This is a genomic window from Rhizobium bangladeshense (assembly GCF_017357245.1).
Taxonomy (GTDB): domain Bacteria; phylum Pseudomonadota; class Alphaproteobacteria; order Rhizobiales; family Rhizobiaceae; genus Rhizobium; species Rhizobium bangladeshense.
In genome coordinates this window covers 2,825,385-2,939,338 of sequence record NZ_CP071612.1, presented here as the reverse complement: position 1 = coordinate 2,939,338, position 113,954 = coordinate 2,825,385, and the positions used below count along the sequence as shown (strand labels likewise).

Sequence of the window (113,954 nt, the reverse complement as noted above, 5' to 3'; positions counted from 1 at the left end):
GACGTTGTCTTCAATGCGCTTCACGGACCGTTCGGCGAAGATGGCACCATCCAGGGCATTCTCGAATATCTCGAGATCCCCTATACGCATTCGGGGGTGCTTGCGTCGGCGCTGGCAATGGACAAGGCCAAGGCGAAGCGCGTTGCCGCCGCCGCCGGCATTCCCGTTGCCGAATCACAGGTGATCAACCGCTTCGCCTTTCCCTCGGCGCATCCGATGAAGCCTCCCTATGTAGTGAAGCCTGTCCGCGAGGGGTCCAGCTTCGGCGTCGTCATCGTCACTGAAGATCAGGCGCATCCGCCGCAGGTCGTCAGCTCGCCCGAGTGGCGCTATGGCGAGGAGGTGCTCGTGGAGCGCTATGTCTACGGTCGTGAGCTCACTTGCGGCGTCATGGGTGAGACTGCGCTCGGCGTCACTGAGGTGGTGCCGCAGGGACACAATTTTTATGATTACGATTCCAAGTATGCGGCGGGCGGTTCAAAACACGTCATCCCTGCGAAAATTTCACCGAATATTTACCAAAAAATACAAACACTGGCACTAAGGGCGCATCAGGCAATCGGTTGCCGCGGCGTCAGTCGGTCCGACTTTCGTTACGACGATCGTTTCTCCGAAGACGGCGAAATCATCTGGCTGGAGGTCAATACCCAGCCCGGCATGACTCCAACCTCGCTCGTGCCCGAAATGGCCGGTCATGCCGGCTATTCCTTTGGTCAGTTTCTCCGGTGGATGGTGGAGGACGCGTCTTGTTTGCGTTGAGGGTCAAGAGAATTGGGCGCCCCAGCCATCACGCCGTGCTTCCGGTCTTGGAAGCCGAAGAGCGATTCGTGCTGCCGCGTCCGCTGCGCCGCGTCACGCGTTTCCTGATCAGTCTCGGCAGTGGCCGCATCTATATCCCTGCTCATACGGGCACGGTGTCGGCGCTTGCCTTCCTGGCTGCGACCGGCCTCTACGGGATGTCGCTCGGCGGTCACACTGAAGCCGTCGCGCAGGCGACGACGACGGCCGCGGGCTTTGCGATCGAGGACGTAAAGGTTTCCGGCAATTCGGAAACATCGGAAATCGAAATCCTGCAACTGATCGGTCTCGACGGCACGACCTCGCTGGTCGCGCTCGACGTCGATGCGGCCCGCCGGAAGATTGCGCATCTTCCCTGGGTCGAGAATGTCGAGGTCCGCAAGATTTATCCGAAGACGATCGAGGTGAAGCTCAAGGAGCGCCAGGCCTATGCGATCTGGCAACACGGGCAGGAGCTTTCCCTGATCGAGAAGAACGGCAGCGTCATTGCGCCGCTGCGCGACAACAAGTTTTCGGCGCTGCCGCTCGTCGTCGGCCGCGACGCCGAGACCGCGGCGGCTTCGCTCGATGACGCCTTCTCGAAGTGGCCCGACGTGAAGGCCCGCGTCAAGGCTTATGTCTGGATATCGGGCCGTCGTTGGGATCTGCACATGGATAACGGCGTCATCGTCAAGCTGCCGGAAGACGGCATCGACCAGGCGCTGGCGACGCTTTCGAAGTTCGACAAGGAGCACCAGCTCCTGGAGCGGGATATCGCCGCGGTCGATCTGAGATTGCCGGACCGAACCGCAATCCAGCTGACGCCGGAAGCGGCGGTCCGCCGGCAGGCGGCGGTCACGGAGCGTACGAAGGAATTGAAGAAGTCGGGGCAGAATATATGAGCTTGTTTGGTTCATCCCATTTCGGACTGCCGCGCCTGAAACCGCTCTCGTCGAAGCGGTCGCATATCGTTTCGGTGCTCGATATCGGCTCGACCAAGGTCGTCTGCATGATCGGCCGGCTGACGCCGCGCGAGGAAAGCCAGATCCTGCCGGGCCGCACGCACAATATCGAGATCATCGGTATCGGCCATCAGCGCTCCCGCGGTATCAAGACCGGCGTCATAGCCGATCTCGACGCGCTGGAAGGCGTCATCCGCCTTGCCGTCGACGCGGCGGAACGCATGGCCGGGCTGACGGTCGAGAGCCTGATCGTCAATCTCACGGCTGGCCGCCTCGGCAGCGACATCTATACCGCGACGATCGATCTCGGCGGTCAGGAAGTCGAGCTCAACGATCTGAAGAAAGTGCTGTCGGCTGCCTGCCAGCAGTCGCTGCGACAGGACCGCTCGGTGCTGCATTCGCTGGCGACCGGCTTCTCGCTCGATGGCGAGCGCGGTATCCGCGATCCGCTCGCGATGTATGGCGACGCGCTCGGCGTCGACATGCACGTCGTGACGGCAGAGCGCTCGGCGCTCAAGAACCTCGAGCTCAGCGTCAATCGAGCACATCTGTCGGTCGAAGGCATTGTCGCGACGCCCTACGCATCGGGTCTTGCTGCTCTCGTCGACGACGAGGTCGAACTCGGTTGCGCGGCGATAGACATGGGCGGCGGCACGACGACGATCTCAGTGTTTGCCGAGGGCAAGCTCGTTCATACCGATGCCGTCGGTCTCGGCGGTCATCATGTCACCACCGACCTCGCGCGCGGCCTTTCGACCCGTATCGAAGATGCGGAGCGGCTGAAGGTCGTGCATGCCTCCGCGCTTTCGAATTCCTCCGATGAGCGCGAGCTGATTTCGATCCCGCCGATCGGTGAGGATGATCGCGATCAGCCGTCGCAGGTGCCGCGGGCGCTGGTTTCACGTATCGTCTCGGCGCGGATCGAGGAGACGATGGAGCTCATTCGCGACCGTATCCAGCGCTCCGGCTTCAGCCCGATCGTCGGAAAACGCGTCGTGCTGACCGGCGGAGCGAGCCAGCTGACCGGGCTTGCCGAGGTAGCGCGGCGCATTCTTGCCCGCAACGTCCGCATCGGCCGGCCGATGGGCGTTTCGGGGCTGCCGACGGCGGCCAAGGGCCCGGCTTTTTCGACGGCCGTCGGCCTGATGATCTATCCGCAGGTCGCGGACATGGAGACACATGCGTCACAGAGCGGTCTGCTCATGTCGCTTGGGGGAAATAACAGTCGCATAGCCCGGATGGGCCAGTGGCTGAAGGAAAGCTTCTGAAATTGAGTAATTGGCCGGCGTGGCGATGCGGCCAGAGAGAGAAGGAACAGGTACCATGACCATCAAGCTGCAAAAGCCTGACATCACAGAGCTGAAGCCGCGCATCACCGTGTTTGGCGTCGGTGGCGGTGGCGGCAACGCCGTCAACAACATGATCACCGCCGGCCTCCAGGGCGTCGACTTCGTCGTTGCCAACACGGATGCCCAGGCGCTGACGATGACGAAGGCCGAACGCATCATCCAGCTCGGCGTCAATGTCACCGAAGGCCTCGGCGCCGGTTCGCAGCCGGAAGTCGGCCGCGCCGCCGCTGAAGAATGCATCGACGAGATCGTCGATCATCTGAACGGCACGCATATGTGCTTCGTCACCGCCGGCATGGGCGGCGGCACCGGCACGGGCGCTGCTCCGGTCGTCGCGCAGGCGGCCCGCAACAAGGGCATCCTGACGGTCGGCGTCGTCACCAAGCCGTTCCATTTCGAAGGCGGCCGCCGCATGCGCCTGGCCGAGATGGGCATCCAGGAACTGCAGAAGTCGGTCGACACGCTGATCGTCATTCCGAATCAGAATCTCTTCCGCATTGCCAACGACAAGACGACCTTCGCCGACGCTTTCGCAATGGCCGACCAGGTTCTCTATTCGGGCGTCGCCTGCATCACCGATCTGATGGTGAAGGAAGGCCTCATCAATCTCGACTTCGCCGACGTCCGCTCGGTGATGCGTGAGATGGGCCGCGCGATGATGGGCACCGGCGAAGCCTCCGGCTCCGGCCGCGCGCTGCAGGCTGCCGAGGCTGCCATCGCCAACCCGCTGCTCGACGAAACCTCGATGAAGGGTGCCCAGGGCCTGCTGATCTCCATCACCGGCGGTCGCGACCTTACGCTCTTCGAAGTCGACGAGGCTGCGACCCGTATCCGCGAGGAGGTCGATCCCGACGCCAACATCATCCTCGGCGCCACCTTCGACGAATCGCTTGAAGGCATCATCCGCGTTTCGGTCGTCGCGACAGGCATTGACCGGGCGATCAGCGAAGCCGCAGAACGCAACTTCCAGCCTGCCGCCAAACCCGCTATCCGTCCCTCCGCGGCTGCTGCTCCGGCAGCGGCCGCAGTTCAGCCTGCCCCGGTGATGCAGGCGCCGAAGGCCCTCGATCCGATCGCGCAGACCATTCGCGAAGCCGAGATGGAACGTGAGCTCGAAATTCCGACCCCGCGTGCCGCCGCACCGCTCCAGCAGCCTGCTGCGCAGCAGGAAGTATTCCGTCCGCAGAGCAAGATCTTCGCGGCTGCACCGGAAGCTCCGGCCATGCGTCCTCAGGTGCAGCAGCAGGCTCCGGCGCCGGTGATGAGCCAGCCCGCGCTGAGCCAGCCCGTCCAGCCGCAGCCCATTCAGCAGCCGGTCCGGCAGGAGCCGATCATCCGTCAGGCGGCTGAGCCGGTGCGCATGCCGAAAGTCGAGGATTTCCCGCCTGTCGTCCAGGCGGAACTCGACCATCGCGCCCAGCCGGCCTCCGCGCATGGCCAGGAAGAGCGCGGCCCGATGGGCCTGCTCAAGCGAATCACCAATTCGCTCGGCCGCCGTGACGACGACGCCGTTGCCGCCGACATGACCGCCGCACCGCCAGCCGCGTCGCAGCAGCGCCGTCCGCTGTCGCCGGAGGCAAGCCTCTATGCGCCGCGCCGCGGCAACCTCGACGACCAGGGCCGTGCGGTTCCGCAGGCTCGCATGATGCAAGAAGACGATCAGCTGGAAATTCCGGCATTCCTGCGTCGCCAGTCGAACTGAAATCGGGGCTTTTGGCACCGTTCATGCCCGGGATCCAGGTCCCGGGCATTGCTGTTTTTCGGCCGGGAATTCTTGAGCGATATCAATCGTGTGACTTCGTAACAAAACGAAAGAAACAGTGATTTGGATTGGAGCGCCGGCGCACGTAAGTATGATGCAAGAAAACTGCGTTAGGAGTCGTCTGGACGAGGTTCCTTCTGCAGAAAGAATGACAACCGCGCCGTGGGACAAACCGCTGGAGCGGAAAAATAAAGGCAGATTTTATGGCAATTGGCTTGCTGGGTTTTCAAACGACGGTTTCGCGTCCCGCTACGCTCTCGGGCATCGGCGTTCATTCGGGCGCGAATGTTTCGATCACGCTGAACCCGGCCGAAGCGGACACCGGCGTCGTTTTCCAGCGCCTGCATGATAATGGTGACATCACCGAACTGAAGGCCGTCTCCTCGCAGGTCGGCAATACAGACCTCTGCACCGTACTCGGCTTCTCTCCCACACATTCGGTTGCGACGATCGAACATGTCATGGCCGCCGTCTATGCACTCGGCCTCGACAATGTCGTGATCGAGGTGCAGGGCGCCGAAATGCCGATCATGGACGGCAGCTCGTTGCCTTTCGTCGAAGCGATCGAGCAGGCCGGCCTCGTCTCACTCGGCGTCAAGCGCCGCTATATTCGCATCACCAAGCCGGTGCGAATCGAGCATGGCGGCTCCTGGAGCGAATTCCGTCCCTATGACGGCATGCGATTCGAAGTCGAGATCGATTTCGACTGCCCGCTGATCGGCCGGCAGAAGTGGGCCGGCGACATGAACGCCGCCGTCTTCAAGTCCGAGCTCTCCCGCGCCCGCACCTTCGGCTTCATGCGCGATGTCGAGCGTCTCTGGGCATCGGGCCATGCGCTCGGTTCGTCGCTCGAAAATTCCGTCGTCATCTCGGACGACAATACCGTCATTAATGTCGAAGGCCTGCGTTACGCCAAGGACGAGTTCGTCCGCCACAAGACGCTTGATGCCGTCGGTGATCTGTCGCTCGCCGGCGTCCAGTTCATCGGCTGCTACCGGTCCTATCGTGGCGGCCACAAGATGAACGCCAATGCTTTGAAGGCGCTGCTCGCCGATCCCTCTGCCTATGAGGTGGTGGAGACATCGACGCCGCGTCAGCGCGTCGCCGCTCGTGAACTGATCGCCGTCAGCGCTTCGGAATTCACTCCCTGGTCGGCATGACCTCCAGCATATTCTCAAGACCAGGCCGCCTCTTTCCCGGAGGCGGTTTTTTTTATGGCCGCTCGCATCGGCGCGACATGATTTCTCGCAGATGCGCTGCTGCAACAGGTCGGCAAGAAGATGAAAAGCCGGCCAATCCGGCGGCGGCTGCCACAAAAATGCGTTAATGCCTTATCATTGCGTTGCTCTTGATGCACATTTGTGGCTAGAAACGCCAGCGAGGCGTGGCTGCCGTGGAGCGAGCGGCGGCAGTGGGGTTCTTTCGAATGGGTTATGCAGGATCTGAAGGTATGATGAAGACAGCGCGCGCTTTGTTCGCATCGCTTCTGGTGCTTAGCGCAGGCGCCTCGATCTCCGGCTGCCAGTCGGATCCCGATATCGATATCACAAAGCTCGGCCTCGAAACCGATCCGCCCGACGTGCTCTACACCCAGGGCCTCGCCAATATGAAGGCCGGCAACATGGCGGAAGCGGCGCGCAAGTTCGACGCAATCGATCGGGAGAACCCGTTCTCCGAATGGGCGCGCAAGGCGCTTGTGATGAGCACCTTTGTCAAATACCGCCAGGGCAAGCTCGATGATGCGCTTGCCTCGGGCAACCGTTACATGTCGCAATATCCGAAGTCCCAGGATGCCGCTTATGTGCAGTATCTCATCGGTCTCACCTATTCCAAACAGATCGTCGACGTGACCCAGGACCAGCGCGCCTCCGCCAAGACTATCGAGGCGATGCAGGCGGTGATCGACAACTATCCGAACTCCGAATATGTCGACGACGCGCAGGCGAAAATCCGCTACGCACGTGACCAGCTCGCCGGCAAAGAAATGCAGATCGGCCGCTACTATATGGAGCGGAAGGAATATCTGGCCGCAATCTCGCGCTTCCGCATCGTCGTCGAGAAATATCCGAACACGAACCAGATCGAAGAGGCGCTGGCCCGTCTCGTCGAAGCCTATTATGCCATGGGTATCGTCGACGAGGCTCAGACCGCGGCAGCCGTTCTTGGTCACAACTATCCGGACAGCCAGTGGTACGCCGATTCCTACAAGCTGCTGCAGACGGGTGGCGCCGAGCCGCGTGAAAACAAGGGCTCGTGGATCGCTGCGGCAGGCAAGAAACTTCTGCTCGGTTCCTAAGCCCAATGCTGATCCAGCTTTCGATCCGCGATATCGTCCTGATCGAGCGGCTGGATCTTGCCTTCGAGACCGGTCTTTCCGTGCTGACGGGCGAGACCGGAGCGGGCAAATCCATCCTGCTCGACAGTCTGTCGTTGGCGCTCGGCGGGCGAGGCGACGGCGGTCTGGTGCGCCATGGTGAAGACAGGGGCCAGGTGACGGCGGTGTTCGACGTCGGCATGGACCACGGGGCCCGTTTGCTCCTGCGTGAAAACGGCATCGACGACGAGGGCGACCTGATCTTCCGCCGTCAGCAATCAGCTGACGGGCGTACCAAGGCCTATGTCAACGACCAGCCGGTCAGCGTGCAGCTGATGCGCCAGGCGGGTCAGATGCTGGTCGAGATTCACGGCCAGCACGATGATCGCGCTCTTGTCGACACCAATGCTCACCGCACCCTGCTCGATGCCTTCGCCGGCCTTGCCGATGAAGTTGCGGAGGTTTCCCGCCTGTATCGAATCTGGCGCGACAGCGAACGGACGCTGAAAAAGCACCGCGAGAAGGTGGAAAGTGCGGCGCGCGAGGCCGACTATCTGCGTTCCTCCGTGGAAGAGCTCGAGAAACTCTCACCACAGGACGGCGAGGAGGTCGAACTCGCCGAAAGCAGGCAGAGGATGATGAAGGCGGAGCGGATCGCCGGCGATATTGCCGAAGCCTCCGAATTCCTGAACGGCAATGCCTCGCCGGTGCCGCATATCGCCTCGCTGGTGCGCCGACTGGAGCGCAAGAGCCATGAAGCGCCCGGGCTGCTCGAAGAGACGGTGACGCTGCTCGACGCCGCACTCGACCAGCTTTCCAATGCGCAAATGGAAGTCGAAGCGGCGCTGCGCAAGACCGAATACGATCCTCGGGAGCTGGAGCGGGTAGAGGAGCGGCTTTTCGCGCTCAGAGCCGCGTCGCGCAAATATTCAGTGCCCGTCACCGAGCTGCCGGCGCTCGCGGTGCGCATGATCGCCGACCTTGCCGACCTCGATGAGGGCGAGGAGCGGCTTGCGCGGCTCGAAGCGGAGGTCGGTCTGGCGCGGGAGAATTACGATCGGGCGGCGCGATCGCTTTCCGACAAGCGCCGTCAAGCCGGCACCGCGCTGGCTGCCGCCGTGATGGCCGAGCTGCCGGCGCTGAAGCTCGAACGCGCTCGCTTCATGGTCGAGATCACCACGGATGCGCATGAGGCGCTTCCCGAAGGCATCGACGTCGTCGAGTTCCATGTCCAGACCAATCCCGGTACACGCCCCGGCTCGATTATGAAGGTCGCCTCAGGCGGAGAACTGTCGCGTTTCCTGCTGGCGCTCAAGGTGGCGCTCGCCGATCGCGGGTCGGCCCCGACGCTCGTCTTCGACGAAATCGATACCGGGGTCGGCGGCGCGGTGGCCGATGCGATCGGCCAGCGGCTGAAGCGGCTGTCCGAGCGGGTCCAGGTGCTGTCGGTTACTCATGCGCCACAGGTCGCCGCACGGGCGGCAACTCATCTTCTGATCTCCAAAGGGCCGGCGGCCGAGGGTTCTGAAAAGATCGCCACCCGCGTGGCGACGATGGCGCAGAAGGATCGCACCGAAGAGATCGCTCGCATGCTGGCCGGCGCTTCGGTGACAGAAGAGGCGAGGGCGGCTGCCAAGCGGCTGCTGGCCGGTAACGGCTGATTGCCGCGGCCGAAGGAGATGGCGGCTGCTCGCCCAGACCGTCTGCAACACTGGCAACGGTGACAAACATTGCGCTTCGCGTTATGCGCATCATTCCGATCAGCGGCGATCCGTTCCCATGCGCCTTTTCCATTTCAGCGATGATCCCGTCATTGCGGCGTTCGAGCCGCGTCCGGTTCGCATTCCCTCGATCCGACCGGCGGGCTGCGAATGGCTGAACGGTCCGCTCGTCTGGGCGATCGATGACGATCATGACTTCATGTATCTCTTTCCGCGGGATTGCCCGCGGATCCTGATCTGGGCCACATCCGAGACGCCGGAAGCCGAGAGGCGGCATTGGCTTGCAGGTTGCCGGGCAGCAGCCTATGTCGAGCGTCATTGGCTGGAACGGCTCTCGACGGTGACGATTTATCGCTACGCGCTGCCGGCCGAAGGTTTCGAGGACCTCGGCGATGCGGGCATGTGGGTGGCTCGCCGGCGTATTGTTCCGATCGAATGCACCGCCATTTCGCGGCTCGACCGGGAATTCATGCCGCGCGGAGTGGAATTGCGGGTGGTCGACAGTTTACGGCCGCTGAAAGGCCTCAGGGACAGCGGGCTGCACGTCAGCGGCCTCCGGCTGCGCAATGCCTTGGATTGGGAGTAGGCTGATAGGCAGTCCTCACCGGACAGGGTAAGCAACTGCTCTTTTCATCCGGCATTTTTGCTCTAAAAACAAAGCAGTTTTCCGGCCAGATTCTCTGGAGAGATGTTCCATGTCCACCGAAGGTTCCGCCGTCGACACGTTGACGATCGAAGAGGCCGCCGCCGAGCTCGAGCGGCTCGCAAGGGAGATCGCGCATCACGATGCGCTATACCACGGCAAGGACCAGCCGGAGATCTCGGACGCGGATTACGACGCGCTGAAGCGCCGCAACGATGCGCTGGAAGCGCGGTTTCCCGAGCTGATCCGTGAGGACAGCCCGTCGCGGCGGGTCGGTGCTGCGCCGTCGGTTACCTTCTCGCCCGTCGTTCACGCGCGGCCGATGCTGTCGCTCGACAATACGTTTTCGCAGGAGGACGTGCAGGATTTCGTCGCCAGCGTCTATCGCTTCCTCGGCCGCCTGCCAGATCAGTCGATCGCCTTTACCGCCGAACCGAAGATCGACGGGCTGTCGATGTCGATCCGATATGAGAACGGGCGGCTGACGACGGCTGCCACGCGCGGCGACGGCACAACCGGGGAGAATGTCACCGCCAACATCCGCACCATCGCGGAAATTCCCCAGGAATTGCCGAAGGGCGTTCCCGCGGTCGTGGAGATCCGCGGCGAGGTCTATATGGCGAAGAGCGATTTCCTGGCGCTGAACCGGCAGATGGAAGCGGAAGGCAAGCAGACCTATGTCAATCCGCGCAATACGGCCGCCGGATCGTTGCGTCAACTCGACGCCAAGGTGACGGCGAGCCGCAAGCTGAAATTCTTCGCCTATGCCTGGGGCGAGATGTCGGAGATGCCTGAAGAAACGCAGTTCGGCATGGTGCAGACCTTCAAGGAGTGGGGTTTTCCCGTAAACCCGCTGATGAAGCGGCTGAATGCGGTCGCCGACATCCTATCGCATTATGACGAGATCGGCCTGAAGCGACCTGATCTCGACTACGATATCGACGGCGTCGTCTATAAGGTCGACAGTCTGGAACTGCAGCAGCGCCTTGGCTTCCGCTCCCGTTCGCCCCGCTGGGCGACGGCGCACAAGTTCCCTGCCGAGCAGGCCTTTACTGAGGTCGAGAAGATCGAGATTCAGGTCGGCCGCACGGGGGCGCTGACGCCGGTGGCGCGGCTGAAGCCGATCACGGTCGGCGGCGTCGTCGTCACCAATGCGACGCTTCATAATGAGGATTACATCAAGGGCATCGGCAATAGCGGTGAGCGCATACGGCCGGAGGAGCACGATATCCGGGAGGGCGACACCGTCATCGTCCAGCGCGCCGGCGATGTCATTCCGCAGATCCTGGACGTGGTGTTGGAGAAGCGTGCGGCCAATGCCAAGGCATATGAATTCCCGAGGACGTGCCCCGTCTGCGGTTCGCACGCGGTGCGCGAGGTCAACGAGAAGACCGGAAAGATGGATTCCGTTCGCCGCTGCACCGGCGGCTTCATCTGCCGGGCGCAGGCGACGGAGCATCTGAAACACTTCGTCTCGCGCAACGCCTTCGATATCGAAGGGCTTGGTTCGAAGCAGGTTGACTTCTTTTTCGAAAACGAGGATCCGTCCCTGCAGATCCGGACGGCGCCCGATATCTTCACCTTGGAGAAGCGCCAGGCGCATTCTCTGACCAAGCTGGAAAATATCGACGGCTTCGGCAAAGTCAGCGTCGGCAAGCTCTATGCGGCGATCAACGAGCGGCGCAGCATTGCGCTGCATCGCTTCATCTATGCGCTCGGCATCCGCCATGTCGGCGAGACCACGGCAAAGCTGCTGGCGCGCTCCTACGGCACCTATGAGGCCTTTGCGACCGCAATGCAGGAGGCAACACCGCTTTCCGGCGATGCGTGGAACGATCTCAACGCTATCGAAGGAATCGGCGAGGTCGTGGCGCGCGCCATGGTCGAATTTTACAAGGAGCCGCGCAACATCGAGGTGATCGGCCGTCTGCTCGAAGAAGTGACGCCTGCCGAGGCCGAACAGCCGACCACGTCCGGAAGCCCGGTCGCCGGCAAGACCGTGGTCTTTACCGGCTCGCTCGAAAAATTCACCCGCGATGAGGCGAAGGCGAGGGCCGAAAGCCTCGGCGCCAAGGTGGCGGGCTCGGTGTCGAAGAAAACCGACTTCGTCGTTGCCGGCCCCGGCGCCGGCTCTAAACTCGATAAGGCGCGTGAGCTCGGTGTCCAGACGATGGACGAGGATGAGTGGTTGGCGCTGATTGGCGGGTAGAGAGACCGGTGTGGAGGCTTTAAGGGCTCCTCCGCGTGTCGAGGACCTCCTGTATTCGATCGTTGCAGATGCTCGGGACAAGCCCGAGCATGACGAAGGAGCGTTTGGCAGGCCTTTCCTGCCTTTTAGGTCGGTGTCTGTCGGCCTTTATTTCAAGTCCTCAGCCGCGCCATCGTATAGGCGTCGACATAGCGGCCGGCGCGGTAGGCGAATGAGCGCAGAAGCCCTTCCTTTTCGAAACCGAATTTCTCATAGAGTGCGATCGCGGCCTCATTGTCGGTATATACGGTCAGTTCGAGCCGCTTGATGTCGAGCCAGTCGTCGGCGGCATCGACCATCGCGCCAAACAGGATACGGCCGAAACCGCGACCGGTGAAATCGTCATGCACGCCCATGCCGAGGCTGGCGGCGTGCTGGCGACGGCCGCTAAGGCGGTTGAGGCCGCCATTGCCGACGATCCTGCCGTTCAGGGTGACGACGAGGTTGAGCGCGCCGGGCGACGGATTTTCCATATTCTTGCGAACATCCTCGATCCGCTGGTAGGGCGGCCGCAGCGTGCCGGCCCGGTAGCCCGGCAAATTTATGAGATCGATGATTTCCTCGGCATCCGAAATACGTACAGCGCGCACGACGACTCCGTCCGGCAGGCGCGCTCGGTCGCCGAATTCATTCTCTTCGTTATTGGCCATAGGATAGCTCTCCTCAGTTTTTGGAGGAGAGCCGGTTTGTCGAAAACCCTGCTCGCCTCGGCAGGGTTTTCGGGATGATCGGACGACTAGTGACGCACCATCGCTCCCGCGTACCCTGGAAGGGTCGTGGCGATATGATGCATGGTAAGCGTCACAGAGTTGATCATGCGCGGAAGTTTCCCCATCCGCGTGCAGATGTCAACAGGCGGAGATTTGCCTTCGCGTGCCGCTATGATTATTCCGGTAGGCCTAGACGATTCGGATTTTTGTCCTTGAAGACCATTGCCATCGATTTCGAAACAGCCAACGAGCAGCGCGGCAGCGCCTGTTCAGTCGGACTTGCCTGGATCGAGGAGGGCAGGGTGACCCGTGTCGAGGAGCGGCTGATCCGCCCGCGCGACATGCGCTTTTCGGGGATGAATATCGCCATCCACGGTATCCGGCCGGAGCATGTCGAGGATGCGCCGGAGTTTCCCGAGGTGATGGACGAGTTTTACGATGATATCAGCGGCGCGACGATGATCGCGCACAACGCGGCTTTCGATTTCAGCGTCTGGCGGGCGAGCCTCGATCTCTATCGGCAGTCCTATCCGGAGCTCACCTATCTCTGCAGCCTGAAAATGGCGCAGCGGATCTGGCCGCATTTCCTCTCGCATCGGCTGAACCTGATCGCCGAGCATCTCGGCCTGCGTTTCATACACCACAACGCCGCCGAGGACGCCGCGGTCTGCGCGGCAGCGGCGATCGAGATGGCGAAGGCGGTCAAGGCGAAAGCCGTGGAAGCGATCCCGGCGCTGATCGGGATGACGCCGGGGCGGCTGACAGCGCGCGGCTATGAGCCCTGCACCTGCCGGAAGGGCTGAGCGGTTTCTTGCAAAGCATGGGCGCGTACTTATCTACAAAGCGCCAATAAAGCGATAGAGCGCCTTAGGCGCGTCCCGTCGGACGCGCTGCGCTCCAGGGAGCCGCTATGTCCAAGCCGCGTAATCTTTTCCTTGCTGCCCTTTCTTTTCTCGCGCTTTCAGCGGGCGCAGCCCCGGCCGAGGTCGTCGGCAAGGTCGGGGTCGACTGGATCGGCAACGATATCATTGTCGAGGCGGTGTCCGATCCGGAGGTCAGGGGCGTCACCTGCCATGTCACTTATTTCGATCGCAGCCTGATCGACCGGCTCAAGAACGGCAACTGGTTCGAGGATCCATCCAACAATTCGATCGCCTGCCGGCAGACCGGGCCGGTCGAGATCGGTAATATCGATCTCTCAAAGGACGGCAGCGAGGTGTTCCGCCAGGGCATGTCGCTGATCTGGAAGACGCTCGTTGTCAACCGCATTTACGACAAGACCAACGACACGCTGATCTATCTCGCCCATTCGCGGGAACTCACTGATGGTTCGGCGAAGATGTCGATCTCGACCATTCCACTCTATGGGCAGAACGTGATCTGGAGGAATGGGAAGCCGCAGTAGGGTTGCGGATTTTAGGAAGGGTGCGAGTGTCTCCCCAAATCCCTCATCCCTGTGCTCGTCACAGGAATCCGGCGCGCCAAAGTCCTTGGGCGCAGGAGACTCTCTGCGCGAGCAGAAGGTCATTCACCGCGCAGACGCGCGGTGGCTGGATCGCTGTGACAAGCACAGAGATGAGGGAGGAGAGGGGGCATCTGGTTCAATAGGTCAGATCAGTCGCGTCTTCCAAAGCGAAAGGCCCGGACGAGCCGGGCCTCCGCGATCTTATTTTCCCGGCAAAATATCAAGCAGCCTGATTCAGTTCGTCCGCAATGACGGTATCGAGGTTCAGGAAGCAGACCATGGTCTTCTCAAGTGCGACGATGCCGCGGCAGAAGGCGCGCTGAGCTTCCGGAATGATCTCCGGCGGCGGCTGAAGGTCTTCGCTCTTGATCGTCATCATGTCGGAAACCTGCTCGACCAGCAGACCGACCAGCTTGCCGGCGATATCGGTGACGATGATCGCCGAACGCTCGGAGGGCTCCGTCATCTTCATGCCAAGGCGGCAGGCCATGTCGATGACCGGGATCACTGCACCGCGCAGGTTGATGAGGCCCAGCACGTAGGGCGGAGTATGCGGCATCGGCGTCACCGGCGCCCAGCCGCGGATTTCGCGGATGGCCATGATGTCGATGCAGAATTCCTGGTCGCCCAGATGGAACGAGACGATTTCGAGGTAGGCGCCTGACTGCTTGATGGCGTTGTTGTTCATGATCAGAATTCTTCCCAGTTGTCCCCGGCGGGGGGAGCGATAGCCTTGGCGGCGGAACCGCCGTTGAATGCGCCCGCGACTTTGCCGATCAGGTTGCGCGCGGGAGATGGTCTTGAATGCGAGGCGGCGGTTGCCTCTCGCGGCGGTTGCCGGGCGGTCATGCCCTCGCCGGTTTTGAACTGCTTGACCAGCTGCGTCAGGTTTTCCGCGTCGATGGCGAGCGTATGACTTGCGGCATTCGTCTCTTCCACCATGGCCGCGTTCTTCTGCGTGACCTGATCCATCTGGCTGATTGAAGTGTTGATTTCGTTCAGTCCGACCGATTGTTCGCGCGCAGAGGTTACGATTGACTTAACATGTTCGTCGATGCGCAGAACATCCTCGCCGATCTGGCGAAGCGCTTCACCTGCGGCCGTCACCAGTTCGCCGCCGACCTTCACTTCCTCGCCGGATTTGCCGATCAAGGCCTTGATGTCCTTGGCAGCACCCGCGGCACGGCCGGCGAGTTCGCGCACTTCCTGGGCGACAACAGCGAAACCCTTGCCAGCCTCGCCGGCGCGCGCTGCCTCGACACCGGCATTAAGCGCCAAGAGGTTCGTCTGGAACGCAATCTCGTCGATGACGTTGATGATCTTGCCGATCTCGCGGGAGGCACCCTCGATTCGCTCCATCGCGGCCATCGCATTACCGACGACGATGTCCGATTTCGCTGTATTCTCGCGAGTATGCGAGACCATGTGGCCCACTTCCTCGGCGCGGCTGGTGGCGTTGCGGACGGTGGCGGTGATCTGGTCGAGGGCGGCCGACGTTTCTTCCAGCGAGGCGGCCTGTTGCTCGGTCCGCTTGGCGAGATCGTCGGCGGCGGCGCGCATCTGGCGGCTGTTCGCCTCGATCGAGCTACTATTGATGGCGATGTCGCTCATCGCTTTGCGCAGCGTTGCGGTCGTCTGGTTGAAGTCGAGGCGCAAGCGCTCCAGCTCGTCGCGGAAAGGTTGTTCGATAGTTACGGTCACGTCCCCGCCCGACAAGCGGGTGAGGCCGGCGCCGAGAGCGGTGACAGCGGCGTTCAGGGCTTCGGCTTCGGCTAGCTTGGCGGCTTCGCGGGCACGTTGCTCGGCATCGCTGCGTTGCCTGTCCGTCTGGGTCTGGGCTTCAAGGTCGCGCTTTTCAATGGCGGCGAGTCGAAAGCTGTCGGCGGCGCGCGCCATTTCGCCGATTTCGTCGCCGCGGTTCTTTTCCGGAACGTCGCTGGCTAGATCGCCGTTCATGATGTGCTGCATGCTTTGGCGCACGGCGCCGATACCGCGCCGGATCGAACCGCCGTGGACATATTGCAGGATGCCCATAGTGAGGATAGCCAAGACGCCGAGGCCGATCTGCAGGATGAGGGCCTCCCGCGATACGGCGTTGGCGAGCTCGACATGCTGCTTGGCGAAGACGGTGCCGTCAGCGGCGAGCTTGTCGAGCGTTGCAGTTAGCTCCTCGCCGGCGCCGTCGATCGTGTCGTCAATCTTGTCGAATTCCGCATCGGGTGCTCCCTGTTGGACCAGCGCGATCAGATCGACCTGTATTGCCTTGCCGATTGCGGCGACATCAGCGTCATAACTCTTCAACAGCGCCTCGTCGTGCATTTCCCCGGCAAGAAGGCGCATTTCCCTTGAGCCACTGGAAAGAGCAGTCAGCGAATCGCCGATCAGTTTGATGCGCGCAGGCTCGACGACCTTTCTATCCTTGTCGACAATAATATCCATGGCAGCCAAGACCATTGTCAGATTCGCAAGCCGCATATCGCCGAGATGATTGACGCTTGCCTGGATCTCGGTGGCGCGGTGCAGGGCCGCGTCGACCCGCATGTTCTCGTACCAGCCGACGCCGAGCATCGTGCCGAAACCGACGAAGGCCGCGCCACCGAGCGTCCAGAGCCTCTGGCTGACCGATAGGCTCTTGCGCACTGATGAATTCGCCATGAAAAGACCCCTCCACAAACCGCTCGGGTTTATGTTTTTCCTACCCTCATGCGGACGTCCGGGGTTTTCGCCACTCGGCAGACTTCATGTCAGAACGGCTCGATCAGGCCGCACGCACTGCTAAATATAGAGATGACGATTTAAGCCTTTCCTAACGATGTTCTCTTGGGACGATCTGTTTGTCTTGAAGGTAAAGGGTTCAAAACACGCTGCGTTTGATCGGCGCCACTTCCGGTTTGACGGTTTTTCCGCCTTGGACAGATTCTGCCCGTGAGACAATTAATCACGGGTCAGAAAACGCACTCTTGAATTGCGCGCGGCCGGCCGAGACTATAATCACGCCGGCGGGGACATGGCCGTCTCGGATCGAGGATCACGTCAATGAAGACATTTCGCATCGCCGTCTGGGTTGGTGTTCTGATACTTGCCGGGGTTCTCGGCGTGGTTAGCTATTCGATGAAGTCGCGGGACGTCGTGGCGGAACCACCCTTTGGCGTGCCCTTCACGCTCGTTTCCCAGAGCGGCCAGCCGATCACCGAGGAGGCGCTGCGCGGCAAGCCGACGGCCCTGTTCTTCGGCTTTACCCATTGCCCGGAAGTTTGCCCGACGACGCTGTTCGAGCTGAACGGCTGGATGGAGAAGGTCGATCCCAAGGGTGACAAATTGCAGGCCTATTTCATTACCGTCGATCCGGAGCGCGATACGCCGGAGATCGTGGACCAATATGTCTCCAACGTTTCCAAACGCATTACCGGCATTTCGGGCCCGCCGGACAAGATTGCCGAAGTCATCAAAGGTTTCCGCGTTTATGCCAAGAAGGTGCCGGTCGATGAGAAGGACCCGAATGGCGACTATACGATGGACCATACGGCTTCGGTTTTCCTGCTTGATTCGGCCGGGCGGTTTTCCGGAACGATCGCCTATGGCGAAAATCCGGACACGGCGGTAAAGAAGCTGGAGAATCTCGTCAACAAGGGATGACGGCTCCAGCGTGATAGGGCGTTGGCTCGACCGGCGGCGGGCAACGGAAACCGGAAAGATCGCCTATCGTGAGTGAAATCCGCCTTTACGTATCGACGACCGAAAGCCAGGCAGAAGCGATCCTCGACCTCCTGACCGAAGTCTTCGGCGAAGAAGACTTTGCCATTGGCACCACCGAAATCGATGAGAAGAAGGATATCTGGGAGGCCTCGGTCTACATGATGGCCGAGGATGAGACGGATGTGCGCTCTCGCATCGAAGCGGCGCTGAAGGACGCTTTTCCCCATGCTCAGCTGTCGCGAGAAGTCATCCCCAACGTCGATTGGGTGGCGAAATCGCTGGAAGGGCTGAAGCCCGTCAGGGCAGGGCGCTTCCTGGTGCATGGATCGCATGACCGCGATAAGGTCCGTCCTGGTGACATCGCCATCGAGATCGATGCCGGCCAGGCCTTCGGCACCGGCCATCACGGCACAACGGCCGGCTGCCTTGAGGTGATCGATGCCGTGGTGCGTTCGCGCCCGGTCTCCAACGCACTCGACCTCGGCACCGGCAGCGGCGTTCTGGCGATCGCCGTGCGCAAGCTTAAGAACATACCGGTGCTTGCGACCGATATCGATCCGGTGGCGACGCGGGTCGCGGCCGAGAACGTGCGACGCAACGGCATCGCGTCGGGTATTGTCACGAGGACCGCGCCGGGTTTTCATTCAACGGCCTTCTCGGCGCATGGTCCCTTCGATCTGATCATCGCCAATATTCTCGCCCGGCCACTGATCCGAATGGCGCCAAAGCTCGCCACGCATCTTGCGCCCGGCGGATCGGTGATCCTTTCGGGCATTCTAGCGGCGCAGCGGTGGAAGGTGATTGCCGCCTATAGCGGCGCCAGACTTCGTCATGTCAGGACGATCTGGCGGAACGGCTGGGTGACCATCCATTTCGACCGGCCGTAAGTTTTTGGGCTGGGTCTGCAGCGGGTTTGTCTGAGGCGCGGCGTCTCTCCCTCATCCCTGTGCTCGTCAAGGGATGTTGCATCTCACCAAAGCCAAATCGTTCTTGCACTGCTCCGAAGATATTAAAACTCGCCCATAACAAAAAAAGGCGGTGCCGATGGCACCGCCTTGGACCGGTTTTCCGGTCAATGCCCGCGAGCTCGAAGGAGGAGGAGCGCTCGAGCGGGCTCTACTGCATTCCAATAAGGCCTGTCCGGGAGGGAGGAGACGGACGGGCTTTCAAGCTCAGAACGCGTAGCTGGGGGCGCCCTGGTGGCGCGTGACCCGCTGGCCGGCACCGAGCAGCTTGAGGGTGTCCTCGTTCTGCGGGCGGCGGGCGCCGATCACGTGACGCACGGTCTGGCGTTCGCCAGCCTGCACCGGGCTGCTGTATGCGAAGCGCGAGAGAGAGGCGGTCATTACAAAAATTTCCTTCGTTTGCTGGTTCATCCGAACCGTTCGATGGCGTCTATATAGCTATTCTGAAATGCGGAGGCAGAGGGTTTTTCTCATGGGAGCCATGCGACTAATGCATAAAGCGTGCCAAATTAACTTTTAGCGTCACAGTTCCGTCAAAATAAAAAGGGTCGGCATTGGCTTCGACTCGTTTCGTCGCTTTTTCTCCCCATCGATTGAAAATTCGCTAACATGGCCGGCATCCCATTAACCGGATTCGTTTCAACCATTCGGATTTCCAGCATGTTCCAGTCTTTCGAGGTTACCTCCACGCCGCAGTTCGGTAAGGAACGGGTTTCCGCGTTGCGCGCCACTTTCGATACGCTCGGCATCGACGCCTTCCTCGTGCCGCGCGCCGACGAGTTCAACGGCGAATATGTTCCGGCCTGCTCGGAGCGGCTGGCATGGCTGACGGGCTTCACCGGTTCGGCGGGCATCGCGCTGATCCTGCGGACGCAGGCGATCGTCTTCGTCGACGGGCGTTATGTGACCCAACTGGCCGAACAAGTCGACGGCTCGGTGTTCTCGGGCGGCGATCTGGTCAACGAGCCGCCGCACGTCTGGCTTGCCGCAAACGGCACCAAGGGGTTGAGGCTCGGCATCGATCCCTGGCTGCACTCGGGCGCGGAGGTACGGCGTCTGGAAAGGGCACTGGCAGAGATCGGCGGGATGTTGGTCTTCCTGCCGTACAATCCGCTCGACAGGTTGTGGAGCGATCGACCGGCCGAACCGCTCGGCGCCGTCACCATCCAGAATGTCGCCCAAGCGGGCGTGCTGGCGAGCGATAAGATTGCCACGATAGCCGCCGGTCTTTCGAAGAAAAATCTCGCTGCGGTGCTGATTGCCGATCCCTCGTCGGTGGCCTGGATCTTCAATATCCGCGGTGCCGACGTGCCGCACACCCCGCACCCGTTGGCGCGCGCCATCATCCATGCCGACGAGCGGGCCGAACTCTTCCTCGACAAGCGCAAGACAAGCATCGAGCCGGAGGCCTATCTCGGGCAGATCTGCACACAACTGCCGCCTTCGGCGCTGGAAGAGAGGCTCTCCGCCGTTTCCAGGAATGGCGGCCGCGTGCTGATCGATGCTGATATCGCCTCTCATGCGCTGGCGGAGATCATCCGCAAGGCGGGCGGCGAAGTGGTGGAGGGCGCCGACCCCGCCAAGCTGCCGCGCGCGGTGAAAAATGACGTCGAGATCAACGGCTCGGCCGCTGCACATCTGCAGGACGGGGCGGCGATGGTGGAGTTCCTCTATTGGCTGTCGCAGGAGAAGCCGGGCACGGTAAGCGAGATCGCCGCCGCCGAACATCTGGAAGCGGTGCGCGCCCGTGTCGGCCAAAGCATGCAGAACCCGCTGAAGGATATTTCTTTCGATACGATCTCGGGCGCCGGCGAACATGCGGCGATCATGCATTATCGCGTCACGACCGAGACCAACCGGATGATCGAGGCGGGCGAACTCTTCCTGATCGATTCCGGTGCGCAATATATCAACGGCACGACCGATATCACCCGCACGGTCGGGATCGGCACGGTGTCAGAGGAGCATCGGCGTTTCTTCACGATGGTGCTCAAGGGAATGATCCAGATCAGCACGGCACGTTTCCCGAAGGGTACGCGCGGCTGCGACCTAGATCCGCTGGCGCGCATCGCGCTGTGGCGGGCAGGGGCCGACTTTGCCCACGGCACAGGTCATGGAGTCGGCTCCTATCTCTCCGTGCATGAAGGCCCGCAGCGCATATCCCGGCTTTCGACGCAGGAATTGCTACCCGGCATGATCCTTTCGAACGAGCCCGGTTATTACCGGCCAGGCAGCTTCGGCATCCGTATCGAGAACCTGATCTATGTGCGCGGCGCCGAGGAAATCGAAGGCGGAGACATGCCGATGCTCGGCTTTGAGACGCTGACCTTCTGCCCGATCGACCGCAGCCTCGTCATTCCCGAGCTTCTGACCCATGACGAACTTCACTGGTTCAATGACTATCACCGCCGCACGCGTGAGGCGCTGATGCCGCTCATCCACGATCACGACGTTCGAGCATGGCTCGACAACGCGACGCTGCCGCTGGAATATTAGGAAAGAGGGCGGAACGCCGCCTTCGGGTTAGAACGACGCTTATCTTTTTAGGCACAAAATAGGACTAGGCGCCGATCGCATGGCGCCATGCCATCACGACAGCCCATGCGGCGACCAGCATCCATGTATGGGAAATGCGGAGGCAGACGAAGAGGGCGACGATCAGCGCCAGCTTCGTCTCCCAGCCACCGATGAAGAAGGCAGGCGCGACCAGGGTCGTCAGCACGGCGGCCGGCACGGCGTTCAGTGCCGCCTCCATGCGCGGCGGGATGCTCTTCATCCTGGTAATGAGAATATAGCCGCCGATGCGGGTCGCGAATGTGGCGACCGCCGCCGCTAGGATGACCAACGCCATGTGAAGATCGAATTCCATGGCTCAGACCTCGTGCACTTCGGGTTGAAGAGCGTCGGCTTCGAGATCCGGCATCTGGCGCGGTAGCGGCAGTAGAGCAGCCAGTACGATGCCGGCGGCGGCGCCGAGGCTGACGTGCCAAGGCGAGCCGACATAGTGGTAAGCGAGCACTGATGCCACCGCGCTAACGAGCGCCACGGGAAGGAAATTATCACGCTTTCGAAAGCCGAGGACGATGCCGAGGAAATAAGCCGGCAGCAGGATATCGAGGCCGATTGCCTTGGGATCGCCGATGAAGCTGCCGAGCATGCCGCCAACAACGCTGATCAGCACCCAGGGGATGTAGATGATAATGCCGAAGCCGAGGTACCAGGCGAAGGTCAGCGGTCTGCCGGCTTCGCCGCGCTTGACCGCTTCGGCAAATTGCGGATCAACGAGCAGGAAGAAGGTGAAGAACTTCTGCACTGGCGTGAAATGGCCGATGTAGCGTGCCAGCGCGGCGGAATAGAGGACGTGGCGGAAGTTGACGGCGAGGATTGACAACACGATCAGCCAAGCATGGACATTGTGGCCGAAGAGTTCGATGCCAACCATCTGGCTGGCGCCGGCATAGACGGTGGCGCTCATGAAGGCGACTTCGGAAAGCGACATGCCGTTCTCGACCGCGAGCGCCCCGAACAAAGCGCCAAAGGGCGCCGATGCCAGCGCAACGGCGGAGCCGCCCCGCAAACCTTCAACAAAGTCGGCGCGATTCATGTGGGTGTCCTATTGGAAATTCAGGTTTCACTTATGGGCTAAGAGCTGACACGGCAATTGAATTTCGTTGATTGACCAATCGATTTCGCTGAAGCATCAAAGGCCCGATCGCATCCGGCGGAGAGGCCCTCATGAAGAAGATCGAATTTTCGAAGGAAGAAAAGGCTGAAATCGTTTCGCGCATCCGCGCCTATTTCGACCGGGAACTCGACCCCATCGGCGCCTTGCCGGCCGAATTCCTGCTCGACTTCTTCACCGAGGAGATCGGGCCTTACATCTACAATCGCGGCCTGCGAGATGCGCAAGCCGCCTTGTTGAAGAGAATGGAAGACGTGAACGAGGACATCCATCTTCTCGAGCGGGAGGAGAAAACTTAGCGCCTGGAGATCAAATCAGAGCCTTCATTTAACACCAAATTATGTCCCGGCCGATATGGTCGTCACGCTTTCATTCACCGGGTAGCGTGTCATTTGGCCTCGATTGTCTCTGTTGTTGATGAATCTCGTTTCGGGCAGCTCGGCAAGGCGTTGATCTTCCTGGTCTGGCTTGCACTGGCCTCTGCGCTTTGCTGGTCCGAAACCGTCTGGCGTGACGAAGTTCGCGCATTGTCGCTGGCCCTTCAGGGAGACCACTTCGCCGACATGCTTCGCCAGATGCATGGCGAGGGTCATCCCGCCATCTGGTATATCCTGCTGCGCGCCGCCTATGTCGTGGTCGGCTCACCCGTCGTTCTGAAAGTCGTCGCGCTGACGATTGCGGCGGCTGCGGCTTACCTTCTGGTTTTCAGGCTGAAGCTGCCTCTTTCCATCATGCTGCTGTCGCTGTTCGGCAGCTTTTCGGTTTTCGAATACGCCGCGATGTCGCGAAATTACGGTATCAGCATGCTGATAATCTTCCTGATCGTCCTGGCGTGGCAGAAGGGAGCGCGCAAAGGCTTGTTGAGCGGCCTGCTGTTTGCCTTGCTGGCGAATACCAACGTGCATTCGGTGGTCCTTGTCGGCGGCTTCCTGACTTATTGGTTTTTTGATCTGGTTCTGGCGCGGCCAAGGCCTTCTTCGCGAGCCTATCGAGACTTTGCGATTGCCGGAGCCTCGGCCGCGGTTGGAGTTGTTCTGTGTTTCCTCACGGTCTATCCGACCTTCAACGATACAGGGCAGAACGACCTCAGCGGCGAGAATTTCGCTTTGCTCGCCCTTCGTGCTCTTGCGCTGGCCAGTTCGCATTTTCTGTCGTTCTATCCCGATGGCATCCTTGGGCTGATGGTGGCCGACCCGTTGGCTTTCCGCATCTTCGCAGCTTTGATGTCGGTGCTGATCTACGGCAGCCTGTTGGGGTTGGCGAACCGGCGGCCGGCCATGATCGCAGCGGCGCTGGTGCTGTTGGGGCTCTCGCTATTGTTTACGCTGGTCTATCCCGGCGGATACAGACACCAGGCGCTCTGGCTGGTTTTCATGATCGCGATGACTGCCTTGACCACAGACATTCAGCACGACGGGGCGGGCGTCGCCGGCGCGACGGCTGCCAGCCGCATCGTAAAGGTCGGCCGCCTGTGCTTCATGATATTGCTGGCGCTGCAGGTTGTGTCCGCTGTCGAAAAAGTCAATCGCACCTTCGTGGCCGAAATACCCTTCAGCCGCAGCAAGGATTTCGGTGCGTTCATTCAATCGCGCCCCGATCTCAAGGATGCGATCATCATGGCGGATCCCGATTATCTCGTCGAAGCCCTGCCTTACTACGTTTCCAATCGAACTTATCTTTTACGGGAGGAGCGGTTCGGCGCCATCGTACGATATACCCGCAGCGCACGGCTTTCGCTCAGCCTTGCCGACATCCTCCAATCGGCACGCGGATTGCAGCAGAGCGAGAAGGTGCCCGTCGTCATTCTTCTTTCGCAGCGGCTCGATCAGATCACCGCTCTGGTCTCCTTGCGTGAAAGCTATGTTTGGCGGCTTTCTCTGACGCCTGAGGATATTTCGGCATTCCAAAGCGCGACAGAGCTCGTCAAACGCTTCGGTCCGGCTGCCGGAAGCGATGAGACCTACGACGCCTATATTTTGAAGTAAAAAGCCGGACAGCAGCCTGCCCGGCCTCCGCTCTTTCATACGCCCGCGCTTATCAGCCCTCGCGCTTTATCCGCTCCCGGCGTGCGAGTTCGGCATGCGAGGGCTCGGCCATCGCGAAGCTGCCGGGTTTGACCTCGCCGGCACGCTCGTAGACGCTCATAATGACACCGGTCGTCGATACCGAGTTGGCGGTGAGCTTCAGCGCTTCCGGCTTCGCGCCATGGCCGAACAGACGCTTGCCGGGGCCGAGGATCACTGGGAAGGTCAGGAGCCGGAGTTCGTCGATCAGGTCATGCGCCAGCAGGGTTTGGAGGAGGCCGCTGCTGCCCTGCGTCAGGAGGTCGGGGCCGTCCTCCCGCTTCAACCGGGCGATTTCGGCGGCTACATCGCCGCGCAGCGCGATAGTATTTTCCCAAGTGAACGGCTCTTTGGAGGTGGTCGTGACATACTTGGTCGCGGCGCTGAAGGCTTTGCCGATGGGATCGTCTTCGCCGACATAGGGCCAATGGGCGGCGAAGATCTCGTAGGTCTTGCGGCCAAGCAGCAGCGCGAAGGGATCGGTGAAGATCCCGTCCATGAAGTGACCCATCGTCTCGTCCCAGTAGTTGGCGGTCCAGCCGCCAAGGGTGAAGCCGCCAGTCGGGTCCTCCTCAGGCGCACCGGGCGCCTGCATCACGCCATCCAGGCTCACAAAGGCTGCGGTCACAAGCTTTCTCATCTCTCTGCTCCCATGGTTGGTGTGTTCAGAGCCAAGGACGGATGGGCTTACGCAGACCCGACATTCCCGCGGTATTTTTTGCGTGGGTTAGCCGGCCAGAGCCTTGGCGCTGTCGATGATAGCGATGCCATGCGCCCGCATCTCGTCGATGGCGGCTGCGACGCCTTCGGGGGTGATGCCGCGGCTGGCGTCCTCGATGAAGCGCACCCGTATGCCCGGCATCATTTCCAGCGCATCCAGCGCGGAGAACTTGACGCAGTAATCGGTAGCGAGGCCGCAGACATCGAGATCGGTGACCCCCTGGTCTTCGAGGAAGTCGGAAAGCCCGGTTGAGGCATCCCGGTCATTGTCGCGGAATGCCGAATAGCTGTCGATCCTGGGATCCTCGCCCTTCTGCTGGATCAGGTCGATCTCTTCGGACCTCAGTTCCGGATGCAGTTCGGCGTCGAGTGTACCCTGGACACAGTGGTCGGGCCACATCATTTGCGGCTTGCCGGACAGTTCTCCCATCTCGAAAGGGGCGGCCCCCGGATGGGCGGATGCGAAGCTGCCATGGCCGGGCGGATGCCAGTCCTGGGAGGCGACGATCAGATCATATCTGCCGCTGTCGATCAGCCTGTTTGCGACGGGAACCACCTTGTCGCCGTCCGGTACCGGCAGATTGCCGCCCGGACAGAAGCCGTTCTGGATATCGACGAGCAGCAGCGCTTTCATCAAGCCCAATCCCTTCGCGTTCTTGCAATGCAAATGCCGAATGCACCGAATACATCACTAGTGGATTTCCCGGCGCGGGCGCGCAAGTGTTAAATCTGGCACCAGCGGTAGCCGTCGGTCAAAAAAGTATTCGCTAATACAATCATAGCGATAGAGAGCGGAGGCTTTCCTCCGCAAGCGGCGGGAAAGAGAAGGGTGCTTTTGCGTTTTGCGGATCGAGGCTCGCCGACAGAGGCTCTTTTCGTGGCCCGCTATCGTCGGTTACCGGCTCAGCCGTTGCGGCGCCTCTCCGGCGATGATGCTAGCTCGATCTTGCTCACGGCCGCGATTTCTGCCTTTCTTGCTCGAGACACAAGCCGGAACCGAAGCCATGTCCGAGCCTCAAGCAGATGAAAAGATCGATGCGACGTTCCGCAACGGCTCGCTGACGGCGACCGGGATCATTCTTGGTTTTTCCCTCAATTTCATCAGTCTCTGGGTGTCCAACCCGAACGACTGGAGTCGTATCGATCTGCTGCCGATGGTGTTCCTGACTGTCGGTATCGCCATTCAGGTGAAGGTGTTCGCCGATCTTTTGGCGCGCGACTCTCTGCTCGCCGCCAGATATGACCGGGCTCGTCAGCTGTTCCTGATCGGGCTGTCGATCGTCGCCGCCGGAATGGGGATCGCGCTGCTGAACGACATTCTCGGGCTCAGCAGCATGCGGATGTTCGGCTGACGATTCCTAAGCCGTACCGCCGCGCGGTCACACGCGCTCGACGAATCCGTCCAGCACCCGCTTCTGTCCGGCGCGGTCGAAATCGATCGTCAGCTTGTTGCCTTCGATGCCGGTGATGTTGCCATTGCCGAATTTCAGATGGAAGACCCGGTCGCCGAGGGTGAAGCGCGAGGGCTCGGAGGAAGTCGATTTCGCCACCAGTTCGCCGTCGATCGTGCGCCCCTTTGGGCCGCTTTCGCCATAGCCGATACGTTCGACGGCATGGCCGGAGCGGGTGCCCCAATTCTCGCGGGTGGCGTCAGTCCTGTTGGCTTGGGCGCGTTTCCAGCCGGGGGTGGAATAGGAGTTGGCGAAGGGTTCGGCCTTGTCGAAGCGAGACTGGCCGTAGCCGCCGCGGCCGTAACCACCGTAGCTCTGCTCCATTTCGGCGACCTCCACATGGGTCTCCGGCAGTTCGTCCAGGAAACGCGAAGGCAAGGTCGATTGCCAGAGGCCGTGGATGCGGCGGTTGGAGACGAACCAGATGTGGCAGCGGCGTTTGGCGCGGGTGATGCCGACATAGGCGAGGCGGCGCTCCTCCTCCAGGCCGGCGCGGCCGCTCTCATCCAGCGAGCGCTGGTGCGGAAAGAGGCCTTCTTCCCAGCCGGGCAGGAAGACGGTGTCGAATTCCAGGCCTTTGGCAGAATGCAGCGTCATGATCGAGACAGCGTCGAGGTTCTCGTTGGTCTCGGCGTCCATGACAAGGGAGACGTGCTCGAGAAAGCCGCGCATCGACTCGAAGCTCTCCATCGAGCGGATGAGTTCCTTTAAGTTTTCGAGGCGGCCGGGCGCTTCCGCGCTCTTATCGTTCTTCCACATGTCGGTATAGCCGGACTCTTCGAGGATCTGCTCGGCAAGTTCGGTATGCGGAGTGTTTTCAAGCAGTTCCTGCCATCGGCGGAAAGATTGAATCACGTCGAAGAGGGCCTTTCGCGCCTTCGGCTTCAGCTCGTCCGTCTCGATGATGTCGGCCGCTGCCGCAAGCATCGGAATGTCGCGAGCGCGAGCATAGTCATGCAGCGCACGCACCGTCGTGTCGCCGAGGCCGCGCTTCGGCGTGTTGATGATGCGTTCAAAGGCGAGGTCGTCGGCCGGCTGTGCGACGAGCCGGAAATAGGCCATGGCATCGCGGATCTCGAGGCGTTCATAGAAGCGCGGGCCGCCGATGACGCGATAGTTGAGGCCAAGGGTGACGAAGCGATCTTCGAATTCGCGCATCTGGAAGGAGGCGCGCACGAGGATCGCCATGTCGTTCAGCAGGTGCTTGCTGCGCTGGAGCTGCTCGATCTCCTCGCCGATGGCGCGGGCTTCCTCCTCGGAGTCCCAGGAGGCGTGGACCTGCACCTTGACGTCGTCCGGGTCGGCGCGATCGGTGAACAATGTCTTGCCCAAACGACCTTCATTATGGGCGATCAGGTGGGCGGCGGCACCCAGGATATGTTCGGTCGAGCGGTAGTTGCGCTCGAGCTTGATCACCTTAGCGCCGGGAAAATCCTTCTCGAAGCGAAGAATATTGTCGACCTCAGCGCCGCGCCAACCATAGATCGACTGGTCGTCGTCGCCCACGCAGCAGACATTCTGCGGCTCGCCCTTATTGCGCTGGGCCAGCAACCTCAGCCACATATATTGGGCGGTGTTTGTATCCTGATATTCGTCGACAAGGATATAACGGAAGCGGCCGTGATATTCCCTCAGGAGGTCCGGATTCTTGCGAAAGATCGCGATCGGATGCATCAGCAGGTCGCCGAAATCGCAAGCGTTGAGCGTCGACAAGCGCGCCTGATAGGCGAAATAGAGATCGCGGCCGCGGCCATTGGCGAAGGCGCGGGCGTCGCCTTCGGGAATATCGGCGGGGCCGAGGCCCTTGTTCTTCCAAGTGTCGATCATGCCGGCGAACTGCTTCGCCGGCCAGCGCTTGTCGTCGAGGCCCTCGGCCTGGATCAGCTGCTTGATCAGACGGACGACGTCATCGGTGTCGAGGATGGTGAAATCGGAGCTGAGGCCGACCAGCTCGGCATGGCGGCGCAGCAGTTTGACGCCGATCGAATGGAAGGTGCCGAGCCATGGCATGCCTTCGACGGCGCCGCCGACGAGCAGGGCGATGCGCTCCTTCATCTCGCGCGCGGCCTTGTTGGTAAAGGTGACGGCGAGGATCTGTGAAGGGAAGGCGCGGCCGGTATTGAGAATATGGGCGATCCGTGTCGTCAGCACGCGCGTCTTACCGGTGCCGGCGCCGGCGAGCACGAGGACCGGGCCTTCAAGTGTTTCGACTGCTTCCGTCTGCTCGGGATTGAGGCCCGCGAGATAATCCGGCCGCTTACCGCCGTCGCGTGCCGCCATGGCGCGGGCGGCAATACCGCCGCCGGCGGCGGGTCTTCCGGCAGCCGCGACAAACGGCTGCGGCTTGCGCGCCACGTCGCCCGGTTCTTCGTCGAAGAAGGGAATATCGTCGAAACTATTGCTCATGGCGCGTAATGTAGTGATTCGGGAAGGAAAGACCAGAAAAGATGTTCTGCTTTCATTCTGGAATCACCGCTATTGCAGACGGATGCGGGCGGCAGGCCGCCGTGGGTGCGGCTGCTGTCTTGTGCGGGTGAGCGGCAAAAAATCCGATTCCAGCCTGTCGGAACCGGCGCCGACCAGACGTCCTTGAAGCATCGGACGGGAGTCCGGGATCCTAGCCAACAAGGAGGCTGTCTATGCCGAAGGTCATTTCAAATCTCTGGTTCGCGGAGCAGGCGCGCGAAGCCGTCGAATTCTACGTGTCGATCATTCCGGATTCCAGCATTGGCCGCACCACCATACTTCCGGCGGAAACGCCCAGCGGTCCTCCCGGCAGCGTCGAGCTGATCGAGTTCACGCTTGGCGGCCAGGCGTTTCTGGCGATGAAGGCCGGTCCGCTCGACAGCTTCAACCATTCCTTTTCGATCGCCATCCTTCTGGAAAGCCAGGCGGAGATCGACCGGATATGGGATGCCTTCCTCACCAATGGTGGCACGCCGGAGGCCTGCGGCTGGCTGAAGGACCGCTGGGGTCTTTCCTGGCAGATCGTGCCACGCGCTCTCTCCGAGATGATCGCCGATGAAGATCGCGAGCGGGCAAGGCGCGTCACCGAAGTCATGCTCGGCATGGTCAAGATTGATGTGGCTGAGCTGGAGAAGGCGTTCAATGGCTAAAAGCCCGAGAAGCGCATGAACGAATTATACCGGGCGGATGGTGACGTTCGCCCCGTTCCATCCTGTGGGAGCGCGCTGGCTGCTCCGCTCTGAGAGCCGGCTTGCTCTCACTGGCGGCCAAGGCCGATTTTCCACAGCTCGAATCACGGGCGCCATTGCACACCTTTTTGACATTCATGTCACGTCGCTAAATGTGCTGATATCGCAATGACCCTTTTCTCAACTACAATGAGAAACAGTTTCGTGGAGTAAAAAAATTACCGGTGCATGCACAATTTTGTGCATTGCTACAAACCGCCGGTCGGCGTCGAATATACCTACGAAACTATTGATTCTTAGGAACGCCGTGGCCATCTCGATGGTTATACGGCTTAGAGCCTGCGGCATAACCTTAATGGAGGTCCCATGCTGAGTGAATCCGTATTCGATGCGTTTACCCGCAGTTATGAAGCACGCCGCGAAAGCGACATGTCGGTTTCGGAATATCTCGATCTCTGCAAAACCGAGCCGATCGCCTATGCCAACGCGACCGAGCGTTTGCTCGCTGCAATAGGCGAACCGCAGATGGTGGATACCGCCAGGGACGCGCGCCTCGGCAGGATCTTCATGAACAGGACCATCCGGGTTTATCCCGCCTTTGCCGGCTTTCACGGCATGGAAGAGACAATCGAACGCATCGTTTCCTTCTTTCGGCATGCGGCACAGGGGCTCGAGGAGCGCAAGCAGATTCTTTATCTGCTCGGTCCGGTCGGCGGCGGCAAGTCCTCGCTCGCGGAGCGGCTGAAGCAGTTGATGGAGGTTCATCCGATCTACGTGCTGAAGGCGGGTGAAGAAATCAGTCCCGTATTCGAAAGCCCGCTCAACCTCTTCGACCCGGAGACGATGGGCTCGCTCCTGCAGGAGCAGTACGGCATCCCGCTGCGGCGTCTGCACGGATTGATGAGCCCGTGGTGCCTAAAGCGGCTCGATGATTTTGGAGGCGATATCTCGCGATTCCGCGTCGTCAGGATACAACCTTCGCGATTGCGCCAGATCGCAATTGCAAAGACCGAGCCTGGAGATGAGAACAATCAGGACATCTCCTCGCTGGTCGGCAAGGTCGATATCCGCAAGCTGGAAACCTACTCCCAGAACGATCCCGACGCCTACAGCTATTCGGGTGGGCTGAACCGCGCTAATCAGGGCATCCTCGAATTCGTCGAAATGTTCAAGGCCCCGATCAAGATGCTGCATCCGCTGCTGACGGCAACGCAGGAGGGCAATTATATCGGCTCCGAGAATATCGGCGCCATACCTTTCTCCGGTATCGTCCTTGCTCATTCGAATGAGGCGGAGTGGCAGACCTTCAAGGCCAACAAGAACAATGAGGCGTTCATCGACCGTATCTGCGTAATCAAAGTGCCCTATTGCCTGAGGGTGACGGAGGAACAGAAGATCTACGAAAAGCTGATTGAGGGATCGGAGCTGGCGGACGCACCCTGCGCTCCGGCAACGCTCGAAATGCTGGCGCGTTTCTCCGTCCTTTCGCGGCTTCGCAAACACGAGAACTCGACGTTCTTCTCGAAGATGCGCACCTATGATGGTGAGAGCCTGAAGGAAAGCGATCCGCGCGCCCGCAGCGTCCAGGAATACCGGGATGCTGCCGGCATCGACGAAGGCATGGACGGAATATCGACCCGCTTCGCCTTCAAGGTCCTCGCGTCCACCTTCAATCACGATACAACGGATATCGGTGCCGATCCTGTCCATCTGATGTATGTGCTGGAACAGGCGATCCGTCGCGAGCAGTTTCCCGATGATGTCGAGAAGCGGTATCTGGAATTCATCAAGGCCGATCTGGCGCCACGCTACGCAGAGTTCATTGGCAACGAGATTCAGAAGGCCTATCTTGAATCCTATGCGGACTACGGACAGAATTTGTTCGACCGCTATGTTGATTATGCCGATGCCTGGATCGAAGATGTGGACTTCAAGGATCCCGATACTGGCCAGCTTCTCGACCGCGAGCTCCTCAACCAGGAGCTGACGAAGATCGAAAAGCCGGCGGGAATCGCCAATCCGAAGGATTTCCGAAACGAAATCGTCAAGTTCTCGCTGAGATCGCGGGCAGCCAACGGCGGAAAAAATCCGTCATGGACGAGCTACGAGAAAATCCGGGAAGTCATCGAGAAACGTATGTTCTCGCAGGTCGAAGATCTCTTGCCGGTCATTTCCTTCGGGTCGAAGAAGGATTCGGAAACAGAAAAGAAGCATAGCGAATTCGTCTCGCGCATGGCCGCGCGAGGTTACACGGAACGGCAGGTTCGGCGCCTTGTCGAATGGTACATGCGCGTCAAACAGGCAAGTTAATGCGGAGCCATTATGCACATTGTCGACCGGCGGCTAAATCCGCGCGGTAAAAGTCTGGAAAATCGTCAGCGGTTCCTTCGACGCATGAAGGGAGCCGTGCAGCAGGCGGTGAAACGTTCGCTGCAAAATCGAAACATTCGAGACGTGCTCGACGGTGGGGAGATCAGCCTGCCGATCGATGGGATGGCCGAACCAAGCTTTCGACGGGGCGAAGGCGGCATCGCCGACCACATCCTGCCAGGAAACCGGGCTTTCGTCGAAGGGGACATCATTCCGCGGCCGCCGGGCGGGAAGGGGGGGAAACCAAAAGATGCAGGCGAAGGCGACGGTGAGGATGGCTTCCGTTTCGTCCTGACGCGGGAGGAATTCCTCGATGTGTTCCTTGACGACCTCGAATTGCCAGACCTTGCCAAGCGGCGTCTAGCCGAAACCGAGGAGGAAACGCCGTTCCGCGCCGGCTATTCCGTCTCTGGATCGCCCTCCAACATTGCGGTCGGTCGCACCACGAAGCTTGCGATGATGCGCCGCGTTGCCCTTGGCCGCCCACGCCGCGAAGAGATCGAAGCCCTGCAGCGGCAGATCGAGGAATGCGAGGACGACGAGAACCGTCTGGCGCTTGAGGCAAAACTGAAATCCCTAACGGAAAAAAGCCGACGCATTCCCTATATCGATCCGCTCGACGTTCGATATCGCCGCTTCGAAAACGAGCCGAAGCCCGTCGCCAAAGCGGTGATGTTCTGCCTGATGGACGTTTCGGGCTCCATGTCCGAGCACATGAAGGATCTTGCGAAGCGGTTCTATCTGCTGCTCTATCTTTTCCTCTCGAAGCGCTACAAGAAAGTGGAAATCGTCTTCATCCGCCATACCGACAGGGCTGAGGAGGTCGATGAGGAAACCTTCTTCTACGGTCCGGCGACCGGCGGCACCTTGGTATCCAGTGCGCTGGCGGCAATGCGGGCGATCATCGCGGCGCGTTTCGACCCGGCTGAATGGAACATCTATGGCGCCCAGGCCTCGGACGGCGACAACGCCCATTCGGACGGAAACCTGACCGGACAGTTGCTGCGCGAGATTTTGCCATTGTGCCAGTATTTCGCCTATATCGAGGTCGGTGAGGAAGGCGGCGATTCTTCAGTGTCGCGGTCGCCCCTCTGGATGCTCTATGACGGGATCCGTTCCGAACCGCTGCCGCTTTCGATGCGCAAGGTCTGCCGGCGCAGCGAGATATTCCCAGTTTTCCACGATCTCTTCCAGAAACGTGACGCACAGTCGAGGGTGACGCCATGACCATGACAGTGAGGCCGAGAGAGCGGCTCTTGTTCGAGGGGGCCGACTGGGACTTTGCTACGCTCCAGCGCATCCACGATGCGTGCGAGGAGATCGCGCTCGGTGAGCTCGGCCTCGATGTCTATCCGAACCAGATCGAGGTCATCACCTCGGAGCAGATGCTGGATGCCTATTCCTCAACCGGCATGCCGCTCTTTTACCGGCACTGGTCCTTCGGAAAACATTTTGCGCATCATGAAACCTTCTACCGCCGCGGGATGCGCGACCTTGCCTACGAAATCGTTATCAACAGCTCTCCCTGCATCTCCTATCTGATGGAGGAGAACACGGCGACGATGCAGACGCTCGTCACCGCCCATGCGGCCTTCGGCCACAACCACTTCTTCAAGAACAACTATCTCTTCAAGCTCTGGACCGATGCGGAAGGAATTCTCGATTATCTGGATTTCGCCAAAGGTTATATCACCCGCTGCGAAGAGCGTTATGGCGAGACGGCCGTCGAAAGGACGCTCGATGCGGCGCATGCGCTGATGTCGCATGGGGTGCATCGTTATGCCGGCAAGACCACCATTGACCTTCGCCAGGAAGAGAAGCGGGAGCAGGAGCGTCGTGCCCACGAGGAGCAGATGTTCAACGACCTGTGGCGCACGGTTCCCGTCGGCAAGGCGAAGAAGGCGGGTGACATCGGCTTGGAAAAGCGGCGTGCGGCGCTCGGTCTTCCGCAGGATAACATCCTCTATTTTCTCGAGAAGTCCGCGCCCAGGCTGCAGCCGTGGCAGCGCGAGATCCTTCGCATCGTCCGCCATGTCGCGCAATATTTTCATCCCCAGCGGCAGACCAAGGTGATGAATGAGGGAACCGCCACCTTCGTGCATTACCAGATCATGAACCGGCTTCACGAACGCGGGCAGATCAGCGACGGGAGCTTCCTCGAATTCCTCAAGTCGCACGCCAATGTTGTCTTCCAGCCAAATTACGACGACCGTCGTTTCTCGGGCTTCAATCCCTATGCGCTTGGTTTTGCGATGATGCAGGACATCGAGAGGATCGTCACGAAGCCGACGGAAGAGGACCGGGCATGGTTTCCCGATATCGCGGGGCGAGGCGATGCGATGGGGGTCCTGCGCGACGTCTGGGCGAATTATCGGGACGAAAGTTTCATCAGCCAGTTCCTGAGCCCGAACCTGATCCGCCGGTTGCGGCTGTTTCATCTCTACGACGACCCGGAACAGACCGAAGGCGTGCTGGTTTCGGCAATTCACAATGAGCGCGGCTATCTGCGCATTCGCCGCCAGCTCTCCCGTGAATACGACATCGGCTGGACCGATCCGGCAATCGATATCGTCGATGTCGATCTCGCCGGCGACCGTCGGCTGTTGCTGCAGCACATCGTCATGAACGGCTGCTATCTGCAGGAAAGCGACACAAAGCTCGTGCTGCAGCATCTCGCCGATCTCTGGGGCTACGACGTCTTGCTTCAGGAAATCGACGGTTCGAACACCGTGGCGAGGGAGCACGCGGCGACCCCGCGCAAGATTGTTCAGTCATAGCGTTTTCCCTGAGGCGCCGGATTGGAAACGCCTGGCGGCCTGTGTTGGGTTGGGTTTTGCCCGCATTTCAGAGTCTTCAAAGGTCGATGACTGGGCGAGCTAAAGAAGCTGAACCGGTAACGTTCGGACATAATGGGTCTGATTGGCAATTATCGGTGGCAACAATGGCAAAGCCTTCGTAATCTGCCGCTGCTGCGATCGCTCCATCGATCTCCTTAACCGGATTCAGCCTTTGCAGCATCTTCCGGGTCGGAGAGCGCGGGAAGAGTGACCATGGGTGAAACGCGGCGGAAGCTGACGACTATCTTCTGTGCTGACGTGCAGGACTATACGCGGCTGATGGGGGCCGACGAGGAGGGGACGCTGGCGACCCTGAAGCGCTGCCGCGACGCGATGGGGCATTTGATCGAAAGCCATGGCGGTCGTGTCGTCAACACCTGGGGCGACGGGCTGATCGCAGATTTTCCGAGCGTCGTCGAAGCGGTGCGCGCGGCCGTCGATACCCAGAACGAACCTGCCGGCTTCAATGCCGGCCGCCCGAGCGACGGGCGCATGCTCTTCCGCATCGGCATCAATCTCGGCGACGTGATCGTCGAAGGCGACGACATCTATGGCGATGGCGTCAATATCGCAGCGCGGCTGCAGACGTCGGCGGCGCCGGGCGGCATCGTCATATCGAGCACCGTATATGATCAGGTGCGCAACAAAGTGGCGGTTGGTTTCGAGTTTCTCGGGCCGCTGATGGTAAAGAACGTCGACCAGGGCGTGCCGAGCTATGCGGTCAGAATCGGCGGCGGAGGCGAGGAGGCGGCGCCTGCCGAGAGAGCCGCTGCCCGACCGCAGCCGGCCTCCGCCAGCATGGACGCGGCAAGGCCCGTTTCCGGCGGACGAAGGCTGTTTGCCGTGTTCGGCGTCATCGCCGCGGTGCTGATTGGCATCAATCTCCTGTCGTGGCAGGGCGTTTTCTGGGCGCGCTTTCCCCTACTTGTGCTCGCCGTCGTTGCGGCGCTCGCCTGGAATCGCGACCAGACCTGGTTCGACCGCAAGACAGCCGCCTTCGCGATCGTGGCGCTCGGTATTATCGGCATTAATATGCTCACCTGGGAAGGCCGCTTTTGGGCGGTCTGGCCGACGCTCGGGCTGGCGGCGGCGGCTGGCCTGCGATGGTCATTGCGTCGCTAGACCTGTCACTGGTTTTACCGCGTAATCTGCCTCGCAATCAGTGACGTCAAGCAATTTTCAAGCTTCGTTCAAGCAAAAGTGAGCGGCTGGGTTATTTCCATTCTTTGCTGGTATTACAAATCGGTAATCCCGGGTGCTTATGCTTGCTGTTAAGCTGCAAACGCGCGATATTGTCGCATCAGACGGCATCAAGATCCTTGTATGCATATCTCGGATTTTGGTCCCGCAGCGCCTCTTTCGACCGACCCTTGTCCAACCTCGAGTCCCTCCGGAGACGTGAATGGCCTTTTGGAAGCAGTTTGTACTTTCTCTTATCGTCATCATTGCCGGCTTTTCCGCGTGGGTTTCCTTCGCGCCCGGCGCCGGCGATACGATGCGCGATGCAGGCATTCCGGAGAGCCTCGTTTCCATGATCGCGCCGAAGGCCGACGAGACGGCCGATGCCGGTGCTCGGGCCGGGGCGCGAGGCCAGCGGCCCGATGGGGCTGAGGATCAAGGACAGAACCGCCGCAGCGGCGGCGGGCGCAACAGCGCCATTCTCGTCGTGACCCAGGCGGTCGTTCAAGGCGTCGTCAACGACCGGCTGAACGCCATCGGTACGGGCGATGCGATCCGTTCCGTCGCGGTGACGCCGCAGGCGTCGGGGACGATTCGCGAAATCCTCATCAAATCGGGCGACAAGGTGAAGGCGGACCAGGTGATCGCCAAGCTCGACAGCGAGGAGCAGGTGATTGCCCGGGGCCAGGCGGATGTGGCGGTGAAAGCCGCAGTCGAGAAGTCTAATCTCTATCACAACATCAAGTCCAGCGTATCGCGCATGGACGTGTTCGATTCCGAGATCGCCGAGCAGGGCGCGCGGCTGCAGCTGCAGGCCGCAGAGCTCAATCTCGCACGGCGCAATATCACGGCTCCGATCGACGGCATCGTCGGCATCGTGCCGGTCAATATCGGCGACAACGTCACGACGACCACGCCGATCGTGACGCTTGACGACCGATCGGAAATCCTCGTCGATTTCTGGGTGCCGGAGCGCTTCGCCAACACAGTCGAGGTGGGCCAGCCGGTCGAGGCGATGTCGGTGGCCAAGCCGGGGCAGGTGTTTTTCGGAGTGGTCGAGGCGGTGGACAACCGCATCGATGCGGCCAGCCGGACGCTGCGCCTGCGCGCCAGGATCGATAATTCCTCGGACGAGCTGCGCGCGGGCATGTCCTTCAGCGTCAGCATGAAATTTCCCGGCGATAAATACCCGGCGGTCGATCCGCAGTCTGTGCAGTGGGATTCGCAAGGGTCCTTCGTCTGGAGGGTCACCGACGACAAGTCGCACAAGGTTCGCGTGAGCATCGTGCAACGCAATCCTGATTTCATTCTCGTCAAGGCCGACCTTAAGGACGGCGACAAGATCGTGACTCAGGGCCTGCAGCGCGTGCGCGAGGGCGGGGCAGTGCGCGTCACTGGAGATGTCGCCTCGAGCGGGGAGGTCGCGACCCAATGAGTGTGACCGAACTGCCTCAGGACCGAGCGTCGGGCAAGCAGAGCTTCACCGCGCTTTTCGTTCGTCGGCCGATCCTGGCGCTGGTGTTCAACACGCTGATGGTCGTCGCCGGCCTTGCGGCTTATGTCGGCGTCGAAGTGCGCGAACTGCCCGATGTCGACCGCCCCGTCGTCACCGTGCGCACCACCTTCGACGGCGCATCGCCGCAGACGATCGACCAGGAACTGACAAAGGCCATCGAAGGCGCGGTCGCCCGCGTCAGTGGCCTGAAATCAATCTCGTCCACTTCTTCCTTCGGCCAGAGCAGAGTGACGCTGGAATTCTCCGATAAGATCGACCTCGCGGTCGCCGCCAACGACGTGCGAGACGCGATCGGCCGCATCACCCAGAACCTGCCCGAGGAGGCGGATGCGCCGCAGATCGTCAAGGCGGATTCGGATTCCTCTGCGATCATGCGCCTTGCCGTCACCTCCACCAAGCTCAACATGGACGATCTGACGCAGCTCGTCGAGAATGAGGTGATCGATCGGCTGGCTTCTGTCGATGGCGTGGCCGACGTCGAGGAATATGGCGACCAGGAGAAGGTCTTCCGCGTCGATGTCGACCAGGGCGCGCTTGCGAGCCGCGGGCTGACGATCGGCGACCTGACGAAGGCGCTTGACAATGCCGCACTCGACGTGCCGGCTGGTTCGCTGAAGAGCACGACGCAGGACATCGTCGTGCGCGCCACCGCCAACCTGCAGACGCCGGCGGATTTCTCGAATGTGATGCTGCAGGACCGCGTCCGGCTCGGCGATGTCGCGACGGTGACGCTCGGGCCTCGTGACGGCGATACCGCATTGCGCTCCAACGGCAAGCCCGGCATCGGCCTCGGGATTATCCGCCAGGCGCAGTCGAATACGCTCAATATCTCGACCGGCATCAAGGCTGCCGTCGAGCAGTTGTCGAAGACGCTGCCCGAGGGAACGACGATCGCCATCACCAGCGACGACGCCGTCTTCATCCAGGGCGCGATCCATGAGGTGGTGCTGGCGCTGGTGCTCGCCGCCGTCATCGTCACTGCCGTCATCTATCTCTTCCTGCGCGACTGGCGGGCGACGCTGATCCCTGCCGTCAGCATGCCTGTGGCGCTGATCGGGACCTTGGCCGCGATCTACATGGTCGGCTTCTCGATCAATATCCTGACGCTGCTCGCCATCGTGCTGGCGACCGGCCTCGTCGTCGACGATGCGATCGTGGTGCTCGAAAACATCGTGCGGCGGCGCGCCGAGGGCATGGGGCCGCGCGCGGCCGCCGTGCTCGGCACGCGCGAGGTGTTCTTCGCCGTCATTGCGACGACGGCGACGCTCGCTGCGGTCTTCATTCCGCTTTCTTTCCTGCCGGGACAGGTCGGCGGCCTGTTCCGCGAATTCGGTTTTGTGCTCGCCTTCTCGGTCGGGCTATCGTCGATCGTGGCGCTGACATTGTGCCCGATGCTCGCCTCGCGCATGCTGACGAAGCCGATGATAGAGGATCACGGGGCGCTCGGCCGCTTCGGCGGCGTGCTCGCCCGTCTCTACAAATGGGCGCTGCAAGGCTGCCTCAACGCTCCCTTCGTCGTGATCCTGTTCTCGGTCATCTTCGCCGGTGCGGCGCTCATCGCTTTCTCCACCGTCAAGAGTGAACTGACGCCGGAAGAGGACCGGTCGCTGGTGATGATGCGGCTAACGACGCCGCAGGGATCGAGCCTCGAATATACCCGCGACAAGATGCAGCTCGTCGAGGAATATCTGCAGCCGCTGGTCGACAGCGGCGATATTCGCAACGTCTTCTCGATCTCCGGCCAGGGCGGTTCGCTGAACAGCGGCTTCATGGTGCTCACACTTGCGCCATGGGGAGAGCGCCACCGGACGCAGGCGGAGATTGTCGGCGATATCAATCAGGCGGCCGCCAAGGTGCCGGCGCTACGCGGCAACGCTATATCCTCCAACAGCCTGCGCATCCGCGGTGCCGGCAGCGGCGTGCAGATGGCGCTGGTCGGCAATGATCACGAGGCGTTGACGGCGGCCGCCGCCAAGCTGGTGCAGGCGCTCGACGCCACCGGCCAATATGACACGCCGCGCCTGACCAACGAGCCCAGCCAGGCGCAGGTATCGGTGGCGATTGACCGTGAGCGCGCCTCGGATCTTGGCATCGACATCACCGGGCTTTCGACCGCGATCCAGTCGCTGCTCGAAGGGCGCTCCGTGGTCGATGTCTTCGTCGATGGCGAATCCTATCCCGTGCTGCTGACCTCGACGACGCGGCCGATCGACGATCCGACTGATCTCGAAAACGTGTTCCTGAAAACCGGCGACGGCAAGATCGTGCCGATGTCGGTCATCGCCACGATGAAGGAAGGTTCGGTCGCGCCTCAGCTGAACCGAGAGCAGCAGCTCGCCTCCGTCGCTATCACCGCCGGTCTCAAGAACGGCATGTCGCTCGGCGATGCCGTCAGACAGGTGACCGAGCTCGCCGAGCCGCTGCTGCCGCCAGGCGCTCGTCTGCTGCCGCTTGCGGAAGCTGCAACGCTGGAAGAGAATTCGAACGGCATGGCTCTGACCTTCGGCTTCGCCATCGTGATCATCTTCCTGGTGCTGGCGGCGCAGTTCGAAAGCGTGCTGTCCTCGCTGATCATCATGTCGACCGTGCCGCTCGGCCTTGCCTGCGCCGTCTTCGCATTGATCATCACCGGTTCCAGCCTCAACATTTACAGTCAGATTGGCCTCGTGCTTCTCGTCGGCGTCATGGCGAAAAACGGCATTCTGATCGTCGAATTCGCCAATCAGCTGCGCGACAAGGGCGAGGACGTGCGATCCTCGATCGAGAAGGCCTGCGCTTTGCGCCTTCGCCCTGTGATGATGACGATGATCGCCACCATCCTCGGCGGTGTGCCCCTGGTCTTTGCCCATGGCGCGGGTGCGGAAGCGCGCGTGGCGCTCGGGTGGGTGATCGTCGGCGGCCTCGGCTTCGCCACGCTGGTGACGCTGTTCATCACGCCGGTCGCCTATCTCCTGGTTGCGCGCTTCGCCAAGCCGCACGCCCATGAGGAAGCGCGCCTGCACGAGGAAATGTCGGTGGCGACAAGGCCGCGTCCGGCGCCGGACGAGGAGCAGCTGCAGGCCGCCGAATAAGCTTTCCATTCGAGTTGTACGCGCCCGTCGGACCTCGTTCGGCGCTGCCTCTTTATGGTGTATGAACCATTGCGAAATAAGATAAATTTCATCCGAAGATTAGCCGTTTGTTAAGTATAAACGGCAATGATCGTGGCCAGGAACCGACTAGTCTTCTTCGTTTTTGAAGGCTCAATGCGCTGGAGGCCCAGCGACCCCGGACATGAGTGTCTGCGCGGAAGGTTCATTCCTGTTCTGTTGCGTTCTGTTGTGTTTTTGGAGTTTAGTTCCGTGAGTCTCTACCAGCGCGTCTCCGTTGATGCGGCGCTCTATGTGCTGCGTGATATCAATCGCAATATGACCGTGACGCAGAACCACATAACGACAGGTATGCGTGTCGCGAAAGCGGCCGACAACGCCGTTTACTGGTCGATCGCTACCACCGCACGCACCGACAACAAGGCCGTTTCAGCAATCCAGGACGCGCTCGGCATGGCGGCTGCCACGATGGGCACGGCCTATACCGGCGTCCAGAACGTCATCGATGTCGTCTCCGAGATCAAGGCCAAGCTTGTCGCCGCCACCGAGGAAGGGGTCGATAAGAACAAGATCAACGAAGAGCTCAAGCAGTTGCAGGAGCAACTGCGCAGCGTTTCGGAATCGGCGAGCTTCAACAGCGACAACTGGGTGATCCTCAACAATGATGCGACGCCGACGCAGCCGCGGCAGATCCCGGCGTCCTTTATCCGCAATGCCGACGGCACGATTTCAATCGGCATGCTGAGCTACCACATCGACAACACGCCTGTGGGGGCGACGACTTCCAAGGACGCGCGCTACCTGATCGACGACCGCGCCACCGGCTCGGGCGAATACGGCGTGCTGACCTCGGCCTATTTCGCCACGGAGCTCGGGGCCGCGCAGAACTACGTGCTGATGACCAGCAAAAACGGCAGCACAGCAGGGCAGGTCGTCATTTCGCTATCGGCAACCACGACGCAAGGCCAGATCGGCCAGATGATCAGCGTTGTCGATGCCGCGCTGACGCAGCTGACGACAGTCGGATCGGCCTTCGGGGCGCTGGAAAAACGCATCGAGCTGCAGAACGACTTCGCCACCCAGCTGCACGACAACATCACCGCCGGCATCGGCAGGCTCGTCGACGCCGATATGGAGGAAGAGTCGAGCAGGCTCAGGGCGCTGCAGACGCAGCAACAGCTCGGCCTGCAATCGCTGAATATCGCCAACGCGACCTACGATACCGTCAGGCAGCTGTTCCAAAATTTTTAAGGGTGTGATTGGACGCTGGAGCGGTGCTGCACTGTCTAATCGACTACCAGGATACCAGCGCTCGACCTTGAGGGCGTGCCAACCCACTCCCCCTCATTCCTGTGAACGATCACAGGAATGGGGGAGAAGCGGGAGCTCCCACGATGCGCTTAAAATCTGGTGATATCAGCGCATCGCTGCAACATGGCTGCTGTTTCGGCGCCTGAAATTCCCCTATCAAGAGAACTCTTCATTTTCTTGCCGTAATCCTTGCCATTTGCTCGCATCAGTTTTGAACGGAGACCATCCTGTCCATGATCAAGAAATTCGTACTTCTGGCTGTCGCGGCAAGCTATCTCAGCGCCTGCACGACCACCGATCCCTATACTGGTGAGCAGAAGGTTTCCAATACGGCGGGCGGTGCGGCGCTCGGCGCGCTCGGCGGCGCTCTCGTCGGCGTTGCCGTCGGCGGCGGCGGCCACGGCAAGCGCAATGCGGCGCTGATCGGCGCCGGTATCGGGGCGCTGGCCGGCGGCGCAATCGGCAACTACATGGACCAGCAGGAAGCTGAGCTTCGCGCCCAGCTCGAAGGCACCGGCATTTCGGTAACGCGAAACGGCGACAACATCATCCTCAACATGCCTTCGAACATCACCTTCGACGTCGACCAGGACGCGGTGAAACCGGGCTTCTATCCCACGCTGAATTCGGTGGCGATCGTACTGCGCAAATTCAACCGCACGCTGATCGACGTCAACGGCCATACGGATTCGACCGGCAGCCTGCAGCATAACCAGGACCTGTCGCAGCGCCGCGCGCTGTCGGTTGCCGATTACCTCGGTGGTCAGGGCATCGACCAGCGCCGCGTCTCCGCCGTCGGCTTCGGCCCGTCCCAGCCCGTCGCCTCCAACGCTTCGGAGGCCGGCCGCGCGCAGAACCGCCGCGTCGAGATCCAGATCGCGCCGATCACGCAAGGTTGAGCCGGCGCTCTTTCAGACATGAGAGGGCCGGGCCATCGCCCGGCCTCCTTCGTTTCTGCCTATGCGTCAATGCTGCATCGTCGCACCCTTGGTGATCTTGTCGACGATCTTCTTGTCGGCGCGTAAGGCAATACCGACGACCTTGGCGTCGTCGGGGGCATATTCGGCGAAGACGGCGCGGTTGGCGGCATCGTGGCCGGTGGCAAACATTTCCTCGATGAAGATGGAGGGGGTTACCTCGCGCTCGAGCGCGCGACGGTGAATCATCGATATGGTCGCTTCGTCGGCCGACAAGACGATGATCGGCTGGATCGAAAGCGGGTTGTAAAGATTGCCGGCGCGATCCTTGTAAGGCTCCCCAATGATTTCGGGATATTGTCCGGCGATGCCTGTCGAAAGGAAGGCTGTGACGTTCAGCTTCTGCCAGCCAGCAAGATTGTTTCGCAGGACGATCGCAATTTTGGTATCAAACATTACAGTCTCTCTCATCAGGGTATCGAAACGCGTTGAGCCAGGATCTAACGCCGCAGGTCTTCGAGGGTCTTGAACGTTTGTGCGAGCCGCAGGGGGGCAGCGGCATACTGGCCGCACCCGCCGGCAGCGGTATTCTGACTGCGCCCGCCTTTCCCGGCATCGAGCGCATCGAAGCGCAATTCTCCGGCAATGTCTTCGAGCCGCACCGGCACGATACCTATGCGCTCGGGGTGACGCTGCATGGCGTGCAGACCTTCACCTACCGCGGCGAGCGGCGCTTCAGCCTGCCTGGGCAGGTGATCGTATTGCATCCCGACGAGGAGCATGACGGCGGGGCGGCGACCGAGGCCGGGCTGCATTACCGCATGCTCTACCTGGAGCCGGCGCTGCTGATGGAATGCCTGACCTCGGAGAAGATCGGGCTTCCCTTCGTCGAGCAGCCGGTCATCGGCGACGGGGCTTTGGCGAAGGTGCTGCTGGGCGCGCTCGGCGAACTCGATCGGGAGCTGGACGAGCTTTTCGTCGACGATTTCGTCAGCCGTGTCGCTGGCGGCCTGTCGCGACATTCACAGGTGCGCCGCCGGCCTTTGGGTGCGGTCGCCTGGCGGCAGGTGCGGGCAGCGCGCGATTATCTCGAAGCGCATGCGTTGCGGCCGGTGCGCTCGGGCGAGCTGGAGATGATTACCGGCCTCGACCGCTTTACGCTGTCACGGCATTTCCGCACGGCCTTTGCCACCAGCCCGCACCGGTACATGCTGATGCGTCGCCTGCAGCAGGCGCGAGCGCTGATGAATGCTGGCGAAGGTTTTGCCGATGTGGCGGCTGCGACCGGCTTTGCCGACCAGGCGCATTTCAATCGCCATTTCAAGAAGGCCTACGGCATCACCCCCGGTCAATGGGCGAGCCTTAGGCGGGTTTTTCCGCAAGGCCGGAACGGCGCGCGATAAAGCGGGCAAGCGCCGGCCCGATCAGAAGAATGACGAGGAACCGGCCGGTTTGCATCGCCATCACGAAGGGCACGTCGACATCGCTGGAAACGGCAATGATGGCGACGGAATCGGCGCCGCCGGGGCTGGTGGCGAGATACGCCGTCAGTGGATCGATGCCGGCGAAGATGTGAAGGGCAGCGGCCATGCAGCCGCAGAGCGCCATCAACAGCACGATGCAGGCCGACACTCTCGGCAGGGCGCGCGCCACATGCTCGAGGATCGAGCGGGTGAACCGCAGACCGATGCTCCAGCCGACGAGGGCATAGGCGATCGCGAGCAGCCACATCGGCAGCTCGATCTTCAGGAGGCCGACGCCCTGCAGAAAGGCTCCGAGAAAGAGCGGCACGATGATCATGCCTCCCTGAATACGCAGGCGGCGTACGCCATAGGCGCAAAAGGCGGCAAAGGCGATCGTCGCGGCAAAGGCCGGCCAGTTGACCGGGGGAAAGAGGATGAGAGGCGGCGGTTCGCCGCCATCGGCCGCCACCCACAGCCGCGAGACCACCGAAGCGCCGACAGCGACGAATACGACGCGCAGATATTGCATGAAGGCGACGAGGCGGGCATCGGCGCCATAGGCTTCCGACATGATGACCATGGCGGAGGCACCGCCCGGCGAGGAGCCCCAGACTGCGGTTGTTCCCGGCAGAACCTGCCATCGCGTTAGGAGCCATCCTAGGCCTGTAGCGATAGCGATGACCGAAAAGATGAACAGCAGGAAGATCGGCGCGTCCTTCGCCATCGTGCCGAGAATATCAGGGGTGATGGTGCGCGCCATCATCAGGCCGACGAGAACCTGTCCGAGCTGCAGCGGCCAGAGCGGCACGCGAAGCCTTCCCTTGCCGACGGTCAGCGCCAGCACGATGGCGGCGACCATCGGTCCGATCAGCAGCGAAGCGGGCAGGGCGAAGAGTTCGAGGAAGACGGTGAAGGCTGCGGAAAGCGCGAGCAGCAGCGCCCATTTCGGCAGGCCGGCATCCCGGAGCAGGCGGCGTGCGTGGCTGAGTGACATGAATCCCCGTATCTTTCCCGACCGGTGCCAAGCCATGAGGCTGAAGATGGGAGGAAGCTCCGGCATGACGAAGAGAGTCCGGCTGCAAGGGCCGGTCGGCGCGGTCTCGGTATAGGCGGGCGCCGCGAGCGCGGTCAATTGCGAAATCTGACTTTCTGGCAAGCTGCCACGCGAATATGATTCAACGTGTCGACCCAAGTCATTGTTATCAATCAAAGACGTACATGGCTGCCGAGAAAGTCGAGCAAGGCGCGCACCCGCGCCGGCAGTGGTCCGCCCTGGCCTAGATAGAGGGCGTAGAATTCCTCGATGTCGCCGGGATTGGCCGCCTGCAGCACCGGCACCAGCCGGCCTGCTTCAATGTCGGAACGCACGGTGAAGGCGGCTAGCCGCGCAAGGCCTGCGCCGGCGAGCGCAAGATGGCGCATCGCTTCGCCATCGGCAACCTGCACGCCCGGCGTGATCGGGACCATCACCGTTTCGCCGCTGTCGCGGATCGGCCAGCCCTCAACGGCGCGGGCGTAGGAAAAGCCGATGCGGCAATGCCGACGGAGATCAGTGATTCTGCACGGTTCGCCGTGACGCTTGAGATAGTCGGGCGAGGCGACGATGACCTTGCCGGTGACGCCGAGCTTGCGGGCGATCAGGCTGGAGTTCTTCAAGGGGCCGGTGCGAATCGCGACGTCGGCGCGCTCCTCCATCAAATCGACAATCCTGTCGGTGTGGGTGATATCGAGCGTCACGGCGGGATGAAGCGCCATGAAGGCGGGCACGAGAGGCGCGAGCACATGATTGCCAAAGGAGCCGCTGGTGTTGATGCGGATGCGGCCTGAGGCCTGTTCGCCTGATGAAGCCTGACGTTCAGCCTCGGCGATATCGGCAAGGATAGCGATGCTGCGCTCATAGAAGGCGCAGCCCTCCGGTGTCAGCTGCAGTTTCCGGGTCGAGCGGTTGATGAGGCGGGCGCCAAGGCGCGCCTCCAGTCTGGCGACGAGCTTGCTTACGGCCGAGGGCGTCATGCGCCTAGTCGTGGCGGCTGCTGAAAAGCCGCCGCGCTCGACGACGCTGACGAAGACTTCCATTTCGCCGGAGCGGTTGATGTCCTGACGGCTCATGATGAATTCAAATCACAGATGATGTGCTTTGAAGCATGCTATATCAACCGAGCGGGCGGGTCTATCTCAGGAGAAAATGAAGGAGACAGATCGATGGAGTACAGAAATCTCGGCGCATCGGGCCTCAGAGTGCCGGCCTTGAGTTTCGGCGCTGGCACGTTCGGTGGCAGCGGCCCGCTATTCGGCGCCTGGGGCAATACCGGTGCTGAAGAGGCGCGGCGGCTTGTCGATATCTGCCTCGACGCCGGCGTCAATCTCTTCGACACAGCCGACGTCTATTCGGCCGGCGCTTCCGAAGAGGTGCTCGGGCAGGCGATCCGAGGCCGGCGGGCCTCCGTTCTGATCTCGACGAAGATGGCGCTGCCGATGGGCGAAGGGCCGCAGGACTGGGGGACCTCACGAGCGCGGCTGATCCGCGCGACGGAGGATGCGCTGCGCCGGCTCGGGACCGATTATATCGACTTGCTTCAGCTCCATGCCTTTGATGCCTCGACGCCGGTCGAGGAGGTGCTGTCGACGCTCGACGGGCTCGTAGCCGCAGGCAAGATCCGCTATGTCGGTGTTTCAAACTTTTCCGGCTGGGAACTGATGAAATCGCTCGCCGCTGCCGAGCGTCAGGGCTATCCACGTTATGTCGCCCATCAGGTTTATTATTCCCTGGCAGGGCGCGACTATGAATGGGAGCTGATGCCACTCGGCGCCGACCAGGGTGTCGGCGCTCTCGTCTGGAGCCCGCTCGCCTGGGGCCGGCTGACCGGCAAGATCCGCCGCGGTGAGCCGATGCCTGCCGCAAGTCGCCTGCACGAGACGGCCCAGTACGGTCCACCTGTCGACGATGAGAGGCTTTTCGACATCATCGACGTGCTGGATCTGATCGCAACGGAGACCGGCAAGACGGTCCCGCAGATTGCCATAAACTGGCTGCTCGGCCGGCCGACGGTATCGAGCGTCATCATTGGCGCCCGCAACGAAGATCAGCTCAGGCAAAACCTCGCCGCGACCGGCTGGAGCCTGTCGAAGGATCAGATCGAAAGGCTCGACGCAGTCAGCGCCGTGACAGCGCCTTATCCTTATTTCCCCTATCGACGGCAGCAGGGTTTTGCGCGGCTCAATCCACCGATCATCTGAGGCGGCCGGGACGCCGGCCTCTCTATGGCACCGGGTCAACAACAAAAGGAGAGTTAATATCTTTTCCCAATCTTAACTGGACAGCCGCTTTGACTTGCCCCATACCAGCCTGCTGCATATCCCCTTAAATCGGAATCGATCCGAGGGTGGAATTATGCAATAATTTTAAAGTTCTACAGCGTCCTTTGCGCGTCTGGCGAGATGCGCGGCGCTGTATCTGCGAGACAAGATCTCGTCTACGCGGACTGGAAGGGAGATCAAAGGGATGGCGCTGAGGGACGCAAAGGCCGGAACACGCAACGAAGCGGGGATATCGGCTGTGCTCGGCATTCTCAAACAGAGCTTCGGTGAGCGCTTCCAGACCGGCCAGTCCTTCCGAGAACAGCATGCCCATACGACGACCTATATCCCGCCACAACTGCCCGACGGCGTTCTCTTTGCCGAAAGCGCCGAAGATGTGAAGATGGCGGTCAGCGCCTGTGCGGCGCACAAGGTGCCAGTGATCGGTTTCGGCACCGGCTCCTCGCTGGAAGGTCAGGTCAATGCTGTCAGTGGCGGCATTTCGATCGATTTCAGCCGTATGAACCGGGTGCTTGAGGTCAATCCGGAGGATCTCGACTGCACGGTCGAGCCTGGTATCACCCGCGAGGCCCTGAACATCCACCTGCGCGATACCGGCCTGTTCTTCCCGATCGACCCCGGCGCCAATGCGTCGATCGGCGGCATGGCGTCGACGCGGGCCTCCGGCACTAATGCCGTTCGCTACGGCACGATGAAGGACAATGTGCTTGCGGTCACGGCAGTCACCGCCAATGGTGAGGAGATCCGCACGGCGCGGCGCGCCCGCAAGTCTTCGGCCGGCTACGACCTGACGCGGCTCTTTGTCGGCGCCGAGGGCACGCTCGGAATTCTGACCTCGGTGACGCTGCGCCTGCAGGCGATTCCGCAGAAGATTGCCGGCGGCGTCTGCGCCTTTCCGAGCGTCAAGGCGGCTTGCGACGCTGTCATCATGACGATCCAGATGGGCATTCCGGTGGCGCGCATCGAGCTGTTGGATGCTGTGCAGATGCGGGCGTGCAACGCCTATTCGGGGCTATCTTATGCCGAAAGCCCGACGCTTTTCCTGGAGTTCCACGGCACCGACGAAACCGTGCCTCTGCAATCGGGCGCCTTTGCCGAGATCGCGGCCGAATGCGGCGGCGGCGAATTCCTGTGGACCGCCAATCCCGAGGAGCGGACGAAGCTTTGGAAGGCGCGCCACGACGCCTACTGGGCCTCGAGAGCGCTGGCGCCTGGACTTGCCGCACTTTCGACCGATGTTTGTGTTCCGATATCGAGGCTTGCCGCTTGCGTTTCCGAAACGCAGGCGGATATCGAGGAACACGGGCTGCTCGGTCCGATTGTCGGTCATGCCGGCGACGGGAATTTCCATGTGCTGCTGCTGTTCGATGACAAAAGCGCCGAAGACATAGCCAGGGCCGAGAGCTTCGTCGAGCGGCTCAACCGCCGGGCACTCGATATGGATGGAACATGCACCGGCGAACACGGGATCGGGCAGGGCAAGATGGCCTTTCTGGAGCAGGAGCTCGGAGGGTCGGTGGATCTGATGCGACAGGTGAAGCAGGCGCTCGATCCGGACGGGATATTCAATCCCGGCAAGATTTTCCACCAGGGCTGAAAACGGAATATTCTCATGAACTTGGGCCTTGCCCCCGGCATGAATAGCGCTAGTGTCGACAATAGAATCCTGAACAGCGTCGGCAACAGAACCCCGAATGGAGAATCCTTGCATTGGTAGGCCGGTTCCTCGTCTTTCTGGGGGGAGTGATCGTCGTAGTGCTGTTTGTGGCGCTGCTTGCGCCACTGTTCATCGACTGGACGGATTTCCGCAAGAATTTCGAGGATCAGGCAAGCCGCATCATCGGCAAGAAAGTCACCGTCCACGGCACAGTGGATGCCCGTCTGCTGCCGTTTCCGTCGGTCACGCTGCATGACTTGCGTGTCGGTCAGGAGGCTGACGGTACTCCGATCGTCCAGGTCGAACAGTTTTCCATGGATGCCGAGCTTGCGCCTTTCCTGTCGGGCGAGGCGCTGATCTTCGACATGCGCGTCGTCAATCCGAAGGTGCGCCTCAGATTGCTCAAAGACGGCACACTCGACTGGATGCGCGGCAGCCGCGCCGAAATACCGGCAAAAACAGTCGTTCTCGAAAATGTGCATGTCAGCGGCGGCGAAGTCGACTTCCTTGATGACCAGTCGGGCCGGGCGCGCCGCATCACCGGCCTGAATGCGGAGATGTCGGCCAAATCGCTCGCCGGTCCCTGGCGCGTCGAGGGCGATGCGGCGCTCGACGGCGAACACGGCAATTTTTCGATTTCGAGCAGCCAGCCGGACGAGAAAGGCGTGCTGCGCATGCGCACGAAGCTTTCGCCGGACAAGCATCCGGTGAGTATCGATCTCGACGGCGAACTGAAGCTGGTCGACCGCAAGCCGAACTATCAGGGCCAGCTTTCGGCGGCGATCGAAATCCGCAACAGTGCCAAGTCGGCCAACAAGAACGAGCAGCCGCCAAGGGTCAAGGGCCGTTTCGAGCTCACCAATGAACGTATCCGCATTCCCGAATACCGGATGGAGATCGGTCCAACAGACGATCCCTATGTGATTACTGGGGAGGCGACGCTCGATACCGGCAATGCGCCGGAATTCCTGTTGACCGCCGACGGGCAGCAGATCGACGTGAACCGCATCGGCAATCATGGCGCAGCCGGCAAGACCACCCGTGATCCCGCGGTTTCGGCGCGCCAGCGGTTGAATTCGCTGATCGATATCGTCGCGCAGGTACCGATCCCGCAGGTACCGGGCAAGGCAAGCGTCAAGCTGCCGGCCATCGTCGCCGGCGACACGACCCTACGCGATGTGCAACTCGAGCTGGAACCGGCCGGTACCGGCTGGATGATCGACAGCGCCATCGGCACGCTGCCTGGACGTACGCAGGTGGAAGGCAAGGGCAAGCTCCTGCTTCAGGGCGAACCTTCGTTCAACGGCCAGATAGTGCTGGCCTCGAACCAGCCAACGGGGCTTGCCTCCTGGCTGGCGGGCTCGGTCGACCCGGCTATCCGGCAATTACGGCAGGCGGGTTTTTCCGCAAATGTCAGCCTGACTCACGAATTGCAGCGTTTCGAAAATCTCGAGATCGCCATGGGTTCAGCGACGTTGAAGGGCCGGCTGGAGCGGCAGGCGATCTCCGGCCAGACGCCGACCCTGTCGGTGGCGCTGAATGGCGACACGCTCGATCTCGACGCGTTGCAGGCGCTGGCCGGGCTTGCGACAGGGCAGGAGAGCGGCGACAATGTCCTCGACCATAAGATCGCCGCACAGCTCAAGGCCGACAAGTTCACCGCCTTTGGGGTTGACGCCGAGAATGTCGAGACCACCTTCACAATCGCCGACGGCGCGCTCGCGGTCGACCGGCTTTCCGTCAAGAACGTCGCGGGCGCCGAGCTGACGGCGACCGGCCGGGCCGAAGGCTCGCTGCTCGACTATAAGGGTGCGGGCGAGATCACTTTCAAATCGGCCGATCCCGGCGGCTTCTTCACCATGTTGCGCGAGCATCTTCCGCACCATCCCGTGCTCGACCGCCTGGTGCGCAATGCCGGCTGGTACGGCAACACAGCGCTTCGCGGCGCGCTGACCCTAGGTGGCGACGAGGGCGATGCGCTCACGGTGACGCTGGCCGGCGTCTCGAACGGCAGCCGGGTCAACCTCGATTACCGCATGTCCGATCTCCTGGCGCTGACCGGAAACGGCACGACGAGCCTGGAGGCGACGCTCGAGAACGCCATGCCGTCAATCCTGTTCGGTCAGGCCGGGCTTGACCCGTTGCCGGTCGATGTCGGCGCGAACGGCCGCCTGACGCTTAAGGTGAAGGCGTCCGGCAACGATCCCGCCGATGCAGCGCTGACCTTTGCGACCGACCGGACCTCGTTTACCGCGAACGGCAAGGTTGACGTGCGGCCGGAGAGCTTCATGAATGGTCAGATCGCGCTCTCGCTCGACAGCGCCGATATCGACCCCTATCTTATCATGAACGGCATAGCCTTGCCGCAGACCGGAACAGGGCTGCCGGTCGGCGTTCAGGTCAATGCCGCTGTCGATAGCGACAAGATCGTCTTGTCCGATCTCAAGGGACATGCGGCCGACAATGAGTTTTCCGGTGCGCTGACCTTCGACCGCAAGGCTGCAAAGACGACAGCGAGCGGCGAGCTGAGTCTCGCCAAGGCAGATGCCGGCTGGCTCGGCGAGGCGGTGTTCGGCCAGATCGTGGATCCCGCCACCGGCACGCTGTCGAAGGCGCCGCTGGGCTTGCCGATCTTCAAGGATCTCGACATCCAGGTGAAGCTGTCGGCCAAAGAGTTCTGGCCCGGGCTGCCGGAAACGGCAGTTTCCGATTTCACCAGCAACGTCGCCTATAAAGGCGACGAGCTGCAGCTCAACAACATGGCCGGCAACTGGGATGGCGGCAGGCTCTCCGGCAATCTGCTCTTCACCAATGCCGAAGGCACCGGTTTCCTGCAGACGAAATTGGCCCTTGCCGATTCCGATCTGGCCGGCGTCATCTGGCTGCGTGACGGCGCGCCGGTCGCCAATGGCAAGTTCGGATTGTCGCTGTCGATGGAGGCTTCGGGCAAGACGATCGGCGAGATCGCCAGCTCCCTCAATGGTTCGGGGGAACTGAGACTCGGCGATACGAGCATACGAGGACTGAACCTTGCCATTCTGCCGCCGCTGCTTGCGGCGACCGACACGATGCAGGAACAGATCAATGCGGGCAAGGTGCATCCGATCGTGGAGACGCTGCTCAACAACGGCGAGGCTAAGCTGCCACCGCTCGGAATTCCCTTCAACATCACCGATGGAACGCTCAGGGTGCAGAATGTGACCGTCGCCAACGATCTGGCCCGGGTCACCGCCGACGCCCAGATCACTTTGCCGGAGGAGCGGATCAGCGCGACAGTCGGCATCGGCCTCAACCCGGGCATCGAAGCGCTTCCCGGTGTCGAGCCGGCGCTGAGGCTGAATTTTTCCGGCATGCTGCCGTCACCCGGCAAGACGATGGATGTGACCGATATCACCAGCTATTTGTCGCTGCGTGCTTTTGAGCGCGAGCGGCGGCGCGTCGAGCGATTGCAGGCGATCGTACTCGAAAAGCAGCGACTGCGTCGCGAGGTGGCGCTCTATCGTTTCAATGACGCCGAGCGGGTCAGAGCGGCCGAAATGGAGCGGCAACGACAGGCGGAGGAAGAGCGACTGCGCGCACTGGCGCAGGAGGCAGCCGCGGAGAAGGCCGCTGCCGAAGCGGAGGCCAAAGCACGGGCCGATGCGCAGGCGAGGGCGGCCGCCGAGGCGGAAGCGGCCCGGCGCGCCGGGCAGGTGCAGCCCGGTCAGCTCAATTTTGACCAGTTGCCGGGCGTCCAGGCGCAATGAAGACCCATGGGGTTTGCGTCAGAGACGTTTCAGGTGCTTGTTCTGTCGAAGGCCGGCTTCCCAAAACCGGCGTTGGACTTTGAATTGTATTCCCGGAGTCATGGCTGTCGGCCACAGCCGGCCTTCGCCCACGAAAGCACATGAAGCCGCAGCGCCGAGGACAGGTTGCTGTCCGGCGGGCGGTGGTCGTCGATCTCGGAAATCAGGGCGGCAAGCGACATCGAACGGCTTGCCGCAATCGTCTTCAGCTCGGCCCAGAATTCATCTTCCAGCGAAAAGCTGGTGCGATGGCCATGCAGTGTCGCCGAGTGCTTGCGGATCATAAGCCGGTTCGGATCGTAATCGGCTTGGAGGATCCATTCAAGGAAACCGCGCAAGTGACTGATCGCAGATTCGTTTCCGGTTCTTCAAGCTTTGCGTGAAGCCTCATGCGCCGTCGTCATCCGTCCCGATCCGGCCGTCGCGATGAGCCTTGTCGGCCTTCTCGTTCATGCTCCGGGTGAGCTGTTTTTCGGCTTTGGTGCGGCCGAAGGAAATGCGGTTCTGCTCCGCCTGCTTCTCCTTTTCGGAGCGGGCCTGCTTTTTGCGGAACTGACGCAGGTTGATGATTTCGGCGCTCATACAGATGCCTTCAATCCTTATGAAAAAGGGAGGCTGGGCCTCCCTTTGAAATCACTGCTTCTTGCGGAAGGAGTCGAGCGAGACGACGGAGCCCGGTTTCTTCTCTTCGCCGTCGGCCGGTTTTGTGCCGGCGGCTTCATCAGGCTTTCCTGCCGCCTCGACCGGATAAGCGGTGATCTCGCCGGACGGCAACTCCTCGCCATCGGCAAGCGGCACGTCGAATTCGAGTTCGAAATTCACGGAGGGGTCGTAGAAACCGCGGATCGCATTGAACGGAATGACCAGCTTTTCCGGAACGTCGGAGAAGGAAAGGCCGATTTCGAAATGCGTCTCGGTAATCTTGAGGTCCCAGAACTGATGCTGGATGACGATGGTCATCTGTTCGGGATATTTGGACTTCAGGTGCTGGGAGATGCGCACGCCGGCCGCACCGGTGAGGAAGGTGATGAAGAAGTGGTGGTCGCCGGGCAAACGGCCCGTCGTTGCTACCTCCGCCAAAACCTTGCGGATGACGCCGCGAAGTGCATCCTGTGCCAGAATGTCGTAGCGGATATGATCCTGCCCCATGCTTTTCCTGTCTTTCGTCGGTTCTGAAGTCTTTTCACAAGGTATATGGCACGTTCAGGCGCCTTGGGAAAGTCCGGAGCCGAGTCAACGCTAAAGAGCAGCATACATGATTTCGTCAGGAGGGAGAAGGTGAAGGCTTCTGTTGCCAGGTGCCTTCGGACCCCGCCTAGAGGTGCGAACCACTAGGACTTTGATTGAAGTGTCACACCGCGATTAAGCAGCGAGACGAGCTTCCGCATAGTTGTCGTTTGCAACTACAATTTTAGCCCGATAACGGCGGTACAATGCCGAGCAAAAAGTCGATCTTTACACCCTTGTCGATCCTATTTCGCCCCCATCAAAAGCCGGCCTTCAATGCCGCCGGTTTTTGGTGGAGGCGCCGGGTACCGCCCCCGGGTCCAATAGGTTTATTACACCGCTCATTTATTGCCATAGCCGGCCTGAGAGCCGGCAGGGCTGATATAGTGATTTCCTTCGTCCAAGGGAAGGGCAAACGTCATAAAAGCTTTATGTCAGCCCGCAGAAAAAAACGGGAAAATACCCGTCGGCGATTGGTTTCCTCAAGGCAAAGGCTTAAATTGGAGAAAACGGAATCAGCGCAACATGCAGCAATATCTCGATCTCCTCGCCCATGTGATGGAAAAGGGCTCCGACAGGGGCGACCGCACCGGCACAGGTACGCGCTCGGTCTTCGGCTACCAGATGCGCTTCGATCTCGAGGAAGGCTTTCCCGTCCTGACGACGAAGAAGTTGCATCTGCGCTCGATCATCCACGAGCTTTTATGGTTCCTGAAAGGCGAAACGAATATCCGTTATCTCAAGGAGAACGGCGTCTCGATCTGGGATGAGTGGGCTGACGAGAATGGCGATCTCGGACCTGTATACGGCGCTCAGTGGCGCTCCTGGCCGGCAGCCGACGGCGGCCATATCGACCAGATCGCCAACCTCGTCAAAGGCATCGTCAACAACCCGAATTCACGCCGGCACATCGTCTCGGCCTGGAATCCGGCTGAGGTCGACCAGATGGCGCTGCCGCCATGCCATTGCCTGTTCCAGTTCTATGTCGCCGACGGCAAGCTCTCCTGCCAGCTCTACCAGCGCTCCGCCGATATTTTCCTCGGCGTGCCCTTCAACATCGCTTCCTATGCGCTTTTGACGATGATGGTGGCTCAGGTGACGGGGCTCAAGCCTGGCGATTTCGTACACACGTTCGGCGACGCGCACCTCTATCACAACCATTTCGACCAGGCGAAACTGCAGCTGACGCGCCGGCCAAAGCCGCTGCCCTTCATGCGAATCAACCCTGACGTTGAGGATATCTTCGGGTTCAAATTCGAGGATTTCGAGCTGATCGGCTACGAAGCCGATGCCAGCATCAAGGCGCCGATCGCCGTCTGACCGGGACATTTCATGGCCGATATCCGCAGGACCATTATCGCCGCCGTCGCCCGCAACAGCACCATCGGCCGTGAGGGCGACATGCCTTGGCGTTTGTCGAGCGACCTCAAACGCTTCAAGACGCTAACAATGGGCAAGCCTGTGGTGATGGGCCGCAAGACTTACGATTCCATCGGCAAACCGTTGCCGGGACGGCCGAACATAGTCATTTCGCGGCAAGCGGCGATCGATCATCCCGACGTCAGCATGGCGCATTCGCTGACCGAGGCGATGGAAGCGGCCGAAAGACTGGCGCTCCAAACCGGCGCCGGAGAAATCTGCATTATCGGCGGGGGGCAGATCTATGCCCAGGCAATCGACCTTGCCGATCGTCTGTGCATCACTCACGTCGAGGCCGACCTTGACGGCGACGCGTTCTTTCCGGCGATCGATCCGAATACCTGGCAGGCCGGGGAGATGATAGCGGTGCCGGCAGGCGAGAGGGACAGCTATCCCACGCGCTTTGTCGTCTATGACCGCCGTCGCGCCTGAAAACGAACTATTTTCCAATTAAATTGACCAAGTTTCTCACGCTGCGTTGAAAGCCGGTGCGGTGATACCTATAACGGTCACCAACGCATTCGCCGGTCAGCCCCCACGGTCCTGGATGCGGGGAAGACTTAACGAACAACGAGGTTTTGATGCCCTGGAGCAATCAGAATGGCGGCGGCGGCCCTTGGGGCGGCGGCGGTAACAATCAGGGACCATGGGGCCAGGGGCCGAACCGCCCGCGTGGCGGCGGCAAAGGCGGGCCACCCGATCTGGAAGACATTATCCGGCGCGGCCAGGATCAACTGCGCAACATCGTTCCCGGTGGTTTCAACGGTGGCGTGGCGGTGATCGTGGCGGCGATCGTCGCCGTTTTTTGGCTGATCCAGTGCGTCTACACCGTCCAGCCGGATGAACGCGGCGTCGAACTGCGCTTCGGCAAGCCGAGAGAAGAAATCTCCATGCCCGGCCTGCATTTTCGTATCTGGCCGATGGACTCGGTCGAGATCGTAAAGGTGACGGAGCAGCAGCAGAATATCGGCGGTCGCAACAACAGCAATTCGACGGCTGGACTGATGCTTTCCGGAGACCAGAACATCGTCAACGTGCAGTTCTCGGTGCTCTATACGATAAACGACCCGAAATCCTATCTTTTCCGTCTCGAAAATCCGGCTGAAACGCTGCAGCAGGTTTCCGAAAGCGCCATGCGCGAAATCGTCGGCCGGCGACCGGCACAGGATGCCTTCCGCGATAATCGCGGACCGATCGAAACCGAAGTGCGCAACATCATTCAGGATACGATGGATCGCTACGGCGCCGGCCTCGTGATCAACCGCGTGACGATCGAGGACGTAGCACCGCCGCGTGATGTGGCCGATGCCTTCGAGGAAGTGCAGCGCGCTGACCAGGATAAGCAGCGTCTCGTCGAAGAGGCGAACCAGTACGCCAACCAGAAGCTCGGCCAGGCGCGCGGTGATGCAGCCCGCATCCGCGAAGCAGCAGCGGCCTATAAGGATCGGATCGTCAAGGAAGCCGAAGGTGAAGCGCAACGCTTCGTTTCAATCTACGACGAATATTCCAAGGCTCCTGACGTGACGCGGGAGCGGCTGTTCCTGGAAACCATGGAACAGGTGCTGAAGGGTTCCAAAAAAGTGATCATAGACGAAAAGGCGGGCGCCGTGCCCTATCTGCCGCTGAATGAGATCAACAGATCGACGCAGCAACAACAGCAGCAGGGAGGCTGAGACCCATGTCGAACAGACTTCCCGTAGTTCTGATCCTTCTGGCGGTCGTGCTGGTCGTGGTCTATTCCTCGATCTTCGTGGTGAATGCCCGCGAGCAGGCCATTGTCGTTCGTTTCGGTGAAATCCAGTCGGTCAAAACTGACCCCGGCATCTATTTCAAACTGCCCTTCGCCTTTGCCGACGCCGACCGGGTGCAGTATGTGCCGAAGCAGGAACTGCGCTTCGACCTCGACAATATACGTGTCCAGGTCTCCGGCGGCGCCTTCTATGAGGTAAATGCCTTCCTCATCTACCGCATCAACGACGCGCGCCGTTTCCGCGAAACGGTCTCGGGCGACAGGGAGGCGGCGGAGGCGCGGCTTCGTACGCGCCTCGATTCCGCCCTGCGCAGGGTTTACGGCGTGCGCAGCATCGAAGCCGCCCTCTCCCGGGAACGCGTGGCGATGATGCTCGAGGTTCGCAACGAGCTGCAAGCCGATGCGGAGACGCTCGGCATCACGCTCGACGACGTGCGCATCAGCCGTACCGACCTGACGCAGGATGTTTCGGAGCGTACCTTCAACCGCATGCGCGCCGAGCGACTGGCGGAAGCTGAGCTGCTACGGGCGCAGGGCAATGAGGAAGGCCAGCGCCGCCGCGCCATCGCCGACCGCCAGGTCGTCGAGCTGACTGCCGGCGCACAGCGCGACTCCGAAATTCTCCGCGGCCAAGGCGATGCCGAACGCAACCGCATCTTCGCCGAGGCCTTCTCAAGGAATCCTGATTTCTTCGAGTTCTATCGCTCGATGGCGGCCTATTCGGCGGCGCTTTCGTCGCAGGACACGACGCTGGTCCTTTCGCCGGATTCGGAATTCTTCCGTTATTTCAACACCGCCGCGGGCGCCGCGCCGGCGAGCTCGGCTGCGCCCGCTCCTGCGACGCCCGGAGCAACCGCTCCGGTAACGCCAGCCGCGCCGGCAAACTGAGAATGAGGGATTAGTTCCCTACCAAGATCGAGAAAGGGTCGGCCCAGCGCCGGCCCTTTTTAGTTTCCAAGAGCCAAGTCCGAGCTTTTATGACGGTCCGTCAGATTGCACGGGGATTTCGCGAAAAGGTGATTTCACCCTCCATCATTCCGCCTTATGCTGGTGCTCAATATGCGCATTTGCCCCCTTATGAGGAAGCTTGATGGCCCCCACGATTCGCTCGCCCTTCAGACGAACGCTCGCGCTGCTGGCCAGCGCCGCCATCATGGCGCAAGCCGGCGTCAGTGGGATTGCTTTTGCGCAAACCACGCCTGAAACAGCAGCGCCGGGGGTTGCCGCGCCCGTTCCGGCTGCTCCCGCTCCCACGTCACCCGCACCGACTGCACCGCAGCAGACCCCACCGGTCCAGACGGTCGTGCCGAACAACGGGCCGGCTTCTGTTGCCGACCTCGCCGAAGGGCTGCTCGACGCCGTGGTCAATATCTCGACCTCGCAGAATGTGAAGGACGATGAAGGAGTAGGCCCGGCGCCGCGCGCGCCTGACGGGTCGCCATTCCAGGAATTTTTCAACGACTTCTTCAACAAGCAGCAGGGCAACCGCGGCCCCAACCATAATGTCAGCTCGCTTGGTTCCGGTTTCGTCATCGATCCGGCCGGTTATATCGTCACCAACAACCACGTGATCGAGGGCGCCGACGACATTGAGGTCAATTTCGCCAACGGCACTAAGCTCAAGGCGAAGCTGATCGGAACGGATACGAAGACCGATCTCTCGGTGTTGAAGGTCGAGCCGAAGACGTCGCTGAAATCGGTGAAATTCGGCGATTCCAGCGAGATGCGCATCGGCGACTGGGTGATGGCGATCGGCAATCCGTTCGGCTTCGGCGGCTCGGTCACGGTGGGCATCATTTCTGGGCGCGGCCGCAATATCAATGCCGGCCCCTACGACAATTTCATTCAGACGGATGCGGCGATCAACAAGGGCAATTCCGGCGGCCCGCTCTTCAATATGAGGGGTGAAGTGATCGGCATCAACACGGCAATCATCTCGCCGAGCGGCGGCTCGATCGGCATCGGTTTCTCGGTGCCGTCCGAACTTGCTTCCGGCGTCGTCGAGCAGTTGCGCCAATATGGCGAGACGCGGCGAGGCTGGCTCGGCGTGCGTATCCAGCCGGTGACCGACGACATCGCCGACAGCCTCGGGCTCGACACGGCCAAGGGCGCGCTGGTCGCCGGCGTCATCAAAGGTGGTCCCGTCGACGACGGCTCGATCAAGGCGGGCGACGTCATTCTGAAATTCGACGGCAAGACGGTCAATGAAATGCGCGACCTGCCGCGCGTCGTGGCCGAAAGCACGGTGGGAAAAGAAGTCGACGTCGTGGTGTTGCGTGACGGCAAAGAACAGACCGTCAAGGTGAAGCTCGGCCGGCTCGAAGACAGCGATCAGGCCGCAGCCGGCGATGCAGCGCCCGATGGCTCGCAGGACGGCGTCATCACACCTGATCCTGACGAGAACGACGATATGGACCAGCCGGATACCGGCGATCAGACCCAGCCAGTGCCCGGCGCGCCGGAGCCGGACCAGCACCAGGGTCAGGTCTCGCCGGATGCGGCCACGCCGAAGAACGTGCTCGGATTGTCGCTGTCGCTCCTGAGCCCGGAGACACGCAAGGCTTTTGGCATCGCCGAGAGCGTCGACGGCGTTGTCGTGACGGAGGTAGCGCCCGGCTCCGCCTCAGCCGAAAAGGGGCTGAAGCCAGGGGACGTGATCGTCGAAGTGGCGCAAGAGTTCATGAAATCCCCTGACGCGGTCGCGGCCAAGGTGAAATCGCTGAAACAGGAGGGCCGACGCAACGCCCAGCTGATGATCGCCTCGGCAAACGGCGATCTGCGGTTTGTGGCCGTGCCGATGGAATAGTAGCTCCGGCGGCGATAGATTAGCCACCGCGACCTCTACCCGCTGGAGGAATGTAGGCGGAGCACGCTTCTCAAGCCGTCACGAAGTCGGTCTTTCGGTAACCCTGGATGTAAAGAAGTGCCGTCAGGTCAGCGTGATTGATGCGCATCTGCGCTTGAGCGGCGACAGTTGGCTTCGCGTGGAGGGCGACGCCGGAGCCGGCGAGCTGCAGCATGCCGAGATCATTGGCGCCGTCGCCGACGGCGATTGCCTCGCGTGGCGAAATCCCCAGGCGTGTCGAAATCTCGTTCAGCGCATCCACCTTTGCCTGCTTTCCAAGGATAGGCTCAGCGACAAAACCGGAGAGGATGCCACTCTCTTCGAGCAATATATTGGCGCGGTTCTCGTCGAAGCCGAGGGTGGCGGCGATGCGGCTCGTAAAGACGGTGAAGCCGCCGGAGACGAGGGCGGTGTAATGGCCTTTCGATTTCATCGTGGCGATCAGTTCCGGCCCGCCCGGGGTCAGCGTGATGCGCTTGGCGATCACCTCGTCGACAACCGAGATCGGCAGTCCCTTCAACAGGGCGACGCGCTCACGCAGAGCGGGTTCGAAGGCGATCTCGCCATTCATGGCGCGGGCGGTGATGTCGGCGACCTTCTCCTTCAGGCCGACTTCTGCGGCGAGTTCGTCAATGCATTCCTGGCCGATCATCGTCGAATCCATGTCGGCGATGAGCAGCTTCTTGCGGCGGCTGTCCTGCTCCTGGATGACGAGGTCGATGGGAGCGCTTGATATGACGGCGAGAAGATTGGCCTCGTCCGCTTGCGCATCCGTGCCGTCGCGCAGCGCAATGTCGCAGGCAACGCCGTCGGCCAGCCAATACAGGCCGGAAGCGGTTACAGCCTCGGCCGCCTGTTCGGCGATGCCAGGAGTAAGCACAGGATTTGACGGATTGGCAACAAGCGTGGCAACGAGGGCCATGATGGAAAACCTTCTGAGCGTAGAGAACGCGATCCTGATAACCGGGCCGACCGCCAGCGGCAAGTCCGCGCTCGCCGTCGAGTTGGCCAAACGCCATGGCGGCGCGGTCGTCAATGCCGACAGCATGCAGGTCTACGACACATTGCGGGTGCTGACCGCGCGTCCGTCGGAGGAGGAGATGCAAGGCGTAACGCATCATCTCTACGGCCACGTGCCGGCGGGTGCCGGCTATTCCACAGGCGCCTGGCTGCACGATGTCTCGACGCTTTTGCCGGCGCTCAGGGCCGCCGGGCAGCTGCCGGTCTTCGTGGGGGGCACCGGGCTTTATTTCAAGGCGCTGACCGGAGGTCTCTCCGACATGCCTGATATACCCAAGGTACTGCGGGAAGAATTGCGCACGCGACTCGTGGACGAAGGGCCGGACGCGCTTTACGCCGAGCTTTCTGACGTCGATCCCGCCATGGCGGCATGCCTCAATCGCCAGGACGGCCAGCGCATCGTCCGCGCGCTGGAGGTGATCAAAGCGACGGGACGGTCGATCGCCGATTTCCAGGGCCGGTCCGGACCCGTGGTGATCGATGCCAACGAGGCCCGCAAGATCGTCGTTCTGCCGGACCGGGCGGTGCTGCACGCCCGCATTAACAGCCGCTTCGAAAAGATGCTGCAACAGGGTGCGGAAGATGAGGTGAGGGCGCTTCTTGCGCTCGGTCTGTCCTCCGAGGCGCCTGTCATGAAGGCCATCGGCGTCTCCCAGATCGCGGCGATGCTGAAGGGCGAGATGACGCGCGATGACGTGCTGGAGAAGGGGGCTGCGGCGACACGGCAATACGCCAAGCGTCAAATGACCTGGTTTCGCAATCAGATGGACGAGAGCTGGGAAAGGCTGAGCGTCTAGTCCCATGCGCCGTTGCCGACTTCCCGCTCCAGGCGCGTCTACGCATGCGCTTGCAGCAGCCTGGCGAGCTCGCCTACCGCCGCCTCCAGCTTCTCTTGCGGAAATCCACCAAAACCCAGCATCAAGCCGGGGCGCGCAGGCTGCGCGGCATACATGGGAGAGATCGCTCGCACCGCGAGGCCAGCCGAGAGGGCGCGCGCTGCAAGCTGCACGTCGTCAGCCCTCTCGGGCAACCACAGAAGAACGTGCATGCCCTGATCGCTCGGCTGAACGTGGCACCCCTGCGGCAATGCCCGTTCGAGCGCCGCGAGCAGAATATTGCGGCGTTCGGCATAGAGAGCTCTGATGCGTCTGATATGCGCCTCGAAATAGCCTTCGCTGATGTAGGCAGCCAGAACATGCTGTTCGGCGGTCGGCGAATGCCGATCAAGAATGGCGCGTGCGCCCGCGAAGGCTTCTACGAGCGGCGGCGGGGCGATGACGTAACCGAGGCGCAGTGAAGGAAAGAGGATCTTGCTGAAGGTGCCGAGATAGATGACACGCGACGGACGCAGCCCCTGCATTGAGGGAAAGGGATGTCCGGCATAACGCAGTTCGCTGTCGTAGTCATCCTCCACGATCCAGGCGCGGTTCTTGTCGGCCCACGTGATCAGGGCATTGCGTCGAGCCATGCTAAGCGGCATGCCAATTGGATATTGGTGCGAAGGGGTCACGAATGCGGCGCGCGCTTCTCGACACAGCTCAAGGCCGCGTTCGACGTCCATACCCTGAGCATCGACCGGCAGGCGATACGTCCGGACGCCGAGATCGTCGAGGATGGCCGTCAGCCCCGGATATGCTGGGTCTTCCGCCCATACGGCATCACCGAGGGACAACAGGACCCGACCTGCCATATAGAGGCCTTGCTGGGTGCCCGCCGTAACGATGACCTGCTCCGGCACACAATGAACGGCCCGTGCGCGGCGGACATGGTCAGCGATGGCGATGCGCAGCTCCAATACGCCTGCCGGATCGTGGTAACCCGAAGGTGCGGCCTGCCTGGACGCGCGCATCCGATTGCCGAGGCGGCGCCAACTGTCGTCCGGCGCGATGCCCGAAGCGGGTACAGCGATGGCGAAGGGGACGGGCGGATGAGGGGTAAGTGCACGGGCTACTGATATCAGCCGGGCCGCCGGGGCAGGCAGGTCGAGCGCATCTTCGGCCTCCGGCTCGGCAGGCGCCGGCTGGAGGGCTGGCGCCGCGTCCGTCAGAGCCGCTGCAACATGGGTTCCGGCTCCTACTCGTGCCTGGAGATAGCCTTCGGCGGTCAACTGATCGAAGGCTTCGACGACGGTGCCGCGGGCGATCTGCAGGGAGGCGGCGAGGGTACGCGTCGAGGGAAGCCGCTCGCCCAGCCTCAGTTCGCCGCGGGTAATGGCGTTCCGCAGGGCCTGCGCAAGCTGGCGGCCTACGCTAGCCGATCGATCGATCGCGTTGAGTGACGGGATTTCAATGGTGGCGCGTCGCTTCGACATCGCAAAATGGTCCATCAATATTTCTGAAAATGGCGCTTCATGATGAACCAATTTTCGAGCAGAAGAAAGCGCATCAGAGACTCCTGGAAATGGACATGCAAGATCTTATCGTCGTCTATATCGCCTATGTCATCGCAGCAGGCAGCCCGGGTCCAAGCAACCTGGCGATCATGAACGTCGCGATGAGCCGCGGGCGTCGACCGGCTCTGGCTCTATCCGCCGGAGTGATCACGATGTCGACATGCTGGGGGCTGATCGCCGTCACCGGCATTTCGACATTGCTCGTGCGCTATGCTCATGCCCTGACAATCCTCAAGATGGCAGGCGGGCTCTACCTCCTTTGGCTCGCCTGGAAGGCCGCTCGCTCGGCTGCCGCAACGGACGCGCCCGCAAGCCGGGCCGTCCGGTCAGCCGTGCCGCTCGGCGCGCTTTATCGCCGGGGTATATTGATGCATCTCGGAAACCCTAAATCGGTTTTGGCCTGGGTCGCGATCATGTCGCTCGGCCTCAAGCCCGGGGCTTCGCCTCAAATGGCCGTGACTGCGTTTGGCGGCTGCGTGCTCCTGGGGATGTCGATATTTGCCGGCTACGCCATCCTGTTTTCGACGGCGCCTATGGTGCGCGGTTATGCCCGGGCGCGTCGCTGGATCGAGGCAAGTCTTGCGGTGTTCTTCGCGGGTGCCGGATCACGCCTGCTGTTCTCCCGTTGATCGCTGTCCAGGATTGCATCATGTCTTCAGTTTATCCGTTTCGTGGTCTTTCGGCCTTTCCACCGACGCCCGCCAACATCAATGGTCGCGTGAACGCGCAAGCACTCTGCCGGCTGTTGGACCCTTTGTGTGACGCGGGCGCCGCCTCCATCGGCCTTCTCGGCAGCACCGGGATCTATGCCTATCTCACGCGCGAGGAGCGGCTTCGGGCCGTCAAGGCGGCCGTCGAATGCGTCAACGGCCGTGTTCCGCTTATCGTCGGCGCCGGCGCTCTGAGAACAGACCATGCTCTGGATCTGGCGAGGGACGCCGAGGCTGCCGGCGCGGACGCGCTTCTCCTCGCGCCCGTTTCCTACACGCCGTTGACCCAGGAAGAAGCCTACCAACATTTCCTTGCGGTGGCGAAGGCGAGCAGGCTTCCGCTTTGCATCTACAACAATCCCGGCACGACGCACTTCACCTTCAGCCGCGAGCTTTTGCAGCGCCTTTCCGATGTCGAGACGATCAAGGCGGTGAAAATGCCGCTGCCGGCCGACGGTGACCTGCGAGGAGAGCTTGCGCAATTGCGGCAAAAGACCGATCTCGCGATCGGCTACAGCGGCGATTGGGGTGCGGCGGAGGCACTGCTTTCCGGCGCAGACGCCTGGTACAGCGTTATCAGCGGGCTGCTTCCGCGCACGGCGCTCGCTCTGACGAAGGCCGCCATGGCTGGCAATGATGTCGAGGCGCGCAGGCTGGATGGCCTGCTTCAGCCGCTCTGGGAGGTGTTCAAGGCGTATGGGAGCATTCGCGTGGTCTATACGCTGGCCGAGCATCTCCTGGGCGTCCGGGCGGAACTTCCGCGGCCCCTCCTGCCGCTAGGGCTGGCGGAGCGGCAGCGCGTGCTCGACAACGCTCAGCCGCTGATCGAGCTGGAGCATCAATCCTTGTTGTAAAGTCTGCTCAGCGGCTTTTTCAGGATGCTTTCGCGCAGCGACGTGCCCGGTTCCCGGCGAACGACCGGCGGCTGGTCTGCCGGTGGCGCCGGCCGGGGGAAGACGGGTTCTTCGCGACGCAGTTCGCGGCGTAGCGCGTTCAGGCGCGGATCGATCGGGGCCGGCTCGGCCGGGTCCAGCCGCGGCGCCTGCGGTAGCAATTCGCGCCGGTAGGATTCGAGCGGCGCCGAAGCGGGCGCGGGCGGGATGACGGGGTTTGTCTCGAAACCCTCGCCGGTTTCCTGCGCCTCGTCAAAACTCGGTATGGATGCCGCAACGCTCTGCTGGAAATTCGAAATGTCAGGCCCGACAGTCACCGCCCGCATGCGGGTGACGATCTTGCGCAGATCGACAGTATCGGGATCTTCCTCACTATGCTTGCTGTTGGCGCTGGCGGCCTTCGGTAGGAGGTTCTCGGCGACCCGGGAGAAACGCATGCGCATCGGCACGCTGATCGCTTCGCCGAAGGCGATCGCTTCCCCGTTGCCGATCGAGGAGATGAAGCTCGTCGTTGAGATCGATGAGTTAGGGATGGCCGAGCGGATGATTTCTTGGTCGCGATCGTTGGCAAGGCGCATGGCAAACAGCGTCGAGCACTGCGAAAGGATCGTCTGGTCGAGTTCCCCCGGCCGCTGGGTGATGATGCCGAGCGAAACGCCGTATTTGCGGCCTTCCTTGGCGATGCGGGCGATCGCCTGGCGCGTCGGAATGAAGCCGAGATTCGGATCTGACGGTATGTAGCGGTGGGCTTCCTCGCAGACGACAAGCATGTGGATGGCGCCGTCGCTCCAGAGCGCAACCTCGAAAGCCATGCGGCAGAGCACGGAGGCGACCGAATTGACCACTTCGGATGGGATGCCCGCCAATTGGAAGGTGCAGATTGGCCTGCTATCGCCGGGAATACGGAAGATCTGCGCGATGGTGTCGGTGATCGTATCGCTGATCGTGTTGTTGGAGAACATGAAGTGATAACGCGGATCATTGATGGCGGCGATGAGGCGCATCTTCAGCGACCGCAGGAAGGGCTTTTCCCCGCGACCTTCCAGGCGTCCGATGCGTTCGTCGATCAGCGCCAGCAGGTCAGCCATTCGGTAGGGAACTGGTGTATCGGCGGTAATCGAACTCTTTTCCGTGGTGCGGCGCACCAGCGAATTGTCGCTGCCGCGGAACGCCCGCTTGGCCTCGGGCATGATGTCGCGCAGCATGTCGAGCTCTTCGGGCACCGGTGGGCGGCCGCGGAAGACGACTTCGGCGAATTCTTCGAGCCGCATCAGCCAGAAGGGCAGGTCGAGCGTATCGGTGTCGATGGTGACGGCATGCTTCGGAAAAGCGGCGGCGAATTCGTTGTGCGGATCGAGGATCAGCACCCGCAACTTCGGATCCGCCACGATCGCCTTGTGCAGAAGCAGCGACACGGCCGTCGATTTGCCGACGCCGGTCGAGCCGACAACGGCGAAATGTTTGGAGAGCATCGAAGGGATGTGGATCGCCGCATCGATGCTTTCGTCCTGCGTCAGCTTGCCGATGACGGCGGTCGTACCCGTTCCGGCATCGTAGATGCGCATGAGGTCCGCGGCACGGATGCGATGGGCGATGGCGCCAAGATGGGGATAACGCGAGATGCCGGTCGAAAATTCCTCTCGCCCGTCCTCGTCGACACGGACTTCACCGAGGAGCTCGGTCTCGATCCTGAATTTATTGTCCTCGCCTTCGCCCCACGCATGGCTGCCGGTGTTCATTTGATAAACCAGGGCGACGACACGGTTGCGGCCGACACTGATCGAAATCAGCCGGCCGACGGACCAGAGCTCGGTGAGATCGGTGCCGCCTTGTTCGGCCACGGCGGCAATCGTCGCTCTGGAGCCGCTGCATGCAACGACGCGGCCGAGAAAGCGATTTCCCGGCGTATGGCTGTCGCGGCGATCGTGCTCGCCTGCCTTGCCAGACATGCGCAAGTCGTTGTTGAGCAACGGGCTACTCCCTGCAGTAGCGTTAAAGGATAAGATCGATCCTTTAACAAATCCTTCATCCTATCGATTTTGGCAGGCGCAGGCGCGGCGCAGTTTTTTATTGCGGCATGCGTTGACGCTGCGAAATTTTCTGTCTATCACTTCCCGCCATGAAAATCGCAACGGCTCTTATCGTGGTGGGAAAGCGCATGGGCAGGATGGTGTAACCATCCGGCGACAGCCACCCATGCGCTAGATGACAGGCTCCTCCGGGGCCTTTTTTTGTGCCCGAAATTCGGGCTTCCGGCCACAAACGCAAATCCCAGCATCAAACGGAACAGACAGATGAGCACGGACAATCAGGCGGCAGGCAATCGGATGACAGGAGCGGAGATCGTTCTCCAGGCGCTGAAGGACAACGGCGTCGAACATATCTTCGGCTATCCCGGCGGCGCGGTTCTGCCGATCTATGACGAGATCTTCCAGCAGGACGAGATCAAGCACATTCTCGTGCGCCACGAGCAGGGGGCCGGCCATGCGGCCGAAGGCTACGCCCGCTCCACCGGTAAGGTCGGCGTCATGCTGGTGACCTCTGGTCCGGGCGCCACCAATGCGGTCACGCCGCTGCAGGACGCGCTGATGGATTCGATCCCGCTCGTCTGCCTGAGCGGCCAGGTTCCGACTTCGCTGATCGGCTCCGACGCCTTCCAGGAATGCGATACGGTCGGCATTACCCGCCCCTGCACCAAGCACAATTGGCTGGTCAAGGACGTCAACGAGCTCGCCGCCATCATTCACGAGGCCTTCCGCATCGCTCAGTCCGGCCGTCCCGGTCCCGTCGTCGTCGATATTCCGAAGGACGTTCAGTTTGCGACCGGCACCTATACGCCGCCTGCCGACTACCCGATCCAGAAGAGCTACCAGCCGAAGATCCAGGGCGACCTCAACCAGATCCATGCTGCGATCGAGCTGATGGCGAATGCGCGCCGACCGGTTATTTATTCCGGCGGCGGCGTCGTCAATTCCGGCCCTGAAGCCTCCAAGCTGCTGCGCGAACTGGTCGAGCTCACCGACTTCCCGATCACCTCGACGCTGATGGGGCTCGGCGCCTATCCGGCTTCGGGCAAGAACTGGCTGAAGATGCTCGGCATGCACGGCTCCTACGAGGCCAACATGGCGATGCATGATTGCGACGTCATGGTCTGCATCGGCGCCCGCTTCGACGACCGCATCACGGGCCGTCTCAATGCCTTTTCCCCGAACTCGAAGAAGATTCATATCGATATCGATCCATCGTCGATCAACAAGAACGTCCGCGTCGATATCGGCATTCGCGGCGACGTCGGCCATGTCCTGGAAGACATGGTCCGCCTGTGGCGGGCGCTGCCGAAGAAGCCTGAGAAGAACCGCCTTGAAGACTGGTGGAGCGATATTGCCCGCTGGCGGGCGCGCAATTCATTCGCCTATACGAAAAGCAACGACGTGATCATGCCGCAATATGCGCTGGAGCGGCTCTATGCGCATACCAAGGATCGCGACACCTACATCACGACCGAGGTAGGCCAGCACCAGATGTGGGCGGCGCAGTTCTTCGGCTTCGAGCAGCCGAACCGCTGGATGACCTCGGGCGGCCTGGGCACGATGGGTTACGGCCTGCCGGCGGCCCTCGGCGTCCAGATCGCCCATCCCGGAAGCCTCGTCATCGACATCGCCGGCGACGCTTCGATCCAGATGTGCATTCAGGAGATGTCGACGGCGATCCAGTACGACGCGCCGATCAAGATCTTCATCATGAACAACCAGTATATGGGCATGGTGCGCCAGTGGCAGCAGCTTCTGCACGGCAACCGCCTGTCGCACTCCTATACGGAGGCGATGCCCGATTTCGTCAAACTGGCGGAAGCCTATGGCGCCGTCGGGCTGCGCTGCGACAAGCCGGATGAACTCGATGATGCCATTGTCGAGATGATCGAGGTCAAGAAGCCCGTCATTTTCGATTGCCGGGTCGCCAATCTCGCCAACTGCTTCCCGATGATCCCTTCGGGCAAGGCGCACAACGAAATGCTGCTGCCGGACGAAGCCACCGATGAAGCGGTCGCCAACGCGATCGACGCCAAGGGCCGCCAGCTCGTCTAAGAAAAAGTCAGAGGAAACCCAGGACCATGAACGCACATCTTCAGCCCACGGGCTCTGCCTATTTCATCTCTCCGGAAACGACGGCAATCGAGAGCCACACGCTCTCGGTTCTCGTCGACAATGAGCCCGGCGTCCTTGCCCGTGTCATTGGCCTGTTTTCGGGCCGCGGCTACAATATCGAAAGCCTCACGGTTTCGGAGACGGAGCACCAGGCGCATCTTTCCCGCATCACCATCGTCACGCGCGGCACGCCGCATGTGCTGGAGCAGATCAAGGCGCAACTTGATCGCATCGTGCCGGTCCATCGCGTCGTCGATCTGACGGTGCGGGCGCGCGAACTCGGCCAGGAACGGCCGATCGAGCGTGAGGTGGCACTGGTCAAGGTGATCGGTGAGGGCGAAACGCGCGCCGAAACGTTGCGTCTTGCCGATGCCTTTCATGCAAAGGTGGTGGATGCGACGATCGATCACTTCATCCTGGAGATAACAGGCAAGTCGGCGAAGATCGACCAGTTCATCGCGATCATGAAGCCGCTCGGTCTCATCGAAGTCTGCCGCACCGGCATCGCGGCGATGAACCGCGGCGCGCAGGGGATGTGATATGTCTCAAGCGGGCGCCGGATCCGGCGTCCGCTCAGATATTTTCCTTCACCGGCAACGCGGGCCGATCGATCCAGTCGTGAACTCTCGGACGGTTTGTTGCAGCTTTATGGCGGAAATCCCATCGGACTCAGCTAAAGCATCTCCAGCGGTTTTTTCTTTGCCGGCGGCGGGAAGGCGGCGTCCAGCGACTGCCAATCCTCGTCGGTGACGTCGAGCGAGACGCAGTCGCGGTTTTCGCGGACGCGTTCTGCATTCGAAGTCTTGGGGATAACGATGACGCCGTCGCGTTTCAGCAGGAAGGCGAGCGCCAACTGGGCAGGGGTCGCCTGGTAGGCCTTGGCGATGCGGATGAGTTCCGCATTATGCAGGATATGTCCCTGCTCAATCGGCGAATAGGCCATGACGGGGATGCCGCGGCTCTGGCACCAGGGCAGGAGGTCATATTCGATGCCGCGGCGGGAGAGATTGTAAAGCACCTGGTTGGCGGCGACATTGGCGCCGTCCGGAACGGCGAGCAGTTCCTGCATATCGTCGGTGTCGAAGTTGGAGACGCCCCAGGCGCTGATCTTGCCGGACGCTTTCAGCATTTCGAAGCCGGCGATGGTCTCTGCAAGTGGATAATTGCCGCGCCAGTGCAGGAGATAGAGATCGATGCGGTCGGTGCCCAGCCGCTCAAGGCTGTGCTCACAAGCTTCGATTGTACCCTTCAGGCTGGCATTCCAGGGGTAGACCTTACTGACGATCAAGACCTCGTCGCGCTGTCCCGTGATCGCCTGGCCGACAATCTCCTCGGCGCCGCCGTCGCCATACATTTCCGCGGTGTCGATCAGCGTCATGCCGAGATCGATGCCGGCTCTGAGGCTGTCGATCTCGGCTCGGGCATCGCCCGCATCCTCGCCCATGGCCCAGGTTCCCTGGCCGAGCGCAGGCACGTCGATGCCGTTCGGGAATCTGACGGAGGGGATGGGGTCGTCCTGCATGGCTCTTCTTCCTGCTCAAGAGATTGGGCCGCGTCGCCATCTTTCAAGTAATCCTGTCACCATGACAATGACGCAATGGCATCCGGAATTTGTGGCAGTTATGTTGACCTAAATAAGAGCAATAAGCAAAAGGCCGGTTTTGGGAGGTCGCATGCCGCTGGATACGTTTTTCGCCCTCGTTCTCTTCGCCTTCACGACCTCGATCACGCCGGGGCCGAACAATATGATGCTCTTCGCCTCGGGCGTGAATTTCGGCTTCCGCAGGACCATCCCGCATATGTTCGGCATCGGCGCCGGCTTCTTCTCGCTGCTCATCGGCGTCGGCCTCGGTCTCGGCGCGCTGCTGCACACGGTGCCCGCCGTTTATACGGCGCTCAAGTTTGCGGGAGGCGCTTATCTCGTCTGGATCGCCTGGAAGATCGCCTCATCGCGTTCGCTCAGCGAAGCCAGGAGCGGTGCGACGCCGATGTCCTTCCTCTCTGCCGCGGTTTTCCAGTGGATCAATCCGAAAGCCTGGGTGATGGCAGTGACCGCCATGGCGACCTATACGATTCCTGAGCTCTATCTCGCGAGCGTGCTGATCGTCGGCCTGGCTTTCGCGGTGGTCAACGTTCCGAGCGTTTCGACCTGGGCGGGCTTTGGCTCGGCGCTCAGGGAATGGCTTTCCGACCCGGTGCGGCTGAAATGGTTTAATATAACCATGGCCGTGCTTCTGGTGGCGAGCCTCTGGCCGATGTTAAAATAAAGCGATCGACGGCTTCGTCAGCATCAGCCAGAAGATGCCGATGACAGCGAGGAAGGCAGGAAAGCCGCAGGCGAACCAGATGCGGTGGAGACTGTAATAGCTGGGCGGCAGGGCGCTTTTCGAAGTTGCTGCTGCGCGAGCGAGGTCGCGCAGCCGGATCTGGATCAAGACGACCGGCAACCAGAACAGGCCGGTCACGACGTAGAGCAGCAGCGACAGCGTAATCCAGCCCTCCGCGAGATCCCAGCCGATCGATCGCGCCAGGAGATAGCCGGTGACCGGCTGGAGAATGACCGCGGTGGCCGTGAATAAGGTGTCGGCGATGACGACGGTCCCAGCGACATGGGCGATCAGCGACGGATCGCGGGTGCGATGCGCCATCACCATGAAAAAGGCGATGCCGGCGCCGGTGCCGAAGAGCACGGTCGCGCCGATGACATGGGCAAGCAGCAGCCATTGCTCGGGCATCAGCGTTCATCCAGTGTGGCAAGGGCCGTGAGCGTCAGCAGGATCGACGGCAGTACCTTGATAAGGGGCCCGAGCGGATCGAGCCAGAGCGCCGGTTCGAGAAGTGTGCCGCCTGTCAGATAGGCCAACGAGACGGCCAGCATGCCGAGAAGGGCGCGTTTGGCGAGCGGGCGGACAAGAATGGCGACGCCGAGGGCGATGTCGATGACACAGGTGACAAGCGTCAGCGCCGTTGCCGCCGCCTCCGGCATGAAGGGCAGGAAGTGAGCAGAGGCCTTCGTCACCGACAGCAGCGGGATAAGGCCGGAGAGCAGCCAGAAGGCCGACAGGCCTGATATGACGATCGGCTTCAGCAGATAGAGCCTGGCGAACCAGAGATCCTGCACACCGGAGGGATTGGCCGCGAGCGTTGCCGCGGCCGAAGTCGAGGGAAGCCTATTTTTCACGTCCGCGCCTCGCACACCTTCCGACATCACGGTCATCGCTGTCGAGCGCAGCGGTGAGCGCCAGCCGAACAGGCCGGAGAGATCGGCAAACCACGTCACCGGCCTGGCGAGCCATGGGGCAAGAGAAAAGACACGCGCCGGCGGCAGGCCGAGCCATTGCCGGTGAAGGTGCACGAGATCGGCGAGCGTCAGTGTCTCGTCGGCGGCAAGAACGATATCTCCGCGGAGATCGCCTGCAACCGCCCGTGAAACGGCTTGCGCCACGTCGTCCGCCGAAAGCGTTTCGACCGGACTTTGCGCATGGGTGAGCGGCAATACAAGGGGAAACGCGGCCAGCGCTCTGATGAGCGACGAGCCGCCATGAGCATTGCGGCCGAGAACGACGGCAGGGCGCAGGATGACGTAAGGCAGGCCGCTTGCCGCCAGCGCCTCGTCGGCCCGCCGTTTGGTGGCGAGGAAGGGAAGGACGGCGGCCGCTCCCGCCGTCCTTGCCGATATCTGGACGATCAGGGGCTGAGAGCGTTTGGCGGCGGTATAGAGCGCGAGCATCGCATCTGCCTGCGTGGCGGTCACATCGTCAGAAAGACTGTCCTGCAGCGCGCCGGCGCAATTGACGACGGCATGCTGGTCCTTGAGGAGATCGTCCCAGTCCTCCACCTTCGTCATGCGTGCGAGATCGTCCTGCCGCCAGTGTATAGCAGGCTGCTTCAAGCGCGCCCGTCCGGGATTTCGGCCGAGCCCTGTTACGCTGTGTCCGTCAGCCGCGAGCCGGGCTGCGACGACGGAGCCTATGAAGCCGGTTGCGCCGAGAATCAGGATGTTCATTTTGAGAGATTAACGGAAAAGCTTGAGGGGGATAGGAGGGCTTGGCGGGTGCATGGGGTGTGATAGAAAGGGGAGAGATGTTCATACGCGGATGCTTTGAGGAAGGGCCGGACCTTGCCGCGAGTCCCCCGCCGCCTCGTCCGACCCCTGGGGCCACATTTCTTCCCCTGGGGAGAAGGGGAAACCAGCATTGCAAGAGAGAAGAAGCGGCCGGCCTATTGCCGTTCGGGAGGACATAGCCTTGCACGACCATGACCACGACGAGCACCGTCACGATCACGACAACCATTACTCCGATATGCAGGCGCGCGTAAAAGGGCTGGAAACGCTGCTGACCGAGAAAGGGCTGATCGATCCGGCGGCGATCGATGCGATTGTCGAAACTTATGAGACGAAGGTGGGGCCGCGGAATGGTGCTCGGGTCGTCGCGAAAGCCTGGAACGATGCCGATTTCGCCGAGTGGCTGAAGCGCGATGCGACGGCGGCGATCGCCAGCCTCGGTTACATCGGCCGGCAGGGCGAGCATATGCGCGCCGTCTTCAATACGACCGACACCCATAACCTCATCGTCTGCACGCTCTGTTCCTGTTATCCCTGGTCTGTGCTCGGCCTGCCGCCGGTCTGGTACAAGGCGCCGGCCTACCGTTCCCGCGCCGTCATCGATCCGCGCAGCGTGCTTGCCGAGTTTGGGCTGGTGCTGCCAGAGGAGAAGAAGATTCGTGTCTGGGACTCCACGGCAGAGCTGCGTTATCTCGTGATCCCCGAGCGGCCAGAAGGGACGGCGGGGATGAACGAAGCTGCACTTGCCGACCTCGTCAGCCGCGACGCGATGATCGGCACCGCAGTCGCCGGCAGCCCGGAGGCGCTGTCATGAATGGACCGCACGATCTCGGCGGTCAAATGGGCTTCGGGCCTGTCTCCCCCGAAAAAGGCGAGCCCTATTTTCATGCCGAATGGGAAAAGCGGGCGCTGGGGATCACCCTTTCCTGCGGCGCCTTTGGCGCCTGGACGATCGATGAAAGTCGGCATGCACGCGAGAGCATTCCGCCGGCCGATTATCTCGCGGCGAGCTATTACGAGATCTGGATCCGCGGCGTGGAGATGCTGCTGGAGCGGCACGGCTTTGCGACGCGCGAGGAATTGTTGTCCGGGCACAAGCTGCGGGACGGCGCGGCGCCGAAGCGGGTGCTAAGGGCGGAGATGGTGCCGGCGGTGTTGGCGAAAGGCGGGCCTTGCGATCGTCCCGTCGAAACCGCGCCGCTCTTCGTGGTCGGCGAACGGGTAAAGACGAAGAATTTCAACCCTGCGACGCATACACGACTGCCGCGCTATGCGCGCGCCAAGCAGGGCGTGGTCGAAGCAGTGCAGGGTTCGTTCGTTTTTCCAGACGATAATGCGCATGGCAAGGGCGAGAACCCGCAGTGGCTCTATACCGTCGTCTTCGATGGAGCAGAGGTCTGGGGCGAGGGCGCGGATCCGTCGCTGACGGTCTCGATCGATGCCTGGGAGAGCTATCTTGAGCCTCTGTGAAACATCCCCTCAGATCGCGCAATCGCCGGGGCTGCCGACGTCGTCGGAGGGTGATCCCGTCTTCCCCGAGCCCTGGGCGGCGGAAGCCTTCGCCATGGCCTTGTACTTGCACGAAAAGGGCATCTTCACCTGGAGCGAATGGGCAGCGGCTCTCTCAAAGGAGTTGCATCAGCCAAGCCGCGCCAAGGACGGCAGCGACTACTTCGACTGCTGGGTTGCGGCGCTTTCAGGGCTCCTGGTTAGCCGTGGCATAGCGGATGCATCCGCCATCCTCGACCTGCAGAAGAGCTGGCAGCGTGCGGCCGAAGCCACGCCGCATGGGAAGCCGATCGAGCTCGCTAACGACCCGCTGCGCTGAGTCTCACGACGGAAACTGCCGATAGCACTCCTCGGCCACCTCACGTAGTGTCTCGCGCGAGATTTCGCCGGTGACGGCGTAGCCGAGTTCACCATCGATCCAGTAGAAGGTCTCGAGATTGCCGGATGAAGCGAATCGGAAGCTCGTGGTGCGGTTTTCCCTATTGCGGCCGACCATGACGGTCAGGCGCTCGCCGGCCTGGTTCTCGTACATGAACATCGCGCCCGGCCTGCCGTCGACCGGCAGCAGGCGGCCGCCGACAAGCTTGAAGCCGAGCGGCTGCAGGTTGGGGATCTTGAGGTTTTCGATCGCCAGGCGCTTGCCGAGCCAGGTGGCGAGATGGGCCTCCTCGTCGGCGAAAACTTCGACGGGATGGCGAACTTCGGCGGCATAGACCGTAAAGGCGGTCTCGGCCTGCTTAGGCAGGGTCTCCGAGCCGGCAAGCTGCAGGCCCGGCGTTTCCAGAAGACCTGACCCATAGTGGCCGCTGACGGCGCCGAGCGCGAAGACGAGCAGGGCCGCAGCGGCGGTCCTCCAGTGCCTTGCCCCCGATGAGACGGCGCGGGCGGGTGCGACGAGAAGGGGATCGGTATCCTTGGCCTTCTCGTAACCTGAAAAGAGCGAGCGGATGCCCGAACTTTGAGCCTGCCACTCGGCGACCATTGCCGCCTCCTCCGGATTGTCGGCGAGGTAAGCCTCGACGCGAGTGCGCGCCGTTTTAGCCAGCTGGCCGTCGGCATAGGCGTGGAGATCGGCTTCGGTGACGCTCGGATTGGTCTCGTTCATTTCGGTCTCCGGAGCGTAATGATGTTGTCGGCCTTCAGGTGCTCCGCGACTCGCCGACGGGCGCGCGACAGGCGGGACATGACGGTGCCGATCGGAATATCGAGCGCGGCGGCGACCTCGCTGTAGCTATATCCCTCGATGACGACGAGCATCAGCACGGCGCGGTGCTCCTCCGAAAGGCTGTTCAGCGCATCGTTGAGCCGGGCGCGCTCCAGCGGATCGGCCGCCGGTTCGGGGGCGGCTACATCCTCTGCGGCGTCGAGTTCGACCAGACCGCCGCGTCTTTTGCCGCGCCGGCCGTTGCGATAGAGGTTCGTCATAATGGTCAGGACCCAGCCGCGCAGATTGAGTCCGCGCCATTGGCCGCGGTGCGTCAGAATCTTCTCGACACAGTCCTGGAGCAAATCCTCGCCGTCGGCATCCGAGCGCGTCAGGCTGCGCGAATAGCGCCTGAGCGAGGGGAGGAGGGCCAAGATCTGGCCCTCGAAGCTTTCCGGTGCGGGTATCTTCATGCCGGCACTCTTGGCATCAAGGCCCTAGCTATCAAGGTTTGGCGAGATCCCAGTTGCCGCCGACACCGTCGCCGGTGATGTCGCCCATCTTCTTGTCCTTGACCCAGTAGTAAAGCGGCATGCCATCCTTGGCCCATTGCTTCGTGCCATCCTTACGGTCGATGATCGAATATGCACCATCAGCCTTGGCATCGGAAGCCGCCATCAGCGGAGGCCAGTTTTTGGCGCAGTCGTCATAGCAGTTGGAAACGCCTTTGGTGTCTTTCTTGAAGGTATAGAGGGTCATGCCGTTTTCTCCGGCCAGGACTTTGCCCTTGGCGGAATCGACTTCCTTGACGGGAGCGGCGGCGAAGGCAGCTGTCGCGGCAAGGGCGGCTGCCGCCACGACGGGCAGGAATTTCACGCGTGTCATGATGTCTCTCCTCAGGTTTGGCACGCAATGCTGCGATACCTGAGATGAGACACGAGGCGAACTGGTTTTATTCCTGGTTAAGCGAAAATTTTAGCGGGCGAGGCCGGGACGAGCGGCTTCGCCCGGAGGCGCTATGGTTATTGGCTGGAGGCAGAGGCCGCCGCCATGTCGACCCAAACGGCTTCGAATATATGGCCATCCGGATCCTCGAAGGCGCGGTTGTAGAGCCAGGCCATGTCAGTTGCCGGGCGCGGATCGGCTATGCCGCCGGCCCCGGCGGCGGCCTCGACGATGGCGTCCACGTCTTTGCGGCCGTCCATTGTCAGCGCGATCAGCATCTCGCTTGCCTTCCGTGCCTCGGCGATGGGTTTCGAGGTGAAGGTCGCGAAGTAATCGCGCGTCAAGAGGTGGAAGACGATGGCGTCGGACCAGACCATATTCGAGGCCTGGTGATCGCTGAACTGTTCGTTCTTGCTGCAGCCGATCGCTTCGTAGAAGCGGGTGGCAGCGGCGAGGTCTTTCACCGGCAGGTTGACGAAGATCATCTTGGGCATCGCGTTCTCTCCTCTCTTTCTTTATTCAAATGCCTGCGTAATCGTGTCGCTGGTATGAATAGACGATCTGAGCCGTCCCGTCCCGATGTTCACGGCGCTACGGCAGAGCCTCGCCGTCGCCGGCAATCATTTACATCGCGCACCTTTGCGGATAGCATATATCCTTAATTCTGTGGCAGAACCGGCCGTTGCGAGTTTTTGAATGATCCTGAAAAGCCAGGTTGAGTGGGCGCTGCACTGCTGCGCCATTCTCGCGGGCCTGCCCGAGGGCAGGTATCTTTCCACCAAGGCGCTCGCCGAGCTGCATGGTCTGCCGAAGGAATATCTCTCCAAGGCGCTGCAAAGCCTTTCGCAAGCTTCCCTTGTCAATACCACGCTCGGCCCGAGCGGCGGCTACAGGCTTGCGAGATCCCCGTCCGAGATCAATTTCCTCGACATCGTCGAGGCGGTCGAGGGAAAGGCGCGCAGCTTCACCTGCACAAATATTCGGGAGAACAATCCGTGCCGGCCGGCAGGCTATTGCGACAGCAAGCCTTGCGCGGTCGCGCGCGTCATGTGGGAAGCCGACGAGGCCTGGCGGAATACGCTGAGAGCCGTCCGGCTCTCCGATCTCGTCGGCACCTTATCCGAGGAGGTACCGGCCGATATCTGGCAAGGCACGCTTCAGTGGGTGCTCCAGCGTGCCGGCTGATCATGCCCTGAAGATGGTCCTGATGGTCTTGAGGATGGCATGGGCGTTGCGAACCTGCTCCGGCGGCAGAGCGGCGCCGTCGCGGAAGCGCTCGGCGCGCTCGGCGAGGGCTGCGGCAATCTCTTCGGCCAGGGCGGGGCGTTCGGTGAGCAGCGGCGCGAAGGCCTCCTGGTCGATTTCATAAACCGCCGTCGGGGTCAGGGCCTCGAGGGTGCAGACTTCCTGCATGCCGGCGAGCAGGCCGGTCTCGCCGAAAAAATCGCCCGGTGCAAACCGCCCGCGCTCTTCGCCTTCGCGCCGCGCCACGATGATGCCGGCGCGCACCATCATCAGCGAGGGTAGCATTTCGCCCTCCCGCACGATTACATCGCCTTTGCGGAACTGCCGGACATTGGAGGACTCGGCGAGTTTCTCCTTTTCATCGGATGTCAGCGTCGCCGCAAAGACCGGAATGGCTTGGATCAGCGCAAGCGGCGTTACGCTTGGCGGCTTGGCGTTTTCTTCCGTCGGCAGATCGGCGGTGAGGACCTTGGCCGCCGGTGGAACGGCGAGAAGGAGGCCGGCGGATTTGCAATGGCGATAGACGAGATCGAGCACCTCGTTTCGCGCCGGCACGCGCTGACCGGGGCTCGTCACCCGAAACTGCAGCTCGACTTCGAGCGCGGTGGCATCCAGTCCCTTCAATGCGACGACCGGCGGCGGCTCGCGCACAATCGAATTGCAGCTCGTGAGCGCCGAGAGCATGACCTGGCGGATCGATGCTGGCATCCGTGTGGGCGCGATGCGGATGGTAAGAAACAGCAGATGGGTCTCGTCCGGCCGGCTGACATTGGTCAGGCCGAGCTTGGCAAGAAAGCTGTTCGGCAGCACGACGATATTGTTGCCGGGCGTCAGGATGTGCGTCGCACGCCAGTTGCTCTCGAAGACGCACCCTTCCGTGCCATCGCTCAAGAGGATCCAGTCGCCGATGACATAGGGACGGCCGAGCGTCAGCGCGATGCCGGAGAAGACGTCGGCGAGCGTGTTCTGCAGCGCGAGACCGAGAATGATGGCGACCACGCCTGATGTGGCGACGAGGGTCCCGATCGGCACGCCGAAGGCGAAGGCGAGGATCGAGAGCATCATGCCGATATAGACGATGCCGACGACGAGATCTTGGAGCAGGCGGGCCTCGCGCGGGCTGCCCTCCAGCACCAGATAGAGCCTGATGAAGCCGATGACGGCCCATGCGAGGTGGATCCACCAGAGCGATTTGGCGAGGATGACGAGCAGGGCCTGCGGGTCCTGCGACGCATATCCTTGGAAGCGGTGGGGTTCGATGCCGCTGCCGACGAGGATCAGCGTCATCATGGCAAAGAAGAGGATCTGCACCACCAGCCGTGTTGTCGGCCGCTGGCTGGAGAGGAAGTACCAGACGATGATGCCGGCGAAGCCGACCGCTATGAGAGATATCAGAGGCTTGCCGAAGAGCGCGTCGTAGATCATCTCACTCTTTCTCCGGGAGGGGCGGGCGGCGCATGATTGAGCATGTCGGCCAGCCGCGCAAGCATGGGCTCGCGCAGATGGCCTTTGGCGGGGTCGTCAGTTCTGCAGCGGGAAAGTCAGCTCTTTCTGGTCGGTGTCGACGACGAAGACGGCAAGCAGGCGGGCCGGCTGCGTCTCACTGCCATTGGCGCTGACGCTATGGCGGTCGCCCGGCATTTCAGAGAAGCTCTCGCCGGCCTGATAGGTCTTGACCGGACCGTCATTCACCTGGCTGCGGATCGATCCCTCCAGCACGGTGGCGTAGATGAAGGCCGAGTCGGGATGGGTGTGGCCTTCGGAGAAACCACCGGGGCCGTATTCGACCAGCACGCCCTTGATGCTCTTGCCCGGCACGTTTGGCAGTTCGTGTTCATAGACGAGCGTCACCTTGGCGGATTTGCTGCTGTCGTGGGCGGAAGCGCCGGTCGTTGCCAGAAGGGCGAGGGCGGCAGCGAGGAATGATGACTTGATCATGGGAATCTCCTTGTCGGCTGGGTGAGGAGCCCGATCAGTTCGGCCGGGCGGATGTGGCGAACCACTGCTCGAAGGTGATCGAGCCGAGGCGCGGATCGTCGTCGGATACAAGCGACTGGTCGTTCAGCCTGGCGCCGAAATATCTCGCCTCGGCGTCTGCCTCCACGGTCCGCGGGTCCTTCATCGCCTTTAGATAGCGGGCAACAAGCTCGCTGAGACGGACCCGCTCCGGGCCGGATATTTCGATCGTCTTGTTGGCCGGGGCGGAGAGCGCCACGTCGGCCATGGCGTCGGCGACGTCGTCGGAAGCGATCGGCTGCACATAGGCGGGCGACAGGCGAACCGTCTGGCCGACCGTGCCGGACTGGGCGATGCCGTTCAGGAACTCCATGAACTGCGTCGAATGCACGATGGTATAGGGAATGCCCGACTCCCTGATCAGCTGTTCCTGGGCGAGCTTGCCGCGGAAATAGCCGCTTTCCTGCAGCCGCTCGGTGCCGACGACGGAAAGCGCGATGTGATGCTTCACGCCGGCAGTCTTTTCGGCGGCGAGCAGATTGCGCCCCGATGTCTCGAAGAAGTCGAGTACTGCCTTGTCCTCAAACGAGGGCGAGTTGGCGAGGTCGAGCACGACGTCGGCGCCCGCCAACGCTTCCGCCAGACCTTCGCCGGTGACCGTGTTGACGCCTGAGTTCGGCGAGGCGGCGCTCACCTCATGCCCGCGCTTGCGCAGGCGATCGACAGTCTTCGAACCGATGAGGCCGGTTCCGCCGATGACAACGATTTTCATAACAGATCTCCGTTCGCTGCCATGATCACGGCAGCGTCAAAGTTTCTTCTGAATGGATTGCGAGGGTTAGTTCAGGCCGGCCTTATCAAGACCATAAGCCTTGTCGGCCGTGCCGGGCACGGTCTTGAAGCCGACATTGACGCGGTTCCAGGCATTGATGGCCATGATGACGAAGGTCAGATCCGAGATTTCCTTTTCCGAAAGTTGACCTCGAACCCGCTCGTAGATCTCGTCGGGGACGCCGCCCTCCGGCAGCTTCGTCAGCGCTTCCGTCCAGGCAAGTGCAGCGCGCTCGCGAGGGATGAACAGGTTGGATTCACGCCAGATGGCGACGTGATGGAGCCTAAGTTCGCTCTCGCCATGGATCTTTGCCTGCTTCACATGCATGTCGAGGCAAAAGCCGCATCCGTTGATCTGCGAGGCGCGGATCTCGATCAGCGCCTGAAGCTTCTCGTCGATCACGCTGCTGCGGAGCGCCATGCTGAATTCCATGAACTTCTTGAACAGCTCCGGGGACTGCTGGGCATAGTTCAATCGTTGGGTCATCTCTCTCTCTCCTTTATTAAGGATATTTGATATCCTTATGGATAAAAGATATCCGTAATATCTGGACTGTAAAGCCATTCTCGCTTAGTCTGCCCGCATAAAGCCTATGCGCAAAAGTATGAGGGGCAGGGATGGATATCGTTTCAGCATTGCGGACCTTTCAGCGCGTCGTGGAGACGGGGTCCTTCTCGGCGGCGGCGCATGATCTCGACGTGACGCAGCCAGCGGTCTCACGGCAGATCGCAGCCCTCGAAGTCCATTTCAACACGCGCCTGCTCCATCGCACGACGAGCGGCCTGTCGCTGACGGCGGAGGGGGAACGGATGCTGCCGATGGCGCTCCGGATTCTGGAAGCGGTGGAGGAACTGGGCGATGCGGCCGGCTCTGAAGGGGCCATGGCTTCCGGGAAGGTCAGGCTCAGCGTTCCCGCGCCGCTCGGCCTCTATCTCAGTGAGCGGCTCGGCGATCTTCTTGCCGCCTATCCGAAGCTTTCGGTCGAACTGCTCTTCAGAGAGCAGAGCTCCGATATGATCGAGGAGCGGCTTGACCTCGAAGTGCGCCTCGGACCGGTCGCCGACAGCAGCCTCGTCTGCCGGCGGATTGGCTGGACCACAGCCTTCCTTGTCGCGTCTCCCGCCTATCTCGCGCGCAGGGCTGCTCCGCGCGCGCCCAAGGACATCAAGGATCATGAGTGCTTGTGCTACAGCAGGGCAGGCGAGGCCAATACATGGTCCTTCTCGAACGGCTCGGAAGACCTATCGGTCAGGATTTCGCCGCGGCTGACGGCCTGCAATGCCGTCGCCATTCACAGGGCTGCCCTTGCCGGCGCGGGTCTCGCGGTGCTTTCCCATATTATTGCCACGCCCGATATCGCGGCCGGCCGGCTGGTAGCCGTTATGAAGGATTTCCAGCCGAGCCGGCTGCCGGTCACCGTCGTCTATCCGTCGCGACGCAACATGCCGCTGCGCGTCAAGACAGTTCTGGACTTTCTCATCGACGCTATGGGGCGGGATCCATCAATGTGCGCGAGCGGTGCGGACCGGCAGTGGAACGGATGATCCCCCGGCCGGGCGATTTGCCGTTTTCCGCCTTGCCTAACGCCGGCGAATCCTGCCAAGTCCTGCGATCATGCAATTCGCGCCGCAACAAGACGAAGCCCTGAAGGCTGTTTCGAAATGGCTGAAGGAAGGGCGCTCTCCGCTCTTTCGCCTGTTCGGCTATGCTGGGACGGGCAAGACGACGCTTGCCCGTCATTTTGCCGAAAATGTCGATGGCGATGTGCTGTTTGCCGCCTTCACCGGCAAGGCGGCGCAGGTGCTGCGGTCGCGAGGCGCTTCCAATGCCAAGACCATCCATTCGCTGATCTACCGACCCCGCGGCGAAGAAGCGGTGGAAGATGAGGAGACTGGCAAGACCTCGATTGCGCCAATGTTTTCGATCAACCGGCAAAGTCCGGTCGCGAAAGCGGCGCTGATCATCGTCGACGAATGCTCGATGGTGGACGAGGCGCTCGGCAAGGACCTGATGAGCTTCGGCACGCCGATCCTTGTGCTCGGCGATCCCGGCCAGCTGCCGCCGGTCAGCGGCGGCGGCTACTTCACCAATCAGGAACCGGATTATCTCCTGACCGATATCCACCGGCAGGCGCGCGACAATCCGATCATCAAGCTCGCCATGCAGGTGCGCGAAGGCAACGAGATCATGTATGGCGATTACGGCACGGCCAAGGTGATTTCGAAAAACGAGGTGACGCAGCAGCTCGTGCTCGACGCCGATCAGGTGCTCGTCGGCACTAACCGGACGCGGCGGCGCTACAATCAGCGCCTGCGGGAATTGAAGGGTTTCACCGCCGATTATCCGCAGACTGGTGACAAGCTCGTCTGCCTTCGGAACGATCCGGCCAAGGGCCTGCTCAACGGCTCGCTCTGGCAGGTGATGACCTCATCGAAGGAAACGACGAAACCCGGCATCAATCTCCTCGTTCGTCCCGAGGACGACGACATGGATCGCGGGGCGGCCAAGATCAAGCTGCTGAAACAGGCTTTCGAAGATGTCGAAGGCGAGATCCCCTGGAACACCCGCAAGCGCTATGACGAGTTCGATTACGGTTATGCGCTGACCGTACACAAGGCACAGGGTTCGCAATGGAACGACGTTGTGCTCTTCGACGAGAGCTGGGCCTTTCGCGACACGCGAGAACGCTGGCTGTATACCGCAATCACCCGCGCGGCGGAGACACTCACGATCGTTCGCGGATGAGGTTCGGCCCGGGAGCACGGGACGGTGGCCGCCGTCGGGGCACGGCCTGTGCTAGGCTTGCACGATGCCGAGCAGAACGGCCTTGGCGATCGCCTGGAAGCGGTTGTTGGCGCGGAATTTCAGGATGATTCCGGCCTCGAGATCGCGGGTCTCGTCATGCTTCAGGTCGAGCGCCCGGGCAATGCGCTGAGTGGAATAGCCCTCTGCCATCAGTTCCAGGCAACGCCGCTCCTGCGCGGTCAGGCCGGCACTGTCCTGATTGTCGTTGAGCGGCTGCGCCTCTATGCTGTCGTCGAATTCGAGGAGATCGCCGACCTGCTGAAGCTGGCGGTGAAGCGTCGACATCTCAGCCGTCAGCTCGCGTTTGCGCACCTGCAAGGCCTCGCGAAACATCGCCTCGGCCTTTTCCTGCGAATCAGCGTTGCGAAGCTCGTCCATCAACTCTTGGATAACCGCGACCGGCATGCCCGTTTCGCGGCAGACGGTGATGACAGCCATGCGCATCACGTCGTCCTGGCCGTAGACCCGCATCAGGCCGATGCGATTGGCTGAAATCAAACCCTTCTCTTCGTAGAAATGTAGTGTCCTGTGCGTAACGCCGAATGCATTGGCCATATCGGCAATGGGCACCGGACCTTCCGGCAGATCCGGTGGCAGCGCGGCCGAAGGCAGAAACCGGTATTTCGACCGGCCCTCCGAAGCGACACCGGCGGCAGCAAACAGGCGTTTGGAACCGTCTGGCATGAACCCTCCTAGGGCATCTTGTTGCACCTCATGCGGATTTGCCAGTTGCTTCCCGGTCGCGGCGAGTGGGGTTTCCTCTGAGCGTCTTCCATGGGGAAAGAAGCAGTACGCGGCCTACGTTTACGCGACATAATGTCCACGTTATGCGTGAACGATCTTTTTTAGAAGTGCTAAAAGTAATCTCTTTTAAATGGGATCGCAACGCGACGGCGTGTTTTGCAGGCTTTGCCCGAAGGTCACGGCAAAAACACGCCGCCGCGCCGGCGCATCGAGAGGTCTCCTTTATGGCGGCGGGAACTAGTATTCATGCTCGCTCTCGGTTGTAACCCAGATCCATCAGCGATCGGTATCGGATGCATCTGCGATTCTCGTTGGCCATCGCCGGGCACTTGGCTTAAAAGCGGGGGCCTCCCGCTTCCGACACCGATGGATAATCCGCCATGCCAGCCAAGCTCTCCGTGAACCTCAATGCCATCGCCATGCTGCGCAACCGGCGCGATCTGCCTTGGCCGAGCGTTGAGGGCCTCGGACGCATAGCCCTTGCCGCGGGCGCCAGCGGCCTGACGGTCCATCCCCGCCCCGACCAGCGCCATATAAGATTTTCAGACCTGCCTGTCATTCGTAACCTGATCGATGACGAATTCCCCACGGCGGAATTCAACATCGAGGGTTACCCCACGGACGAATTCCTCGATCTCTGCGCCGGTGCCGCACCCGAGCAGGTGACGCTGGTGCCCGACGATCCATCCCAGGCGACCTCCGATCACGGCTGGGATTTCCGCAAACATCAGGCTTTCCTCACCGATGTGGTCGCGAGGCTGAAGAAGATGGGGTGCCGTGTGTCGCTCTTTGCCGATGGCGATGGCGATGCTGAAGCGGTGAAGCTGGCGAAGGCGACGGGCGCCGACCGGATCGAACTTTACACCGGCCCCTATGGCGGCTGCTACGACGCGCCGGAACGAGCAGCTCCGATCCTCGAAGCGCTAGGTCGCACGGCGGACGCAGCGCTGGCGATCGGCCTTGCCGTCAACGCCGGCCACGATCTGACGGTCGCAAACCTGCCTGATCTGGTGAAGCGCATCCCAGCGCTTGCCGAAGTCTCGATCGGCCACGGGCTGACTGCCGATGCGCTGGAGTTTGGGATGGCCGAAACGGTGCGCCGCTTCTGCCGGGCTTGCGGGCAGACGGTTTAGGAAGCAATCGGTCGGCAGGGCTCCCCCTCTGCCCTGCCGGGGAGAGGGGGAGCCACCGCCCAATTGTATCAGTGCTCACCAGTTCCAACCGTCGTCAACGCCGCCTTGTGCGCCACGAAGAAATCCTTCAGTGGCTGGGGCTGTTTGCCGGTCAGCTTGGTGAAATCTTCGGTGATGATGTCGAAATTGCCGGCGCGAATATTGGCGTCGGCGGAGACCAGCATATCGGCGACGAAGCCGGGGAGGCCGGCGCCGCGCATGCCCTGGCCGAGCTGCTCGTCATTGACATCGATGACCTCGAGCGGCTTTCCGGCGGTTTCGGAGACGATAGCCGCGATCTGGCGGTTGTCCAGCGATGCCGCGCCAGTCAGCGTATAGGTCGCGCTTTCGGATGTACCCGAGGCAAGGGCCGCGGCGATCGCCAGGGCGCAGTCATCACGCGAGATGGTCGACACCTTGCCATTGCCCGTGGCGCTGTACCATCTGCCGCCCTGCAGGTTGTGCGGCATGCTATGCAGGTAATTGTCGTGATACCAGGCGTCACGGATGATCGTATAGGCGATGCCGCTTGCCTTGATGGCGTTTTCGCTGCCGAGGTGGTCGGGCGCGAAGGTGACGAGCGAATTGTCCGGCGCCGGCATCGAGGTATAGGCGATGTGCTTGACGCCTGCTTTCACGGCGGCCGCGACCGCGGCCTTGTGCTGCGCGAGGCGCTTTCCGGGGGTGTCGAGCGCGTCGGTGCTGATCAGCAGCAGACGGTCGATCCCGGCGAAAGCCTTCTCCAGGCCGGCGGCATCATCGAAATCAGCCTTCCGGATGATGACGCCCTTGTCTGCCAGCTTGGCGAGTTTTTCCGGGCTGCGCGTCGCCGCGACGATCTTGCCTGGGGCGACCTTGTAGGTCTCTATGAGGTGGTGGATGACACGCTGGCCGAGCTGCCCGGCGGCGCCGGTGACCAGGATGGTTTCGCTCATGGGTCGTTCCTTCTGCGTTCTGAAAGTGGTCTCAAAAAGAGACTAACGCTAGAATAGGAATTGACTTCGACCTGTAAAGGAGGCAGCTTTTCGGCTGTAAGTTACCAAAAGGGAACCAAGTTCATGGGCGGGGCAATCGTCAGTCTCAAGAACAGGATGCCAGGGGCGCGGCGCGAGATTAATCTTGCTGCCCTTGATTTTTCCAATTGCCCGGTGCGGGACATGATGCAGCAGATCGGCGGCAAGTGGTCGACGCTGCTGCTCGAAGTGCTGGCGGCCGAGCCCCGCCGCTTCGGCGAACTGCGGCGGATGCTTCCCGATATATCGCAGCGCATGCTAACACAAACGCTGCGTGATCTGCAGAGGGACGGTTACATTGCGCGTGAAGTGTTTCCGACCAAGCCGCCGAGCGTCGAATATTCGATGACCGATCTCGGCCGCTCGCTCTATCAGCCGCTGTCGCAACTCTTGAATTGGGCGGAAGCGAACCATGATGCCGTTCGCGCCGCCCGTTCGCGTTTCGATTCCGCAGAGAGCTAGGCTTTGCGTCCGCGCCCTTCGGTCAGGAACAGCAGGAAGGCGAGCGCCGGGAAGGCAAAACCGATCCACGCCGTCATCGTCCAGCCGCCTGTGGCATAGGCCCAGCCGCCGAAAGCGGAACCCAGCGCGCCGCCGGCAAAGAAGGTGGCCATGAAAAGGCCATTCAAGCGGCTGCGATGTTCCGGGTTCAGCCCATAGATCGCCCGCTGACCGCAGACGAGATTGGTCGTCACCCCGAAATCGAGAATGATCGCGGCCGCGGTCAGAAGGATCAGCGCGGTGAGCGAGCCGTCGCTTGCGAAATGGCTGATCAGGAAGGACGCCATGCCGAGCAGCATGGCGATCGTCGAGGCGATCCTGGTCATGCCGCGGTCGGCAAGCCGGCCGGCGATCGGCGAGGCGACGGCGCCGGCGGCACCGGCGAGCGCGAAGAGGGCGATGCCGTTCTGCGTCAGCCCGAAGGCGGGGCTTGCGAGCAGCAGGGGCGTCGTCGTCCAGAACAGGCTGAAGGCGCCGAACATGCCGGCTTGGTAGAGGGCGCGGCGCTGCAGCACACGCGAGGTCAGCGCCAGATGCGCCATTGAGGTAAGCAGTTCGCCATAGCCAAGCTTGGTCTTCGGGACGCGGACCGGCAGGTTGGTGCGCAAGACGATGGCGAGCACGAGCATCAGGGCTGCTGTCACATAATAGACCATGTGCCAGGACGAGGCCTCGGCGACGAAGCTCGCGAAGGGCCGCGCCAGCATGATGCCGCAGAGCAGGCCGCTCATGACGTTGCCGACGACCTGGCCGCGCGTCGCATCCGGCGCCATGTTCGCGGCAAAGGGCACGAGCACCTGGACGGCGACCGAGGCGAGGCCGATGCAGAGCGAGGCGGCGAGGAACATGGCCGGCGTCGAAGACAGCGCGGCGCCGATCAGCGCCACGGCAGAGACGGCGATCAGCAGCAGGACGAGGCGGCGGTTTTCCGTGAGGTCGCCGAGCGGCACGATCAGCAGCAGGCCGAGACCGTAGCCGATCTGCGTCAGCGTGACGATCAGACCGGTCGCGGCAGGGGAAAAGCCGAGATCGGCGCTGATCGGCCCGGCAAGCGGCTGCCCGTAATAGAGATTGGCGGCCACCAGCCCGCAGGCGGCGGCGAAAAGAAAGGTGAGCCAGGGGGATAGCGCTCGTGGAATGGCTTTATCCGGGGTGGTGGCTGAAATGCTCATCAGAAACTCCGGTTCTCAAAGATAGTGAGAATTGAATGAAAGAATGCTAGCTGCAGCCACCCGATCCTTGACCTGATGACGCATGTCGAACGTTTGCGCGTAACCTAACGTGCGTATTCAGGTCAGGAGCTTCATCGCCGCTTCGGCTGCGGCGAGCATCTCTTGCCTGCTGCGCCCTGTCTTGCCGATGACGCGCAAGCCCTTGGTAAAGCAGAGAAAGGTGAGGGCGGCGGCATCAGCATCCACCGTTTTCGGAATGGTGTGGTCGACTTGGCCGATGCGGATGAGATCGGCCATCAGCTTTTCGTCGGCGGCAAAGGCTGTGGCGACATGAGCGGCGGTTTCCTCGTCGAGCAGGGCGAAGTCATTGGCGCCGCCGACGACGAGGCAACCTTTGCGGCCGGCCTCGCCATGGGAGAGCTCCGTGTAATACATCACCATCTGGAAGACCTTTTCGCGGCCCGTGTCCGCAGATGCGATCATCGCTTCCAGGCGTCGCCGGCCGAGTTGGCGATACCGGGCAAAGGCGGCGACGAAGACGCCGCGTTTGTCCTTGAACGCCTTGTAGATGCTGCCCGAGGCAAGGCCCATCGCCTCGCTCAGTTCGCTGATCGAGGTGGCGTGGTAGCCGCGTTCGGAAAAGACCCGCAGTGCCGAATCAAGCGCGGCGTCTATATCGAACTCGCGCGGACGGCCGCGGCTGCGGTTTTTTTCATTTGATGTGAGGTTGGCAACGGTCATGTCCCCTAATTAGGGAATGATCGTTTCCAAATCAAGCGGAATTTCCGCGATGCAGCGAAATTAGAGATCGAGTACCCACGTCTGGCCGTTCGCCTCGGGGCCGAACATGGAATGTCTCTCCTCGGAGACAAGTTCGAAGCCGGCCTTGATGTAGATGGCGCGGGCGGTGTCCAGCATATCGTTGGTCCAGAGCGATAGCTGCCGGTAGCCCTTCTGCCTGGCAAAGCGGATGCATTCACCGACCAGCAGCTTGCCAAGCCCGAGGCCGCGAGCGGATTTGTCAACATAGAGCAGGCGCAGCTTGGCGACGCCATCGCCGCCATCGGTGACGAGGACCGAGCCGACATTGACGCCGCCGCGTTCGGCAATCCAGCAATATTCCTTTTCAGGATCGAAATTGGCGAGGAATTTGCCGGCAACTTCGGCGACCAGCCCCTCGAAACGCAGGTCCCAGCCATATTCCTCGGCATAGAAGCGACCCTGGCTCTCGACGATCCAGCCGATATCGCCGGCGCGATGGGCGCGAATGATCGCGGGCGCTGGCTTTGCCGTCGGGTCGAGCAGGGCACGGATCGTGTTCATGGCTGAGACCACCGCCTGCGGCTCGCCGGCCGCAAGCATGTCGAAACGGGCGGCGATCTGGTCATTCGCGCGCCGTCCGAGTTCTTCGAACTCTTCTCGTCCCCGGTCGGTGACAGTGATGATCTGGCTGCGCAGATCAGCCGTATCGGCGCTGGTCTCGATCAGCCCTTCGGCGCGGAAACGCTTGAGGATGCGGCTGAGATAGGCCGGGTCGAGATGCAGGTCGCGGGCGAGTGCTTTGGCGCTGACACCTTCATGCGAGCCGATCTCGAAGAGGACGCGGGCGTCCGTCAGCGTGTAGGGCGAATCGAGATAGGCCTTGTTCAGGAGGCCGAGGAAATTCGTGTAAAACCGGTTGAAATCGCGGGCGGTTTCGATAAGGGCGACATCGGGCATGGCAAATGGTCTCCAGATGGAGATCTTTTGCGGGACAAGTCGGCCAACTCCTCGAAGTCCTCGGCCTTGTGCCGAGGATGATGTTGAGGCGAAGCGAGGCGTCGATGAACTGACAAGATCTCCTGGTGCAGACCTTTGTCATGCATTTATTTGACTGAGTCAACTAAATTGACGCTCTGATCAGGCAGCCGCCTCTTCGGCTTCTTCCTCGGCACCAAAAGCGAATTCCACTGCAGCCCGCGCATGGATCGCGGTCGTGTCGAAACCCGGCAGCGGCAGGCGGTCGGGGTCGAGGATCAGGCAGATCTCAGTGCAGCCGAGGATGATGCTGTCGGCGCCGCGTTCCATGGCGTGGTCGATGATCGCGATCAGCTTTTCGCGCGAGCTTTCGTGCACCCTGCCGACGCAGAGCTCGTTGAAGATGATGTCATGGACCGTGGTGCGGTCAGCCGCGTCGGGCACCATGATGTCGAGGCCGAGGCTCTTCATGCGGGAGCTATAGAAGCCATGCTCCATCGTATAGCGGGTGGCGAGCAGCAACGGACGCTTGCGGTCGGCCGCACGCAGCGATTTCGCCGTTTCGTCGATAATGTGGATCAGCGGCACCGAAATCCTCGCCGCGACCTCCTCAGCGATCAAGTGCATGGTGTTGGTGCAGATGAGCACGCAGCCGGCGCCGGCCGCCTGAAGGCTTTCGGCGACATTGCCGAGGTGGTGTGCCGCACCAGCCCAATCTCCAGCCTTCTGAAGGGCGACGATCTCCTCGAAATTGACCGAATGCAGGATGAGCTCGGCCGAGGCGAGGCCGCCCTTGCGGGCGCGCACCATTTCGTTGACCAGACGATAATAGACCGCCGAACTTTCAAAACTCATGCCGCCAATCAGGCCGATCGTTTCCATTCTCACACTCCCTTGTTTTGAACTTGAAAAATCATGCCGCAAAGCCGGCGCGGTATGTTTGCGTTGTTTGTTTTGCGGGCCATATTTGTGCTATGGTTTTGCGTGTTTCGATGTGATGACGCAAATTTTCGGCGCGGGGATGATTTCGGGCAATGCTTGACGATCGCGACAGACGGATTCTCGACATGCTGCAAAAGGATGCGAGCATCTCCGTAACCGATCTGGCCGAGCGCGTGGCGCTTTCGGTGTCGGCCTGTTCACGGCGCATCCAGCGGCTGGAAGAGAGCGGCCATATCGCTCGGCGCATCGTCGTGCTCGATAGGGAGAGGATGGGCGTGCCGACGACCGTCTTCGCTCTCGTCAAGACGGCGCACCATTCCGACGATTGGACGGAGAGTTTCCGCGGGATAATCAGCGATATCCCCGAAATCGTCGAGGCGCACCGGCTGACCGGCAATCACGATTATATCCTGAAGATCGTCCTGCCGCGCGTCGAGCATTACGACGTGATCTACAAGCAGATCGTGCGAAAGCTGGAACTCTTCGACGTCTCGGCGTCGATTTCGATGGAGGAACTGAAAAATGGAATGGCGATACCCGTGGGCTATGCCGCGGGCTATCGGTAGCGATTAATTGTCTCAATATGGAACGTTTTTCGACATACTACGTTCACCTTTGGTTCAGGTGGAGGGGAGGATATTTCCTTCACTTGGAGGAGTAGAGGAGAACAATCATGAGAAAGCTAAGCGTCGCCGCCTTATGCTTGATCATCGGTGCCTCCGGCATCACGCCGGCTCAGGCGTTTCCGGCAATCAACCCACCTAGGATCGAGGCGCAGCAGCAGATCGAGCATGTACGATGGCGCGGCCGAGGCGGACATCGGCGGGGAGCTGAGTGGGGCTGGGCTTTGGGTGGTCTAGCCGTCGGCACCATCATTGGCGGCGCATTGGCACAGCCCTATTATGGCTCGCCTTACCGCTATTATGGCTCGCCTTACCGCTACTACGGTTCCCCGTACCGCTATTACGGTTCCCCGTACCGCTATTACGATCCACCCTACCGCTATTATGGCTCGCCCTACCGTTATGGTCCGCCCTATCGCGATTACGGCCGGTATTATGCCCCGCCCTATCGGAACTATGCATCATCGGGCTATTATGGAGGGCGCCGCAGCCACGTGAGCTGGTGTTATGCCCGCTATCGTTCCTACAGGGCTTTCGATAATACGTTCCAGCCCTATTACGGACCCCGTCGCCAGTGCATCAGTCCCTACTGATTGACACTTGCGCGCATTGGCGCTGTGAACTGGTTCCAGGTCGACCGACGTCATGATCCGTTCGGTCGGCCCGCCTGTTCAAACCTCGGCACACCTCCGCCTGATTTCCGCTCGGCAAGTTTTGCCAGCTTAGATTCGTTTTTTGCTTCAGGTTTTTGGTTCCGACACGCTGTGCTCAGCAAAACTGCTGTGCATTTTAGCGACACGCTCTGTCGACTGCGATCGCTGCACGGGAGCCATTCCGAAACGACGGTTGCAACATTCGCTGCGAGAGCCACATTTGGCTCCGAGCGAAATGGCGCAAAAGGGGTAAGTCATGAGCGAACATCATGTCGTCGTTGTCGGCGGCGGTTTCGGCGGGCTGCAGCTCGTCAACGGGTTGAAGGGCGCAGGCGTGAAGATCACGCTCGTCGACCGGCGCAACCATCATCTCTTCCAGCCGCTGCTCTATCAGGTAGCGACGACCATTCTCTCCACCTCGGAAATCGCATGGCCTATCCGCCGCCTCTATGCCGACCGGCCTGACGTAACGGTGCTGCTCGGCGAGGTCACCGATGTCGACAGCGGCGCGAAAACGGTCTCTTTACGCAACGGCATGACTCTGGGGTACGATACGCTGGTGCTGGCGACGGGGGCAACACATGCCTACTTCGGCCATGACGAATGGGAGCCGGTGGCGCCGGGGCTGAAGACGCTGGAGGATGCGACGACGATCCGCCGGCGCGTTCTGCTCGCCTTCGAAAAGGCGGAGATGGAGGTCAGTCCCGCGGTGCGCGATGCGCTGCTGACCTTCACGATCGTCGGCGCCGGCCCGACGGGGGTCGAGCTTGCCGGCATCATCGCCGAGCTCGCGCATTTCACGCTGCCGGACGAATTCCGCAACATCGATACGCGCAAGACACGGGTCGTGCTGGTCGAGGCCGGCCCGCGGGTGCTGCCGACCTTTGCCGAGGAGCTTTCGGCCTATGCGCAGAAGGCGCTAGAGAAACTCGGCGTCGAGGTCCTCCTCGGCAAACCGGTGACGGAGTGCGGCGCCGACGGCGTGCAAATCGGTGAAACTTTCGTGCCGAGCCGGACGATCGTCTGGGCGGCCGGGGTCACAGCCTCGCCGGCCGCCCGTTGGCTCAACGTCCCGGCCGACCGGGCAGGGCGCGTCGTCGTCGAACAGGATCTGAGCGCGCCCGGCCTTCCCGACGTCTTCGTTATCGGCGATACTGCCTCGGTGATGCGCGAGGACGGCAAGCCTGTGCCTGGCATCGCGCCCGCCGCCAAGCAGCAGGGCGGCTATGTCGCCAAGGTCATCCGCGCCCGGCTGTCGGGCAAGCCGGCGCCTGCGCCCTTCAAATACTGGCATCAGGGGAGCCTGGCGACAATCGGCAAGAGCGCCGCGATCATCGATTTCGGCCGGATCAAGCTGAAAGGCTGGATAGCCTGGTGGATTTGGGGTCTCGCCCATATCTACTTCCTGATCGGCACCCGTTCACGCTTCTCCGTCGCCTGGAACTGGTTGTGGATCTATCTGAGCGGCCAACACAGCGCCCGGCTGATCACGCAGCGGGAGACGATGCGGGAGGAGGGGTAGGCAGCTGACGGATGGCGTAAAAAGTTATAGGGGCACACACGGCACATCTTCTCCTCCGCCATTCCTGTGCTCGTCACAGGAATCCAGCCACGGCGCGTCTGCGCCGTGAATGAGTTGCCGTTACGGACAGAGTCTGCTGTGCCCAAAGACTTGGACGCGCTGGATTGACGAGCACAGGGATGAGGGTGGTGGGTGGATGCCTGCGCTGAATTTCGTGATGCACAGCATCTGGGGTGATACACCCAACCTTGACATTTTTCCCCACACGCCCTTAGCATCCCGCCCGCGTCTCCCACCACCGGGAGGTCACGCATCCAGCCGCAACAACGGGTAGAGGTCCCAATGCGCCGACTCGCTTCTCAAGAAAATCACATCCGAATTTCTGAGAAGTTGGTGGTTCATGCGCACTTTGAATTTGGGCATCCTCGCCCATGTAGATGCAGGCAAGACTAGCCTTACCGAAAGACTGCTTTTCAACGCCGGCGTCATCGACAAGCTCGGCAGCGTCGATGCCGGTGATACACAGACGGACAATCTCGAACTCGAGCGGCAACGCGGCATCACGATCAGGGCCGCGGTGGTGTCGGTTGCAATCGGCGACGTAACCGTCAATCTGATCGACACGCCCGGCCACCCGGACTTCATCGCCGAGGTCGAGCGGGTGCTGGGGGTGCTGGATGCCGCGGTCCTCGTCGTTTCGGCGGTCGAAGGCGTGCAGGCGCAGACGCGCGTGCTGGTGCGGGCGTTGCGGCGGCTGGGTGTCCCCTTTATCTTCTTCGTCAACAAGGTCGATCGCCTCGGCGCGCGTTATGGGGAGGTGATGGAGGCGCTCGCCGCGCAGCTGGCCGTCCGGCCGATCCCCATGTCTTCGGTCATCGATGCCGGCACCAAGCTTGCACGGGTGGAGGCGCAGGACTCGGGAAACGAGCCACTTTTTTCGGCGCTCTGCGAGGCGCTCGGGGAAAACGACGAAGTACTGCTCAATGATTATGTGCTCGCCCCTGAGCGCCTGACGGAGGAAAGGCTCGGCCGCGCTCTGGCCGATCAGGTGGCGCACGGCCTGGTGCATCCCGTCTTCGCCGGCGCGGCCATGACCGGCGCCGGCGTGCCGGCGCTCGCCTCGGCCATCGCCGCGATCTTGCCGGCGCGGCGACCCGATCCGGATGGTCCGGTCGCAGGCAACGTCTTCAAGATCGAGCGCGGTTGGGGCGGGGAAAAGCTGTGCTATTTCTCCCTGGCCTCGGGCACGGTGCGGCTCCGGCAATATCTGGATCTGCCAAAAGGGGCGGAAAGAATAACCGCGATCCAGCTCTTCGAGGGAGGCCGCAGTCATGCGGTCGACAGTTTTCGCGCCGGGCAGATTGCGCGCGTCAGCGGCCTAACCGGCGCCCGCATTGGCGATGTGGTAGGCGGCGATGCGCGCTTCGACCGACGGGCTTGCTTCGCGCTGCCGACGCTGGAAACCCTGGTTCTCGCCCGGCGGCCTTCCGACAAGGCTGCGCTTTGGCTGGCGCTGAACCAGATGGTCGAGCAGGATCCCCTGATCAATCTGCGCCGGAACGATGAGACGGACGAGGTCTTCGTCTCCCTCTATGGCGAGGTCCAGAAGGAGGTGATCCAATCGACCTTGCTCACGGACTTCGGCCTTGAGGCAAGCTTCGATGAAAGCATGGTCATCTATGTCGAAAGGCCCATGGGAATTGGAGAGGGCCTGCAGATCCTCTTCAAGGAACCCAATCCCTTCTTGGCGACGGTCGGCCTGCGAGTCGAGCCGCGGCCGGCCGGAGCGGGCAACAGCTTCGCGCTGGAAGTGGATGTCGGCCAGATGCCCGCCGCCTTCTATCGGGCGGTCGCGGAAACCGTGTTCGAGGCGCTGAAGCAGGGGATTTTCGGCTGGCAGGTCGTCGATTGCCACGTGGCGATGACGGCGGCCCGGCACAGTTCGCCCGCAAGTACCGCCGCCGATTTCCGGCAGTTGACTCCTTGGGTGCTGGCGACGGCGCTAACGGCCGCACAGACTATTCTCTGCGAACCTGTGGACCGCTTTTACATCGAAACGCCGGCAGAGAGGTTGAGCGCCGTGCTCACCCTGCTTGCAAAATCGGCGGCGACGACGTCGGATTCGGTGATCGCCGACGGCGTCGCCCGGCTTGAAGGCACCATGGCATCTGCGGTGGTTCGAAACGTCCAGCAGCAATTGCCGGGCCTGACGAGTGGGGCAGGAACCATGGAAACCGCTTTCGACCATCACGCCCCGGCGACCAGCTCGCCGCGCTTTCGCCGCCGCTCGGGGCCTGATCCGTTCAACGCCGTCGAATATCTGCTGCGCCTGCGCGGGAGTGTCTAAAGTCGCGCTCGGTCGGGGAACAAGGATTTCCCCCGACTATTATCACCTCAAGTTCGGAGGCTTCATGCCCGATATCGATACGTTTCTCACCTTTATGTCGCCGTTCTCGCCATTCAGCTCTCGCCGGGGCCGGATATGATGCTCGTCATCGGGCGAGGCGTCGGGCAGGGTCGGCGAACCGCCTTTCTGAGTGCGGTCGGCATCACGGCGCTGGCCGGGGCAATCCAGATCTCGCTGCTGATCCTGGGCGTTGGCTCGCTGCTTCACGCCTCGCTGGTTGCTTTCGACATTCTGCGCTGGGCCGGAGCCGCGTATCTTGCCTGGCTTGGTGTCAAGCTGCTTCGCAGTGCAGACCGGCATCGCGAGGGGCACGGACAGCGGCACAGTCCGTCTCGGCAGCGAGGGCGCTTGGTGAGGGCACGATTAATAATCTGACCAATCCGAAGGCGCTCGTCTTTCTCTTCGCCTTCCTTCCGCAATTCGTGAACCCCGAGAGTTCATGGCCGGTGGCGATGCAGCTTCTTGTTCTCGGGGCGGTGACGAAGCTTTCGAACTTCGTCATCCTCAACACCGTCGCGTTCGGCGCGGGCACGCTCGGCGGCTGGCTCTCGCGCCGGCCGAGCTTGATCGCGTGGCAGCAGCGGTTCTCCGGTATCGTCATGATCCTTCTCGGCGTCCGCCTTGCCTTTTCAGGGGATGGCAGCGCTGTACAATCGCTGACATCTTCCGATGACGTAAAACGGCCGCCGAAGACGGGACTTCGGCGGCTGCAGGCATCTCACATCGGCGCGGCTGCCGGAGAAGCCGCCTTCCATTTTCATCAGGCCGCCAGCGAGGCGATGTCGATGACGAAGCGGTAACGGACATCGCTTTTCAGCACGCGTTCATAGGCTTCGTTGACCTGCTGGATGTTGATCTTCTCGATCTCGGAGACGATGTTGTGCTTGCCGCAGAAATCCAGCATTTCCTGGGTCTCCTTGATCGAGCCGATCATCGAGCCGGAGATGCTCTTGCGCCCGGGGATGATCGAGAAGGCGTGAACCGGAATCGGATTCTCCGGCGCGCCGACGACCACGAAGGAACCGTCCACCTTGAGCAGGCCGAGATAGGCGTTCCAGTCGATCTCGGCGCTGACGGTGCAGATGATCAGGTCGAACGTGCCGGCGAGCTTGGTGAAGGTTTCCGGATCATTGGTTGCGTAATATTCCTTGGCGCCGAGCTTCAGGCCGTCTTCTTTTTTGGAAAGGCTCTGGGACAGGACGGTGATATCGGCGCCCATGGCCGAACCCAGCTTGACGCCCATGTGGCCGAGGCCGCCCATCCCGACGATCGCAATCTTCTTGCCGGGGCCGGCATTCCAGTGGCGCAGCGGCGAATAGAGCGTGATGCCGGCGCAGAGCAGCGGCGCGGAGGCGTCGAGCGGCAGATTGTCAGGAATGGACATGACATAGCCCTCCTTGACGACGATCGAGTCGGAATAGCCGCCTTGTGTGCGTGTCTTTCCGTCGGCTTCGAAGTCATTGTAGGTGCCGCTGAGGCCCGGCATGTACTGTTCGCGGTCGAGGTCGCGCTCAGCGCAGCCGATGCAGGAATCGACGAAACAGCCGACGCCGACGCGGTCGCCGACCTTGAATTTGGTGACGGCCGAACCGACGGCCGAGACGATGCCGGCGATCTCATGGCCGGGCACGATGGGATAGACGGCGTTCTTCCATTCATTGCGGACGGTGTGGATGTCCGAATGGCAGATGCCGGCAAATTTGATGTCGATGACGACGTCATCCGGGTTCGGATCGCGGCGTTCGAAGGTGAAAGGGGTTAGTGGCTTGGAAGCGTCAGTGGCGGCGTAGCCTCGTGCAATAGGCATGGGAACCTTCCTTTTCGTTTACGGGAGGGGGGGTGAGCGGGATGGCGGACTATTGCCCAGAACGGCGTGAGAGGGTTAGAGCGATCCTCTCAGCTTTTTGCACGATCCTGCAAAAGTGAGGCGCTCGCCAGTTTGCGAAAAGCCAAAGGCACTCTAGATAAGGGCGGTATCGCCGGTCAGAGAATAGACAGAAAGAGTTGCCATATGACCTTGCCCTTCAGCCCCTATCAGGAAATCGTCGACATCGCGATGCGCTTCGCGCCCGGCGACGGCGAGTTCTCGACTGCGATCGGCAACCTCCATATCAGCCGCCGGTCGAAGCCCAGCGATCCCTTGCACAGCAGCTACCGGCCCTGTTTCGCCTTCGTGCTGCAGGGCGCCAAGAGCCTGCAGCTCGGCACGGAGCAGATCAGCTACGGAACCGGCGATTATCTCTTGACCTCGCTTGACCTGCCGGTCGCCTGGCGAGTTACGGAGGCTAGTTCCGAGGTGCCTCATCTCTGTCTCGGGCTGGCGATCGATTCGGAGAAGTTACTGGAGCTGCTCAGCCGCATCGACATTCCGCGCCCGGCCTCTCATACCGACGGCCAGCGCGGGATGGTGGTGAACGTCGCGCCGCCGGAGCTGATGGATGCCGCAGTCCGCCTGCTGCGCTTGCTCGATCGTCCAGGCGACATTCCTGCGATGGCGCCGCTGATCGAGCAGGAAATCCTATACCGGGTGCTGACCGGGCCGCACGGCGCCCGGCTGATCAACATCGCCACGGCAGACAGCCACAGCAACAGAATCGCCCGCGCCGTCGCATGGCTGAAGGAGAATTTCGCGCGGCCGCTGCGCATCGAAGATCTTGCCGAGCGAGTCAATATGAGCGTGTCGTCCTTCCATCACCACTTCAAGTCGGTCACCGCCATGACGCCCGTCCAGTATCAGAAGCAGCTGCGCCTGCACGAGGCGCGCCGGCTGATGCTCGTTGAGCGGCTGGACGCCGGCACGGCCGGCCATCGTGTCGGTTATCAAAGCCAGTCGCAGTTCAGCCGCGAATATAGTCGCCTCTACGGCGCTTCGCCGGCCCGCGATGTCGACGGCGTGCGCGAGATCATCGCGGCGGAATAGCGCTGAGGGCGCCGGCGTCGGCGCGGCTGCCGGCCAGCCATTAAAGGATGTTTGACCTTTCCGGGCTAGGCTGGCGCCATCCATCAAGCAGGCACCGCCGTCCGCATGACGCAAGCACCGTTACTTTCCATCGTCGCGCCTTGCCATAACGAGGAAGAAGGCCTGCGCGAATTCTGCCACCGCGCCGCTGCTGCCGCGCAGAGCGTCGCCGGCGACGCCTTCGAACTCATTCTCGTCGATGACGGCTCGTCGGACGGCACCTGGGAGATCATTTCGGAGCTGGCGGCAAAAGTGCCGCAGGTGCTCGGCGTCCGTCTCCTGCGCAATCATGGTCACCAGCTGGCGTCGACGGCGGGTCTTTCGGCGTCACGGGGCGAGCGCGTGCTCCTGATCGACGCCGATCTCCAGGACCCACCCGAATTGCTTTTGATGATGATGCCGATCATGGAGCGCGGCGCCGATGTCGTCTACGGCCAGCGTACGCGCCGCGAGGGCGAAACCTGGTTCAAGCTCGCCTCCGCTTCGATCTTCTATCGCGCTCTCTCCCGACTCGCTTCCGTCAGCATTCCGCGTGATACCGGCGATTTCCGGCTGATGCGCCGGCGCGTCGTTGATATTCTGCTGGCGATGCCGGAGCGCGATCGCTTCATCCGTGGAATGGTCAGCTGGATCGGCGGTCGGCAGGTTGCCCTGCCATACGAACGGGACGCCCGTTTTGCCGGAACGACGAAATATCCTCTGCGCAAGATGGTCAATTTTGCCCTCGATGCGATCACCAGCTTCTCGACGACGCCGCTGCGGATCGCCACATGGCTCGGCATGATCAGCGCCGGCGTGGCGGTGGCGCTGCTAATCTATACGCTCGTTCGCTGGCTGCAGGGCGAGACCGTCAGCGGTTGGTCGTCGATCATGGCGGCCGTCAGCGCCTTCAGCGCCATCCAGCTGATCTGCATCGGCATCATCGGCGAATATCTCGGTCGTCTCGTGCAGGAGAGCAAGAAGCGGCCAATGTTCATGGTCGAGACGATCCTGCGGGGCGGCGACCAGGCCGAACTGCCGACGGCTTTTTCGGAAATGAGCGCCGGCGAGCGCCGCGCCGCGCTGGATTCGGCCTTTGCGATGGCAGAACCGCGGCCGCAAAAGGGCAACCGGATCAGATAATGAATCGAATTGCTGCGCCCGTTCATGCCGTGGCCGGGCCGGAGGATTTGATCGCCCGGCAGGACTCGACGATTGCGATCGCCGTGTTCATCGCGCTTGCGGCTGCATTGGTCGTCCTGTTTCAATTCCCGCCGATTCTCGACTACGCCAATCACTATGCCCGGATCTGGCTGCTTTCGGGCGGTATCGGCGAGCAGCCGTTCCCTGAGATCTATGCGATCGATTGGAATCGCACCTTCACCAATGTGGGAATCGATCTTCTCGCTGTCTGGCTGGGGCCGCTCGTCGGCGCCGACAGGTTGGCGCGTGCATTGCTTTTTCTGGCGATCGTGTTGCCGCCGCTCGGTGCGATCGGGTTGCACCGCTCGCTCTTCGGCGGCCGTCACTACTGGCAGATTGCCATGCTGTCGTTCGCCTGGTGCGCCACGATGATCGGCGGCTTCATCAATTTCCAGATCGGCCTCGGCATGGCCTTGTTCCTCGCGTGCATCGATTTGCGGCTGCAGGGTGGAAATCCGGTCTGGATTTTTGCCTGGCGGCTCGCCGCCGCAGTGCTGCTGACGGTGATGCACATCTTCTCGCTCGGCTTCTATATCGCGATCGTCTGCGGCCTCGAAATTTCCTGGCGCATCGACATATTGCGATCGAGAGTGGGGTCGGCAAGGCTTACCGGCCGATTGGCGTCGGCGATCAGTGCCTGCGCCCTACCGCCGCTCGCCTTGTACCTCCGCACTGCTGCCTTACCGGATGCTGGCGGGAGCGGCCTTGGACTTGCCTGGAATGATGGCGTCATCCTGATCCTGATAAACCTTGTCTCCGCCATCACGACCTATGTTCCGTTGGTTGACGTCGTGCTGATTCTGCCACTGATCCTCATCTGCACGCGCGCCGCACGTGCGGGCGACATGCAGGTGCATGCGGGGCTCGCCGTTACCGCCTGCGGATTATTGCTTCTTTCCTGTATTTCGCCGCGCCACGCTCTCGGCACCGGCTGGATCAGCTGGCGCTTTCCGATCATGACAGCCCTCGTCGCCATGGCGATGGTGTGCCCGTTTGCCAATTTGAGGCGCCGACACGCGCTGTCGCTGGCGCTGATCATCAATCTTGCTGTCTTCGGCCGAGCCGGCTGGGTCGGCTGGAATTGGTGGCTGGCGGAGAAAGATGTCGCGGCTGTCGAGACTGTGCTGAGAAAGGTACCTGCCGGGGCGGCCGTGCTGCCTCTGGGGCATGAACCGGAGACCGCCAGCAGCCTTGCCCATTCCAACCGGCACTTTGCCTGGGGATTGGATACCTTCCGGCATCTGCCGACGCTCGCCGTGCCCTTCTCGCATGCTTTCGTGCCGACGCTCTTTACGGCAAAGGGCAAACAGCCGCTTTCCATCCTGCCGCCGTGGTCGGAGATCGCGGTTCCCGAGGGCAATCTGGTGTCGATCGGCGTACTTTCATGCCCGGCAATGATGCGGGAGTATGAGGGCTTTACACCCTATCTTTCGGATTGGCGCAGGCGTTTCAACTTCATCCTCGTCGCCAATGCCGATATCCCTGACCGCTACGTCGGCAGCTCGATGCCGGCGGGACTGACGCTTGTGGAGGCTGCCGGTTTCGCCAAGCTTTATGCGATCGACAAGGTAATGCCGGCGGAACCTCTCTCGATCCCGGCCGGTTGCGCGAGGGCGTCGTAGGCTGTGGATGTTCGGCGCTACGAAGTGCGACTAGTCCTCAGCTCGATCGCAAGCTGTCGCGCCTGCCGAGCCGTGTCTTCGTCGCAAATCACCACGTTTCCCAGACCCGACAGCAACACTGCTGCGATAGCCTGCGCCTTGTTCAGGCCGCCTGACGCGAAGACGACATTGGGAATGGCCCGCAGAACTTCCAACTCGGGAGCGATCGCGCATCTGTTTATCGCATGGTCGATCGGCCGCCCGATCTTATCGACGAACTGGCCGAGCACGTCGCCACAGGCGCCGGCTGCGAGCAATTCCTCTATGTTGATGTTGCTTGGCAAGCCGTAGCGCATCAGCAGCGAACGCTCGGTCATGTCGCCGATGCTGAGTACGATGACGTCATTGGTCTCGATCTGTCGAAAGGCCGATTCAAAGACATCCTGTTGGACGATTGCCGTCCGCGATTCCGGGCTGCCGGCATAGATCGGCGCAGCAAGATAGGAGCATTCGGCATTGAGCTGACGGGCAAGGTCGCTCGCAATGTCGAAGGTATTGATTTCGATGCCGTGCGTCAGCCCGCCCATGACCGAATTGACGCAGATATCAGGCCGTTTGAGGGAAGGCATATGACGCACCATCTCGCGGAGTGTCGCTCCCCACCCGACGCCGACGCCGCGGATATTGCGATTCAGCAATTGCACGAGATAATCGGCGGCCGCCTGGCCGAGCAGGACGGGGATTAGCTCTTCGTCCTCGGGTGTTGGTACGATGATCGCCCGATTCAGTGAGAATTCCGCTGCCAGTTGCTGCTCCAGTGCGATGCAGGACGTCAGCCGGGAATTGAGGGTGATGGTCACGAGGCCAGATCGGCGCGCCTCGGCGATGATCTTATTGACGCGAAGCCTGTTGGTCGAAAGCGCTTCAGCGATCTCACCCTGCGTGCGTCCCTCCATGTAATAGAGCCAGACGACGCGCACCTGCATCTGCTCGTCGGGCAGAGCGATCGGTGCGAAAGAAGCATTTCTGTTCTGTGACATGCGATAATCCGCGCTCCGCTTCGACGCCATGGATCTCAAATCCCCGGCGCTTGTCAATCGCAGCGGCCGGCTGTCATTCGCTCCACTCCCGTCAATCGGTTCGCCGCCCCGTCGACCTATTGAAGGGATGCAGACCATCCCTTCGCACGTAACAGGAAATGCGGTCGCCCTCCTGCAGACGCTGATCGGTGGGAACGCTCGCGACGATGCGCTTATCGCTGCCGTCTATGCGTAGATGCACGTTATTTTCATCGCCGACGGTCTCGATCAATTCGACCTGAGCGTCGAACCGCAGGTCATGCGCCGATCCGGCGCCGAGATTGACCGCTCCCGGCCTGATGCCGATGAGATCCGTATCCCTAGGCAGTGCGAGGTCGCAGGGGCCGAGCTCGTCCAGACCGATGAGGTTCATCGGCGGAGAACCGATGAAGCCGGCAACGAAAACGGTCTCGGGACGGCGATAGACCTCGATCGGTGTGCCGATCTGCTCGATCCTGCCGCCGTTCATGACGACCAGCCTGTCGGCCAGCGTCATCGCCTCGAGCTGGTCGTGCGTGACATAGAGGCTCGTCGTCTTGATCTGCCGCTGCAGCCTGCGGATCTCGAGCCGCATTTGCACGCGAAGCTTCGCATCGAGATTGGACAAGGGTTCGTCGAACAGGAAGGCGGCGGGATCGCGGACGATGGCGCGGCCCATGGCCACACGCTGGCGCTGTCCGCCCGAGAGCTGGCGGGGGCGCCGCTCAAGGAACTCGCCGATCTCGAGAATGCCGGCGGCGCTGGCGATCCGCCGGTCGATCTCGTCGCGCGGCAGGCGGCGGTTCTTAAGGCCGTATTCGAGATTCTGACGGACTGTCATGTGGGGATAGAGTGCGTAATTCTGGAACACCATGGCGATGTTGCGGTCGGCCGGATCGACATGGCCGACGTCCTTTCCTGATATCCTGAGATGCCCGGAACTTATGGCTTCGAGGCCGGCTATCATCCGCAGCAGGGTCGATTTTCCGCATCCGGAAGGCCCGACCAGCACGATCATCTCGCCGTCTGCGACGGTGAGATTGATCCCCTTTACCGCCGGAACCGGCCCGTAATTCTTCTTCAGATCGATCAGTTCGATAGCTGCCATAGCATCCTCCTTCGCCGTCGTCATACATTTGTAACACGCTATTGACATTTGTAACAAGTGACCCCAACCTTGTTTTATCGCCACTCTGGGAGGGGTTGACCGGCGCTGGACGCACCGGTCGGCGAACAACGGCTATGGAGAGGAAAACGAAATGACGGCAAAGTCTTCGATGGGCGCGCGCGTGGGGCGGACAATCCGCTCGTTCGCGGCGGGCGCTGCACTGGCGACGCTTGGATTGGCAGCTGCGGGTGAGGCCAGCGCAGCCGATCGCGTCAAGATCGAATGGTGGAATGCGGCAGGCGGCCGCCTAGCGGAAATCACCAACAAGCTGATTGCCGACTTTAATGCCTCGCAGGACAAATACGAGGTCGTTGGCATTGGCAAAGGCAATTACGAAGAGACCATGGCGGCCATGGTGGCCGCCTATCGCGTCCGCCAGCAGCCGGTGCTGATTCAGGCGGCTGAGCGCGGCTTTCTGACCATGTATAATTCCGGCGCTGTTATTCCGGTGCCGGAGCTGATGGAGAAGGAAGGCTACAAGATCGACTGGAACGATTTCGTCGCTCCGGTCGCCGGTTTCTATCTGGTCGACGGCAAGCCGGCGGCAATGCCGTTCAACAGCTCGACCCCGATCTTCTGGTACAATGCCGATCACTTCAAGGCAGCCGGTTTCGATAAGCCGGGCGACACCTGGCAAGAAGTCGACAAGCAGCTGCGTGCCATCAAGGAGAAGGGCGTTTCCAAATGCCAGATGGCGCTTGCGAACGACTTTTATTGGAGCCTGATCGAGAATTATGCGGCGATTCACGACCAGCCGTACGGCACCAAGGCGAATGGCTTCGGCGGCCTCGATACCGAGTTCATCTTCAACAAGAGCCCGCTGGTGGTCGGCCAGGTGACGCGCCTCAAGACGTGGATGGATGCCGGCATCCTGCAGATCGCCGGGCAGGGCCTCTCGCCCGACCAGCTCTTTAACTCGGGCACCTGTTCGACCTATGTGGCCTCCACCGCGGCGCATGCTGCCGTCGAAAGCGGTGCGAAATTCACTTGGAGCGCGACATTCCTGCCGCATGAGGAAGGCGTCCAGCCGAAGAACAGCACCATCGGCGGCGGTGCGCTCTGGGTCCTGAAGGGCAAGTCGGAGGAAGAATACGCCGGCGCGGCCGCCTTCCTGAACTTCGTCGCATCGCCGAAGACGCAGGTCTGGTGGAGCAAGCAGACCGGCTATGTTCCGGTCACCAACGCTGCGTATGAACAAGCCAAGTCCGAGGGCTATTACAAGGACCACCCCACCCGCGAGATCGCCATCCTCCAGCTCACGCGTGGTACCCCGACCGACAATTCGCGCGGCTTCCGATTCGGCAATCATAACCAGTCGATGGCGCTTCTGGTGGAAGAGATCCAGGGCGTGTGGACCGGCAAGAAGACACCGCAGCAGGCGCTGGATGCCGCAGTGGCTCGCGGAAACCAGATCCTTCGGCAGTACGAGCAGCTTCATGCAGCAAAGTAGGACCTTCGGAACGATCGGAGGCGCCGCTCGGCGCCTTCGCATCTCGGATATTCTTACGACGGGCCGTTCGATCGTGCGGCCGTCGGAGGCCGGGTTGAAGTCCGCCCACTTCAACAAGCCCTGGCTTGCCTTCGGCCTGGTTGCGCCGCAGCTGCTGATCCTCCTGTTCTTCTTTTTCATACCTTCTTACAAGGCGCTGTCGCTGGCCTTCGTTCAGGTCGATCCCTTCGGCGGTACACAAATCTTCGTCGGGCTGACAAATTTCTACAATCTGTTCGCCAGCCCGGAATATCGCGGCAGCGCGTTGTTCACGCTCTGGTTCACCATTGCGCAGAACGCCGCCACGCTGCTGCTTGCCGGCCTATTCGCCTTTGCGACCGATTTCGTGATCAGGGGCAGGGGAATCTACAAGAGCATCATCCTGCTTCCCTATGCGATCGCGCCTGTCATATCGGGCGTGATCTGGGCCTTCCTGTTCAATCCGGCAGTGGGGCCGATCGCGCAGTTTCTCCATGGGCTCGGCTTCGAATGGGATCCGAACCGGCGTCCTTTCGATGCGCAGCTTCTGGTGACGATCGCCTCGGTCTGGAAGAATGTCTGTTATGACTACATCTTCCTCGTCGCCGCATTGCTGGCCGTGCCTGCCTCGCTGCTGGAGGCGGCAAAGCTCGACGGTGCAAGACCCGTCCGACGCTTCTTCACGATCTCGCTTCCGCTGATCTCGCCGACGATTTTCTTCCTCGTGGTGATGAACTTCGTCTATGGATTGTTCGAAACCTTCGGGATCATCGATGCGGTCACACGCGGCGGTCCGGCGGGGGCGACGAACAGCCTGGTCTACAAGGTCTACCAGGACGGCTTCGTGCAGCTCGACCTCGGCTCGTCGGCCGCCCAATCCGTGCTGCTGATGCTGATCGCCATCCTATTCACCGTCGTCCAGTTCCGCGCCCTTGAGCGCAAGGTCAATTACCAGGTGTAGTCATGCCCGAACGTCATCTCGGTCTTTCGATCTTCTGCCACGCAATATTGCTAATCGGCGCGATTTTAGTCTGCCTGCCGCTCTACTTCGCCTTCGTCGCCGGTTCGCTCACCTTGCAGGAGGTTCAGCAGGCGCCGTTTCCGGTGGTGCCGGGTTCGCATTTCTTTGAAAACCTGGCCGCCGCCTGGCAGCAGGGCGAATTCTCCCAGCTTTTCCTGAATTCGATCATCGTCACCGCCGGCATCGTCCTCGGCAAGCTGGCGATCTCGCTGATCGCCGCATTCGGCGTGACCTATTTCCGCTTCCCATTTCGCATGACGGCGTTCTGGCTCATCTTCGTGTCGCTGATGCTGCCGGTCGAGGTCCGCATCATTCCGACCTACGAGGCGGTCGCCGATGCCGCAGGGCCGATCCGCTGGCTGGCCGGGACGATCGGGCTTTCCGGCGTAGTCGAGAGCCTCACCGGATACAGCATCGAGGCCTCGTTGAAATGGAACATGGTCAACAGCTATTCCGGCCTGATCCTGCCGCTGATTGCCTCGGCCTCGGCGAGCTTCCTGTTCCGGCAATTCTTTCTGACGGTTCCGGATGAACTTTGTGAGGCGGCCAAGCTGGACGGCGCCGGTCCGCTGAAGTTCTTCAAGGATATCCTTCTTCCGCTGTCGAGCGCCAACATCGCGGCCCTGTCGATCATCCTGTTTCTCTATGGCTGGAACCAATATTTGTGGCCGCTGCTCTTCACGACCGACAAGGAAATGGGGACAGCGGTGCTCGGGCTGAAGCAACTCGTTCCGGTCTCCGACTCCGCACCCGCCTGGAACATTGCAATGAGCGCGGCGCTGCTCGTCATGCTTCCGCCTGCTGCCGTCATTCTTTTCATGCAACGCTGGTTCACCAAGGGGCTGGTGGACTCCGGAAAGTAACACGCGACATCTCAAGGACATTCAGACGATGGTGCATATCATCGGCCACCGCGGTGGCCGCAATCTCTGGCCCGAGAACAGCCTCTCGGGCTTCCGCAAACTTGGGCAAATGCCGGTCGATGGCGTGGAATTCGACATCCACCTGACGCGTTCGGGCGAAATGCTCGTCATTCACGATCCGACGCTCGATCGCACGACGGATTCGCAGGGCTTGGTCTCCGACCTCAGCCCCGGAAAACATCGTGAAATCAGCCTCAAGGACAGCGACGGGGAGGCGATCCCGACGCTGGAAGAGGTGCTTGCCGTCTTCAGGGATACGCCGCTCGAGCTTCATATCGAACTGAAAACCCATGCCGATGGAACGCCTTACGAGGGGTTGGCCGCCAAGGCATTCGCCGCCGTCGAGCGGCTAGGTCTCCTGGAGCGCTCGATTCTGACGAGCTTTCATCCCGATGTGCTTGCCGATATTCGCAAGGCCGCTCCCGGGATTCGCACCCTGTCGTCCTTCGATGCCAAGTCGGCCGAGCGTCTCGGCCTTGCCAGCGGTCTCAGCCTGATGAAGCAATGCTCGGATATCATCGCGGTCGAACGGTCGCTGCTTCAGGCGAAGTGGGACGAGATCACCAAGCTCGTGCCGCTCGACCGGCTCGGGGCCTGGGTTCCGAACGAAATGAGCGATCTCGAATACTGGCTTGCCAAACCGATCCGGCAAATCACTACGGACCGGCCGGATCTCGCCCTGCAGGCGCGGAGGTGAGGCATGCTCGATAGCCGCATCGATCATCCCGGAACGCGAGGCGCCATGGACAGAATCGACCTCGTAATCTTCGATTGCGACGGCGTGCTGATCGACAGCGAGCCGATTGCCAGCCGTACGCTCGCGGAAACGCTGCAAGGCGCAGGTATCGCGATCAGCGCGGGGGAGGCCCATGTCAAATTCACTGGCAACTCGGAAAGCATCATTGCCGAGATGTGTCGGCGCGAATACGGGATCATCGATGTAGCCGCGCTGTTCGAGAAGTGGCATCTTCATCTCTTCGAGGAATTCGCCCGTTCGCTGACGCCTATTGCCGGCATTGCCGAGGTCGTCAGCAGCCTCGACCGTCCGAAATGCGTCGCATCGAACAGCACGATGCGGCGGCTGCGCAACAGCCTGGGCAGACTGGATCTCTGGAGCGCATTCGGCGAAGGCGTCTTCAGCGCCGAATTCGTCTCCCGGCCGAAGCCGGCCCCCGATCTGCTGCTGCATTGCGCACAGCGTTTTCGGGCCCGCCCGGCCAGATGCATCATGATCGATGACAGCGTTCATGGTGTGGCGGCGGCAATCGCCGCAGGCATGACGGCCATCGGTTTCGTCGATCCGGCCGATCCGAGGCCCGGCCGCCGCGCCGTGCTCGATGCCGCCGGAGCCGCCGCCGTTGCGACAGGGGCAGGGGAGCTCACCGCCATTCTGGAAAATGTCGGAGGGAGGTTGTGATGGCGCCCCAGGCGGAGGGCGCACTCAGCGCCCAGCCTCCTTGCCAAGTCGTCGCGACCGCGTAATGTCAGCGTCCCTGGAGGCGGGATCTCTCCAGACAACAGACTTTGAAATTCGACCGCAGCTGTTAATCAACTCGATCCCTGGCGATCCGAAACGAGAGACCATGAGCGACACATATCATCCCGCAGAAGCCGGCGCCAAATATGTCGTCGGCATCGATGTCGGCACCGGTAGCGCCCGGGCCGGCCTGTTCGATATGGCCGGCAGCATGCTTGCCTCCGCTAAGCGGAATATCAGCCTGTTTCATGAAGCCGGGTCCATCGTTGAGCAATCGAGCAAAGAAATCTGGAGTGCCGTCTGCGCGGCCGTGCGAGAGGCGGTCACCGCAGCCGGCGTCGATCCGGCCTCAGTGGCCGGCTTGGGGTTCGACGCCACCTGTTCGCTCGTGGTCCTCGGCGACGGCGGCAAGCCGCTTCCCGTCGGGCCTTCGGAAAATCCGGACCGAAACATCATCGTCTGGATGGATCACCGCGCCGTCCCGCAGGCGGAGCGCATCAATGCGTTTGGCCATGATGTGCTGCGCTATGTCGGCGGCCGCATTTCTCCCGAGATGGAAACGCCCAAGCTTCTCTGGCTCAAGGAGAACCGCCGTGACGTATTCGATGCCGCCTGGCAATTTTTCGATCTTGCGGATTTCCTCACCTGGCGGGCGACCGGCGACCTCTCGCGCTCGACCTGCACGGTCACCTGCAAGTGGACCTATCTCGCCCATGAAAAGCGCTGGGACAGCAGCTATTTCCACCAGATCGGCCTTGGCGTGCTGGTAGACGAAGGTTTTGCCCGTATCGGTACGTCGATCGTCGAGCCAGGTTCTTCGCTCGGCAAGGGACTGACCGATGCTGCGGCGGAAGAGCTCGGCCTGGTGCCGGGCACGGCCGTTGCGGCCGGGCTGATCGATGCCCATGCCGGCGGCGTCGGAACCGTCGGCGCCGATCCGCAGGCCAATCTTGCCTATGTCTTCGGGACCTCCTCCTGCACGATGACATCGACGGCGGAACCGTCTTTCGTTCCAGGGGTCTGGGGACCTTACTATTCGGCGATGGTGCCGGGCCTCTGGCTGAACGAGGGAGGCCAGAGTGCCGCCGGCGCGGCGATCGACCAGCTCCTCTCCTTTCATCCGGCGGCCGGCGAGGCGAGGGAGCTTGCAAAGAGCGCCGGCGTTGCGCTGCCGGTCCTGCTCGCCGACATGGCCACCCGCCAGACGGGCCGTGCTTCCGATGCAGTCAAGCTGGCGGCCGGGCTGCACGTCGTTCCCGAATTCCTCGGCAACCGTGCGCCCTTTGCCGATCCGCATGCCCGCGCCGTCATTGCCGGTCTCGGCATGGAACGGGATGTCGACAGCCTGGTCTCGCTCTACGTTGCCGGACTTTGCGGCATCGGCTACGGCCTCAGGCAAATTATCGAAACGCAGGCCGAGGCCGGCGTGACGGTCGAAAACATCGTCATCAGTGGCGGGGCAGGCCAGCATGATTTCGTCCGCCAGGTGCTCGCCGATGCGAGCGGCAAACCGGTGGTGGCGACGAAGGCCGAGGAGCCGGTGTTGCTGGGAGCGGCCATTCTCGGGGCCGTCGCCGGCCGTCAATTTGCCGATGTTGGCGAGGCGATGAGCAGACTCACGAAGGTGGAAAAGCGCTTTCAGCCGTCTGACGGTGACGTTTCAGATCTCCATCGCAAGCGTTACGAAGCATTCAAGGAGCTTCAGACGCTGGCGCGCAAGCTTCGCAGCGATGGCTGACGTCGCTGCGCCACAAATGTCGCGGGCTAATTATTGATGGCGATGATCGCCCAATGACTCTCGTCGCAGGCGTTGTCGTCGCAGACCGCGCCCATCCAGACGGCGCCATTTGCAAGCATGACTCCTTCGCTGCTGACGAAGAGATCCTCATATTGTTGGCGCCCGACAGCGCGGCGGGTCTCCAGCGTCACGAGATCGTCGAAATTCTCGATGAAATCCTCGGCGTTTTCGATATCGTAGGTTTCTCCATCTGCCTTTACGCTCAGCGGATATTCGGCAAGTCCTGCGATGGTCTCTGCATCGCCGGTGCGCATCGCCTGGACGAGCTGGCGCAGCGGCCGGTCGAAGCCGGCGGCATCGCCGTGCAATTCCTCGATCCGATTATAGACCTCGCTATCCGACTGCGCGGCGGCGCGGTCGGTGAAGGGCGTCGTCGCCAGGAGCATCGCTCCGGCCAGGAGAAGGGCAGATAGACGCGACATGGAAGCCTCCGGGCAAATGACATTCCGCAGCATTATGCAATCTCAATCCGGTCTCCGCCTATCCAATTCTGGTGCCGCACCGGCCTTTCCCGTATAAAAAATCCGCCGGGCCTGCTTGACGCCCCGAACGGATTGTCGCATAAACCTCACGAACCGTACCGTACGGTACGTACATGGGAGCCAGCATCGTGTCCGTCGATACCGCAGATCCGAGCGAGTTTTCGCCGCGCCAGAATGCCGTTCTGGAGCAGGCGCTACGTCTGCTCGTCGATGGCGGCGAGAAGGCGTTGACGACCTCGGGTGTGGCACGTGCCGCTAACTGCTCCAAGGAAAGCCTTTATAAGTGGTTCGGCGACCGTGACGGGCTGCTCTCGGCGATGATCGCCTATCAGGCGAGCAAGGTGCGCACCTTCGAGCGCAACGGCGAGCGGCTGACGGCGACGAGCCTGCACGACCATGTCGTGATCTTCGCACGTGATCTGCTTGAAGTTCTTGCGGGCGACGTCTCGCTGGCGCTGAACCGGCTGGCGATCGGCCAGTCCCATCGCGACGGCTCGAAGCTCGGCAAGCTCCTGCTCGAGCGCGGCCGGCGCCAGATCGATCGGCGCGCGATGGCGCTGATCGACGCCGGAAAGAGGGCGGGGCTGCTGCGTTTTTCCGATGCCGACGAGGCTTACCACACGCTTTACGGCCTTGTTGTCTCCGACCTGCATGTGCGCATGCTGCTCGGCGAGCCGGGCCTCAAGGATACTGCGCGCCAGGCGGAGAGGGCGGTGACCTCCTTCCTCCGGCTCTACGGCACGGAGAAGGTTCTGGCGGAGATGCCGGCTCTCGGCTGATTTCGCCTTAATGACAATCAACAGGACAAGCACAAGGGAAGGAACTTCAAATGCGCGTCTATTACGATCGTGATGCCGATCTCAACCTCATCAAGGCCAAGAAGGTCGCCGTCATCGGCTACGGCTCGCAGGGCCGCGCCCATGCGCTGAACCTGAAGGACAGCGGCGCCCAGAACGTCGCCATCGCGCTGAAGGCCGGTTCTCCGTCCGTCAAGAAGGCAGAGGCCGATGGCTTTAAGGTCATGACGGTTGCCGAAGCCGCCGGCTGGGCCGACCTGATGATGATGGCGACGCCGGACGAACTGCAGGCCGACATCTACAAGTCGGACATCGCTCCGAACATCCGTGACGGCGCTGCCATCGCTTTTGCCCATGGTCTCAACGTTCATTTCGGCCTGATCGAGCCGAAGGCTTCCGTCGACGTCGTCATGATCGCCCCTAAGGGCCCAGGCCATACGGTTCGCGGCGAATACCAGAAGGGCGGCGGCGTTCCCTGCCTCGTCGCCGTTCACCAGAACGCTTCCGGCAATGCTCTTGAACTCGCTCTCTCCTACGCCTGCGGCGTGGGTGGCGGCCGTTCAGGCATCATCGAAACCAACTTCCGGGAAGAGTGCGAAACCGACCTCTTCGGCGAACAGGTCGTTCTCTGCGGCGGTCTCGTCGAACTCATCCGCGCCGGTTTCGAAACGCTGGTCGAAGCCGGCTACGCACCCGAAATGGCCTATTTCGAGTGCCTGCACGAAGTGAAGCTGATCGTCGACCTGATCTATGAAGGCGGCATCGCCAACATGAACTACTCGATCTCCAACACGGCCGAGTGGGGCGAATACGTCACCGGCCCGCGCATCATCACCGAAGAAACTAAGGCCGAGATGAAGCGCGTCCTTAAGGACATTCAGACCGGCAAGTTCACCTCCGAGTGGATGCAGGAATACCGGTCGGGCGCCGCCCGCTTCAAGGGCATCCGCCGCAACAACGACAGCCACCAGATCGAGGAAGTCGGCGCGAAGCTGCGCGGCATGATGCCCTGGATCGGCAAGAACAAGCTGGTCGACAAGTCGGTCAACTAAGCTGTTCGAGTAAAGCAAAATAGCGAGGCCCGGAGTAAAGCTCCAGCCTCGAGGCTGCTGATAACCCCCGGCTGAGCTGGGGGTTATCTGATTCATTGCGACATGCTGAAGAACCTGATCCAAAACAGGCTGCAATCGAGCACCGGTGGGTGGTGATCACATCACGCGAACCAGGAGGCGAGCCTCGGTTTATTGGGAACGTAAATGGAGTTGGTCGGTTAGAGAATATTCTTTCGATCTGCTTCAGGGACCAGATGCCTAAGGCCGGGATTCTTACCTTTCACCGCTGCATAAATTACGGCTCTTATTGGCAGGCACGCTGTCTGGCCGAGGGCCTCGCGTCCATGGGGGTAGAAGCCGTTCTTCTGGAACACATGTCGGACCGCGTGAACCGCGCAGAATGGCGATGCGCGCTGCAGCCGCTGCTTCCTGCCGCAACGCCGAAGGAAGACTA

General features: G+C 61.5%; 104 protein-coding genes, 1 other RNA gene and 1 pseudogene (2 of these 106 cut by a window edge). 66 read left to right on the top strand and 40 right to left on the bottom strand.

The window, feature by feature from the left end; all coding sequences use genetic code 11:
* The 9 genes from J2J98_RS14335 to ligA all read left to right on the top strand — a co-directional run.
* Positions 1-759, top strand: partial view of a D-alanine--D-alanine ligase gene (locus J2J98_RS14335; RefSeq protein WP_064711548.1) — the 3' portion only. 168 nt of this gene lie to the left of the window's left edge; 759 of the gene's 927 nt are visible here — the last part of the coding sequence; its start codon lies off the left edge, out of view; it ends in the stop codon at positions 757-759.
* Positions 747-1,679 carry a cell division protein FtsQ/DivIB gene (locus J2J98_RS14330; RefSeq protein WP_064705586.1) on the top strand — a complete coding sequence of 311 codons (933 nt, stop codon included), beginning with the start codon at positions 747-749 and terminating at the stop codon, positions 1,677-1,679. The genes J2J98_RS14335 and J2J98_RS14330 overlap by 13 nt, the downstream gene beginning before the upstream one ends.
* A complete protein-coding gene (ftsA, locus tag J2J98_RS14325) occupies positions 1,676-3,007 on the top strand; it encodes a cell division protein FtsA (RefSeq protein ID WP_004668807.1) in 1,332 nt (443 codons plus the stop codon). The genes J2J98_RS14330 and ftsA overlap by 4 nt, the downstream gene beginning before the upstream one ends.
* Positions 3,008-3,062: 55 nt before the next feature.
* Positions 3,063-4,790 (top strand): cell division protein FtsZ, encoded by a 1,728-nt coding sequence (ftsZ, locus tag J2J98_RS14320; protein WP_138393162.1) that lies wholly within the window; start codon positions 3,063-3,065, stop codon positions 4,788-4,790.
* Between the two features lie 263 nt (positions 4,791-5,053).
* Positions 5,054-6,010: a UDP-3-O-acyl-N-acetylglucosamine deacetylase gene (lpxC, locus tag J2J98_RS14315; protein ID WP_064705584.1), complete on the top strand. Its 957-nt coding sequence runs from the start codon at positions 5,054-5,056 to the stop codon at positions 6,008-6,010.
* A 266-nt stretch (positions 6,011-6,276) separates the two neighbouring features.
* On the top strand, positions 6,277-7,146 hold the full coding sequence (locus J2J98_RS14310; RefSeq protein ID WP_171049151.1) for an outer membrane protein assembly factor BamD: 870 nt from the start codon (positions 6,277-6,279) through the stop codon (positions 7,144-7,146).
* A 5-nt stretch (positions 7,147-7,151) separates the two neighbouring features.
* Entirely contained in the window at positions 7,152-8,825 is a 1,674-nt protein-coding gene (gene recN, locus J2J98_RS14305) for a DNA repair protein RecN (protein WP_207601404.1), read from the top strand.
* 118 nt (positions 8,826-8,943) lie between these two features.
* Complete coding sequence (locus J2J98_RS14300; RefSeq protein WP_207601403.1) at positions 8,944-9,471, top strand: DUF6886 family protein; 528 nt, start codon at positions 8,944-8,946, stop codon at positions 9,469-9,471.
* 109 nt (positions 9,472-9,580) lie between these two features.
* Complete coding sequence (gene ligA / locus J2J98_RS14295) at positions 9,581-11,737, top strand: NAD-dependent DNA ligase LigA (protein WP_207601402.1); 2,157 nt, start codon at positions 9,581-9,583, stop codon at positions 11,735-11,737.
* Positions 11,738-11,889: 152 nt separating this feature from the next.
* Here the strand turns inward: ligA and J2J98_RS14290 are convergent, their stop codons facing one another.
* Positions 11,890-12,426 carry a GNAT family N-acetyltransferase gene (locus tag J2J98_RS14290; RefSeq protein ID WP_207601401.1) on the bottom strand — a complete coding sequence of 179 codons (537 nt, stop codon included), beginning with the start codon at positions 12,424-12,426 and terminating at the stop codon, positions 11,890-11,892.
* Positions 12,427-12,698: 272 nt separating this feature from the next.
* Between J2J98_RS14290 and J2J98_RS14285 the strand changes: the two genes are divergently transcribed.
* Together J2J98_RS14285 and J2J98_RS14280 are read left to right on the top strand one after the other, a co-directional pair.
* Positions 12,699-13,289, top strand: a complete 591-nt coding sequence (locus tag J2J98_RS14285; protein ID WP_138393168.1) for a 3'-5' exonuclease — start codon at positions 12,699-12,701, stop codon at positions 13,287-13,289.
* A 107-nt stretch (positions 13,290-13,396) separates the two neighbouring features.
* Complete coding sequence (locus J2J98_RS14280) at positions 13,397-13,891, top strand: CreA family protein (protein ID WP_064705578.1); 495 nt, start codon at positions 13,397-13,399, stop codon at positions 13,889-13,891.
* A gap of 280 nt (positions 13,892-14,171) precedes the next feature.
* Here J2J98_RS14280 and J2J98_RS14275 read toward each other — a convergent pair whose 3' ends face one another.
* Together J2J98_RS14275 and J2J98_RS14270 are read right to left on the bottom strand one after the other, a co-directional pair.
* Positions 14,172-14,639: a chemotaxis protein CheW gene (locus tag J2J98_RS14275; RefSeq protein ID WP_004668786.1), complete on the bottom strand. Its 468-nt coding sequence runs from the start codon at positions 14,637-14,639 to the stop codon at positions 14,172-14,174.
* Between the two features lie 2 nt (positions 14,640-14,641).
* The gene (locus J2J98_RS14270) at positions 14,642-16,606 is read right to left on the bottom strand and encodes a methyl-accepting chemotaxis protein (protein ID WP_207601400.1); all 1,965 of its coding nucleotides are present in this window, start codon (positions 16,604-16,606) and stop codon (positions 14,642-14,644) included.
* 381 nt (positions 16,607-16,987) lie between these two features.
* Here J2J98_RS14270 and J2J98_RS14265 point away from each other — a divergent pair, with 381 nt between their 5' ends.
* Together J2J98_RS14265 and J2J98_RS14260 are read left to right on the top strand one after the other, a co-directional pair.
* Positions 16,988-17,587, top strand: a complete 600-nt coding sequence (locus J2J98_RS14265; RefSeq protein ID WP_138393170.1) for an SCO family protein — start codon at positions 16,988-16,990, stop codon at positions 17,585-17,587.
* A gap of 68 nt (positions 17,588-17,655) precedes the next feature.
* Positions 17,656-18,534 carry a 50S ribosomal protein L11 methyltransferase gene (locus tag J2J98_RS14260; RefSeq protein WP_207601399.1) on the top strand — a complete coding sequence of 293 codons (879 nt, stop codon included), beginning with the start codon at positions 17,656-17,658 and terminating at the stop codon, positions 18,532-18,534.
* A gap of 285 nt (positions 18,535-18,819) precedes the next feature.
* On the opposite strand, the gene J2J98_RS14255 is transcribed toward J2J98_RS14260, so the two are convergent.
* The gene (locus tag J2J98_RS14255; RefSeq protein WP_138393172.1) at positions 18,820-19,023 is read right to left on the bottom strand and encodes a hypothetical protein; all 204 of its coding nucleotides are present in this window, start codon (positions 19,021-19,023) and stop codon (positions 18,820-18,822) included.
* Positions 19,024-19,272: 249 nt separating this feature from the next.
* Between J2J98_RS14255 and J2J98_RS14250 the strand changes: the two genes are divergently transcribed.
* Entirely contained in the window at positions 19,273-21,108 is a 1,836-nt protein-coding gene (locus tag J2J98_RS14250) for an aminopeptidase P family protein (RefSeq protein ID WP_207601398.1), read from the top strand.
* A 64-nt stretch (positions 21,109-21,172) separates the two neighbouring features.
* On the opposite strand, the gene J2J98_RS14245 is transcribed toward J2J98_RS14250, so the two are convergent.
* On the bottom strand, positions 21,173-21,481 hold the full coding sequence (locus J2J98_RS14245; protein ID WP_064705574.1) for an AzlD family protein: 309 nt from the start codon (positions 21,479-21,481) through the stop codon (positions 21,173-21,175).
* 3 nt (positions 21,482-21,484) lie between these two features.
* The gene (locus J2J98_RS14240; protein ID WP_138393175.1) at positions 21,485-22,216 is read right to left on the bottom strand and encodes an AzlC family ABC transporter permease; all 732 of its coding nucleotides are present in this window, start codon (positions 22,214-22,216) and stop codon (positions 21,485-21,487) included.
* A 131-nt stretch (positions 22,217-22,347) separates the two neighbouring features.
* Here J2J98_RS14240 and J2J98_RS14235 point away from each other — a divergent pair, with 131 nt between their 5' ends.
* Both J2J98_RS14235 and J2J98_RS14230 read left to right on the top strand, forming a co-directional pair.
* Complete coding sequence (locus J2J98_RS14235) at positions 22,348-22,593, top strand: DUF2164 domain-containing protein (RefSeq protein WP_064711560.1); 246 nt, start codon at positions 22,348-22,350, stop codon at positions 22,591-22,593.
* 93 nt (positions 22,594-22,686) lie between these two features.
* The gene (locus tag J2J98_RS14230) at positions 22,687-24,279 is read left to right on the top strand and encodes a hypothetical protein (protein ID WP_207601397.1); all 1,593 of its coding nucleotides are present in this window, start codon (positions 22,687-22,689) and stop codon (positions 24,277-24,279) included.
* A 52-nt stretch (positions 24,280-24,331) separates the two neighbouring features.
* Here J2J98_RS14230 and J2J98_RS14225 read toward each other — a convergent pair whose 3' ends face one another.
* Positions 24,332-24,997, bottom strand: a complete 666-nt coding sequence (locus J2J98_RS14225; RefSeq protein WP_064711562.1) for a dihydrofolate reductase family protein — start codon at positions 24,995-24,997, stop codon at positions 24,332-24,334.
* Between the two features lie 87 nt (positions 24,998-25,084).
* Positions 25,085-25,711, bottom strand: a complete 627-nt coding sequence (pncA, locus tag J2J98_RS14220; protein WP_064706125.1) for a bifunctional nicotinamidase/pyrazinamidase — start codon at positions 25,709-25,711, stop codon at positions 25,085-25,087.
* Positions 25,712-26,081: 370 nt separating this feature from the next.
* On the opposite strand from pncA, the gene J2J98_RS14215 reads away from it, so the two are divergent.
* Positions 26,082-26,429 carry a hypothetical protein gene (locus J2J98_RS14215; protein WP_064705569.1) on the top strand — a complete coding sequence of 116 codons (348 nt, stop codon included), beginning with the start codon at positions 26,082-26,084 and terminating at the stop codon, positions 26,427-26,429.
* Positions 26,430-26,456: 27 nt separating this feature from the next.
* Here J2J98_RS14215 and J2J98_RS14210 read toward each other — a convergent pair whose 3' ends face one another.
* On the bottom strand, positions 26,457-28,934 hold the full coding sequence (locus tag J2J98_RS14210; RefSeq protein WP_207601396.1) for an ATP-dependent helicase: 2,478 nt from the start codon (positions 28,932-28,934) through the stop codon (positions 26,457-26,459).
* A gap of 233 nt (positions 28,935-29,167) precedes the next feature.
* On the opposite strand from J2J98_RS14210, the gene J2J98_RS14205 reads away from it, so the two are divergent.
* The 9 genes from J2J98_RS14205 (at position 29,168) to J2J98_RS14165 (ending at position 42,884) form a co-directional block, all read left to right on the top strand.
* Complete coding sequence (locus J2J98_RS14205) at positions 29,168-29,644, top strand: VOC family protein (protein WP_207601395.1); 477 nt, start codon at positions 29,168-29,170, stop codon at positions 29,642-29,644.
* 405 nt (positions 29,645-30,049) lie between these two features.
* Positions 30,050-31,993, top strand: coding sequence for a PrkA family serine protein kinase (locus J2J98_RS14200; RefSeq protein ID WP_138393179.1), 1,944 nt, complete (start codon positions 30,050-30,052; stop codon positions 31,991-31,993).
* Positions 31,994-32,005: 12 nt separating this feature from the next.
* Positions 32,006-33,280, top strand: a complete 1,275-nt coding sequence (locus J2J98_RS14195) for a YeaH/YhbH family protein (RefSeq protein WP_064705565.1) — start codon at positions 32,006-32,008, stop codon at positions 33,278-33,280.
* Entirely contained in the window at positions 33,277-34,830 is a 1,554-nt protein-coding gene (locus J2J98_RS14190) for a SpoVR family protein (protein WP_207601394.1), read from the top strand. The genes J2J98_RS14195 and J2J98_RS14190 overlap by 4 nt, the downstream gene beginning before the upstream one ends.
* A gap of 273 nt (positions 34,831-35,103) precedes the next feature.
* The gene (locus J2J98_RS14185; protein ID WP_207601393.1) at positions 35,104-36,012 is read left to right on the top strand and encodes an adenylate/guanylate cyclase domain-containing protein; all 909 of its coding nucleotides are present in this window, start codon (positions 35,104-35,106) and stop codon (positions 36,010-36,012) included.
* A 280-nt stretch (positions 36,013-36,292) separates the two neighbouring features.
* Complete coding sequence (locus J2J98_RS14180) at positions 36,293-37,504, top strand: efflux RND transporter periplasmic adaptor subunit (protein WP_207601392.1); 1,212 nt, start codon at positions 36,293-36,295, stop codon at positions 37,502-37,504.
* Positions 37,501-40,656: an efflux RND transporter permease subunit gene (locus J2J98_RS14175; RefSeq protein ID WP_207601391.1), complete on the top strand. Its 3,156-nt coding sequence runs from the start codon at positions 37,501-37,503 to the stop codon at positions 40,654-40,656. Before J2J98_RS14180 ends, J2J98_RS14175 begins: the two co-directional genes overlap by 4 nt.
* A 270-nt stretch (positions 40,657-40,926) precedes the next feature.
* The gene (locus J2J98_RS14170; RefSeq protein ID WP_064705560.1) at positions 40,927-41,925 is read left to right on the top strand and encodes a flagellin N-terminal helical domain-containing protein; all 999 of its coding nucleotides are present in this window, start codon (positions 40,927-40,929) and stop codon (positions 41,923-41,925) included.
* Between the two features lie 293 nt (positions 41,926-42,218).
* Positions 42,219-42,884 (top strand): YiaD family glycine zipper/OmpA-like lipoprotein, encoded by a 666-nt coding sequence (locus tag J2J98_RS14165; RefSeq protein WP_011426055.1) that lies wholly within the window; start codon positions 42,219-42,221, stop codon positions 42,882-42,884.
* Positions 42,885-42,950: 66 nt separating this feature from the next.
* Here the strand turns inward: J2J98_RS14165 and J2J98_RS14160 are convergent, their stop codons facing one another.
* Positions 42,951-43,358, bottom strand: coding sequence for a DUF2000 family protein (locus J2J98_RS14160; RefSeq protein ID WP_207601390.1), 408 nt, complete (start codon positions 43,356-43,358; stop codon positions 42,951-42,953).
* A gap of 32 nt (positions 43,359-43,390) precedes the next feature.
* Here J2J98_RS14160 and J2J98_RS14155 point away from each other — a divergent pair, with 32 nt between their 5' ends.
* Positions 43,391-44,305: an AraC family transcriptional regulator gene (locus tag J2J98_RS14155; RefSeq protein ID WP_207601389.1), complete on the top strand. Its 915-nt coding sequence runs from the start codon at positions 43,391-43,393 to the stop codon at positions 44,303-44,305.
* On the opposite strand, the gene J2J98_RS14150 is transcribed toward J2J98_RS14155, so the two are convergent.
* Positions 44,265-45,359, bottom strand: a complete 1,095-nt coding sequence (locus J2J98_RS14150; protein WP_207601388.1) for an AbrB family transcriptional regulator — start codon at positions 45,357-45,359, stop codon at positions 44,265-44,267. The two genes, J2J98_RS14155 and J2J98_RS14150, sit on opposite strands and share 41 nt — an antisense overlap.
* A gap of 212 nt (positions 45,360-45,571) precedes the next feature.
* Complete coding sequence (locus tag J2J98_RS14145; RefSeq protein WP_207601387.1) at positions 45,572-46,474, bottom strand: LysR family transcriptional regulator; 903 nt, start codon at positions 46,472-46,474, stop codon at positions 45,572-45,574.
* 93 nt (positions 46,475-46,567) lie between these two features.
* Between J2J98_RS14145 and J2J98_RS14140 the strand changes: the two genes are divergently transcribed.
* The 3 genes from J2J98_RS14140 to J2J98_RS14130 all read left to right on the top strand — a co-directional run bounded on the left by J2J98_RS14140 (position 46,568) and on the right by J2J98_RS14130 (position 53,086).
* Positions 46,568-47,602 carry an aldo/keto reductase gene (locus tag J2J98_RS14140; protein WP_207601386.1) on the top strand — a complete coding sequence of 345 codons (1,035 nt, stop codon included), beginning with the start codon at positions 46,568-46,570 and terminating at the stop codon, positions 47,600-47,602.
* 265 nt (positions 47,603-47,867) lie between these two features.
* Positions 47,868-49,280: an FAD-binding oxidoreductase gene (locus J2J98_RS14135; protein WP_064705555.1), complete on the top strand. Its 1,413-nt coding sequence runs from the start codon at positions 47,868-47,870 to the stop codon at positions 49,278-49,280.
* 113 nt (positions 49,281-49,393) lie between these two features.
* The gene (locus J2J98_RS14130) at positions 49,394-53,086 is read left to right on the top strand and encodes an AsmA family protein (protein WP_207601385.1); all 3,693 of its coding nucleotides are present in this window, start codon (positions 49,394-49,396) and stop codon (positions 53,084-53,086) included.
* Between the two features lie 98 nt (positions 53,087-53,184).
* On the opposite strand, the gene J2J98_RS14125 is transcribed toward J2J98_RS14130, so the two are convergent.
* From J2J98_RS14125 to ssrA, 4 genes are all read right to left on the bottom strand, one after another.
* A complete protein-coding gene (locus J2J98_RS14125; protein WP_064706123.1) occupies positions 53,185-53,409 on the bottom strand; it encodes a ribbon-helix-helix domain-containing protein in 225 nt (74 codons plus the stop codon).
* 103 nt (positions 53,410-53,512) lie between these two features.
* Entirely contained in the window at positions 53,513-53,707 is a 195-nt protein-coding gene (locus J2J98_RS14120; RefSeq protein WP_064705553.1) for a DUF4169 family protein, read from the bottom strand.
* Between the two features lie 51 nt (positions 53,708-53,758).
* On the bottom strand, positions 53,759-54,274 hold the full coding sequence (locus tag J2J98_RS14115) for an SspB family protein (protein ID WP_064705552.1): 516 nt from the start codon (positions 54,272-54,274) through the stop codon (positions 53,759-53,761).
* 128 nt (positions 54,275-54,402) lie between these two features.
* Positions 54,403-54,765, bottom strand: a transfer-messenger RNA (tmRNA) gene (gene ssrA, locus J2J98_RS14110).
* A gap of 112 nt (positions 54,766-54,877) precedes the next feature.
* On the opposite strand from ssrA, the gene J2J98_RS14105 reads away from it, so the two are divergent.
* From J2J98_RS14105 to J2J98_RS14085, 5 genes are all read left to right on the top strand, one after another.
* Positions 54,878-55,672, top strand: coding sequence for a thymidylate synthase (locus J2J98_RS14105; protein ID WP_064705551.1), 795 nt, complete (start codon positions 54,878-54,880; stop codon positions 55,670-55,672).
* Between the two features lie 12 nt (positions 55,673-55,684).
* A complete protein-coding gene (locus J2J98_RS14100) occupies positions 55,685-56,203 on the top strand; it encodes a dihydrofolate reductase (RefSeq protein ID WP_207601384.1) in 519 nt (172 codons plus the stop codon).
* A gap of 149 nt (positions 56,204-56,352) precedes the next feature.
* Entirely contained in the window at positions 56,353-57,444 is a 1,092-nt protein-coding gene (hflK, locus tag J2J98_RS14095; RefSeq protein WP_064705549.1) for an FtsH protease activity modulator HflK, read from the top strand.
* Positions 57,445-57,449: 5 nt separating this feature from the next.
* Complete coding sequence (hflC, locus tag J2J98_RS14090; RefSeq protein WP_207601383.1) at positions 57,450-58,409, top strand: protease modulator HflC; 960 nt, start codon at positions 57,450-57,452, stop codon at positions 58,407-58,409.
* A gap of 202 nt (positions 58,410-58,611) precedes the next feature.
* A complete protein-coding gene (locus J2J98_RS14085; RefSeq protein ID WP_207601382.1) occupies positions 58,612-60,327 on the top strand; it encodes a DegQ family serine endoprotease in 1,716 nt (571 codons plus the stop codon).
* Positions 60,328-60,397: 70 nt separating this feature from the next.
* Here the strand turns inward: J2J98_RS14085 and serB are convergent, their stop codons facing one another.
* Positions 60,398-61,288, bottom strand: coding sequence for a phosphoserine phosphatase SerB (serB, locus tag J2J98_RS14080; RefSeq protein WP_207601381.1), 891 nt, complete (start codon positions 61,286-61,288; stop codon positions 60,398-60,400).
* On the opposite strand from serB, the gene miaA reads away from it, so the two are divergent.
* The gene (gene miaA / locus J2J98_RS14075) at positions 61,287-62,183 is read left to right on the top strand and encodes a tRNA (adenosine(37)-N6)-dimethylallyltransferase MiaA (protein WP_207601380.1); all 897 of its coding nucleotides are present in this window, start codon (positions 61,287-61,289) and stop codon (positions 62,181-62,183) included. The two genes, serB and miaA, sit on opposite strands and share 2 nt — an antisense overlap.
* Before the next feature lie 38 nt (positions 62,184-62,221).
* Here the strand turns inward: miaA and pdxR are convergent, their stop codons facing one another.
* Positions 62,222-63,697, bottom strand: coding sequence for a MocR-like pyridoxine biosynthesis transcription factor PdxR (pdxR, locus tag J2J98_RS14070; protein WP_207603135.1), 1,476 nt, complete (start codon positions 63,695-63,697; stop codon positions 62,222-62,224).
* 95 nt (positions 63,698-63,792) lie between these two features.
* Between pdxR and J2J98_RS14065 the strand changes: the two genes are divergently transcribed.
* Together J2J98_RS14065 and J2J98_RS14060 are read left to right on the top strand one after the other, a co-directional pair.
* A complete protein-coding gene (locus tag J2J98_RS14065) occupies positions 63,793-64,407 on the top strand; it encodes a LysE family translocator (protein ID WP_207601379.1) in 615 nt (204 codons plus the stop codon).
* A gap of 20 nt (positions 64,408-64,427) precedes the next feature.
* The gene (locus J2J98_RS14060) at positions 64,428-65,342 is read left to right on the top strand and encodes a dihydrodipicolinate synthase family protein (protein WP_207601378.1); all 915 of its coding nucleotides are present in this window, start codon (positions 64,428-64,430) and stop codon (positions 65,340-65,342) included.
* Here the strand turns inward: J2J98_RS14060 and J2J98_RS14055 are convergent.
* Positions 65,327-67,351 (bottom strand): ATP-binding protein, encoded by a 2,025-nt coding sequence (locus tag J2J98_RS14055; RefSeq protein WP_207601377.1) that lies wholly within the window; start codon positions 67,349-67,351, stop codon positions 65,327-65,329. The genes J2J98_RS14060 and J2J98_RS14055 overlap by 16 nt on opposite strands.
* A 324-nt stretch (positions 67,352-67,675) precedes the next feature.
* On the opposite strand from J2J98_RS14055, the gene J2J98_RS14050 reads away from it, so the two are divergent.
* Complete coding sequence (locus J2J98_RS14050; protein WP_138393197.1) at positions 67,676-69,466, top strand: acetolactate synthase 3 large subunit; 1,791 nt, start codon at positions 67,676-67,678, stop codon at positions 69,464-69,466.
* Between the two features lie 26 nt (positions 69,467-69,492).
* Positions 69,493-70,065: an acetolactate synthase small subunit gene (gene ilvN / locus J2J98_RS14045; RefSeq protein ID WP_064711583.1), complete on the top strand. Its 573-nt coding sequence runs from the start codon at positions 69,493-69,495 to the stop codon at positions 70,063-70,065.
* Between the two features lie 134 nt (positions 70,066-70,199).
* Here ilvN and J2J98_RS14040 read toward each other — a convergent pair whose 3' ends face one another.
* Complete coding sequence (locus J2J98_RS14040; RefSeq protein WP_207601376.1) at positions 70,200-71,048, bottom strand: aldo/keto reductase; 849 nt, start codon at positions 71,046-71,048, stop codon at positions 70,200-70,202.
* Between the two features lie 151 nt (positions 71,049-71,199).
* On the opposite strand from J2J98_RS14040, the gene J2J98_RS14035 reads away from it, so the two are divergent.
* Entirely contained in the window at positions 71,200-71,793 is a 594-nt protein-coding gene (locus tag J2J98_RS14035) for a LysE family translocator (protein WP_138393199.1), read from the top strand.
* Here J2J98_RS14035 and J2J98_RS14030 read toward each other — a convergent pair.
* Entirely contained in the window at positions 71,785-72,261 is a 477-nt protein-coding gene (locus J2J98_RS14030) for a DUF2269 family protein (RefSeq protein WP_138393200.1), read from the bottom strand. The genes J2J98_RS14035 and J2J98_RS14030 overlap by 9 nt on opposite strands.
* Positions 72,261-73,532 carry an SDR family oxidoreductase gene (locus J2J98_RS14025; protein WP_207601375.1) on the bottom strand — a complete coding sequence of 424 codons (1,272 nt, stop codon included), beginning with the start codon at positions 73,530-73,532 and terminating at the stop codon, positions 72,261-72,263. Before J2J98_RS14025 ends, J2J98_RS14030 begins: the two co-directional genes overlap by 1 nt.
* Positions 73,533-73,830: 298 nt before the next feature.
* Between J2J98_RS14025 and nthA the strand changes: the two genes are divergently transcribed.
* The 3 genes from nthA to J2J98_RS14010 are packed head-to-tail and all read left to right on the top strand — an operon-like array spanning position 73,831 to position 75,420.
* Entirely contained in the window at positions 73,831-74,406 is a 576-nt protein-coding gene (nthA, locus tag J2J98_RS14020; RefSeq protein ID WP_246569426.1) for a nitrile hydratase subunit alpha, read from the top strand.
* A complete protein-coding gene (gene nthB, locus J2J98_RS14015; protein WP_064705536.1) occupies positions 74,403-75,062 on the top strand; it encodes a nitrile hydratase subunit beta in 660 nt (219 codons plus the stop codon). Before nthA ends, nthB begins: the two co-directional genes overlap by 4 nt.
* Positions 75,049-75,420, top strand: coding sequence for a nitrile hydratase accessory protein (locus J2J98_RS14010; RefSeq protein WP_138393203.1), 372 nt, complete (start codon positions 75,049-75,051; stop codon positions 75,418-75,420). Before nthB ends, J2J98_RS14010 begins: the two co-directional genes overlap by 14 nt.
* Positions 75,421-75,423: 3 nt before the next feature.
* On the opposite strand, the gene J2J98_RS14005 is transcribed toward J2J98_RS14010, so the two are convergent.
* The 4 genes from J2J98_RS14005 to J2J98_RS13990 all read right to left on the bottom strand — a co-directional run bounded on the left by J2J98_RS14005 (position 75,424) and on the right by J2J98_RS13990 (position 77,684).
* Positions 75,424-76,206, bottom strand: a complete 783-nt coding sequence (locus tag J2J98_RS14005) for an anti-sigma factor family protein (protein WP_207601373.1) — start codon at positions 76,204-76,206, stop codon at positions 75,424-75,426.
* A complete protein-coding gene (locus tag J2J98_RS14000; RefSeq protein ID WP_064705533.1) occupies positions 76,203-76,718 on the bottom strand; it encodes an RNA polymerase sigma factor in 516 nt (171 codons plus the stop codon). The genes J2J98_RS14005 and J2J98_RS14000 overlap by 4 nt, the downstream gene beginning before the upstream one ends.
* A 31-nt stretch (positions 76,719-76,749) precedes the next feature.
* Positions 76,750-77,130 (bottom strand): COG4315 family predicted lipoprotein, encoded by a 381-nt coding sequence (locus J2J98_RS13995; RefSeq protein WP_064705532.1) that lies wholly within the window; start codon positions 77,128-77,130, stop codon positions 76,750-76,752.
* Positions 77,131-77,267: 137 nt separating this feature from the next.
* Complete coding sequence (locus J2J98_RS13990; RefSeq protein ID WP_064705531.1) at positions 77,268-77,684, bottom strand: VOC family protein; 417 nt, start codon at positions 77,682-77,684, stop codon at positions 77,268-77,270.
* A gap of 202 nt (positions 77,685-77,886) precedes the next feature.
* Here J2J98_RS13990 and J2J98_RS13985 point away from each other — a divergent pair, with 202 nt between their 5' ends.
* Entirely contained in the window at positions 77,887-78,375 is a 489-nt protein-coding gene (locus J2J98_RS13985) for an RrF2 family transcriptional regulator (RefSeq protein WP_207601372.1), read from the top strand.
* Here the strand turns inward: J2J98_RS13985 and J2J98_RS13980 are convergent, their stop codons facing one another.
* The 4 genes from J2J98_RS13980 to J2J98_RS13965 form a co-directional block, all read right to left on the bottom strand.
* Entirely contained in the window at positions 78,376-79,860 is a 1,485-nt protein-coding gene (locus tag J2J98_RS13980) for a mechanosensitive ion channel family protein (protein WP_207601371.1), read from the bottom strand.
* 96 nt (positions 79,861-79,956) lie between these two features.
* Positions 79,957-80,373 (bottom strand): cupin domain-containing protein, encoded by a 417-nt coding sequence (locus J2J98_RS13975; protein WP_207601370.1) that lies wholly within the window; start codon positions 80,371-80,373, stop codon positions 79,957-79,959.
* Positions 80,374-80,407: 34 nt separating this feature from the next.
* Positions 80,408-81,163: an SDR family oxidoreductase gene (locus J2J98_RS13970; RefSeq protein WP_207601369.1), complete on the bottom strand. Its 756-nt coding sequence runs from the start codon at positions 81,161-81,163 to the stop codon at positions 80,408-80,410.
* A 66-nt stretch (positions 81,164-81,229) separates the two neighbouring features.
* Positions 81,230-81,709 (bottom strand): carboxymuconolactone decarboxylase family protein, encoded by a 480-nt coding sequence (locus J2J98_RS13965; RefSeq protein ID WP_064705527.1) that lies wholly within the window; start codon positions 81,707-81,709, stop codon positions 81,230-81,232.
* A 131-nt stretch (positions 81,710-81,840) separates the two neighbouring features.
* Here J2J98_RS13965 and J2J98_RS13960 point away from each other — a divergent pair, with 131 nt between their 5' ends.
* Positions 81,841-82,767: a LysR family transcriptional regulator gene (locus J2J98_RS13960; protein WP_138393209.1), complete on the top strand. Its 927-nt coding sequence runs from the start codon at positions 81,841-81,843 to the stop codon at positions 82,765-82,767.
* A 70-nt stretch (positions 82,768-82,837) separates the two neighbouring features.
* Positions 82,838-83,968 (top strand): ATP-dependent DNA helicase, encoded by a 1,131-nt coding sequence (locus J2J98_RS13955; protein WP_064705525.1) that lies wholly within the window; start codon positions 82,838-82,840, stop codon positions 83,966-83,968.
* 51 nt (positions 83,969-84,019) lie between these two features.
* On the opposite strand, the gene J2J98_RS13950 is transcribed toward J2J98_RS13955, so the two are convergent.
* A complete protein-coding gene (locus J2J98_RS13950) occupies positions 84,020-84,712 on the bottom strand; it encodes a MerR family transcriptional regulator (protein ID WP_207601368.1) in 693 nt (230 codons plus the stop codon).
* 440 nt (positions 84,713-85,152) lie between these two features.
* Here J2J98_RS13950 and J2J98_RS13945 point away from each other — a divergent pair, with 440 nt between their 5' ends.
* The gene (locus tag J2J98_RS13945; protein WP_064705523.1) at positions 85,153-85,905 is read left to right on the top strand and encodes a pyridoxine 5'-phosphate synthase; all 753 of its coding nucleotides are present in this window, start codon (positions 85,153-85,155) and stop codon (positions 85,903-85,905) included.
* 68 nt (positions 85,906-85,973) lie between these two features.
* Here the strand turns inward: J2J98_RS13945 and J2J98_RS13940 are convergent, their stop codons facing one another.
* Positions 85,974-86,879 carry an SDR family oxidoreductase gene (locus J2J98_RS13940; protein WP_207601367.1) on the bottom strand — a complete coding sequence of 302 codons (906 nt, stop codon included), beginning with the start codon at positions 86,877-86,879 and terminating at the stop codon, positions 85,974-85,976.
* A 123-nt stretch (positions 86,880-87,002) separates the two neighbouring features.
* Here J2J98_RS13940 and J2J98_RS13935 point away from each other — a divergent pair, with 123 nt between their 5' ends.
* Complete coding sequence (locus J2J98_RS13935; RefSeq protein ID WP_138393211.1) at positions 87,003-87,419, top strand: winged helix-turn-helix transcriptional regulator; 417 nt, start codon at positions 87,003-87,005, stop codon at positions 87,417-87,419.
* On the opposite strand, the gene J2J98_RS13930 is transcribed toward J2J98_RS13935, so the two are convergent.
* From J2J98_RS13930 to J2J98_RS13915, 4 genes are all read right to left on the bottom strand, one after another.
* The gene (locus tag J2J98_RS13930) at positions 87,416-88,630 is read right to left on the bottom strand and encodes an MFS transporter (protein WP_207601366.1); all 1,215 of its coding nucleotides are present in this window, start codon (positions 88,628-88,630) and stop codon (positions 87,416-87,418) included. The two genes, J2J98_RS13935 and J2J98_RS13930, sit on opposite strands and share 4 nt — an antisense overlap.
* Before the next feature lie 117 nt (positions 88,631-88,747).
* On the bottom strand, positions 88,748-89,371 hold the full coding sequence (locus tag J2J98_RS13925) for a TetR/AcrR family transcriptional regulator (protein WP_207601365.1): 624 nt from the start codon (positions 89,369-89,371) through the stop codon (positions 88,748-88,750).
* Positions 89,372-89,431: 60 nt separating this feature from the next.
* A complete protein-coding gene (locus tag J2J98_RS13920; protein ID WP_207601364.1) occupies positions 89,432-90,349 on the bottom strand; it encodes a bifunctional helix-turn-helix transcriptional regulator/GNAT family N-acetyltransferase in 918 nt (305 codons plus the stop codon).
* A gap of 180 nt (positions 90,350-90,529) precedes the next feature.
* Positions 90,530-91,249, bottom strand: coding sequence for an aspartate/glutamate racemase family protein (locus tag J2J98_RS13915; RefSeq protein WP_064705517.1), 720 nt, complete (start codon positions 91,247-91,249; stop codon positions 90,530-90,532).
* A 152-nt stretch (positions 91,250-91,401) separates the two neighbouring features.
* Here J2J98_RS13915 and J2J98_RS13910 point away from each other — a divergent pair, with 152 nt between their 5' ends.
* The 5 genes and pseudogenes from J2J98_RS13910 (at position 91,402) to J2J98_RS13890 (ending at position 97,314) form a co-directional block, all read left to right on the top strand.
* Positions 91,402-91,875: an Lrp/AsnC family transcriptional regulator gene (locus tag J2J98_RS13910; RefSeq protein WP_064705516.1), complete on the top strand. Its 474-nt coding sequence runs from the start codon at positions 91,402-91,404 to the stop codon at positions 91,873-91,875.
* A gap of 107 nt (positions 91,876-91,982) precedes the next feature.
* A complete protein-coding gene (locus J2J98_RS13905) occupies positions 91,983-92,525 on the top strand; it encodes a BA14K family protein (protein WP_064705515.1) in 543 nt (180 codons plus the stop codon).
* Between the two features lie 316 nt (positions 92,526-92,841).
* Positions 92,842-94,107 carry an NAD(P)/FAD-dependent oxidoreductase gene (locus J2J98_RS13900; RefSeq protein WP_138393214.1) on the top strand — a complete coding sequence of 422 codons (1,266 nt, stop codon included), beginning with the start codon at positions 92,842-92,844 and terminating at the stop codon, positions 94,105-94,107.
* A gap of 400 nt (positions 94,108-94,507) precedes the next feature.
* Positions 94,508-96,454: an elongation factor G gene (locus J2J98_RS13895; RefSeq protein WP_207601363.1), complete on the top strand. Its 1,947-nt coding sequence runs from the start codon at positions 94,508-94,510 to the stop codon at positions 96,452-96,454.
* Between the two features lie 135 nt (positions 96,455-96,589).
* Positions 96,590-97,314 (top strand): annotated as a pseudogene (locus J2J98_RS13890) (LysE family translocator).
* Here J2J98_RS13890 and J2J98_RS13885 read toward each other — a convergent pair.
* The gene (locus J2J98_RS13885) at positions 97,275-98,321 is read right to left on the bottom strand and encodes an NAD(P)-dependent alcohol dehydrogenase (protein WP_207601362.1); all 1,047 of its coding nucleotides are present in this window, start codon (positions 98,319-98,321) and stop codon (positions 97,275-97,277) included. The pseudogene J2J98_RS13890 and the gene J2J98_RS13885 overlap by 40 nt on opposite strands.
* A gap of 204 nt (positions 98,322-98,525) precedes the next feature.
* On the opposite strand from J2J98_RS13885, the gene J2J98_RS13880 reads away from it, so the two are divergent.
* The 3 genes from J2J98_RS13880 (at position 98,526) to J2J98_RS13870 (ending at position 102,277) form a co-directional block, all read left to right on the top strand.
* Positions 98,526-99,434 (top strand): AraC family transcriptional regulator, encoded by a 909-nt coding sequence (locus J2J98_RS13880; RefSeq protein WP_207601361.1) that lies wholly within the window; start codon positions 98,526-98,528, stop codon positions 99,432-99,434.
* 105 nt (positions 99,435-99,539) lie between these two features.
* Entirely contained in the window at positions 99,540-100,595 is a 1,056-nt protein-coding gene (locus tag J2J98_RS13875) for a glycosyltransferase family 2 protein (protein ID WP_207601360.1), read from the top strand.
* Positions 100,595-102,277 carry a hypothetical protein gene (locus J2J98_RS13870; RefSeq protein WP_207601359.1) on the top strand — a complete coding sequence of 561 codons (1,683 nt, stop codon included), beginning with the start codon at positions 100,595-100,597 and terminating at the stop codon, positions 102,275-102,277. The genes J2J98_RS13875 and J2J98_RS13870 overlap by 1 nt, the downstream gene beginning before the upstream one ends.
* 17 nt (positions 102,278-102,294) lie before the next feature.
* Here the strand turns inward: J2J98_RS13870 and J2J98_RS13865 are convergent, their stop codons facing one another.
* Both J2J98_RS13865 and J2J98_RS13860 read right to left on the bottom strand, forming a co-directional pair.
* Complete coding sequence (locus J2J98_RS13865) at positions 102,295-103,296, bottom strand: sugar-binding transcriptional regulator (protein WP_207601358.1); 1,002 nt, start codon at positions 103,294-103,296, stop codon at positions 102,295-102,297.
* 91 nt (positions 103,297-103,387) lie between these two features.
* Positions 103,388-104,422 (bottom strand): sn-glycerol-3-phosphate import ATP-binding protein UgpC, encoded by a 1,035-nt coding sequence (locus J2J98_RS13860; protein ID WP_207601357.1) that lies wholly within the window; start codon positions 104,420-104,422, stop codon positions 103,388-103,390.
* A 151-nt stretch (positions 104,423-104,573) separates the two neighbouring features.
* On the opposite strand from J2J98_RS13860, the gene J2J98_RS13855 reads away from it, so the two are divergent.
* The 6 genes from J2J98_RS13855 (at position 104,574) to J2J98_RS13830 (ending at position 111,109) form a co-directional block, all read left to right on the top strand.
* Positions 104,574-105,932 (top strand): extracellular solute-binding protein, encoded by a 1,359-nt coding sequence (locus J2J98_RS13855; RefSeq protein WP_207601356.1) that lies wholly within the window; start codon positions 104,574-104,576, stop codon positions 105,930-105,932.
* Positions 105,919-106,911, top strand: a complete 993-nt coding sequence (locus J2J98_RS13850; protein ID WP_207601355.1) for an ABC transporter permease — start codon at positions 105,919-105,921, stop codon at positions 106,909-106,911. Before J2J98_RS13855 ends, J2J98_RS13850 begins: the two co-directional genes overlap by 14 nt.
* 2 nt (positions 106,912-106,913) lie before the next feature.
* Positions 106,914-107,834 (top strand): ABC transporter permease subunit, encoded by a 921-nt coding sequence (locus tag J2J98_RS13845; protein WP_207601354.1) that lies wholly within the window; start codon positions 106,914-106,916, stop codon positions 107,832-107,834.
* Positions 107,835-107,862: 28 nt separating this feature from the next.
* Positions 107,863-108,591 carry a glycerophosphodiester phosphodiesterase family protein gene (locus J2J98_RS13840; protein WP_064705502.1) on the top strand — a complete coding sequence of 243 codons (729 nt, stop codon included), beginning with the start codon at positions 107,863-107,865 and terminating at the stop codon, positions 108,589-108,591.
* Positions 108,592-108,594: 3 nt separating this feature from the next.
* On the top strand, positions 108,595-109,311 hold the full coding sequence (locus J2J98_RS13835; RefSeq protein WP_207601353.1) for an HAD-IA family hydrolase: 717 nt from the start codon (positions 108,595-108,597) through the stop codon (positions 109,309-109,311).
* 166 nt (positions 109,312-109,477) lie between these two features.
* The gene (locus J2J98_RS13830; protein ID WP_207601352.1) at positions 109,478-111,109 is read left to right on the top strand and encodes an FGGY-family carbohydrate kinase; all 1,632 of its coding nucleotides are present in this window, start codon (positions 109,478-109,480) and stop codon (positions 111,107-111,109) included.
* 26 nt (positions 111,110-111,135) lie between these two features.
* On the opposite strand, the gene J2J98_RS13825 is transcribed toward J2J98_RS13830, so the two are convergent.
* The gene (locus tag J2J98_RS13825; RefSeq protein WP_138393226.1) at positions 111,136-111,591 is read right to left on the bottom strand and encodes a hypothetical protein; all 456 of its coding nucleotides are present in this window, start codon (positions 111,589-111,591) and stop codon (positions 111,136-111,138) included.
* A 173-nt stretch (positions 111,592-111,764) separates the two neighbouring features.
* Here J2J98_RS13825 and J2J98_RS13820 point away from each other — a divergent pair, with 173 nt between their 5' ends.
* The 3 genes from J2J98_RS13820 to J2J98_RS13810 all read left to right on the top strand — a co-directional run.
* Entirely contained in the window at positions 111,765-112,430 is a 666-nt protein-coding gene (locus tag J2J98_RS13820; RefSeq protein WP_171049154.1) for a TetR/AcrR family transcriptional regulator, read from the top strand.
* 50 nt (positions 112,431-112,480) lie between these two features.
* Complete coding sequence (ilvC, locus tag J2J98_RS13815; protein ID WP_207601350.1) at positions 112,481-113,500, top strand: ketol-acid reductoisomerase; 1,020 nt, start codon at positions 112,481-112,483, stop codon at positions 113,498-113,500.
* A 254-nt stretch (positions 113,501-113,754) separates the two neighbouring features.
* Positions 113,755-113,954, top strand: partial view of a polysaccharide pyruvyl transferase family protein gene (locus J2J98_RS13810; RefSeq protein WP_138393485.1) — the 5' portion only. 859 nt of this gene lie beyond the right edge of the window; only the first 200 of its 1,059 coding nucleotides appear in the window; its start codon is at positions 113,755-113,757; the stop codon falls past the right edge of the window.

Coding starts and splice junctions, on each gene's coding strand:
- ftsA (WP_004668807.1), top strand. CDS start 1,676: ATGAGCTTGTTTGGTTCATCCCATTTCGGACTGCCGCGCCTGAAACCG.
- ftsZ (WP_138393162.1), top strand. CDS start 3,063: ATGACCATCAAGCTGCAAAAGCCTGACATCACAGAGCTGAAGCCGCGC.
- lpxC (WP_064705584.1), top strand. CDS start 5,054: ATGGCAATTGGCTTGCTGGGTTTTCAAACGACGGTTTCGCGTCCCGCT.
- J2J98_RS14310 (WP_171049151.1), top strand. CDS start 6,277: ATGGGTTATGCAGGATCTGAAGGTATGATGAAGACAGCGCGCGCTTTG.
- recN (WP_207601404.1), top strand. CDS start 7,152: ATGCTGATCCAGCTTTCGATCCGCGATATCGTCCTGATCGAGCGGCTG.
- J2J98_RS14300 (WP_207601403.1), top strand. CDS start 8,944: ATGCGCCTTTTCCATTTCAGCGATGATCCCGTCATTGCGGCGTTCGAG.
- ligA (WP_207601402.1), top strand. CDS start 9,581: ATGTCCACCGAAGGTTCCGCCGTCGACACGTTGACGATCGAAGAGGCC.
- J2J98_RS14290 (WP_207601401.1), bottom strand. CDS start 12,426: ATGGCCAATAACGAAGAGAATGAATTCGGCGACCGAGCGCGCCTGCCG.
- J2J98_RS14280 (WP_064705578.1), top strand. CDS start 13,397: ATGTCCAAGCCGCGTAATCTTTTCCTTGCTGCCCTTTCTTTTCTCGCG.
- J2J98_RS14275 (WP_004668786.1), bottom strand. CDS start 14,639: ATGAACAACAACGCCATCAAGCAGTCAGGCGCCTACCTCGAAATCGTC.
- J2J98_RS14270 (WP_207601400.1), bottom strand. CDS start 16,606: ATGGCGAATTCATCAGTGCGCAAGAGCCTATCGGTCAGCCAGAGGCTC.
- J2J98_RS14265 (WP_138393170.1), top strand. CDS start 16,988: ATGAAGACATTTCGCATCGCCGTCTGGGTTGGTGTTCTGATACTTGCC.
- J2J98_RS14255 (WP_138393172.1), bottom strand. CDS start 19,023: ATGAACCAGCAAACGAAGGAAATTTTTGTAATGACCGCCTCTCTCTCG.
- J2J98_RS14250 (WP_207601398.1), top strand. CDS start 19,273: ATGTTCCAGTCTTTCGAGGTTACCTCCACGCCGCAGTTCGGTAAGGAA.
- J2J98_RS14245 (WP_064705574.1), bottom strand. CDS start 21,481: ATGGAATTCGATCTTCACATGGCGTTGGTCATCCTAGCGGCGGCGGTC.
- J2J98_RS14240 (WP_138393175.1), bottom strand. CDS start 22,216: ATGAATCGCGCCGACTTTGTTGAAGGTTTGCGGGGCGGCTCCGCCGTT.
- J2J98_RS14235 (WP_064711560.1), top strand. CDS start 22,348: ATGAAGAAGATCGAATTTTCGAAGGAAGAAAAGGCTGAAATCGTTTCG.
- J2J98_RS14225 (WP_064711562.1), bottom strand. CDS start 24,997: ATGAGAAAGCTTGTGACCGCAGCCTTTGTGAGCCTGGATGGCGTGATG.
- pncA (WP_064706125.1), bottom strand. CDS start 25,711: ATGAAAGCGCTGCTGCTCGTCGATATCCAGAACGGCTTCTGTCCGGGC.
- J2J98_RS14215 (WP_064705569.1), top strand. CDS start 26,082: ATGTCCGAGCCTCAAGCAGATGAAAAGATCGATGCGACGTTCCGCAAC.
- J2J98_RS14210 (WP_207601396.1), bottom strand. CDS start 28,934: ATGAGCAATAGTTTCGACGATATTCCCTTCTTCGACGAAGAACCGGGC.
- J2J98_RS14205 (WP_207601395.1), top strand. CDS start 29,168: ATGCCGAAGGTCATTTCAAATCTCTGGTTCGCGGAGCAGGCGCGCGAA.
- J2J98_RS14200 (WP_138393179.1), top strand. CDS start 30,050: ATGCTGAGTGAATCCGTATTCGATGCGTTTACCCGCAGTTATGAAGCA.
- J2J98_RS14195 (WP_064705565.1), top strand. CDS start 32,006: ATGCACATTGTCGACCGGCGGCTAAATCCGCGCGGTAAAAGTCTGGAA.
- J2J98_RS14190 (WP_207601394.1), top strand. CDS start 33,277: ATGACCATGACAGTGAGGCCGAGAGAGCGGCTCTTGTTCGAGGGGGCC.
- J2J98_RS14185 (WP_207601393.1), top strand. CDS start 35,104: ATGGGTGAAACGCGGCGGAAGCTGACGACTATCTTCTGTGCTGACGTG.
- J2J98_RS14180 (WP_207601392.1), top strand. CDS start 36,293: ATGGCCTTTTGGAAGCAGTTTGTACTTTCTCTTATCGTCATCATTGCC.
- J2J98_RS14175 (WP_207601391.1), top strand. CDS start 37,501: ATGAGTGTGACCGAACTGCCTCAGGACCGAGCGTCGGGCAAGCAGAGC.
- J2J98_RS14165 (WP_011426055.1), top strand. CDS start 42,219: ATGATCAAGAAATTCGTACTTCTGGCTGTCGCGGCAAGCTATCTCAGC.
- J2J98_RS14160 (WP_207601390.1), bottom strand. CDS start 43,358: ATGTTTGATACCAAAATTGCGATCGTCCTGCGAAACAATCTTGCTGGC.
- J2J98_RS14150 (WP_207601388.1), bottom strand. CDS start 45,359: ATGTCACTCAGCCACGCACGCCGCCTGCTCCGGGATGCCGGCCTGCCG.
- J2J98_RS14145 (WP_207601387.1), bottom strand. CDS start 46,474: ATGAGCCGTCAGGACATCAACCGCTCCGGCGAAATGGAAGTCTTCGTC.
- J2J98_RS14140 (WP_207601386.1), top strand. CDS start 46,568: ATGGAGTACAGAAATCTCGGCGCATCGGGCCTCAGAGTGCCGGCCTTG.
- J2J98_RS14135 (WP_064705555.1), top strand. CDS start 47,868: ATGGCGCTGAGGGACGCAAAGGCCGGAACACGCAACGAAGCGGGGATA.
- J2J98_RS14125 (WP_064706123.1), bottom strand. CDS start 53,409: ATGATCCGCAAGCACTCGGCGACACTGCATGGCCATCGCACCAGCTTT.
- J2J98_RS14120 (WP_064705553.1), bottom strand. CDS start 53,707: ATGAGCGCCGAAATCATCAACCTGCGTCAGTTCCGCAAAAAGCAGGCC.
- J2J98_RS14115 (WP_064705552.1), bottom strand. CDS start 54,274: ATGGGGCAGGATCATATCCGCTACGACATTCTGGCACAGGATGCACTT.
- J2J98_RS14105 (WP_064705551.1), top strand. CDS start 54,878: ATGCAGCAATATCTCGATCTCCTCGCCCATGTGATGGAAAAGGGCTCC.
- J2J98_RS14100 (WP_207601384.1), top strand. CDS start 55,685: ATGGCCGATATCCGCAGGACCATTATCGCCGCCGTCGCCCGCAACAGC.
- hflK (WP_064705549.1), top strand. CDS start 56,353: ATGCCCTGGAGCAATCAGAATGGCGGCGGCGGCCCTTGGGGCGGCGGC.
- hflC (WP_207601383.1), top strand. CDS start 57,450: ATGTCGAACAGACTTCCCGTAGTTCTGATCCTTCTGGCGGTCGTGCTG.
- J2J98_RS14085 (WP_207601382.1), top strand. CDS start 58,612: ATGGCCCCCACGATTCGCTCGCCCTTCAGACGAACGCTCGCGCTGCTG.
- miaA (WP_207601380.1), top strand. CDS start 61,287: ATGATGGAAAACCTTCTGAGCGTAGAGAACGCGATCCTGATAACCGGG.
- serB (WP_207601381.1), bottom strand. CDS start 61,288: ATGGCCCTCGTTGCCACGCTTGTTGCCAATCCGTCAAATCCTGTGCTT.
- pdxR (WP_207603135.1), bottom strand. CDS start 63,697: ATGTCGAAGCGACGCGCCACCATTGAAATCCCGTCACTCAACGCGATC.
- J2J98_RS14065 (WP_207601379.1), top strand. CDS start 63,793: ATGCAAGATCTTATCGTCGTCTATATCGCCTATGTCATCGCAGCAGGC.
- J2J98_RS14060 (WP_207601378.1), top strand. CDS start 64,428: ATGTCTTCAGTTTATCCGTTTCGTGGTCTTTCGGCCTTTCCACCGACG.
- J2J98_RS14050 (WP_138393197.1), top strand. CDS start 67,676: ATGAGCACGGACAATCAGGCGGCAGGCAATCGGATGACAGGAGCGGAG.
- ilvN (WP_064711583.1), top strand. CDS start 69,493: ATGAACGCACATCTTCAGCCCACGGGCTCTGCCTATTTCATCTCTCCG.
- J2J98_RS14040 (WP_207601376.1), bottom strand. CDS start 71,048: ATGCAGGACGACCCCATCCCCTCCGTCAGATTCCCGAACGGCATCGAC.
- J2J98_RS14035 (WP_138393199.1), top strand. CDS start 71,200: ATGCCGCTGGATACGTTTTTCGCCCTCGTTCTCTTCGCCTTCACGACC.
- J2J98_RS14030 (WP_138393200.1), bottom strand. CDS start 72,261: ATGCCCGAGCAATGGCTGCTGCTTGCCCATGTCATCGGCGCGACCGTG.
- J2J98_RS14025 (WP_207601375.1), bottom strand. CDS start 73,532: ATGAACATCCTGATTCTCGGCGCAACCGGCTTCATAGGCTCCGTCGTC.
- nthA (WP_246569426.1), top strand. CDS start 73,831: ATGCAGGCGCGCGTAAAAGGGCTGGAAACGCTGCTGACCGAGAAAGGG.
- nthB (WP_064705536.1), top strand. CDS start 74,403: ATGAATGGACCGCACGATCTCGGCGGTCAAATGGGCTTCGGGCCTGTC.
- J2J98_RS14005 (WP_207601373.1), bottom strand. CDS start 76,206: ATGAACGAGACCAATCCGAGCGTCACCGAAGCCGATCTCCACGCCTAT.
- J2J98_RS14000 (WP_064705533.1), bottom strand. CDS start 76,718: ATGAAGATACCCGCACCGGAAAGCTTCGAGGGCCAGATCTTGGCCCTC.
- J2J98_RS13995 (WP_064705532.1), bottom strand. CDS start 77,130: ATGACACGCGTGAAATTCCTGCCCGTCGTGGCGGCAGCCGCCCTTGCC.
- J2J98_RS13990 (WP_064705531.1), bottom strand. CDS start 77,684: ATGCCCAAGATGATCTTCGTCAACCTGCCGGTGAAAGACCTCGCCGCT.
- J2J98_RS13985 (WP_207601372.1), top strand. CDS start 77,887: ATGATCCTGAAAAGCCAGGTTGAGTGGGCGCTGCACTGCTGCGCCATT.
- J2J98_RS13980 (WP_207601371.1), bottom strand. CDS start 79,860: ATGATCTACGACGCGCTCTTCGGCAAGCCTCTGATATCTCTCATAGCG.
- J2J98_RS13975 (WP_207601370.1), bottom strand. CDS start 80,373: ATGATCAAGTCATCATTCCTCGCTGCCGCCCTCGCCCTTCTGGCAACG.
- J2J98_RS13970 (WP_207601369.1), bottom strand. CDS start 81,163: ATGAAAATCGTTGTCATCGGCGGAACCGGCCTCATCGGTTCGAAGACT.
- J2J98_RS13965 (WP_064705527.1), bottom strand. CDS start 81,709: ATGACCCAACGATTGAACTATGCCCAGCAGTCCCCGGAGCTGTTCAAG.
- J2J98_RS13960 (WP_138393209.1), top strand. CDS start 81,841: ATGGATATCGTTTCAGCATTGCGGACCTTTCAGCGCGTCGTGGAGACG.
- J2J98_RS13955 (WP_064705525.1), top strand. CDS start 82,838: ATGCAATTCGCGCCGCAACAAGACGAAGCCCTGAAGGCTGTTTCGAAA.
- J2J98_RS13950 (WP_207601368.1), bottom strand. CDS start 84,712: ATGCCAGACGGTTCCAAACGCCTGTTTGCTGCCGCCGGTGTCGCTTCG.
- J2J98_RS13945 (WP_064705523.1), top strand. CDS start 85,153: ATGCCAGCCAAGCTCTCCGTGAACCTCAATGCCATCGCCATGCTGCGC.
- J2J98_RS13940 (WP_207601367.1), bottom strand. CDS start 86,879: ATGAGCGAAACCATCCTGGTCACCGGCGCCGCCGGGCAGCTCGGCCAG.
- J2J98_RS13935 (WP_138393211.1), top strand. CDS start 87,003: ATGGGCGGGGCAATCGTCAGTCTCAAGAACAGGATGCCAGGGGCGCGG.
- J2J98_RS13930 (WP_207601366.1), bottom strand. CDS start 88,630: ATGAGCATTTCAGCCACCACCCCGGATAAAGCCATTCCACGAGCGCTA.
- J2J98_RS13925 (WP_207601365.1), bottom strand. CDS start 89,371: ATGACCGTTGCCAACCTCACATCAAATGAAAAAAACCGCAGCCGCGGC.
- J2J98_RS13920 (WP_207601364.1), bottom strand. CDS start 90,349: ATGCCCGATGTCGCCCTTATCGAAACCGCCCGCGATTTCAACCGGTTT.
- J2J98_RS13915 (WP_064705517.1), bottom strand. CDS start 91,249: ATGGAAACGATCGGCCTGATTGGCGGCATGAGTTTTGAAAGTTCGGCG.
- J2J98_RS13910 (WP_064705516.1), top strand. CDS start 91,402: ATGCTTGACGATCGCGACAGACGGATTCTCGACATGCTGCAAAAGGAT.
- J2J98_RS13905 (WP_064705515.1), top strand. CDS start 91,983: ATGAGAAAGCTAAGCGTCGCCGCCTTATGCTTGATCATCGGTGCCTCC.
- J2J98_RS13900 (WP_138393214.1), top strand. CDS start 92,842: ATGAGCGAACATCATGTCGTCGTTGTCGGCGGCGGTTTCGGCGGGCTG.
- J2J98_RS13895 (WP_207601363.1), top strand. CDS start 94,508: ATGCGCACTTTGAATTTGGGCATCCTCGCCCATGTAGATGCAGGCAAG.
- J2J98_RS13885 (WP_207601362.1), bottom strand. CDS start 98,321: ATGCCTATTGCACGAGGCTACGCCGCCACTGACGCTTCCAAGCCACTA.
- J2J98_RS13880 (WP_207601361.1), top strand. CDS start 98,526: ATGACCTTGCCCTTCAGCCCCTATCAGGAAATCGTCGACATCGCGATG.
- J2J98_RS13875 (WP_207601360.1), top strand. CDS start 99,540: ATGACGCAAGCACCGTTACTTTCCATCGTCGCGCCTTGCCATAACGAG.
- J2J98_RS13870 (WP_207601359.1), top strand. CDS start 100,595: ATGAATCGAATTGCTGCGCCCGTTCATGCCGTGGCCGGGCCGGAGGAT.
- J2J98_RS13865 (WP_207601358.1), bottom strand. CDS start 103,296: ATGTCACAGAACAGAAATGCTTCTTTCGCACCGATCGCTCTGCCCGAC.
- J2J98_RS13860 (WP_207601357.1), bottom strand. CDS start 104,422: ATGGCAGCTATCGAACTGATCGATCTGAAGAAGAATTACGGGCCGGTT.
- J2J98_RS13855 (WP_207601356.1), top strand. CDS start 104,574: ATGACGGCAAAGTCTTCGATGGGCGCGCGCGTGGGGCGGACAATCCGC.
- J2J98_RS13850 (WP_207601355.1), top strand. CDS start 105,919: ATGCAGCAAAGTAGGACCTTCGGAACGATCGGAGGCGCCGCTCGGCGC.
- J2J98_RS13845 (WP_207601354.1), top strand. CDS start 106,914: ATGCCCGAACGTCATCTCGGTCTTTCGATCTTCTGCCACGCAATATTG.
- J2J98_RS13840 (WP_064705502.1), top strand. CDS start 107,863: ATGGTGCATATCATCGGCCACCGCGGTGGCCGCAATCTCTGGCCCGAG.
- J2J98_RS13835 (WP_207601353.1), top strand. CDS start 108,595: ATGCTCGATAGCCGCATCGATCATCCCGGAACGCGAGGCGCCATGGAC.
- J2J98_RS13830 (WP_207601352.1), top strand. CDS start 109,478: ATGAGCGACACATATCATCCCGCAGAAGCCGGCGCCAAATATGTCGTC.
- J2J98_RS13825 (WP_138393226.1), bottom strand. CDS start 111,591: ATGTCGCGTCTATCTGCCCTTCTCCTGGCCGGAGCGATGCTCCTGGCG.
- J2J98_RS13820 (WP_171049154.1), top strand. CDS start 111,765: ATGGGAGCCAGCATCGTGTCCGTCGATACCGCAGATCCGAGCGAGTTT.
- ilvC (WP_207601350.1), top strand. CDS start 112,481: ATGCGCGTCTATTACGATCGTGATGCCGATCTCAACCTCATCAAGGCC.